Annotated in this window: 112 protein-coding genes, 1 other RNA gene and 1 pseudogene (2 of these 114 cut by a window edge); 64 read left to right on the forward strand and 50 right to left on the reverse strand. The window is 63.7% G+C overall.

All coding sequences use genetic code 11. The annotated features are described in order from the left end of the window. Positions 1–136, reverse strand: partial view of a hypothetical protein gene (locus MRUB_RS11255; RefSeq protein WP_013014482.1) — the 5' portion only. The gene continues 47 nt to the left of window position 1, outside the view; 136 of the gene's 183 nt are visible here — the first part of the coding sequence; the start codon lies at positions 134–136; the stop codon falls past the left edge of the window. A 215-nt stretch (positions 137–351) separates the two neighbouring features. Between MRUB_RS11255 and deoC the strand changes: the two genes are divergently transcribed. Next, positions 352–1,335, forward strand: a complete 984-nt coding sequence (deoC, locus tag MRUB_RS11260; RefSeq protein WP_013014483.1) for a deoxyribose-phosphate aldolase — start codon at positions 352–354, stop codon at positions 1,333–1,335. Positions 1,336–1,381: 46 nt separating this feature from the next. Next, positions 1,382–3,748 (forward strand): aldehyde dehydrogenase family protein, encoded by a 2,367-nt coding sequence (locus MRUB_RS11265; protein ID WP_013014484.1) that lies wholly within the window; start codon positions 1,382–1,384, stop codon positions 3,746–3,748. Here MRUB_RS11265 and MRUB_RS11270 read toward each other — a convergent pair. The 3 genes from MRUB_RS11270 to MRUB_RS11280 are packed head-to-tail and all read right to left on the reverse strand — an operon-like array spanning position 3,745 to position 5,973. Next, complete coding sequence (locus tag MRUB_RS11270; protein ID WP_013014485.1) at positions 3,745–4,845, reverse strand: BMP family lipoprotein; 1,101 nt, start codon at positions 4,843–4,845, stop codon at positions 3,745–3,747. The two genes, MRUB_RS11265 and MRUB_RS11270, sit on opposite strands and share 4 nt — an antisense overlap. A gap of 24 nt (positions 4,846–4,869) precedes the next feature. Then, positions 4,870–5,334, reverse strand: a complete 465-nt coding sequence (locus MRUB_RS11275; RefSeq protein ID WP_013014486.1) for a methylated-DNA--[protein]-cysteine S-methyltransferase — start codon at positions 5,332–5,334, stop codon at positions 4,870–4,872. A 3-nt stretch (positions 5,335–5,337) separates the two neighbouring features. Continuing rightward, the gene (locus tag MRUB_RS11280; protein WP_013014487.1) at positions 5,338–5,973 is read right to left on the reverse strand and encodes a TetR/AcrR family transcriptional regulator; all 636 of its coding nucleotides are present in this window, start codon (positions 5,971–5,973) and stop codon (positions 5,338–5,340) included. Between the two features lie 166 nt (positions 5,974–6,139). Between MRUB_RS11280 and MRUB_RS11285 the strand changes: the two genes are divergently transcribed. Next, positions 6,140–7,231: a phospholipase D-like domain-containing protein gene (locus MRUB_RS11285; RefSeq protein ID WP_013014488.1), complete on the forward strand. Its 1,092-nt coding sequence runs from the start codon at positions 6,140–6,142 to the stop codon at positions 7,229–7,231. Further along, positions 7,228–7,833, forward strand: a complete 606-nt coding sequence (locus MRUB_RS11290; protein WP_013014489.1) for a Maf family protein — start codon at positions 7,228–7,230, stop codon at positions 7,831–7,833. Before MRUB_RS11285 ends, MRUB_RS11290 begins: the two co-directional genes overlap by 4 nt. Before the next feature lie 6 nt (positions 7,834–7,839). On the opposite strand, the gene MRUB_RS11295 is transcribed toward MRUB_RS11290, so the two are convergent. The 5 genes from MRUB_RS11295 to MRUB_RS11310 all read right to left on the reverse strand — a co-directional run bounded on the left by MRUB_RS11295 (position 7,840) and on the right by MRUB_RS11310 (position 14,145). Next, positions 7,840–10,446, reverse strand: coding sequence for a valine--tRNA ligase (locus MRUB_RS11295; protein WP_013014490.1), 2,607 nt, complete (start codon positions 10,444–10,446; stop codon positions 7,840–7,842). After that, positions 10,433–11,245, reverse strand: coding sequence for a hypothetical protein (locus MRUB_RS11300; protein WP_013014491.1), 813 nt, complete (start codon positions 11,243–11,245; stop codon positions 10,433–10,435). The genes MRUB_RS11295 and MRUB_RS11300 overlap by 14 nt, the downstream gene beginning before the upstream one ends. A gap of 563 nt (positions 11,246–11,808) precedes the next feature. Continuing rightward, positions 11,809–12,486, reverse strand: a complete 678-nt coding sequence (locus tag MRUB_RS11305) for a GGDEF domain-containing protein (RefSeq protein ID WP_013014493.1) — start codon at positions 12,484–12,486, stop codon at positions 11,809–11,811. An 11-nt stretch (positions 12,487–12,497) separates the two neighbouring features. Then, entirely contained in the window at positions 12,498–12,644 is a 147-nt protein-coding gene (locus tag MRUB_RS15945) for a hypothetical protein (protein ID WP_013014494.1), read from the reverse strand. A gap of 199 nt (positions 12,645–12,843) precedes the next feature. After that, complete coding sequence (locus MRUB_RS11310) at positions 12,844–14,145, reverse strand: cryptochrome/photolyase family protein (RefSeq protein WP_013014495.1); 1,302 nt, start codon at positions 14,143–14,145, stop codon at positions 12,844–12,846. 156 nt (positions 14,146–14,301) lie between these two features. Between MRUB_RS11310 and MRUB_RS11315 the strand changes: the two genes are divergently transcribed. The 4 genes from MRUB_RS11315 to MRUB_RS11330 all read left to right on the forward strand — a co-directional run bounded on the left by MRUB_RS11315 (position 14,302) and on the right by MRUB_RS11330 (position 18,231). Further along, positions 14,302–15,210, forward strand: a complete 909-nt coding sequence (locus MRUB_RS11315; protein WP_015586777.1) for an alpha/beta hydrolase family protein — start codon at positions 14,302–14,304, stop codon at positions 15,208–15,210. A gap of 149 nt (positions 15,211–15,359) precedes the next feature. After that, complete coding sequence (locus tag MRUB_RS11320) at positions 15,360–16,412, forward strand: acyltransferase (protein ID WP_013014497.1); 1,053 nt, start codon at positions 15,360–15,362, stop codon at positions 16,410–16,412. 24 nt (positions 16,413–16,436) lie between these two features. Further along, positions 16,437–17,429: a dipeptidase gene (locus MRUB_RS11325; protein WP_013014498.1), complete on the forward strand. Its 993-nt coding sequence runs from the start codon at positions 16,437–16,439 to the stop codon at positions 17,427–17,429. Positions 17,430–17,463: 34 nt separating this feature from the next. Beyond that, positions 17,464–18,231 carry a sulfite exporter TauE/SafE family protein gene (locus MRUB_RS11330; protein WP_013014499.1) on the forward strand — a complete coding sequence of 256 codons (768 nt, stop codon included), beginning with the start codon at positions 17,464–17,466 and terminating at the stop codon, positions 18,229–18,231. A gap of 104 nt (positions 18,232–18,335) precedes the next feature. Here MRUB_RS11330 and lon read toward each other — a convergent pair whose 3' ends face one another. Further along, on the reverse strand, positions 18,336–20,783 hold the full coding sequence (gene lon / locus MRUB_RS11335; protein WP_013014500.1) for an endopeptidase La: 2,448 nt from the start codon (positions 20,781–20,783) through the stop codon (positions 18,336–18,338). Between the two features lie 151 nt (positions 20,784–20,934). Between lon and MRUB_RS11340 the strand changes: the two genes are divergently transcribed. Further along, the gene (locus tag MRUB_RS11340; RefSeq protein ID WP_241476960.1) at positions 20,935–21,921 is read left to right on the forward strand and encodes a DUF1517 domain-containing protein; all 987 of its coding nucleotides are present in this window, start codon (positions 20,935–20,937) and stop codon (positions 21,919–21,921) included. A 7-nt stretch (positions 21,922–21,928) separates the two neighbouring features. Here the strand turns inward: MRUB_RS11340 and ispG are convergent, their stop codons facing one another. Next, positions 21,929–23,152 carry a flavodoxin-dependent (E)-4-hydroxy-3-methylbut-2-enyl-diphosphate synthase gene (gene ispG / locus MRUB_RS11345; RefSeq protein WP_013014502.1) on the reverse strand — a complete coding sequence of 408 codons (1,224 nt, stop codon included), beginning with the start codon at positions 23,150–23,152 and terminating at the stop codon, positions 21,929–21,931. Between the two features lie 134 nt (positions 23,153–23,286). On the opposite strand from ispG, the gene MRUB_RS11350 reads away from it, so the two are divergent. Continuing rightward, on the forward strand, positions 23,287–23,784 hold the full coding sequence (locus MRUB_RS11350; RefSeq protein WP_013014503.1) for a redoxin domain-containing protein: 498 nt from the start codon (positions 23,287–23,289) through the stop codon (positions 23,782–23,784). 255 nt (positions 23,785–24,039) lie between these two features. After that, entirely contained in the window at positions 24,040–24,234 is a 195-nt protein-coding gene (locus tag MRUB_RS11355) for a hypothetical protein (RefSeq protein WP_013014504.1), read from the forward strand. 24 nt (positions 24,235–24,258) lie between these two features. Here the strand turns inward: MRUB_RS11355 and MRUB_RS11360 are convergent, their stop codons facing one another. Then, positions 24,259–24,825, reverse strand: coding sequence for a thioredoxin family protein (locus MRUB_RS11360; protein ID WP_013014505.1), 567 nt, complete (start codon positions 24,823–24,825; stop codon positions 24,259–24,261). A 43-nt stretch (positions 24,826–24,868) separates the two neighbouring features. Then, on the reverse strand, positions 24,869–25,840 hold the full coding sequence (locus MRUB_RS11365; RefSeq protein WP_013014506.1) for a type I phosphomannose isomerase catalytic subunit: 972 nt from the start codon (positions 25,838–25,840) through the stop codon (positions 24,869–24,871). A gap of 246 nt (positions 25,841–26,086) precedes the next feature. Here MRUB_RS11365 and MRUB_RS11370 point away from each other — a divergent pair, with 246 nt between their 5' ends. The 8 genes from MRUB_RS11370 (at position 26,087) to MRUB_RS11405 (ending at position 32,147) form a co-directional block, all read left to right on the forward strand. Then, positions 26,087–26,713 carry a metallophosphoesterase gene (locus tag MRUB_RS11370; protein ID WP_013014507.1) on the forward strand — a complete coding sequence of 209 codons (627 nt, stop codon included), beginning with the start codon at positions 26,087–26,089 and terminating at the stop codon, positions 26,711–26,713. After that, entirely contained in the window at positions 26,710–27,513 is an 804-nt protein-coding gene (locus tag MRUB_RS11375) for an SDR family NAD(P)-dependent oxidoreductase (protein WP_013014508.1), read from the forward strand. The genes MRUB_RS11370 and MRUB_RS11375 overlap by 4 nt, the downstream gene beginning before the upstream one ends. 33 nt (positions 27,514–27,546) lie before the next feature. Further along, complete coding sequence (locus tag MRUB_RS11380) at positions 27,547–28,107, forward strand: HD domain-containing protein (protein WP_013014509.1); 561 nt, start codon at positions 27,547–27,549, stop codon at positions 28,105–28,107. A 40-nt stretch (positions 28,108–28,147) separates the two neighbouring features. Next, positions 28,148–30,046, forward strand: coding sequence for a DUF2207 domain-containing protein (locus MRUB_RS11385; protein WP_013014510.1), 1,899 nt, complete (start codon positions 28,148–28,150; stop codon positions 30,044–30,046). 23 nt (positions 30,047–30,069) lie between these two features. Further along, entirely contained in the window at positions 30,070–30,612 is a 543-nt protein-coding gene (locus MRUB_RS11390; RefSeq protein WP_013014511.1) for a LemA family protein, read from the forward strand. 82 nt (positions 30,613–30,694) lie between these two features. Beyond that, positions 30,695–30,949 (forward strand): DUF433 domain-containing protein, encoded by a 255-nt coding sequence (locus tag MRUB_RS11395; RefSeq protein WP_013014512.1) that lies wholly within the window; start codon positions 30,695–30,697, stop codon positions 30,947–30,949. After that, complete coding sequence (locus MRUB_RS11400; RefSeq protein WP_013014513.1) at positions 30,949–31,299, forward strand: DUF5615 family PIN-like protein; 351 nt, start codon at positions 30,949–30,951, stop codon at positions 31,297–31,299. Before MRUB_RS11395 ends, MRUB_RS11400 begins: the two co-directional genes overlap by 1 nt. Next, a complete protein-coding gene (locus MRUB_RS11405; protein ID WP_013014514.1) occupies positions 31,296–32,147 on the forward strand; it encodes a hydroxymethylglutaryl-CoA lyase in 852 nt (283 codons plus the stop codon). The genes MRUB_RS11400 and MRUB_RS11405 overlap by 4 nt, the downstream gene beginning before the upstream one ends. On the opposite strand, the gene MRUB_RS11410 is transcribed toward MRUB_RS11405, so the two are convergent. From MRUB_RS11410 to MRUB_RS11420, 3 genes are all read right to left on the reverse strand, one after another. Continuing rightward, positions 32,144–32,458 (reverse strand): FUN14 domain-containing protein, encoded by a 315-nt coding sequence (locus tag MRUB_RS11410; protein ID WP_013014515.1) that lies wholly within the window; start codon positions 32,456–32,458, stop codon positions 32,144–32,146. The two genes, MRUB_RS11405 and MRUB_RS11410, sit on opposite strands and share 4 nt — an antisense overlap. A gap of 36 nt (positions 32,459–32,494) precedes the next feature. Continuing rightward, entirely contained in the window at positions 32,495–33,343 is an 849-nt protein-coding gene (locus tag MRUB_RS11415) for an SDR family oxidoreductase (protein ID WP_013014516.1), read from the reverse strand. Between the two features lie 97 nt (positions 33,344–33,440). After that, entirely contained in the window at positions 33,441–34,613 is a 1,173-nt protein-coding gene (locus tag MRUB_RS11420; RefSeq protein WP_013014517.1) for a thiolase family protein, read from the reverse strand. Between the two features lie 158 nt (positions 34,614–34,771). Here MRUB_RS11420 and ispF point away from each other — a divergent pair, with 158 nt between their 5' ends. From ispF to mgtE, 3 genes are all read left to right on the forward strand, one after another. After that, positions 34,772–35,257, forward strand: coding sequence for a 2-C-methyl-D-erythritol 2,4-cyclodiphosphate synthase (ispF, locus tag MRUB_RS11425; RefSeq protein WP_036198666.1), 486 nt, complete (start codon positions 34,772–34,774; stop codon positions 35,255–35,257). Positions 35,258–35,269: 12 nt separating this feature from the next. Beyond that, positions 35,270–35,887 carry a trimeric intracellular cation channel family protein gene (locus MRUB_RS11430; RefSeq protein ID WP_013014519.1) on the forward strand — a complete coding sequence of 206 codons (618 nt, stop codon included), beginning with the start codon at positions 35,270–35,272 and terminating at the stop codon, positions 35,885–35,887. Between the two features lie 244 nt (positions 35,888–36,131). Next, complete coding sequence (gene mgtE, locus MRUB_RS11435) at positions 36,132–37,496, forward strand: magnesium transporter (RefSeq protein WP_013014520.1); 1,365 nt, start codon at positions 36,132–36,134, stop codon at positions 37,494–37,496. Here mgtE and MRUB_RS11440 read toward each other — a convergent pair. Beyond that, positions 37,491–38,291: a YwiC-like family protein gene (locus MRUB_RS11440; RefSeq protein ID WP_013014521.1), complete on the reverse strand. Its 801-nt coding sequence runs from the start codon at positions 38,289–38,291 to the stop codon at positions 37,491–37,493. The genes mgtE and MRUB_RS11440 overlap by 6 nt on opposite strands. 242 nt (positions 38,292–38,533) lie before the next feature. On the opposite strand from MRUB_RS11440, the gene MRUB_RS11445 reads away from it, so the two are divergent. From MRUB_RS11445 to truA, 3 genes are all read left to right on the forward strand, one after another. Then, positions 38,534–40,105: an ABC transporter permease gene (locus MRUB_RS11445; RefSeq protein WP_013014522.1), complete on the forward strand. Its 1,572-nt coding sequence runs from the start codon at positions 38,534–38,536 to the stop codon at positions 40,103–40,105. Next, on the forward strand, positions 40,102–41,193 hold the full coding sequence (locus tag MRUB_RS11450; protein WP_013014523.1) for an ABC transporter ATP-binding protein: 1,092 nt from the start codon (positions 40,102–40,104) through the stop codon (positions 41,191–41,193). Before MRUB_RS11445 ends, MRUB_RS11450 begins: the two co-directional genes overlap by 4 nt. A gap of 72 nt (positions 41,194–41,265) precedes the next feature. Next, a complete protein-coding gene (gene truA, locus MRUB_RS11455; RefSeq protein WP_013014524.1) occupies positions 41,266–42,057 on the forward strand; it encodes a tRNA pseudouridine(38-40) synthase TruA in 792 nt (263 codons plus the stop codon). Here the strand turns inward: truA and MRUB_RS11460 are convergent. The 6 genes and pseudogenes from MRUB_RS11460 to erpA form a co-directional block, all read right to left on the reverse strand. Then, positions 42,045–42,989 (reverse strand): hypothetical protein, encoded by a 945-nt coding sequence (locus MRUB_RS11460; RefSeq protein WP_235438219.1) that lies wholly within the window; start codon positions 42,987–42,989, stop codon positions 42,045–42,047. The two genes, truA and MRUB_RS11460, sit on opposite strands and share 13 nt — an antisense overlap. 131 nt (positions 42,990–43,120) lie before the next feature. Continuing rightward, on the reverse strand, positions 43,121–44,338 hold the full coding sequence (locus MRUB_RS11465; protein WP_013014526.1) for an ABC transporter permease: 1,218 nt from the start codon (positions 44,336–44,338) through the stop codon (positions 43,121–43,123). 8 nt (positions 44,339–44,346) lie between these two features. Further along, on the reverse strand, positions 44,347–45,357 hold the full coding sequence (locus MRUB_RS11470; protein WP_013014527.1) for an ABC transporter permease: 1,011 nt from the start codon (positions 45,355–45,357) through the stop codon (positions 44,347–44,349). Between the two features lie 290 nt (positions 45,358–45,647). Beyond that, positions 45,648–47,495 carry a peptide ABC transporter substrate-binding protein gene (locus MRUB_RS11475; RefSeq protein ID WP_013014528.1) on the reverse strand — a complete coding sequence of 616 codons (1,848 nt, stop codon included), beginning with the start codon at positions 47,493–47,495 and terminating at the stop codon, positions 45,648–45,650. A gap of 294 nt (positions 47,496–47,789) precedes the next feature. Next, positions 47,790–49,664: pseudogene (locus tag MRUB_RS11480) on the reverse strand (peptide ABC transporter substrate-binding protein). A 328-nt stretch (positions 49,665–49,992) separates the two neighbouring features. After that, complete coding sequence (erpA, locus tag MRUB_RS11485) at positions 49,993–50,385, reverse strand: iron-sulfur cluster insertion protein ErpA (protein ID WP_013014529.1); 393 nt, start codon at positions 50,383–50,385, stop codon at positions 49,993–49,995. A gap of 96 nt (positions 50,386–50,481) precedes the next feature. Here erpA and MRUB_RS11490 point away from each other — a divergent pair, with 96 nt between their 5' ends. Together MRUB_RS11490 and MRUB_RS11495 are read left to right on the forward strand one after the other, a co-directional pair. Then, on the forward strand, positions 50,482–51,621 hold the full coding sequence (locus tag MRUB_RS11490; protein ID WP_013014530.1) for a M24 family metallopeptidase: 1,140 nt from the start codon (positions 50,482–50,484) through the stop codon (positions 51,619–51,621). A 104-nt stretch (positions 51,622–51,725) separates the two neighbouring features. Beyond that, the gene (locus tag MRUB_RS11495) at positions 51,726–52,667 is read left to right on the forward strand and encodes a ribose-phosphate diphosphokinase (RefSeq protein ID WP_013014531.1); all 942 of its coding nucleotides are present in this window, start codon (positions 51,726–51,728) and stop codon (positions 52,665–52,667) included. 233 nt (positions 52,668–52,900) lie between these two features. Here MRUB_RS11495 and MRUB_RS11500 read toward each other — a convergent pair whose 3' ends face one another. The 4 genes from MRUB_RS11500 to MRUB_RS11515 all read right to left on the reverse strand — a co-directional run bounded on the left by MRUB_RS11500 (position 52,901) and on the right by MRUB_RS11515 (position 59,822). Further along, complete coding sequence (locus MRUB_RS11500) at positions 52,901–54,070, reverse strand: LCP family protein (RefSeq protein ID WP_013014532.1); 1,170 nt, start codon at positions 54,068–54,070, stop codon at positions 52,901–52,903. 61 nt (positions 54,071–54,131) lie between these two features. Next, complete coding sequence (locus tag MRUB_RS11505) at positions 54,132–55,022, reverse strand: phosphohydrolase (RefSeq protein ID WP_013014533.1); 891 nt, start codon at positions 55,020–55,022, stop codon at positions 54,132–54,134. Positions 55,023–55,097: 75 nt separating this feature from the next. After that, complete coding sequence (locus MRUB_RS11510; protein ID WP_013014534.1) at positions 55,098–55,901, reverse strand: enoyl-CoA hydratase/isomerase family protein; 804 nt, start codon at positions 55,899–55,901, stop codon at positions 55,098–55,100. 99 nt (positions 55,902–56,000) lie between these two features. Beyond that, positions 56,001–59,822 carry a DNA polymerase gene (locus MRUB_RS11515; protein ID WP_013014535.1) on the reverse strand — a complete coding sequence of 1,274 codons (3,822 nt, stop codon included), beginning with the start codon at positions 59,820–59,822 and terminating at the stop codon, positions 56,001–56,003. Between the two features lie 120 nt (positions 59,823–59,942). Between MRUB_RS11515 and MRUB_RS11520 the strand changes: the two genes are divergently transcribed. After that, positions 59,943–60,200 (forward strand): hypothetical protein, encoded by a 258-nt coding sequence (locus tag MRUB_RS11520; protein ID WP_015586770.1) that lies wholly within the window; start codon positions 59,943–59,945, stop codon positions 60,198–60,200. 2 nt (positions 60,201–60,202) lie between these two features. Here MRUB_RS11520 and aspS read toward each other — a convergent pair whose 3' ends face one another. The 6 genes from aspS to MRUB_RS11550 all read right to left on the reverse strand — a co-directional run bounded on the left by aspS (position 60,203) and on the right by MRUB_RS11550 (position 64,718). Continuing rightward, positions 60,203–61,474 carry an aspartate--tRNA(Asn) ligase gene (gene aspS, locus MRUB_RS11525; protein ID WP_013014537.1) on the reverse strand — a complete coding sequence of 424 codons (1,272 nt, stop codon included), beginning with the start codon at positions 61,472–61,474 and terminating at the stop codon, positions 60,203–60,205. 179 nt (positions 61,475–61,653) lie between these two features. Beyond that, complete coding sequence (locus MRUB_RS11530) at positions 61,654–62,064, reverse strand: HRDC domain-containing protein (protein WP_015586769.1); 411 nt, start codon at positions 62,062–62,064, stop codon at positions 61,654–61,656. A gap of 24 nt (positions 62,065–62,088) precedes the next feature. Next, entirely contained in the window at positions 62,089–63,168 is a 1,080-nt protein-coding gene (locus MRUB_RS11535; RefSeq protein ID WP_013014538.1) for a fatty acid desaturase family protein, read from the reverse strand. Positions 63,169–63,299: 131 nt separating this feature from the next. Then, complete coding sequence (locus MRUB_RS11540) at positions 63,300–63,506, reverse strand: cold-shock protein (RefSeq protein ID WP_013014539.1); 207 nt, start codon at positions 63,504–63,506, stop codon at positions 63,300–63,302. 110 nt (positions 63,507–63,616) lie between these two features. Continuing rightward, positions 63,617–63,985: a carboxymuconolactone decarboxylase family protein gene (locus MRUB_RS11545; protein WP_013014540.1), complete on the reverse strand. Its 369-nt coding sequence runs from the start codon at positions 63,983–63,985 to the stop codon at positions 63,617–63,619. Between the two features lie 46 nt (positions 63,986–64,031). Continuing rightward, complete coding sequence (locus MRUB_RS11550; RefSeq protein WP_013014541.1) at positions 64,032–64,718, reverse strand: HAD family hydrolase; 687 nt, start codon at positions 64,716–64,718, stop codon at positions 64,032–64,034. A gap of 191 nt (positions 64,719–64,909) precedes the next feature. Here MRUB_RS11550 and purB point away from each other — a divergent pair, with 191 nt between their 5' ends. Genes purB through MRUB_RS11590 form a run of 8 tightly spaced genes read left to right on the forward strand, consistent with a single transcriptional unit; the run spans position 64,910 to position 73,325 of the window. Next, positions 64,910–66,235 carry an adenylosuccinate lyase gene (gene purB, locus MRUB_RS11555; protein WP_013014542.1) on the forward strand — a complete coding sequence of 442 codons (1,326 nt, stop codon included), beginning with the start codon at positions 64,910–64,912 and terminating at the stop codon, positions 66,233–66,235. A 24-nt stretch (positions 66,236–66,259) separates the two neighbouring features. Next, positions 66,260–66,961: a phosphoribosylaminoimidazolesuccinocarboxamide synthase gene (purC, locus tag MRUB_RS11560; protein WP_015586768.1), complete on the forward strand. Its 702-nt coding sequence runs from the start codon at positions 66,260–66,262 to the stop codon at positions 66,959–66,961. Next, positions 66,958–67,209: a phosphoribosylformylglycinamidine synthase subunit PurS gene (gene purS / locus MRUB_RS11565; RefSeq protein WP_013014544.1), complete on the forward strand. Its 252-nt coding sequence runs from the start codon at positions 66,958–66,960 to the stop codon at positions 67,207–67,209. The genes purC and purS overlap by 4 nt, the downstream gene beginning before the upstream one ends. Further along, a complete protein-coding gene (gene purQ / locus MRUB_RS11570) occupies positions 67,206–67,898 on the forward strand; it encodes a phosphoribosylformylglycinamidine synthase subunit PurQ (protein WP_013014545.1) in 693 nt (230 codons plus the stop codon). Before purS ends, purQ begins: the two co-directional genes overlap by 4 nt. 40 nt (positions 67,899–67,938) lie before the next feature. Then, positions 67,939–68,685 (forward strand): HAD family hydrolase, encoded by a 747-nt coding sequence (locus MRUB_RS11575; protein ID WP_013014546.1) that lies wholly within the window; start codon positions 67,939–67,941, stop codon positions 68,683–68,685. A gap of 42 nt (positions 68,686–68,727) precedes the next feature. After that, positions 68,728–70,932 (forward strand): phosphoribosylformylglycinamidine synthase subunit PurL, encoded by a 2,205-nt coding sequence (gene purL / locus MRUB_RS11580; protein ID WP_013014547.1) that lies wholly within the window; start codon positions 68,728–68,730, stop codon positions 70,930–70,932. After that, positions 70,932–72,329: an amidophosphoribosyltransferase gene (purF, locus tag MRUB_RS11585; RefSeq protein ID WP_013014548.1), complete on the forward strand. Its 1,398-nt coding sequence runs from the start codon at positions 70,932–70,934 to the stop codon at positions 72,327–72,329. The genes purL and purF overlap by 1 nt, the downstream gene beginning before the upstream one ends. A gap of 42 nt (positions 72,330–72,371) precedes the next feature. Further along, positions 72,372–73,325, forward strand: a complete 954-nt coding sequence (locus MRUB_RS11590) for a nitroreductase family protein (protein WP_013014549.1) — start codon at positions 72,372–72,374, stop codon at positions 73,323–73,325. On the opposite strand, the gene MRUB_RS11595 is transcribed toward MRUB_RS11590, so the two are convergent. Genes MRUB_RS11595 through MRUB_RS11610 form a run of 4 tightly spaced genes read right to left on the reverse strand, consistent with a single transcriptional unit; the run spans position 73,315 to position 75,345 of the window. Further along, entirely contained in the window at positions 73,315–73,686 is a 372-nt protein-coding gene (locus tag MRUB_RS11595) for a VOC family protein (RefSeq protein WP_013014550.1), read from the reverse strand. The genes MRUB_RS11590 and MRUB_RS11595 overlap by 11 nt on opposite strands. Positions 73,687–73,716: 30 nt before the next feature. After that, complete coding sequence (locus tag MRUB_RS11600; protein WP_013014551.1) at positions 73,717–74,613, reverse strand: VOC family protein; 897 nt, start codon at positions 74,611–74,613, stop codon at positions 73,717–73,719. A gap of 39 nt (positions 74,614–74,652) precedes the next feature. Beyond that, on the reverse strand, positions 74,653–75,033 hold the full coding sequence (locus tag MRUB_RS11605) for an Lrp/AsnC ligand binding domain-containing protein (protein WP_013014552.1): 381 nt from the start codon (positions 75,031–75,033) through the stop codon (positions 74,653–74,655). Between the two features lie 15 nt (positions 75,034–75,048). Then, a complete protein-coding gene (locus MRUB_RS11610; RefSeq protein ID WP_013014553.1) occupies positions 75,049–75,345 on the reverse strand; it encodes a hypothetical protein in 297 nt (98 codons plus the stop codon). Positions 75,346–75,452: 107 nt separating this feature from the next. On the opposite strand from MRUB_RS11610, the gene MRUB_RS11615 reads away from it, so the two are divergent. From MRUB_RS11615 to folE2, 8 genes are all read left to right on the forward strand, one after another. Continuing rightward, positions 75,453–75,845: a helix-turn-helix domain-containing protein gene (locus tag MRUB_RS11615; RefSeq protein ID WP_013014554.1), complete on the forward strand. Its 393-nt coding sequence runs from the start codon at positions 75,453–75,455 to the stop codon at positions 75,843–75,845. 42 nt (positions 75,846–75,887) lie between these two features. Beyond that, on the forward strand, positions 75,888–76,478 hold the full coding sequence (locus MRUB_RS11620; RefSeq protein WP_013014555.1) for a dihydrofolate reductase family protein: 591 nt from the start codon (positions 75,888–75,890) through the stop codon (positions 76,476–76,478). Between the two features lie 56 nt (positions 76,479–76,534). Further along, complete coding sequence (locus tag MRUB_RS11625) at positions 76,535–77,173, forward strand: dihydrofolate reductase family protein (RefSeq protein ID WP_013014556.1); 639 nt, start codon at positions 76,535–76,537, stop codon at positions 77,171–77,173. 105 nt (positions 77,174–77,278) lie between these two features. After that, entirely contained in the window at positions 77,279–77,746 is a 468-nt protein-coding gene (locus MRUB_RS11630; RefSeq protein ID WP_013014557.1) for a GyrI-like domain-containing protein, read from the forward strand. 12 nt (positions 77,747–77,758) lie between these two features. Then, positions 77,759–78,484 (forward strand): ImmA/IrrE family metallo-endopeptidase, encoded by a 726-nt coding sequence (locus MRUB_RS11635; protein WP_013014558.1) that lies wholly within the window; start codon positions 77,759–77,761, stop codon positions 78,482–78,484. A gap of 73 nt (positions 78,485–78,557) precedes the next feature. Further along, on the forward strand, positions 78,558–78,974 hold the full coding sequence (locus MRUB_RS11640) for an NUDIX domain-containing protein (protein ID WP_013014559.1): 417 nt from the start codon (positions 78,558–78,560) through the stop codon (positions 78,972–78,974). After that, positions 78,971–79,684 (forward strand): bifunctional dihydropteridine reductase/dihydrofolate reductase TmpR, encoded by a 714-nt coding sequence (tmpR, locus tag MRUB_RS11645; RefSeq protein WP_013014560.1) that lies wholly within the window; start codon positions 78,971–78,973, stop codon positions 79,682–79,684. The genes MRUB_RS11640 and tmpR overlap by 4 nt, the downstream gene beginning before the upstream one ends. A 263-nt stretch (positions 79,685–79,947) precedes the next feature. Beyond that, on the forward strand, positions 79,948–80,979 hold the full coding sequence (folE2, locus tag MRUB_RS11650) for a GTP cyclohydrolase FolE2 (RefSeq protein WP_015586764.1): 1,032 nt from the start codon (positions 79,948–79,950) through the stop codon (positions 80,977–80,979). Here the strand turns inward: folE2 and sufU are convergent. After that, complete coding sequence (sufU, locus tag MRUB_RS11655) at positions 80,976–81,419, reverse strand: Fe-S cluster assembly sulfur transfer protein SufU (protein WP_013014562.1); 444 nt, start codon at positions 81,417–81,419, stop codon at positions 80,976–80,978. The genes folE2 and sufU overlap by 4 nt on opposite strands. Positions 81,420–81,443: 24 nt before the next feature. Next, positions 81,444–82,688, reverse strand: coding sequence for a cysteine desulfurase (locus tag MRUB_RS11660; protein ID WP_013014563.1), 1,245 nt, complete (start codon positions 82,686–82,688; stop codon positions 81,444–81,446). A 134-nt stretch (positions 82,689–82,822) separates the two neighbouring features. Between MRUB_RS11660 and MRUB_RS11665 the strand changes: the two genes are divergently transcribed. Continuing rightward, complete coding sequence (locus MRUB_RS11665) at positions 82,823–83,470, forward strand: TapB family protein (protein WP_013014564.1); 648 nt, start codon at positions 82,823–82,825, stop codon at positions 83,468–83,470. Here MRUB_RS11665 and MRUB_RS11670 read toward each other — a convergent pair. Continuing rightward, a complete protein-coding gene (locus MRUB_RS11670) occupies positions 83,453–83,785 on the reverse strand; it encodes a hypothetical protein (protein WP_013014565.1) in 333 nt (110 codons plus the stop codon). The genes MRUB_RS11665 and MRUB_RS11670 overlap by 18 nt on opposite strands. A gap of 18 nt (positions 83,786–83,803) precedes the next feature. Between MRUB_RS11670 and MRUB_RS11675 the strand changes: the two genes are divergently transcribed. Both MRUB_RS11675 and MRUB_RS11680 read left to right on the forward strand, forming a co-directional pair. After that, entirely contained in the window at positions 83,804–84,982 is a 1,179-nt protein-coding gene (locus MRUB_RS11675) for an MFS transporter (protein WP_013014566.1), read from the forward strand. Between the two features lie 44 nt (positions 84,983–85,026). Continuing rightward, a complete protein-coding gene (locus MRUB_RS11680) occupies positions 85,027–87,342 on the forward strand; it encodes a S8 family serine peptidase (protein ID WP_013014567.1) in 2,316 nt (771 codons plus the stop codon). Here MRUB_RS11680 and MRUB_RS11685 read toward each other — a convergent pair. Further along, positions 87,339–87,776 carry a 23S rRNA (pseudouridine(1915)-N(3))-methyltransferase RlmH gene (locus tag MRUB_RS11685; protein WP_013014568.1) on the reverse strand — a complete coding sequence of 146 codons (438 nt, stop codon included), beginning with the start codon at positions 87,774–87,776 and terminating at the stop codon, positions 87,339–87,341. The genes MRUB_RS11680 and MRUB_RS11685 overlap by 4 nt on opposite strands. Positions 87,777–88,136: 360 nt before the next feature. Between MRUB_RS11685 and MRUB_RS11690 the strand changes: the two genes are divergently transcribed. From MRUB_RS11690 to minC, 5 genes are read left to right on the forward strand one after another with little or no spacing between them, the layout of a single operon-like run. After that, entirely contained in the window at positions 88,137–89,246 is a 1,110-nt protein-coding gene (locus tag MRUB_RS11690; protein WP_013014569.1) for a thiamine pyrophosphate-dependent dehydrogenase E1 component subunit alpha, read from the forward strand. A gap of 13 nt (positions 89,247–89,259) precedes the next feature. Further along, positions 89,260–90,234 (forward strand): alpha-ketoacid dehydrogenase subunit beta, encoded by a 975-nt coding sequence (locus MRUB_RS11695; RefSeq protein ID WP_013014570.1) that lies wholly within the window; start codon positions 89,260–89,262, stop codon positions 90,232–90,234. Positions 90,235–90,243: 9 nt separating this feature from the next. Next, complete coding sequence (locus tag MRUB_RS11700; RefSeq protein WP_013014571.1) at positions 90,244–91,644, forward strand: dihydrolipoamide acetyltransferase family protein; 1,401 nt, start codon at positions 90,244–90,246, stop codon at positions 91,642–91,644. Positions 91,645–91,700: 56 nt separating this feature from the next. After that, on the forward strand, positions 91,701–93,095 hold the full coding sequence (gene lpdA / locus MRUB_RS11705; RefSeq protein WP_013014572.1) for a dihydrolipoyl dehydrogenase: 1,395 nt from the start codon (positions 91,701–91,703) through the stop codon (positions 93,093–93,095). Positions 93,096–93,118: 23 nt separating this feature from the next. Next, complete coding sequence (gene minC / locus MRUB_RS11710; RefSeq protein WP_013014573.1) at positions 93,119–93,661, forward strand: septum site-determining protein MinC; 543 nt, start codon at positions 93,119–93,121, stop codon at positions 93,659–93,661. Positions 93,662–93,714: 53 nt separating this feature from the next. Here minC and MRUB_RS11715 read toward each other — a convergent pair whose 3' ends face one another. Both MRUB_RS11715 and MRUB_RS11720 read right to left on the reverse strand, forming a co-directional pair. Beyond that, positions 93,715–94,152, reverse strand: coding sequence for a DUF420 domain-containing protein (locus tag MRUB_RS11715; protein ID WP_013014574.1), 438 nt, complete (start codon positions 94,150–94,152; stop codon positions 93,715–93,717). Between the two features lie 213 nt (positions 94,153–94,365). Continuing rightward, entirely contained in the window at positions 94,366–94,677 is a 312-nt protein-coding gene (locus MRUB_RS11720; protein ID WP_235438220.1) for a hypothetical protein, read from the reverse strand. A gap of 98 nt (positions 94,678–94,775) precedes the next feature. Here MRUB_RS11720 and MRUB_RS11725 point away from each other — a divergent pair, with 98 nt between their 5' ends. The 4 genes from MRUB_RS11725 to MRUB_RS11740 all read left to right on the forward strand — a co-directional run bounded on the left by MRUB_RS11725 (position 94,776) and on the right by MRUB_RS11740 (position 98,291). Beyond that, complete coding sequence (locus MRUB_RS11725) at positions 94,776–95,636, forward strand: dihydrodipicolinate synthase family protein (RefSeq protein ID WP_013014576.1); 861 nt, start codon at positions 94,776–94,778, stop codon at positions 95,634–95,636. A 66-nt stretch (positions 95,637–95,702) separates the two neighbouring features. Continuing rightward, a complete protein-coding gene (locus MRUB_RS11730; protein ID WP_013014577.1) occupies positions 95,703–96,488 on the forward strand; it encodes a hypothetical protein in 786 nt (261 codons plus the stop codon). 134 nt (positions 96,489–96,622) lie between these two features. After that, positions 96,623–97,528: an ABC transporter ATP-binding protein gene (locus MRUB_RS11735; protein WP_013014578.1), complete on the forward strand. Its 906-nt coding sequence runs from the start codon at positions 96,623–96,625 to the stop codon at positions 97,526–97,528. Continuing rightward, entirely contained in the window at positions 97,521–98,291 is a 771-nt protein-coding gene (locus tag MRUB_RS11740) for an ABC transporter permease (protein WP_013014579.1), read from the forward strand. The genes MRUB_RS11735 and MRUB_RS11740 overlap by 8 nt, the downstream gene beginning before the upstream one ends. A 45-nt stretch (positions 98,292–98,336) precedes the next feature. On the opposite strand, the gene hutH is transcribed toward MRUB_RS11740, so the two are convergent. Continuing rightward, a complete protein-coding gene (gene hutH / locus MRUB_RS11745) occupies positions 98,337–99,857 on the reverse strand; it encodes a histidine ammonia-lyase (protein ID WP_013014580.1) in 1,521 nt (506 codons plus the stop codon). A 59-nt stretch (positions 99,858–99,916) separates the two neighbouring features. Here hutH and MRUB_RS11750 point away from each other — a divergent pair, with 59 nt between their 5' ends. From MRUB_RS11750 to hutI, 3 genes are read left to right on the forward strand one after another with little or no spacing between them, the layout of a single operon-like run. Next, positions 99,917–100,612: a GntR family transcriptional regulator gene (locus MRUB_RS11750; protein ID WP_013014581.1), complete on the forward strand. Its 696-nt coding sequence runs from the start codon at positions 99,917–99,919 to the stop codon at positions 100,610–100,612. Next, entirely contained in the window at positions 100,609–102,261 is a 1,653-nt protein-coding gene (hutU, locus tag MRUB_RS11755; protein ID WP_013014582.1) for a urocanate hydratase, read from the forward strand. Before MRUB_RS11750 ends, hutU begins: the two co-directional genes overlap by 4 nt. Next, complete coding sequence (gene hutI / locus MRUB_RS11760; protein WP_013014583.1) at positions 102,258–103,445, forward strand: imidazolonepropionase; 1,188 nt, start codon at positions 102,258–102,260, stop codon at positions 103,443–103,445. Before hutU ends, hutI begins: the two co-directional genes overlap by 4 nt. 6 nt (positions 103,446–103,451) lie before the next feature. Here hutI and MRUB_RS11765 read toward each other — a convergent pair whose 3' ends face one another. The 4 genes from MRUB_RS11765 to MRUB_RS11780 are packed head-to-tail and all read right to left on the reverse strand — an operon-like array spanning position 103,452 to position 106,282. After that, entirely contained in the window at positions 103,452–103,988 is a 537-nt protein-coding gene (locus tag MRUB_RS11765) for a DNA-3-methyladenine glycosylase family protein (protein ID WP_015586762.1), read from the reverse strand. Between the two features lie 59 nt (positions 103,989–104,047). Continuing rightward, a complete protein-coding gene (moaC, locus tag MRUB_RS11770; RefSeq protein WP_013014585.1) occupies positions 104,048–104,524 on the reverse strand; it encodes a cyclic pyranopterin monophosphate synthase MoaC in 477 nt (158 codons plus the stop codon). Positions 104,525–104,539: 15 nt separating this feature from the next. Beyond that, entirely contained in the window at positions 104,540–105,310 is a 771-nt protein-coding gene (locus MRUB_RS11775; RefSeq protein WP_013014586.1) for an ABC transporter permease, read from the reverse strand. Between the two features lie 54 nt (positions 105,311–105,364). After that, on the reverse strand, positions 105,365–106,282 hold the full coding sequence (locus tag MRUB_RS11780; protein ID WP_013014587.1) for an ABC transporter ATP-binding protein: 918 nt from the start codon (positions 106,280–106,282) through the stop codon (positions 105,365–105,367). A gap of 93 nt (positions 106,283–106,375) precedes the next feature. On the opposite strand from MRUB_RS11780, the gene MRUB_RS11785 reads away from it, so the two are divergent. Genes MRUB_RS11785 through MRUB_RS11795 form a run of 3 tightly spaced genes read left to right on the forward strand, consistent with a single transcriptional unit; the run spans position 106,376 to position 109,366 of the window. After that, the gene (locus MRUB_RS11785) at positions 106,376–106,951 is read left to right on the forward strand and encodes a hypothetical protein (RefSeq protein ID WP_013014588.1); all 576 of its coding nucleotides are present in this window, start codon (positions 106,376–106,378) and stop codon (positions 106,949–106,951) included. Between the two features lie 8 nt (positions 106,952–106,959). Continuing rightward, positions 106,960–107,751, forward strand: a complete 792-nt coding sequence (locus tag MRUB_RS11790) for a histidinol-phosphatase (protein ID WP_013014589.1) — start codon at positions 106,960–106,962, stop codon at positions 107,749–107,751. A gap of 4 nt (positions 107,752–107,755) precedes the next feature. Next, the gene (locus tag MRUB_RS11795) at positions 107,756–109,366 is read left to right on the forward strand and encodes a helix-hairpin-helix domain-containing protein (RefSeq protein ID WP_013014590.1); all 1,611 of its coding nucleotides are present in this window, start codon (positions 107,756–107,758) and stop codon (positions 109,364–109,366) included. Here the strand turns inward: MRUB_RS11795 and MRUB_RS11800 are convergent. Together MRUB_RS11800 and MRUB_RS11805 are read right to left on the reverse strand one after the other, a co-directional pair. After that, the gene (locus MRUB_RS11800) at positions 109,363–109,800 is read right to left on the reverse strand and encodes a CBS domain-containing protein (RefSeq protein WP_013014591.1); all 438 of its coding nucleotides are present in this window, start codon (positions 109,798–109,800) and stop codon (positions 109,363–109,365) included. The genes MRUB_RS11795 and MRUB_RS11800 overlap by 4 nt on opposite strands. Positions 109,801–110,000: 200 nt before the next feature. Then, positions 110,001–110,330, reverse strand: coding sequence for a tRNA-binding protein (locus MRUB_RS11805; RefSeq protein WP_013014592.1), 330 nt, complete (start codon positions 110,328–110,330; stop codon positions 110,001–110,003). An 80-nt stretch (positions 110,331–110,410) separates the two neighbouring features. On the opposite strand from MRUB_RS11805, the gene ffs reads away from it, so the two are divergent. Together ffs and MRUB_RS11810 are read left to right on the forward strand one after the other, a co-directional pair. Further along, positions 110,411–110,510: signal recognition particle sRNA small type (gene ffs / locus MRUB_RS15630), an RNA gene on the forward strand. Positions 110,511–110,625: 115 nt separating this feature from the next. Beyond that, positions 110,626–111,153 carry the 5' portion of an LptF/LptG family permease gene (locus tag MRUB_RS11810; protein WP_013014593.1) on the forward strand. 489 nt of this gene lie beyond the right edge of the window, so only the first 528 of its 1,017 coding nucleotides appear in the window; the start codon lies at positions 110,626–110,628; its stop codon lies off the right edge, out of view.

The following is a 111,153-nucleotide window of genomic DNA, read 5'->3' on the forward strand; positions in this document are numbered from 1 at the left end:
GCCTGAGCGGTTGCACCTCCACCACCCGCAGCACCTCCTGGCACTCCGGGCACTCGACCTCGAGGCCCACCCAGGGGCCCGGCACCTCCAGCAACGCTCCACAAACCAGGCATTTAGCGGCTTCCAGGGTTTCCATGCTTCACCTACCGCGGTTTTGGGAGCAGCATGGCCGGCTGAAACGAATCCCAATCGAGCAGACTCCCTATGAGCGGTATTCAAAGCTTAGCAAAAGTCCGCCCCGCCCGTAAAACCCATCCGGCAAAATTAGGCGCTCCACCCGCTTTTTTAGAGCGGCTGGGTTCTTCCGGAAAACCGCTCTAGGCTATAATCGGCTGTACTCGAGGCCATCCTATGGCAACCGCAACCCTACCCCACACCCACCCGCTGCCGGAGCGCAACCCCGGCACCCCCTTCGACCCTGGTGCCCTCGAGGGGGCCCTGGTCAACAAAAGCGCGGTCGAACGTCGCGCCGCCACCTTACCCACCCGCCGCACGGTCAAAAAAGCCTGGCAGGCCGCCTGGCTGCTGCACGCCATCCGAACCATTGACCTCACCACCCTCTCGGGCGACGACACCCCCGGCACGGTGCGGCGGCTGTGCGCCAAGGCCCGTCAGCCGGTGCGCCCGGAGCTGCTGCGCGACCTGGGGGTGCCCCACCTACCGCTCACCACCGGCGCGGTCTGCGTCTACCACGAGATGGTGCCCGTCGCAGTCGAGGCCCTGGAGGGTTCCGGCATCCCGGTGGCCGCGGTCTCGACCGGGTTCCCGGCAGGCCTCACCCCACACCGCCTCAAGCTACAGGAGATCGAGGCCTCGGTGGCCGCCGGGGCCCGCGAGATTGATATCGTGATCTCGCGCCGCCACGTCCTAACCGGTAACTGGAAAGCCCTCTACCAGGAGGTGCGCGACTTCCGCGAGGCCTGCGGCCCGGCCCATATGAAAAGCATCCTGGCCGTGGGCGAGCTGGGCACCCTCAAAAACGTCTACAAGGCCAGTATGGTGTGCATGCAGGCCGGTTCGGATTTCATCAAAACCTCTACCGGCAAAGAGGCCGTCAACGCCACCCTGCAAAACAGCCTGGTGATGGTGCGGGCCATCCGGGCTTTTTACGAGCAGACCGGTTACAAGGTGGGCTTCAAACCCGCCGGGGGCATCCGCACCGCCAAGCAGGCCCTGGACTGGCTGATTCTGATGAAAGAAGAACTCGGCCACGAATGGATGCAGCCCCACCTCTTCCGGATTGGGGCCAGCGCCCTGTTGAACGACATCGAACGGCAGCTCGAGCACTTCGCCTACGGGCGCTACGCCTCCATGCAGTACCAGCCGCTGGGCTAGCCCGTTCGTAAAAAGCCAACACCGCCCTCGAGCCCAGGAGTCCCCCATGACCCTTACCGAACTTATGGAAACCCTCCCCTACGGCCCCGCCCCCGAGGCGGCCCAACCCGCCCTGGACTGGATCAAAGCCCACAAGGGCCGTTTTCAGCTCTTTATTGGAGGCCGCTGGCGCAGCCCGGCCAGCCAGGAATGGTTCACCACCATTAACCCAGCCAACAACCAACCCCTGGCCGAGGTGGCCCAGGCCAGCGCCGCCGACGTGGACGAGGCGGTCAAGGCCGCCCGCAAGGCCTTTGCAAGCTGGCGCCAGACCAAGGGCCATGTGCGGGCCCGCTACCTGTACGCCCTGGCCCGCCAGATTCAAAAGCACGCCCGCCTGTTCGCTGTGCTGGAAACCCTGGACAACGGCAAACCCATCCGCGAGACCCGTGATATTGATATCCCCCTGGTGGCCCGCCACTTCTACTACCACGCCGGCTGGGCGCAGCTCATGGAAAGCGAGCTGGCGGGCTATGGGCCGCTGGGGGTGGTGGGGCAGATCATCCCCTGGAACTTTCCCCTGCTGATGCTGGCCTGGAAGATTGCCCCCGCGCTGGCTATGGGCAATACGGTGGTGCTCAAGCCCGCCGAGTTTACCCCCCTGACCGCGCTTCTGTTCGCTGAAATTTGCCAGCAGATCAGCCTGCCGCCGGGGGTGGTGAACATTATCACCGGCGATGGGAAGACCGGTGCAGCCCTGGTGGAGCACCCTGGGGTGGACAAAATCGCCTTCACCGGCTCAACCGAGGTGGGCCGCCTGATCCGAAAGGCCACCGCCGGCAGCGGCAAAAAGCTCTCCCTCGAGCTCGGGGGCAAGTCGCCTTTTGTGGTCTTCGAGGATGCCGATCTGGATAGCGCGGTGGAGGGCGTGGTGGACGCCATCTGGTTCAACCAGGGCCAGGTCTGCTGCGCGGGCTCGAGGCTCCTGGTACAGGAGGGCATCGCCGAAAAGATGTACGCCAAGCTCCGCGCCCGCATGGAAAAACTGCGGGTGGGTGACCCGCTGGACAAGGCGGTGGACATCGGGGCCATCATCGCACCGGTGCAGTTACAAAAAATCCAGCGACTGGTGCAAAAAGGCGTGGAGGAAGGGGCCAAACTCTGGCAGCCAAGCTGGGCTGTTCCTGCCGAAGGCTGCTTCTACCCTCCTACCCTCTTCACGGAGGTGGCCCCTTCTTCCACCATCGCCCAGGAGGAGATTTTCGGGCCCGTGCTGGCCGCCCTCACCTTCCGCACCCCCGAGGAGGCTGTCCGGCTGGCCAACAACACCCGCTACGGCCTGGCCGCCTCCATCTGGAGCGAGGACATCAACCTGGCCCTGGATGTGGCCACCCAGATCAAGGCCGGCACCATCTGGATCAACAGCACCAACCTCTTCGACGCCGCCAGCGGCTTCGGCGGCTACCGCGAGAGCGGCTTTGGGCGCGAGGGGGGCAAGGAAGGGCTGTGGGAGTACGTCAAAAAAACCGCGGAGAGTAAGGCCGCCAAAAGCCAGAAAGCCAGCCCCCCATCCAGGAAAACCGAGGCCGCGCGGACGGCGCCCGCCGTGCCCCCCATTGACCGCACCGCCAAACTCTTTATCGGCGGTAAGCAAGTGCGCCCCGACAGCGGCTATAGCAAGCCGGTGTACGACCCCGATGGGCACCTTATTGGTGAGGTGGGGCTGGGCAACCGCAAGGATATCCGCAACGCGGTGGAGGCCGCTCGAGGAGCCTTGGAGGGCTGGCGCAAAACCAGCGGCCACAACAAGGCCCAGATCCTGTACTTCCTGGCCGAGAACCTCTCCGAGCGGGCCGAGGAGTTCGCCCGTCGCATCGCACAGCAGACCGGGCAGGATGGCACCGCCGAGGTCGAGGCGGCCCTCGAGGCCCTCTTCACCGCCGCGGCCTGGGCCGATAAGTACGAGGGCGTGGTGCACAACACCCCCATCCGCAACGTAACCCTGGCCGTCCCGGAGCCCATCGGCGTGATGGGCATCCTCTGCCCCGACGACCGGCCCCTCCTGGCCCTGGCCCGGCTGGCCGCAACCGCCCTGGCCATGGGCAACACCCTGGTGGTGGTGCCCTCCCCCCTGGCCCCCCTCACGGCCACCGACTTCTACCAGGTGCTGGAGACCTCCGACATCCCGGCTGGAACCTTCAATATAGTCACCGGCGAGCGCGACGAACTGGCCCAGACCCTAGCCGAGCACGATGACGTGGACGCCCTCTGGTATGCCGGCCCCCAGGCCGGCTGGGCCCTGGTGGAAAAGGCCAGCGCCGGCAACATGAAGCGCACCTGGACGCTGCCCGCCAGCGGCCCCCTGCCCGACTTAGACGAAACACTCAGGCAGGCCACCCAGGTCAAGAACATCTGGGTGCCCTACGGGGCCTAGCGTCTGTCCGGCACTACAATCCGCCCGGCCACAATGGCCTGGCGGGTGGCGTTCACTTCCCGGCGCAGGCTTTCGGGCAAGAGCGCCTGGTTGTAGGCATCCAGCGCGTAGCCCAGGCCGTTTTCCCTGAGCCCCAGGCTGACCAGGCCACCCTGGAAGGCGTTGCGGGCCACCGACTCCACCGCGCGCTGGGCCGCCACATCCACCCGTTTGAGCATGCAGGTGAGGGCGTGGTTGAGGGTGGCGGGGTTGTTGTCGGTGTCGCCCAAAAAGTTCAGGTTGCCGTCGCCCCCGATGAAGAACATCGGTCGGGTATCCCCGGCGCACTCCCGGGTGTAGGCCTCGTATTTGGGCACGCTGGCAAAGGGGTTGCTGCGGAAGCGCAGGCCCCTGGGCAGCTCGCTGGCCTTGAGGCAGCGGGTCTGTTTGACGTAGTCGAACACCCCCAGCCCCGAGGCCCCAGCGGCGGCGTAGATGATGTCGGCCCCCTGGGACTTCTGTGCGGCGGCAATCTCTTTGGCCCTGGCCGGATCTGAGAAGGCCGCCGGGGTGTTGCCCACGTAGTTCACCAGCACCCGGCAGGTCGGGCAGGCCCGCCGAACCCCCTCGCGGTAGCCCACCTCGAACTTGTGAATCAGGGGGATGTCCATCCCCCCCACAAAACCCACCACCCCGGTCTGGCTAAGGCGGCCGGCAATATAGCCCACCAGGTAGGTGCCCTCGTTCTCGCGGAAAACGTAGGAGGCCACGTTGGGCGCTTCGGTCGCGGTGTCAATCAGGGCGAAGCGCTGTTCGCGAAACTCCCGGGCCGCCGCTGCAACCCCCGGTTCGGTGGCAAAACCCAGGCCGATGATCAGACTGAAGCCCTCGCTGGCAAAGCGCCGTATGGCCGAGGGAATCTGGGAGGGGTCGGCGGGCTCAAAGTCGAACATGCGTCCACCGAACTGCTGCACCGTGCGCAGGGCCGCGCCGTAGGCCACCCCGTTGAAGGTAGGATCGGTTTTGGCCCCTTCACTGAAGACCATCGCCACATTGCCCAGCGGCTGGGCCAGGGCCAGCCCCAGTGTCGCCAGCAAAAGGATGAGCAACTTTTTCATGGGGGGACAATAGCACAAAGCCCCTCAGGGCGACAACTGAGCCCCCTCCCATCGCAAAAGCCACTCCTTCACGCCCTCCCGCCCGGCAAAACCCCCCAGCCGCCCATCGGCATGAATCACGCGCTGGGCCGGAACCACCAGGAAGAACGGACAGGCCCGCATGGCGGCCCCCACCGCCCGGGGCGTGAGGCCGCACAGGCGCCCCATCTGGGCGTAGCTGCGGGTCTGGCCGGGGGGAATGCGCCGCACCTCCTCGTAAAGGGCTATTCGCCGGGCCTCGAGGCCGCTGTAGTCGAGGGGCACCTGCAAAAAGGTTTCACCCTTACCGGCAAAGTAGGCCTCCACCCGCCGGGCCAGGTCGTTGAGCAGGGCGTTGGGACGTTCGGGAAAGCCCTCCCCCAAGACCAGCAGCTCCACCGATAGCAACCCCTGGGGGCTGGCTTTGGCGTAGAGTGGACCCACCGGGGTGGGTATGAGCAGGCTGTGCATGGCCTAGCTCGAGGTGCGTGCAGCCTTGGCTGGCTTGGCGGCCTCCCTGGCCAGGGCGCCTTCCAGCATCAGGTCGAGGAACTTGTTCATCTCATCCTTAAGCTGCCGCCCCGGGGTATAAGCCGCCCAGCGCAACGCCGAGAGCAGGTACACATCGGCAATGGAGCGGGAGATGCGCTCGAGCGACATATCCTGCCGCAACCGACCCTGGGTTCTTAGCGGGTGCAGAATTTCGGCAATCAGGTCGCCCAGGGGCAGAGCTTCAAAAGCAGCCTTGGCACGCTGGGGATCGGGGTTCAGCAGCTCGTAAGCTAGAGGGGAGAGTAGCACGCGTTCACGCTCACTAACCTCGGCCAGGCGGTTCCATAAGCGGCGCAGCACCTCGAGGGGAGGCTCACCTTGAGCCAGCTCGGACAGGGCTTGTTCCCGTAGTTCGTTCAGTAGCTGGGCACCGAAGTCGAGTAGAACCGCCTCCTTATAGGAATAATAGTTGAAAAAAGTGCCCCTTGAAACGTGCGAAGCTTTAGCAATGTCGGTGGCTGTGGTCTGATGAAAGCCTTTCTCACGGAATAGGTTGATGGCAGTGCGGAAAATGCGGTCTCGGCGACGCTGTTTTTGCCTTTCCCGAAGGGTAAGCATGAAGAGATTGTACCCGAGTCCAATAAATTGCGCTAGTCGGCCTGGGCTGGGAATATCTCTTGTCAAGGCATATGGTCAAGTTTGGTGGATTGGTTACAAACAACCTTCCGTTGTACAGTAGACATCTGCTATGCGTCGTGGTTCCAGGTTCAATTCGCTTTGGGCTATGTGGGGCTTATTTCGTCCCAGAGGCCGCTACCGAGGCCGGCGCGGCGGCGATCGGCCGTGGCTCTTTCTGCTGCTCCTGGCCGTGGTGGGTTATCTGGTTTGGGAGGCCTACCTTCGCCCGATTCCATCGGTGTACAGATCGGCCGGTGGCCTCGAGCTGTATTTTGCCCCCGAGCAGGGCCCTACCGCCAAGAATCGCCTGGTGGGCCTGATCAACGCAGCCCAGAACCAGGTTGAGGTGGCCGCCCTCGAGCTCGAAGACCGCGAGATAGGGCAGGCCCTCATACGTGCAGCCGCCCGCGGGGTGCGGGTGCGAATGCTCAACGACTCCGACTACCGCCGCGAGACCCGCGAGAGCCTGGGCGTGCGCAGCAACAACCAGGCCCGCTGCGAAACCTTACAGCGCGTGCAGGTTTGCTACGACAGCCGCACCAGCGCCCTCATGCACCACAAGTTCGTGCTCATCGATAACCTGGGGGTCTGGACGGGTAGCACCAACCTGACCTGGAATGCCTTTGAGCGCAATAACGAAAACAGCCTGTGGCTACCGGTGCCGGGCCTGGTACAGACCTACCGGGCCGAGTTCGAAGCGCTGTTCGCTGGTCAGGAAAACGGCCTGGGCCGCTCCGAGCGCTTCCAGATTGGCAGTACCGAGGGTGTGGTCTACTTTAGCCCGGCCGGTGGACGCCGGGCTCGAGGCGCGATCCTCGAAGTGCTGGGGCGTGCCCGTCAGGAAATCTGGGTGGCTGCGTATGTGCTGACCGATACCCGCATCATCGAGGCGCTGGTGCAGGCCCATCGGCGTGGGGTGCGGGTTCGGGTGGTAATCGATACGCGCAACCTGGAGAACTCGCGGGACGAAACCCTGAAGCAGGCCGGGGTGGATGTGCGCAAAGACGGCAACCCCTACACCATGCACCACAAGGTGATGGTGGTGGACGGTGAGTGGGTGATTACGGGCAGCTACAATTTCACCAATTCCGGGTTCGGCCGCAACAACGAAAACCTGCTGATCCTGCGGGACAGCGCACTGGCCCAGCGCTACCAGCGCGAGGTGGAGAGCATCTGGCGTGCAGGTACCCGCCTATGAAGAACCTTCCTACCCTGATCCTGGCCTCACAAAGCCCGCGCAGGGCCGAGCTATTGCAGCGGCTGAACCTGCCTTTTGAGGCGCGTCCGGCTAACATAAACGAAGAAAGCCTCCGGCACCTCGAGCCCGCCCGCATGGCCCTGGAGCTGGCTACCCAGAAAGCCCAGGCCATCTGGCAGCCAGGGCAGTGGGTGCTGGCGGCCGATACCGTGGTCGCCCTGGGGGATGAAACCCTGGGCAAGCCCCGCGACCCCCAGGAGAACAGGCGATTCTTGCAGCGGCTCTCGGGGCGGCAGCACACGGTGTACACCGGCTTTGCCATTCTCAAACCGGACGGAGGCCTGCACCGTGAGGTGGCCCTGACACAGGTCGCCTTCCGCCCGCTACAGGCCTGGGAGATCGAGTGGTATATCCAAAGCGGCGAGGGGCTGGACAAAGCCGGGGGCTACGGCGCACAGGGGCTGGGCATGGTGCTGCTGGAGCGCATTGAGGGCGACTTCTACACCGTGATGGGCCTGCCCGTGAGCCGGGTCTGGCAGCGGTTATACGAGCTGGGCTACTTTGGCCTCGAGCCCCACCGGCCAGACCCCAAGGAGCTGTAAGCCCCCCTACCCCAGCCGGGCCAGGTTTTGTCGGATGCGCTCGAGCTGGGCCTGGTTCTCGGCTAGCCGCTCCCGCTCGGCCTGCACGATGGCCGGGTCGGCCCGCTCCACAAAACCCGGGTTGGCGAGTTTTTTCTGTCCCTGCTCAACCTGCTTCTCCAGCTCGAGCAGCCGCTTGCGCTGGCGCTCCAGGAAGCTCGATAGGTCACCTTCGGGCTTGAGGTAGACGGTGGTGCTGGGGGTCACCTGGGCAATGGCTTTTTCGGGGCTACCTATAGAGGCTTGGGCTTTGCTGAGGAAGCGGAACAGCGCCAGGTTCTCCATCACCAGCGCCGCCCCCGGCCCCTCCAGATGCACCGCGACTTCCTGCTGGGGCGGGATGCCCAGCTCGGCCCGCAGGTTGCGGGTGGCGGTGATGGCGGCCTGCAGGGTTTCGAAGGCTTTTTCCGCCTCGAGGTCGCGCGCACCAACCTGGGGCCAGTCCTGCAAGGCCAGCTGGGTGGTATCGCCGGTGAGGGCCTCGTACAGCTCCGAGGTGATGAAGGGCATGATGGGGTGCAGCAGCTTGAGCAGGGTCGCCAGGGTGGACTCCAGGGTGTGCAGGGTGGCCTGGTTGCCCTCGCGCAGTGCGGGCTTGGCGGCCTCCAAGTACCAGTCGCAAAACTCGCTCCAGACCAGCTCGTAGACCAGCCGGGCGGCCCGGCCCAGGTCGAAGGCCTCGTAGGCCTCGGTAATCTCGGCGATGCCCCGGTTCAGGCGCGAAACCATCCAGCGGTCGGCCAGGGTGGGGGTGGCCGGGGCGCTGGAGCGGCCCGCCTGCTTGTTCATCAGCACGAAGCGCGTGGCGTTGTAGAGCTTGTTGGCAAAGTTGCGCCCCTGCTCGTAGCGCCGCTCGTCGTGGCGGATGTCCTGCCCACCGGTAGCCAGGTAGTCCCAGGCGAAGCGGCAGGCGTCGGCCCCGTATTTGTCGATGAGCTCGAGGGGGTCAATGCCGTTGCCCTTGCTTTTGGACATCTTCTGTCCCTTGGCGTCCAGGTACAGCCCGTGCAGCACGATGGTGTGGAAAGGGGCCCGACCGGTGAACTGGTAGCCCGACATCTGCATACGGGCCACCCAGAAGAAGATGATGTCGTAGCCCGTCACCAGCACGTCGGTGGGGTAGTACTTCTTCAGGTCGGGGGTGGCATCGGGCCAGCCCAGGGTGGAAAAAGGCCACAGCGCCGAAGAGAACCAGGTGTCGAAAACGTCCTCGTCGCGCCGCAGCTTGAGGTGGGCGTAGCGGGGATCCTGGTCGCAGTCGAGGTCGGGGTTGTCCGGGTCGGGCACGTAGATGTTGCCCTCCTCGTCGTACCAGGCCGGTATCTGGTGGCCCCACCAGAGCTGCCGGGCGATGGCCCAGTCCTTGATGTTTTCCAGCCAGTCGCGGTTGACCTTCTCCCAGCGCTCGGGCACGAAGCGCATCTCGCCCTTATCCAGGCCTTCCAGCACCTTCTCGGCCACCGGCTTCATCCGCACGAACCACTGCTCGAGCAGGAGGGGCTCCACCGGGGCCTTGGTGCGGTCGGAGTAGCCCAGGGCGATGGTGTAGTCGCGGACTTCCCGCAGGTGCCCGGCTTCCTCCAGCGCCTGCACCACCCGCCGGCGGGCCTCGAAGCGCTCCAAACCCCGGAACGGCTCGGGCACCAGCTCGCCCGCAAGGCAGCCCTTCAGGTCAATCACGCTGGGCATCTCCAGGTGGTGCCGGCTGCCGATCTCGAAGTCGGTGGGGTCGTGGGCCGGGGTAATCTTCAGGGCCCCGGTGCCGAAGTCCATCAGCACCGCTTCATCGGCAATGATGGGAATGTACCGCTCGGTGAGGGGGATGCGGGCCTTCTGCCCAATTAAGTGCCGGTAGCGCTCGTCGGCGGGGTTTACCGCAACGGCCACATCGGCAAAGATGGTCTCCGGGCGCACGGTGGCAATCTGAATCTCACCGCCCCCTGCCAGGGGGTAGGCCAGGGTGTAGAGCTGGCCGGGGGTGGGCTCGACGTTGACCTCGAGGTCGCTCACCACCGTCTGGGCCACCGGATCCCAGTTCACGATGCGCTTGCCCCGGTAGGCCAGCCCCTGGTGGTAATACTCGATGAAGGCCCGCCGCACCGCGCGGGAGAGCCCTTCGTCCATGGTGAAGCGCTCGCGGCTCCAGTCACAAGAAGCCCCAATGCGCCGGAGCTGGTGCAAAATAGCCCCGCCGTTTTTCTCCTTGAAGGCCCAGACCCGTTCCAAAAACTTCTCCCGGCCCAGGTCGTGGCGGGATAGCCCCTCCTGGGCCAGCTCGCGCTCGACCAGCACCTGGGTGGTGATGCCGGCATGATCGGTGCCGGGTAGGTACAGGGCCTCGTAGCCCTGCATGCGCTTGAAGCGGATGATGGTATCGATGATGGTGTTGTCCAGCGCATGGCCCAGGTGCAGGTTGCCGGTCACGTTGGGCGGTGGGATCACGATGGTGAAAGGCCCCTTGCCCTTGTGGGCGTTGAGTTCGGGCTTGAGGGGGTTCTGGGCCCATTCCAGGGCCCAGCGGGGCTCCACTGCCTGGGGGTCGTAGGCTTTGGGTAGTTCCTTAGGTTCGGTCATGGTTGCTCCTTAGCGACAGGTAGTATTGTTTTTGCTCATCCTGGAAGCTGGCTTCCTCGTAGGCCACCCCAATCACTTGGGTGTTTTCATCGAAGGTGTGGCTCCAGAAACCCACGGTCAGGCGGTTGCCCTCGAGGCTTACCGGGCCCACCGCAATTTCCTCCCAATCCTGCTCTTCCTCCTCTTCTTCAAAGCTTTCATCGTCCTCCAGAAGGTCGAGGGGCTCGAGGTTGTCTTCGTCCAGGTCATCCGGGTCGTCCTCATCGAGCAGCTCGAGGTCTATTGCGCTAAGAGTGCAGACCTGGCCCACCAGGCTGCGGATGGGGTTGTTGGGCTGGCCGAAGCGGGTGCTGAACTCCGGGCGGAAAGGGGTGTAATCAATGCTGGCGACCAGCAGGTAGTCGCCCAGCTCCCATTTGCACGAAAGCAAGGGGGGTAGCGGCGCGTCCCGGTCGGGGTCGTAGTCGGGCGGGGGGGTGGCGATGGGGGTATTGAGCAACTCGATGATCATCTGCTTGCGGACTTTACCGCTGACCTCAATGGGCGCACGTCGGCCCAGCAAGTCTTTCATGTTCCAGTGCTTGAGGCGGGACTTCAGGGCGGCCAGGGCCTCCTCGAGGCTATCCACAATTCGCATGGGGTCGCCGCGCTGAAGAAAGTACCAGCCGGGGTACTCCTCCGACTCTGTGGCCGGTATTTCCTCCCCTAGCAGCTTGAGGGGCTGCGGCTCCCGGCTGAACCAGTAGAGACCGGGTTCATAATGGGGCTCGAGCTGCCATTCCCTGGGAATATCGTTCATAGCACCTCCCTAACGTCAATGGAAAAGAAGCGCGTGCGATCGGTTCGTCATGCACACCGCCCACCTTGATGCTGGCCTACAGCCTGTCCACTGCTCCCTCATGCTCTCGCCCTATAAACAAAAGCGCCCCTGCAGGCTTTGCTGCACGGACGAGGAAAACCCCGCGGTACCACCGCGCTTCCTGAAGCGCCAGCAGGGCCTCAGGCGCTCAAAATGTGCTGTAACGGGCACCCCCGGCAGGCTCTACTGGGCCAGTTGGCTGTTCTTCCTGCAGGCTCGCGGGCGACGTTCGGCTGGTGCGTTTCCAGGTGCCCTCTCAGCCGGTGGGGCACCCTTGCTGTGGGCGCGGCCAGCCTACTCTTCCCGGTCTACGCCACAACCCAGTATACATCAGCCACGCCCACAGGCTTTCTCAAAAGGCCTGGGCCAGCTCGAAAATCAGCCAGCCTAAAAAGAACAAGGCTGCAAGAACCGCTATAGCGTAGCGCAGCGTCGGTTCGGAGCGGCCAAGAAGGCTTCTGAAAAGCTCCGGGGCACGGCCGAACATGAGCATTCACCCCACTTCAGTAGTACATTCCGGGAAAGGTCTGGTTGCGGCCCGAGTTTTTAGCCTCGGCCTGGAAGTGTTTGGCTCGAGCCAGCACGGCCTGGGCGGTTGGCTCGCCATCGCGGCCCGCAAAGCCCAAACTGATGGTGACTTTAAGTTCAGGGTGAAGCTGGCTCCAGGGGTACTTGAACACCGCAACCCGCAGCCGCTCACAGACCCCCAGGGCCCGATCCCCGGTGATGCCACGCAGAATCAGGGCGAACGAATCGCCCCCGGTTCGTCCAGCAACATCCGAGGCCCGCAGGGTCTTCTGCACCAACTGCCCCACACGGCGCAAAACCTCATCGGCCAGGGCCTGGCCGAAGCGCTGCACAATGGTTTGGAATTCGTCCAGGTCGAAGGCGACCACGCTAAACGCTTCGCCGCTGGCGAAAGCGCGCTCGAGGGCCTGTTCAAAAGCCGCCTGGCCCGGCAGACCGGTCAGCGGGTCATCGGCTTCGCGACCATAGCCTTCCAGCCAGGGGCTGCGAATGTTCAGCAAGTTTCGGTTCCGCTCCTCGACCAGGCGCTGCGCCGACTCCAGGGCCTGTTTGAGCGAGTCGAGGTTACTGCTGGCCTGGGCTATCTGGCTGCGCATCTGCTCGAGCAGGTGCAGCAGTTTGAGGTCTTCTTCGCGCAGCTTTTCAGCGCTCATCTTGTTGCGGATTATATGCAGGCCAGGGCCCGAACCCTGCGTAATTTGACCATCAGAGGGCGCCGCACAGTCCACCGTTGGATGGATTGACTGCCCTTGAACTCCTTCAACACCTCCACCAGCTCGATCCCAAAGGTCTCGAGCTGGGCATCGCGCATAGCTTCAAATTAGCGACCATGCTTTGCCCTCAGAAACCGTAATACCCGCCAATACCTCGTAGGGAGCCTCCTTATGGTCGGTTCCGCTCTGGTCTAAAAATAGTAGCACGCTTCAGATTTTATCGAGTCTCAGCGCTCACACTATGCCCTGGAGCCCAACAAACCAGTCGGTGTTATATGCCGACCCTACCCCCACCGCCTAGCCCCTGGCGATCCCCTCCGCAGCCGCCAGGTACCGCCTGCGGGCCGCGTCCAGGTCAATGACCGGGGTTTTGTAGGGCTGGGCCCGGCCCCCCGACTCGGGCACCCAGCGCTTTAGCCACAATCCCTGGGGGTCGTGGGTCTCGGCCTGGGTGATCAGGTTGAAGACCCGGAAGTAGGGGGCGGCGTCCACCCCCAGCCCCCCCGCCCAGTGCCAGCCCTGCAGGTTGGAGGCGTTGTCGCCATCTAAGAGCAGGTTGCGGAAGGCCCGCTCGCATTTCTGCCAGGGCAGCAAGGCCAGCTTGACCGCAAACTGCGCCACCACCATCCGCCCCCGGTTAGACAGAAAGCCGGTGGCCTGTAGCTCACGCATGCAGGCATCCACCACCGGGATGCCGGTCTGGCCGTGCAGCCAGGCCTCAAACACTTCGCTATCGTGGTTCCAGGGCAGGCCTTCCCAGCGCGGGTCGAAGGCCTGGGTCATCATCTGCGGGCGGTGGTAGAGCAGGTCGCCGCTAAAGTCACGCCAGCACAGCTCGTTGACCCACTTGCGGGCCCCCTCACCCCCCACCTGCAGGGCTTTACGGGCGGCCAGCCGGGGCGAGAGAACCCCCAGGGTGAAGTAGTAGGAGAGCCTCGAGACCCCCTCCCCGGCCAGCCCGTCGCGGGTCTGGTGGTAGTGGGGCAGTTTGTCGCGTAAGAAGACCTCGAGCGCCTTCAGGGCCGCCGCCTCGCCCGCCGGTGGCAGGGGCACGTCCGAGGCTTCCTGGGGAATAGCGCCCGGGTCGTAATCGGGTGGCAGGCTAAAGGGCGGAAAGTGAGCGGGGGCCTCGAGCAGAACCGGCTCAGGGGCCGCCCACCAGCGCTTGGAATAGGGCGTAAAAACCGTGTAGCCCCCCCCGTCCGGCTTGACGATGGTTCCCGGCTCGTGGATGTACTGACCCGGCAGCCAGCGGAGGCGCCCCGGCAGGGCCTCGCCCACCTTCTGGTCACGAAACCGGGCATAGGGGGTCGAGTTCCGCACGGCAAACACCCGCTGGACGCCCAGCTCGGCTGCCACTCGGGGCAGAACCTCCCAGGGCAGGCCGCTGCGCACCAGCAGGAGGCCCCCCCGCGCCGCATAAGCCTCGCGCAGGGCCTGGGTGTTCTGATAGAACCAGGCCCGCCGCCGGGGCGTGGTGTTTTGCAGAATGTTGGGATCCAAAACCACCAACCCCACAGCCGGGCCGGTTCGCAGGGCCTCGGCCAGGGCGGGGTTGTCGTGCAAGCGAAGATCGGCGCGGTGCCAGACCAGGTTCACAGGCGCTATGATGCCGCGAAGCCGTGCCCGAAAGTATGCGTTGGCTCCAAATTTCACGGCCGGCCTCGCTTGCTTCTCAGCAAGCCTTGGCATACTGAAGAGATGCGCAATGGGGTACAAGCGTTATTTTTTGCTCTGGTGTCCCTTAATCTAGTTATGGGCAGCTTGGTATTGCTGCAAACGCGCTCCAGCAACAACTGGAAAATCCAGCAGCTTCCCGATAGAAGCATTGTGCGGCTGGCCGTGCAATTCAAAAGCGACGTGCCGTTGTTTGCCGAAATCTGCAAACCAAAGGGCCGGGGCCCTTTCCCCAGCCTCGTGCTGGTACACGGGGGTTTTGTCGGCCCCAACGAGAGCACCCAGGCGCTTTGCCGAACCTGGGCTCAGGCGGGCTACCTGGTGGCCCTGCCCCATCTACGCGGCCAGGGCCGGAGCCAGGGTCAAATTGAAGTCTGCGGAAAAGAAGGAAGCGATGTGCGGCAACTGGCCGATGGGCTGCCGCAGGTAGGGGGCACCGCTCAGCGGGCGTATGTGGGAATTTCCTTGGGGGCCTGCGTGGCCCTAAGCGCCGCCCGCAACGACCCACAGGCCAAGGGGGTGGCGTTCTTACTGGGTGCTACCGACTTTGCGGCCATGATGGAGCGCCTCGAGCGCTACGGTCGCACCGAGGCCTACAACCGCTGGCAGGAACTGATCGGCGCCTCGCCCCAAGCCTGCCCTGCATGCTACCGCCAGCGCAGCCCGCTCACCTGGGCCCACGAGGTCACCGCCCCGCTTTTGCTAATTGCTGCGGGAAACGACCCCATCGTCTCGCCGCTGCAATACTGCGCCCTGGCTAAGGCGCGCGAAACCAGCGGGCGAAGCGTGCGCCGGGTGGCGCTGACCAGGGAAGGCCAGTTGTGGACGGCCCCCCTCATCAAAGAACGTGCCTGCCTGGGCAGGTTTGCTGGCCTGGGTCAGCTCACCCAGGATCACCTGGTGCTCTACCCCGACCTGGAGCACACCACCACCCCAGCCATCTGGCAACTGGTCAACCAGGCCCTTGCGCACTGGTTAAAACCCTGAAGATTAAGATAATAATCATTCTATATGAGCAGTAGCGTTGCACTATATTCAGAACAAATAAACAAATCTCATCTTCGCTGAGGCCATCAAGCCAAATTTCATACTCAAATCGTGGGGTTCTTCTAATAGAGGCCCTCTATTTATAAAGCATGGGCTCGAGTCCCCCTGCTACCACTACCAACAACCCCCTACCCTGGGTGGACGTGTACCGGGGCATCGCCATTCTGGGCGTCCTGGTAGCCCACGTTGGTGGGCGATTTTTGCGCGAAGTACCCCCAGACTCTGAGCACTGGTGGCTCATCGCCACCACCAACCGGCTCCTGGCCTGGGTGGTTCCGGCTTTCCTGTTTCTTTCGACCATCCTGATCGGCAACAGCCTGCTACGCAACAACCAGCCGTATTCTTGGGCCCGGTTGCGGCCCGTGGTGGTTCCCTACCTGGTCTGGACGGGAATTTACCTTCTTTTCCGTTACTTCGAAGGCAATTTACCCCCACTCACGCTAGAGCGCATCGGCCTTTACCTGCTATGGGGCAAGAGCTATTTTCACCTCTACTACATGGTACTGGCCATTCAACTGGTGCTGCTGATGCCGCTGCTGCTTCCGGTGCTCCGTCGCAGGGTGCCAGCCTGGCTCGTTTTGCTTGTCAGTATCGGCCTAACCTTAGCTTTTTACTGGGCCAACCGCCTGTACTGGCAAGTGCCATTCCCTGGCAGCACCCTTATCTGGTACCTGCCCACCCTGGCGGTGGGGCTCACCCTGGTGAAGCAGATGCACGGGCTCGAGCAGATCGTGCGGCGTTATCGCGCCTGGGGGCTGGTGGTGCTGGGCCTTGGGATGAGCCTCTACCTGCCTCTGGCGTACGATGCCATACGCAACATCCCGGTCAACACCTTTCAATATCAAACTGGTTATTGGATCTACAGCAGCGCGGTATCCTTCGTGCTAATCTCGGTTGCCATCTGGCTTTCGCGCACCCCGCTCAGCGCAGCATTGCAGTTTCTGGGCCGCTATTCGTTGCACATCTACCTCCTCCATCCGCTGGTAATTCGGGTGCTCGAGCGCACCCCTCATTTCCCCGAAGCCTTGGGGGTTTCCCCGGCCTTCACCATCTATGTGGCACTCTCGCTGCTGATTCCCCTAGCGGTGGGAATCCTGGCCCGCTGGCTGCGGGCCTCCAGGTTTCTGTTTGGCCGGGCCTAGGGTTTTTGGCGTTAGTATGGTGGCGTGATCGTGGACGCCCACCTCGACCTCGCCCACAACGCAGTGGACCTGGGGCGCGACCTGACCCTGCCGCTTTCCACCCTGCGCCAGCGCGATACCCACAGCGACATCCCCGTCGTAACCCTACCGGCCCTGCGTGAAGGGAAGGTTGGGGTCTGCTTTGCCACCCTCTGGGTAGACCCCCGCCGCTACCTCGAGCCCCAAAGCGCCCATGCCCAGGCCCTCCGGCAGCTAGAGGTATACCTGCGCTGGGAAGAACAGGGTTGGGTGCGCATCCTGCGGAACCAGGCCGATTTAACCCGGCATCTGGCCTTGTGGCCCGAGGACGGAATCACAGCCCTGGTCATCCTGATTGAAGGCGCCGAGTGCATCCGCGAGCCCGGCGAGGTGGCTTTCTGGAAGGCCCAGGGGGTGCGGCTGATTGGCCCCGCCTGGAACCGCACCCGCTACTGCGGCGGCACCCGCGAACCCGGCGGTCTGAGCGCGCTGGGGGTGGAGCTGCTACAAGCCATGGACGAGCAGGGGCTGGCCCTGGACTTTTCCCATATGGACGAGCAGGCCTTCTGGCAGGCTGTGGAGGTCTTCCAGGGCCCGGTCTGCGCCACCCACAGCAACCCCCGGGCCTTGCTGGGGGGGGAGGGGCTCGAGTTCTCCAATCGCCACCTGAGCGATGCCATGATCCAGGCCATCGGCGCGCGCAACGGGGTTATCGGCACGGTGTTGTATAGCTTTTTCCTCGAGCACACCTGGAAGCGGGGCATGGAACGGGTGGAACTGGGTGTGGTAGGCAAGCATATGGCCCACACCGCCAGCCTGATCGGCTGGGACAAGGTGGGCCTCGGCTCCGACTTCGACGGCGGCTTCGGAATGAACGAAAACCCCCAGGGCCTCGACGCACCCGCCGACCTACAGAAAATTGCCCTGTGCGTTCCCGAATCCTTCCAGGCTGGGGTGCTTGGGGAAAACTGGCTGCGCTGGCTGCAAACGATATTTTGAATCTAAAATCTCATAGGCCGTGGTATAACAAGGCGTGAATCTTTCGAGTTTGTGGATCGGCTTGCTGGCAGGGGTGTTCGGGGGTCTGGTGGGGCTTGGGGGCGGCATTGTAGCGGTTCCGCTGATGTCGGCCTTTCTCAAGTTATCTCAACACAAAGCGGTCGCAACCAGCCTGGTGATGGTGGTCTTTACTGGCCTGGTGGGGGCCCTGACCTACGCCACCCACGGTACCGTGGACTGGTTGGCGGCCCTCCTGATCTTTCCCAGCGCTATGCTCACGGCCAACTGGGGGGCCCGCTTTGCCAATCGCTTGCCGGAGTGGAAGCTCAAGCGGGTTTTTGGCTGGTACCTGGTGGTGGTAGCCCTGAGCCTGATCCTCAAGCCCTATATTCCGCATGTGGAAGAGCCCCTGCAGGGCTGGCTGCGCATCATCCCGCTCATCTTTACCGGTGCTGTCGCTGGCTTTGCCTCGGGCTTGTTGGGGGTGGGCGGCGGTACCATTACGGTGCCGATCATGGTGCTGCTGGTGGGCCTCGAGCAGCACACCGCCCAGGGCACCTCGCTGCTGGCCATGATTCCATCAGCCCTGGTGGGGTCGTACACCCACTACCGCCACGGAAACCTGGCCCAGGAGTATGTGCCGGGGCTGGTGGTGGGCATTCTGGCAGGGGCCTCTGCTGGGGGTCTGATCGCCAATCAGCTCCCTGAGTTCTGGCTTAGGCTGACTTTCTCGGTGGTGCTCATCTGGACAGCCCTGCGCTACGTGGGGGCTAGGTCCAAAACCACCCCTGAGGCCGTCTAGCCCAGTTTGCTAGCGAGCCCCAAAGACCCACGCCCAGGGCTGGGTGGGCAGTCCCCCTTCAGGCAACGACCCACCCAGCCTGCAAGATGCAGCGGCTCTTTCGGCTAGGCCCGGGCCACGGGCTGTTCCTTGCTCCGCCGGCTTTTCTTCGCTGGTAGTGTGGCTTTTTGCTCGAGGGCCCCCAATCCTCCTACCAGCGCCCAGTTCAGCGCTTCGTCCAGCGACTCGGCAAAGTGAAAGCGCAGGTTTTGCCGCAGGTAGACAGGGATATCGGACAGGTCGGGCTGGTTTTGCTTGGGCAGAATTACCTCGCGGATTCCCGCCCGTCGGGCACCCAGAATTTTTTCCTTGACCCCCCCGATGGGCAGCACCCGTCCGGTGAGGGTAATCTCGCCGGTCATGGCTACATCGTTGCGGACAGGCACTTCAGCCAGGGCCGAGACCAAAGCCGCGGTAATGGCGATGCCCGCTGAGGGGCCTTCTTTGGGCACCGCCCCTGCCGGAACGTGAATGTGTACGTCCGAGTTGTCGAAACGCTCGAGGGGTATGCCAAAGCGGGCCGCATTCTTCTTGGCGTACGAAAGCGCCGCCCGGGCTGACTCCTTCATCACATCGCCGAGTTGGCCGGTCAGGATCAGGTTGCCCTTGCCCGGCATCACCGAGACCTCTATGAACATGATGTCACCCCCCACCGGGGTGTAGAACATCCCCGTAGCCACCCCAATCTGGGGCGTCCGGGCCTCGGATTCAGGCTGGAAGCGGGCCGGGCCCAGGTATTTTTCCAGATCGCCCTCGCCGATGCGCACCCGCTTCTTTCCACCTTCCAAAATGGCGCGGGCCGATTTGCGCAGCAAGGTGCCAATCTCGCGCTCGAGGTTGCGCACCCCGGCCTCCCGGGTGTAGTGGGTAATCAGGCGCATCAGGGCCGCCTCGGTGATGTGCACCTGGTTCTCCTTGAGCCCGTTCTCCACCATCTGCCGGGGCAGCAGGTACCGCTTGGCGATCTCGAGCTTCTCCTGCTCGATGTAGCTGGTAAACTCGATCAGCTCCATGCGGTCGAACAGGGGGCCTGGGATGTTCTCCGGGAAGTTGGCGGTGCAGATGAACAGCACCTCGCTCATGTCGAACGGAACCCCCAGGTAGTGGTCGGTGAACTCTTTGTTCTGCGCCGGGTCGAGCAGCTCGAGCAAGGCCGCCGCAGGGTCGCCCTGGTAGGAAACCCCCAGCTTGTCCACCTCGTCCAGCAGAATAACGGGGTTCTTGCTACCGGCCTGGCGCATGCCCTGGATAATGCGGCCCGGCATGGCCCCAATGTAGGTGCGGCGGTGGCCGCGAATGTCGGACTCGTCGCGGGCGCCCCCCAGCGAGATGCGGTGGTATTTACGGCCCAGGCTCTTGGCGATGGACTTGGCGATGGAGGTCTTGCCCACCCCCGGCGGCCCCACAAACAGCAGGATGGGGCCTTTGGAGACCTCTTCAGGGGGAATCTCACCTTTTTTCTGGCGCTCGAGCTTCAGCTTACGCACCGCCAGATACTCCAGCACCCGATCCTTGACCTTCTCCAGGCCGTAGTGATCTTCATCCAGGATCTTCTTGGCTTCCTGAAGGTCAATCTGGTCTTCCGTACGGGTATTCCAGGGCAGGTTGATAATCCAGTCCAGGTAGGTGCGCACCACGCTGGCTTCGGCGGAATCGGGGTGCATGCGAGCAAAGCGCGAAAGCTCCCGCTCCACCTCGGGCAAAACGCTTGGAGGCAGGTTCAGCGCAGCAATTTTCTGGCGAAACTCCTCTACCTCCATCTCGCCCTCTTCCCCGTGCAGCTCACGCTGGATGGCCTTCATCTGCTCGCGCAGGAAGAACTCCCGCTGATTCTTGTCAATTTCCTCTTTAACCTGCTGCTGAATACGCCGCTGGGTCTCCACTAGATCGAGCTCGGCATCCAGCAAAACAGCGATGCGCTTGAGGCGATCCACCACCGAAGGGGTCGCCAGAATCTGCTGCTTAACCTCCAGCTTGAAATCCAGGTGGAAGGCGATGTAGTCAGCCAGTTGTGAGGGGTCTTCCAGATTGAGCACAAACTGGGCCACCTCGGGCGATACATACTTGCCTTCCCGTAGCAGGGTCTCGAAGCGCTCCTTGACCTCGCGGAAAAGCGCAGTCACCTCAGTGGCCTTGTCTTCAACCTCTGGCAGCCGGGCCACACTGGCTTCCAGATACCCGCTGGCCGCGTGGTATTGCTGCACCTGCACTCGAGCAAAGGCCTGCACCAGCATCTGCACCGAACCATCGGCGTTTTTTCGCATTCTCAGGATGTTGCACGCCGTGCCCACATCGTAGAGGTCTGCGGGCCCTGGTTCCTCAATCTCCTTGTCCCGCTGGCTGACGATCAGGATAACCCGCTCCTGGGACAAGGCCGCTTCGATGGCCCGTATGGAGATGGGACGCCCCGCGTCGATGGGCATCACCATGCTGGGATAAATCACCGAGCCACGTACCGGACAGACCGGGAGCCTCTCGGGAAGATGCGTGTTGTTTTTTTCAGTTTTGTCCATAAGTAACTCCCTATCTATCGCAAGTGTACAGGCAGCGCAGGCTTTGCGTTGACGGGTGTATGAATTCGCACCCTGAGTCTATTATTATCAACTTTAATGATTATATCAATAGCAATAAGCGCCCGCGCCGCGATACCGTATGCTGAAACAGATGAGACTCACCCGGGTTCGGGTTCTATTGTTGCTCTGGGCTGTGGTCGCCTGGCCCAGCATCTCAGTCGAGGCCGATCTGGTCTGGCCTAGCTGGGGTTCAGCCCTAGCACAGCGCAGCGGCGGCGGCGTGGGAGGCCGGGGAGGTTTTTCCACACCGCGCCCCGGCCCCTCCATTCCCCGGGTCAACCCCGCACCATCCCCATCGCTGCCCTTGCCCACCCCCGGCCGCTACCCCAGTTACCCCACCTACCCCCGCGACTACTACCCTCCGGGAACCCCAGGTTACCCCAGCGCCCGCCCACCCATTTATGTGACCCCAGGCGTCGGCTATGGCATTGACCTTATCGCACTGCTGTTTATTGGCGGCATCGTGCTGGTTAGCATCTCGATGCTGCGCGGCCTTCAACAGGCAGGCCGCAACAACGGAGGTGAAGTCGAAAGCAGCGTGGCCCGGCTGCGGCTGGCGGTTCTGTATACCCCCAAGCTACAGGCCAGCCTGCGCCAGACCGCCCAGGCAGCCGAGACGGAAAGCCCTCGAGGGCTGGCCGATCTGATAGACAACACCGCGGTACTTCTACTGCGTGCACAGGACGGCTGGCGCTTTGGCATGTATGAAGTCTGGACAGGCAGCCTGGAAAAAGCCGAAGGACAGTTTGACGCCTGGATGACCGAGACCCGCTCTGAGTTCACCGAGACCTACCGGCACTTTGAAGGCCGGGAAGTGGCGCAGGCAGGGTATCGCGCGAAAGTTGAACCTGATGGCCGCTACATCCTGGTAACCCTATTGCTGGCCGTAAGCGGCAGCCTGCCCCCCATACCAAGCCCTTTGCGCCGCGAGGGAGCACGACAGGCCCTGATGGCCCTGGCGACCTCGAGCCCCACCAACACCCTGGCCGCTTATGTGGCCTGGACGCCCGAGGCCGAGGGTGAAGCCCTCACCGAGCAGGATCTGCTCCTGGGTTGGCCCAGGCTCGAGCTGCTCTAAATCAGCGCTAGGCCGGCTGCTTGCCAAAGCGCTTTTGGATGTACTCTTCCACCATTCCCATAAACTCTTCGGCAATACGATCGCCTTTGAGGGTGGCGGCGAGCTGACCATCGATATAGACCGGGGCGCGCGGCGCCTCGCCCGTGCCGGGCAGCGAAATACCAATATCGGCATGCTTGGACTCGCCAGGGCCGTTGACCACACACCCCATGACCGCAACCTTCAGGTTTTCCACGCCGGGGTACTGGGTGCGCCAGACCGGCATCTGGGCATTGAGGCGGGTCGAGACCTGCAGGGCCAGCTCCTGGAAAAACGTACTGGTGGTACGGCCGCAACCAGGGCAACTGGCCACGCTGGGGGTAAACTGCCGCAGCCCAATGGACTGCAAAATCTCCAAGGCCACCTCCACCTCCTTGGTGCGGGGCTCCCCCGGGGCTGGGGTGATGGAAACCCGTATGGTATCGCCAATGCCCTCGATCAGCAGGGGCACCAGGCCGGCGGTGCTGCTGACGATACCGCTCACCCCCATGCCGGCCTCGGTGAGGCCTAAATGCAACGGGGCATTGGTGCGCTTGGCCAGCTCGCGGTAGACCCACCACAGGTCGGGGGCGTTGGAGACCTTGGCCGAGAGGATGATTTTGTCCTCACCAAGACCGTATTTGAGGGCCCATTCGTAGCTGCGCACCGCCGACTCCACAATGGTCTCGAGCGTAACCTGGTGGGCATCCTTGGGCTCAGGGCGGGCCGCATTGGCCTCCATCATCTCGTCGAGCAACCCCGCATCCAGCGAACCCCAGTTCACACCAATCCGCACCGGCTTACCAAACTCCACGGCCACCTCGCACATGGTTCGGAAGTTGGGGTCTTGCTGTTTACCCTTCCCTACCGTGCCGGGGTTGATGCGGTATTTGTCCAGGGCTAGGGCCATCTCGGGGTATTTGCGCAGCAAGATATGGCCGTTGAAGTGAAAATCCCCTACCAGGGGCACATCCACCCCCAGGTCGGCTAAGCGGCGCTTGATCTCCGGCACGGCCTTGGCGGCTTCATCGTTGTTGACGGTCATGCGTACAACCTCGGAGCCGGCGCGGGCCAGGGCCCAGACCTGCCCCACTGTGGCCTCGATATCGGCGGTGTCGGTGTTGGTCATCGACTGTACCACCACCGGATGGTCGCCTCCTTTGGGGACTTTGCCAACCCAGACCGTTGGCGTTTTGCGACGTCGCACTGTCATACCCATGAGTCTAATATCCTTTGGTCAGGTAAATAGTGGATGGGGTAGGGGTTCCGCCCTGGTTCGGGCGCGCTATCTACCCGGCCAGGGCAGGAGGCGCGCGAAGGCAATTTTTGGGTTAACCTGGGTGTGCTATGGCTATACAGGTTGGCGACCGTCTGCCCGATGTGACCGTGTTCAATACCGCTGCCGAGCCCATTTCGCTAACAACCCTTGCTACGGGAAGGCCCTTGGTGCTGCTCTTCTTTCCTGCTGCCCACACCCGCGTGTGCGAAAAGGAGCTTTGCACCGTGCGCGATGGCCTGGCAGAGTACAACCAGCTCGGGGCTGAGGTCTACGGCCTGAGCGTGGATACCCCCTGGACCCTGGCCGCTTACGCCCGGTCGCTGGGGCTGGCCTTTCCCTTGCTCTCCGATTACAACCGGGAGGCCACCCGGGCCTTTGGCCTCGAGATCAGCCTGCGGGGCCTGCCCGGCTTCGCCCAGCGGGCCGCCTATGTGGTGGATGCATCCGGCCAGATCGCCTGGGCCTGGGTGGCCGAGGTGCCAGCCCAGGAACCCCCTTACCCAGAGGTTGCAGCGGCCGTCAAAGCCCTGGTTGAGGCCAGGGCATCCAGCAGAACCGGTTCCTAGCCAGCGGCGGCCCCTTCAGCCCAGCTAAGAAACCCCTCGAGGCACCTACCCTCAAGTGCATACAGCCAGGTTCCGAGTAGCTATATATCGAATTACACCAATTAAGGATGGTTTTTGTGTAAGCAGTCCGCAAGTACATTAGGTATGGTGTGACATTTTGTGTGTATATTCAACATTGTGTGTATAAATTGCCGGATTCGGATTCACAAAAACAACACCGTTTACCCTATCCTGCTCTCCTAAGGAGGGAACCTTATGGAGACCACCCTGATGCCAAGCCACAACAACCCGCTGGGGCAGTACCCGAGCTCGAGCCGCCTGATCCGCCCCGCTTCCCTGATTCTCCGCCGCCCACCAGCCAAAGGCTCGGTTAAAGCCATCTGGGATGGCTTCTGCCTGAGCAAGGCCTGGGGTGAGGTGCTGGAAACCTACGACCTGACCCACGAGTAGGCCTAGGTTGTTCAAAGCCCGGTGTTATCCGATACGCACCGTGGGCTCGTAGCCAGGCTTCCACTTGATGGTGCAGCCGATCGCGTCGGCCTCGGTAATCGGGGGCTCCTGCCCCTGCGTCAAGGCTGCCAACACCATGTCCAGGGTATGCTCCTGCACCCCGGAGGGATCCTTGGGCGCATCGTTGACCCGGCCGTGGTAGCGCAGCTTACGGCCCTGATCGAAGACAAACACCTCGGGGGTGCGCAGGGCTTTGTAGGCTTTTGCGGTGGCCTGGGTCTCGTCGAGCAGGTAGGGGAAGTTGAGGTTGTGGGCTGCAGCAAAGGCCCGCATCCCCTCGGGGGAATCCTCTGGATAGCGCTCGTAGTCGTTGGCGTTGATACCCACAAAAGCCACCTTACCCCGATACTTATCGGCCAGGGCCACGATTTCCCGGATGGAGCCCTTGACGTAAGGGCAGTGGTTGCAGATAAAGATGACCGCCAGAAACGGCTCGCTGAAGGCTGAAAGCCGCACGGTCTGTCCCGAAAGATCGGGCAGCTCTGCATCGATAAGATCGGCGCCTAGGGGTAGTTGATCGTACTGCAGCATGGTTTAATGCTAGCAGACTTCCCGGTCAGGAAACAAAGCGCGCCTACCAAGGCATCCGAACCGCCTGGGGATACCACTGTAGTGAGTCGGGGGAGGGCACAAACGCCCCCAACAGTTGCGCCTGTCCGGTGAGTTCAAGCCCCTCCCCCGCCCCAATCAGTAAGGTATCACCCCACCAGAGTGGGCCTTCCAGCCACTCGCCCCCCCCGGCCACCAGGGTCAGGAGCAAGAAGCTATCCGCAGGGGCCTGTAGGGTCAGTCGGCCACAGAGCTGGTAGCGCTCGAGCACAAAGGCCTCACCCGCCAGCAGGATTTCCTTGTGGTGAGCTGGCAGCGGGGTGGGGCGTGGAAGCGGGGTGGGCTCGAGCCGGGCCACATCCAGCCCTTTCTGCAAATGCAGTTCGCGGGGGCGCCCGTAGTCGTAGAGGCGGTAGGTCAGATCGGAGCGCTGCTGCACCTCGTAGAGCAGCAAGCCCGGCCCCAGGGCATGAATGGTTCCCGCGGGCACCGGGATCACCTGCCCCGGTACCACCCACTCGCGCTGCAACCAGCCCCAAAGGGCGCCACCCTGGGCTGCCTGGGCCAGGCTTTCGCGCTCCATCGGGGCGCGCAACCCGTAGACGATCTCACCCTCGCCCTCGAGGATGTACCAGGCCTCGGTTTTGCCGTGAAAACCGGTGGCGGCTTCTACCGTGTGAGCATAGGCATCGTCGGGGTGCACCTGTACCGAGAGCCACTCGGCGGTGTCGAGCAGCTTGACCAGCAAGGGCAGCTCGAGGCCGTAGCGGCTATAGGCCGCCCGGCCAATAAAGCCCGGCCCAAGTTCGGGCAGCGCTTCCGCCAGCGTCCGGCCGGCCAGCAGCCCCGAGCGAATCCGGTTCTGGTCGTAAGCAAGCCAGAGTTCACCGATGGGCTCCTGGGCCTCCAAACCCAGGTGCTTGGCAAGGCGCGTACCACCCCAGACCCGCTGCACCGGGCGGGCCTCGAGGTTCACCACCGAGAGGGTCGGTCTCATGGGCTCGATATTAACCCACAACCCAAGCCGTGCAACCGGCCCGCCCGATTTGACAAACTCGAGCCAGCGCCGCTTAGACTATACCCAGTTGGGGTGTTGGCTTTAGTCTAGGACTGCTCGTGGAACTGTTCGAGGCCCAGCCACCGGGTTGCAAAGCAACCTTCATAAACACCGTAAGGCCCCGGTGGAGGGCAGCAACAGCCACATACAGCCGATATCGGCCCGAGCAGCCATAGGGTTCTCACCATGCGTATATTGGCGCTCTCCGACCAAATTCACCCGTTTATCCATCAGGAGCGCTTTCCGCACAACCTGCCACCTTTCGATCTGGTGTTGCTGGCCGGGGACTTACCCGGCAGCTATATCGAGTTTGTGGCAACCAAGGTGCGGGTGCCGGTGGTGTACGTGCACGGCAATCACAAAGAGGAGTACGTCCAGGATTACCTCGGCAACCTCACCCCCCCTGGCGGGGCCATCAAGGCCCACGGGCGCATTGTGGATGTGGCCGGGGTGCGGATTGCGGGCTGGGGGGGGTGTCCCCGCTACAACGACCGCGATATAGGGCAGTACAACGAAATAGACGCGCAGGCCCGGTTCCTGGCCTGGTACCCGCGGCTCATACACCGCCGCTGGCGCACGGGCCACGGCGTCGATATCCTGCTCAGCCATGCCCCCCCACCTGGGGCCCACGCCGGTTCCGACTTTGCCCACCGCGGCAGCACGGCGCTGGGCCTGTTCCACCGCCTGTACCGCCCAAAGATTCACGTTCACGGCCACATCCACCTCTACGAGGCCCAGCCCCGGCGCGAGTACACCAGCCCGGAAGGGGTACGGGTGATCAACGCCTTTGAGTACACTCTTATCGAGCTATGAAGATCGCCGGGAGCCTGTGTGTAATCAGCGGGGCCAGCAGCGGGATAGGTAAAGCCACGGCCCTCGAGCTGGCCGCGCGGGGAGCCCGGGTGGTGCTGGTGGCCCGCCGAGCACAGCTTCTAGCGGAGGTTGCCGCGCAAATCCAGGCCCAGGGTGGGCAGGCCTGGGCCTTTGCCGCCGATCTGAGCCGGCCACAGGAAGCCGCCCGCCTGGGGGAGTGGGTGCTGGGTCAGGTGGGCCCTCCGGATGTGCTGGTGCACAGCGCCGGGGCCGGGGAGTGGCGCTTTTTAGATGAGACCCCCCTGGAAGACCTTCAACGCTTGATGGACACCCCCTACTTCAGCGCCGCCTACCTCACCCGGGTTTTTCTACCCGCCATGCTGGAGCGCAACCGGGGCTTTATTCTTGCGGTGTGTTCGCCTGCCAGCCGCCTGGTCTGGCCCGGGGCAACCGGCTATGTGGCGGCCCGCTGGGCCCTGAACGGCCTGACCGAGGCTCTACGGGCCGACCTGTACCACAGCAAGCTTCGGGTATGCGCCTTTTTCCCCGGTAAAATCAGCGATAGCGAGTATTTTCTTCGCCACAGCGACACCGAGGGGCGCATTCCCAGGATAGGACGGCTGATCCCCCCCATCACCGCCCGGCAAGCGGCCCTGGGCATTGTGCGGGCCATCGAGCTCGAGGCCCGGACGATGTTTGTTCCCTGGCAGCTATACGCCTTTGACCGGCTGGCGCGCTGGTTCCCGCGCATCGCCGAGCACCTGGCCTGGAGCAGCGGCGCCCGCCGAGCAGGCCCTTGACCCCGGCAGCGGAGCTCCCGAGAATGGGCGCATATGGCTATCTACATGGTGTATGAAGATGCCCTGGCCCTCATGAAGCGGTTCACCCCCTCGGAGAGCCTGCAAAAGCACATGATGGCCGTCGAAACCGCCATGCGGGCCTATGCCAGAAAATATGGGCAGCCCGAAGAAAAGTGGGCCATTGCCGGCATTCTCCACGACTTTGACTACGAGCAATTCCCCCAAGAACACCCCTACAAAGGGGTCGCCATGCTGCGCGAAATGGGCTACCCCGAGGACGTGCTCGAGGCCATTTTGGGCCACGTGGACAGCCCCCAGCACCCCCGCACCTCCCTGATGTCCAAGGCGCTGTTTGCCGTGGATGAGCTGGTAGGCCTGATTACGGCGGCGGTGTATGTGCGCCCCGACAAGCGCATCCAGAGCCTCGAGCTGCCCAGCCTCAAAAAGAAATTCAAGGACAGAGCCTTTGCCGCTAAGGTGGATCGGGAGAGCATCGTGCGCGGGGCACAGGAGCTGGGGGTCGAGCTTGACGAGCATATGGCCTTTGTGCTCGAGGCCATGAAAGCCGATGCCGCGCGGCTGGGATTGGGCTGACCCCGCCTACAACCAACCCGGCTCGAGGTAGGCTGAAGGGGTGAGCCCCCTGCGCCCTATCCTGGCCGCCCTGGTTTTCCTGGCGCTGGCCTGGGGAAAAAGCTACAGCCTCGAGCGGGTCGAGCAGGATGTGTATCTCCTGCCCAATGGGCTGGTGCGGGTGGTGGATGTGCGCACCTGGCGCTTCGACGGCGTTTTCCGGGAGGTCTTCCTGGAGATCGACCCCCGCCGAGGCGGGCAGGTGCGCTTCGAGGAGGCCCGCGCGTTGGACGGAGGCCCGCCCATCCGGTACGAGGTGGAAGGCAACCGCATCAGCCTGACCGCAGGCCCCCCCGACCGTTCGGGCAACCTGCCGGTGCTGGCCGAGAACCAGCGCCGCACCTTCCGCATCAGCTATACCCTGAGCAACGAGGTCGCCGTGGCCCAGGATGCAGCCCTCTTCGACCGGCAGGTGCTGGAGCCCGAACACGCCGCTGTGGGCGCTTATCTGCTGCGGCTGCATGCCCCCAGGCCCGTGCCGGGGTTGTTCCGGGTGTTTATCTTTACCGGAAGGGGGCGCATCGGAACGCTCGAGTTCGACCCAGCCCAGCAGGTTGCCACCGTGCGGCTGGCCCCGGTCAGCCAGAACGAGTTTGTGCGGGCCCGGGTCATCCTCGAGGCCGGGGCCTTTAGCGTTCGCACCCTGAACGCGCCCCGGCTCGAGCAATGGCTGCAAGAAACCGAGGAGGAGACCCGGGGCTTTCGTGAGCGCTCCCGACAGCTAATCGACGGCCCGTCGGCGCCCGCCTGGGCCTGGGCGCTGGCCGTCGGGCCGCTGGTGCTGCCGGTCGTACTCTTTGGTCTGTTCCTGCGCGCTTACGCGCGCTTTGGCCGTGAACCCCAGACCGAAGAGGTGGGCCGCTACTACCGGGAACCCCCCGAAGAAATACCGCCCGGCCTGGTGCCCTACGTGTTAACCCAAACCGACCCCGGCCAGAGCATGCTGGGCCGGATGATTGCCGCCACCCTGCTGGACTGGGCCCGGCGGGGCTCGGTCGAGCTCATCCAGCGCGAGAATCCGGGCTTGTTCGGCTGGCTTGGGGGCAGCGAGACCCACTTCCGGCTGGTCTCCCCACCTGAGCACGCCACCCCCCTGGAAAGCGAGGTCTGGCGCCTGCTCAGAAGCGCCGCCGGCCCGGACGGCGTGCTTAAGCCCAGCGAGCTCAAGCAATTTTTCCGGCAGCACCCCAGCCTCCTGACCAGCCTGGGCCGCCGCCCCAGGGCCATCTACGAGGCCACCTACGGCCCACTGCTCGATGCCAGGAGCAGCAGGGTCGCGGCTCGATGGGGGGGGTGGTTGGTGGGGCTGGGCTTTGTATTCTTCTTCCTCGCCCTTACCGCCGGGCCCCGCCTGCTGGAGGCCTGGAACGGGGCCTTGTGGGTCGGGGTGCTGATGCTGAGCGGCGTGCTGGGGGGGCTGGGCCTTTTGGCGCTGGGCTTTCTGGCCTTTGGGTCTCTGAGCCGCTGGATGCCAGATAAGCTGCTAAAGGCCAAACGCTGGCAAGCCTACCGCAATTTCCTGGCCGACTTCTCCCAGATGGAACGGGCCCCAGCCGAGCACTTCAAAATGTGGGATTATCACTTTGTGTACGCCGCGGCCCTGGGCGTGGCCGAGCGCTACTTGCGCAACCTGCGTCAGGTAGCCCAGCAGCGACCCGAGATGGTGGCCCTGCCGCGCTGGATTCCAGGGTCGAGCCTGGGCCAGGCAAGCACCGCGCTGGCCTCGAGCGAGATGCTGCAACAGATCAGCCGGATGACCGGGGGCCTCGAGCAGATCGCCCGCAACCTGGAGAGCCTCGAGCGGGCCCTCAGGCCCTCCTCGAGCGGCTCCAGTGGAGGCTTTGGGGGTAGCTCGAGGGGAGGTTCTTCTGGTGGTGGCGGCTCGAGTGGGGCTCGATAATGGAGCCCAGGGAGGAATAAGGTATGGAAATCCTGTTGATCCTGGTTCTGCTGGTGGTGGCTTTATTCGTTCTGTACTACAACCGCATCATCACCCTGGAAAATCGGGTGAACAACGCACTCTCGCAGGTAGATGTGCAGCTCAAGCGGCGCAACGACCTGATTCCCAACCTGGTCAACACCGTCAAGGGCTATGCCGCCCACGAGACCGGGGTCTTCGACCGGGTCACCCAGGCCCGCGAGCGGATGCTATCGGCTGGCAGCATCGAGGAAAAATCGGCGGCCTCCAACCAGCTCACCCAGGCCCTGCGCAGCGTTTTTGCCATTGCCGAAGCCTACCCCGCGCTCAAGGCTGATGCCAATTTCCGGGAGTTACAAGGGCAGCTCGAGGAGACCGAAAACAAGATCGCCTACTCCCGCCAGTTCTTCAACGACACCGTGCTGGACTTCAACAACACCGTAACCACCATTCCCGGCGTATTCGTCGCCCAGCTCATGGGCAAGAAACCCAAACCCTTCTTCGAAGTCGACGAGGCTACCCGGCAGGTGCCCGGTGTGAATTTCTGAGGGCTGTTGCTGTTAAATCACTCTCCGCCGGAATAAAACCCGCTATGATGAGTCGGTAACCCCGCCTCGAGGGAGGTACTTTATGAAGCTCGGCGCACAGGCTCGAAGCGAACTCCTCTCCCGCATAAGCGCCAACCCCGACGTTCTGCGCGGCAGGCCCCGCCTCAAGGGAACCCGCATCGCGGTGCACATGGTGCTGGAAGCCCTGGCCTCGCAGATGTCCATCGAAGAGGTGTTGTTGCAATGGCCGGAACTCACCCGCCAGGATATCCAGGCAGCCTTGCTGTACGGGGCCCGCTCGACTAACTACGAGTGGATCGCCCTGCACGAAGAGTAATGCGAATTCTGCTCGACGAAAACATCCCCCAGCGGGTCTTGTGGTGGCTGATTGGCGAGGGCCACGAGGTGGTCACAGCCCGGGAGGTGGGCCTTACAGGGCGCTCCGATCAGGTGTTGTACGCCTACGCCGAGCGCCACAACTACGTGCTGGTCACGCTCGACCTGGACTTTTCCGACCCCGTGCGCTTTCCCCTGAGTTTTCCGCGCATCGTGTTGCGCCCCGGCGTGATTGACCCCGAACTGATGCGCGAAATCCTGCGCGATGTGTTTCGCCTGGGCTTTCCGCTCTGGGGCGAACTCTACGTGGTGCAGCCGGAGGGCATCGCCCGGTATAGTGAGGAACTGTGAGGTGGGTGGAGTGTCCACGGGACTCCTGGCAGGGTTTTGCCCGGTTTATCCCGACCGAAGAAAAGGTGGGCTATCTGCTGGAGCTGCTCGAGGCCGGTTTTACAAACCTCGACCTCACCAGCTTTGTCTCGCCCAAATGGGTGCCCCAGCACGCCGATGCCGAGGCGGTGCTGGCCGCCCTGCCCGCGCCGCAAGGGCGGGAGTACCTGGCTATCATCGGCAACCTGAAGGGCCTCGAGCGGGCCCGACAGGCCGCCCACCTGACCGCGGTGGGCTACCCCTTTTCCATCTCCGAGACCTTTCAGCGCAAAAACCTCAACCTGGGGATTGAGGAGTCCTGGCCGGTGTTGCAACAGCTCCTGGCCGAGGCCCAGGGGCTCAGGTTTGTGGTCTACCTCTCGATGGCCTTTGGCAACCCCTACGGCGATACCTGGACACCGGGCCTGACGGCACAGTTTGTGCAGCGCATGCGAGCGCTACCTGGGCTGAGTGGCATCGTGCTGGCTGACACCTACGGGGTGGCCTCGGCCCAGACCATCGCCCAGACTCTGGAAGCCGTGGCCCAGGCCGGCGGGCTGGATGAGCACCTGGGGCTGCACCTGCACAGCCGCCCGGAACACACCCTGGACAAGGTGCGGGTGGCCCTGGCGTCTGGGGTGGGCTGGCTCGAGGGGGCCCTGGGCGGAATCGGCGGCTGTCCGTTTGCGGGCGACGACCTGGTAGGCAACCTGGCCACCGAGCAGGTCTTGCCTTACCTAGCCCAGCAAGGCCGGGTCACCGGGGTTGACCTGGATCGATTAGGGGAACTCTCCAGCCGGGCCCAGTTGCTCCGCGCCCAGTATGCCTAGCCCCGCCGCAGGCCCAGCAGCAAACCCGCCACAAAAGCCCCGCCGAAGGGCAGGTTGGTGGTGAGCACCCGAACCAAAGCATCCCAGGCGCCTTTGATCTGATCCTGTTGCAATAAAGGTTCTACGTCGCGCTGGATGCGCGTCCAGTCTACGGCGATGTAACCCATCGAGGCCAGCACCTGCACCACCACAAAGATCAGACCTAGAATGATGGCCACCCAGCGGCCCACGGTCTTGATGGCAAAGCCTACGGCGAAACCTGCCAGCCCTCCAAAGGTGAGCTGGCCGATGTACGGTTGAATCAGTTCCACGCTTCTATTGTGCCATGCCAAGACTGGCTGGAAGGATCAGCTTTTTTTACGCATGGCCTCGAGCATGTCCCACTGCTCTTTGGTCACCGCGTCCAGCACATTGAACTCCCCAGCATTCCAGACCGTCTCGCCCCCGTCAATGGTGATAACGTCGCCGGTGATAAAACCGGCATAATCCGAGATCAGGTATGCAGCCAGGTTGGCCAGTTCGATGTGCTGGCCCACCCGCCCCAGGGGAATCTTCTTCTCGAACATCTGGGCGATCTCCGGGGTGGGCATCAGGCGCGTCCAGGCTCCCTCGGTGGGGAAAGGCCCCGGTGCGATGGCGTTGAGGCGGATGCCGTACTTGCCCCACTCCGCCGCCAGCGACTTGGTTAAGGCCACCACCCCGGCCTTGGCCGTGGCCGAGGGCACCACATACCCCGAACCGGTCTGGGCGTAGGTGGTGGCGATGTTGAGCATGGTGCCCTTCTGCCCTTTGGCAATCCAGCGCTTGCCCACCTCCAGGGTGCAGTACACCGTGCCGTGCAGCACGATATTCAGAACCGAATCAAAAGCCCGGTAAGACAGCCGCTCGGTGGGCGAAATAAAGTTGCCTGCGGCGTTGTTGATTAGCACGTCAATTCGGCCAAAATGAGCCTCCACCGCATCTATCATGGCCCGCACCGCCTCGGGGTCGCGCACATCCACCGGTGTGGCGAAAACCTCCCCGCCGGTTTGCTGCATCATCTCCTGGGCGGCCTGGGCGATGGTCTCGGCCCGGCGGCTGGTGATGGCCACCTTGGCCCCCAGCTCTAGAAAACGCGTGCTCATTGAGCGGCCAAGGCCTGTACCGCCCCCTGTAACCAGCACCACCTTATCCTTTAGAAGCCCAGGTTCAAACATACACACCCCATCGATTCACGAAAAGAATCCGCTCTAGCGGCCCAATTTTCGCCACCCTGCCACAGCCCGATTTTCATAGGACTCGCACAGGCCCCTCTCAGGCCTGCGGGTACACCTCAAACACCCCAGCAGCCCCCATCCCACCACCAATGCACATGGTCACCATACCCAGCCCGCCCCCGCGCTTGCCAAGTTCGTGGATAAGCTGGGTGGTGAGCTTGGCTCCGGTCGCACCCAGGGGGTGGCCCAGCGCAATGGCCCCACCGTTGACGTTGACTTTTTCGGGGTTCATTTGCAGCTCCCGCATCACCGCCAGCACCTGGGCTGCAAAAGCTTCGTTGAACTCGATGAGCTTGAGGTCGTCCAGGGTAACACCGGCTTTGGCCAGGGCCTTGGGCACGGCCTTGATGGGGCCCACACCCATAATGTCCGGGTCTACCCCACCCGTAGCAAAGGAGATAAACCGGGCCAGCGGTTTTAGGCCCAGCTCTTTGGCTTTGTCCGCGCTCATCAACAGCACAGCCGCGGCCCCATCGGAGTAGGGGGAGGCGTTACCGGCGGTCACAGTGCCCCCTTCCTTGAAGGCGGGCTTGAGTTTGGCGAGGCGCTCGAGGCTGGTATCGGCACGGGGAAGCTCATCTTTGGCAAACAACACTTCCTCCACTTGCTTTTTGCTTCCTTTCCAGTGCACCTTTTTGACCGGGATGGGCACAATTTGCTCGTCGAAAGCGCCCCGGGCCTGGGCCTCCAAGGCTTTCTGGTGGCTCCGCAGGGCCCAGGCGTCCTGGTCGGCACGGCTAATACCCCAGCGCTCGGCCACCCGCTCGGCGGTGAAGCCCATGCCGATATAGGCCTCGGTCAGCTCGGGGTGGAGCTGGGTGTGGTAACCCGACATCGGCACCTGGCTCATCATCTCCACACCCCCGGCCAGCACCACCTCGTTCATGCCCGACATGATGGCCTGGGCTGCATAGGCCACGCTTTGCAGGCCCGAGGAGCAGAACCGGTTAATGGTCGCCGCCGAGACCTCTACGGGGAAGCCAGCCCGCAGCATGGAGAGCCGGGCTACGTTCAGGCCCTGGCTGGCCTCGGGCATCGCACACCCCCACTGAATGTCTTCGATGAGGGCGGGGTCTACACCGGCCCTGGTCACGGCTGCTTTCATCACCTCGGCCGAGAGGTCGATGGGGTGTACGCTGGCTAAAGAACCATCGCTTTTGCCGCGTGCAACGGCGCTGCGAACCGCACTGACGATAACCGCTTCCTTCATGGCTGCTCCTTAAAAGTTATACTGAGTCAAAGTTTATGGCAAAGCGCTTCTGGCTTCAAGTCTTGCCCAGCCCTCTGGTGGGTTCCGCGCGAATGGCTCCGTGCAGCCAAAGGCGTTAGGATATCTGCGTGGCAGAGAAGCCTTCTACTTGGTCACAACTGCTCGTGGGTTACGGCGAAGACGCGCACCGCCTGGGCGAGGGGCGCGAGCTCTGGCTGGGGGGTGTGCGCATCGAGAGCGACCGGGGTGCTATAGCGCATTCCGACGGCGATGTCCTTCTACATGCCCTTTCCGATGCCCTGCTCTCGGCTTTTGCGCTGGGCGACATCGGCAGCTACTTCCCCGACCACGACCCCAAGTGGAAGGGCCTGGAAAGCCGGGTGATCCTCGAGGTGGTCTTGCAAAAGGTACGCGAGAGCGGCTATCGGCTCAGCCAGCTTTCAGCGGTGGTGACGCTCGACCGGCCCAAGCTGGGGCCGCACCGCACGAGCATCCAGCAACACCTGGCCCTGCTGACCGGCCTGCCCGAAAAGCGGGTGGGCCTCACCTTCAAAACCTCCGAGGGTCTGGCCCCCGACCACGCCCAGTGCCGGGTGGTGGTCTACCTCGAGCCCCTCCCGGAAAAACAGGGTGAAAAAAGCTAGCCTTCTTTCTTTATGCAGCACTGGCAGTTGCTTGATGTTCTGTCCTGGGCCGGTCTCCTGGCTTTTGGGGTCTCGGGTGCACTGGTGGCGGTGCAAAAACGCTTCGACCTGGTGGGCATTATCGTGCTGACCGGGGTTACCGCCATTGGCGGGGGCGCCATCCGGGATGTGCTGGTGGGCTCGCTGCCCGCTGGCTCGCTGCGCAATGAGGCAGTGCTGTGGCTGGTGTTTCTGGTGGCCCTGGTGGTGTGGCGGTTCAATCAGCGGCTGGGCCGGCTCGAGCGCCCCATCTACTACCTCGATACCGTTGGCCTGGGGCTGTTTGCGGCACTGGGGGCCGAGCGGGCTCTGGCATTTGGGCTGGGGTTTTGGGGCTGTGTGTTTGTGGGTACGGTCTCGGGGGTGGGGGGTGGGGTTCTGCGCGACGTGCTGGCCGGAGAGATTCCCGGCATCTTCTACCGCAACCGCGACCTCTACGCCTCGGCGGCCAGCGGGGGGGCCGCGGTGGTGTTTTTGATTTACACGTTTTTGCCCACCTACGCGGCCCTGGCGGTGGTCTCGGGGGCCCTGGTCACCATTGGGCTGCGGCTCTCGAGCCGCTGGCTCGGTTTAGGCCTTCCCGCCCCGTGAGCAAGGTCATATTTGCTTGCTTTAGCTGGCTTGGGGTGCTAGGCTACTTTAGGCTTTGCCCGGCAGGGAACGCTCGGGTTCACCTGCGGGCTGTAGGCATATAGGAGGCACCGTGGAAGATCACAGTTCTAGTCGAAGATTTTACCCGGTGTGCTCCCACACCGAGTAATCCTCGACAAACCGTGTACCCTGCGGAGCTTCCTTCCAAGATTCGGCTTAGGCCGAAAACCGAAGGAGGCCGCATATGTACGATGCTGAAACCCTGGTTGGGCTGGAAGCCCTCAAAAATGCCCTGCGAGAGAGCGATGCTTTCAAGGTCAAAGCGGCGCTGGAGGAGCTGTACCCGGCGCAAATTTTGGAGCACTGGTCGGAGTTCGCGCCGGAGCATCGCCTGCCCATCCTGACCCTGCTCTCCCCGGCCGAGGCAGCGGAGGTCTTCAGTCACCTCGAGGAGGCCGAGCAGGCCGAGCTTCTGGAAGCCCTGCCCCCCTGGCGGGTCAAGGAGCTGCTGGAGGAGCTGTCGCTGGACGACCTGGCCGACGCCATCAACGCGGTTGAGGAGGAAAACAGCCGGGAGGCCGCCGAAGCCCTTTTGCGCCAGCTCGACCCCGAGACCCGGGCCGAAGTAGAAGAGCTTGTCGAGTACGACGAGGATGAGGCCGGGGGCATTATGACCTCGGAGTACATCGCGGTGCGGGACTCCATGCGGGTGGAGGAGGTGTTCCGCTTCTTACGGCGCGAGGCCCCTGACGCGGAGCAAATTTACGTGATTTACGTGGTGGACGCCGAGGAGCACCTGCAAGGGGTGCTCACCCTGCGCGACCTGATTGTGGCCGATCCCAAGACCCGCGTCGCGGAGATCATGAACCCCGATGTGATCTATGTGCGCGACGATACCGACCAGGAGGAAGTGGCCCGGCTGATGGCCGACTACAACTTCACCGTGCTGCCGGTGGTGGACGAAGATAAAAAACTGGTGGGGATTGTAACCATCGACGACGTGGTGGACGTCATCGAGGAGGAGGCCACCGAGGACATCTACCGCCTGGGTGCGGTGGAGTCGCCCGAGCTGGTGTACAGCAAGTCGAGCGTCTTCAAGCTGTGGAGCGCCCGGGTGCGCTGGCTGATTATTTTGATTATTACCGGCAGCATTACCAGCACCATTTTGCAGGGCTTTGAGTCGGTGCTCGAGGCCGTCACGGCTCTGGCTTTTTACGTACCGGTGCTGGTGGGTACCGGGGGCAACACCGGCAACCAGTCCAGCACCCTGATCGTGCGGGCGCTGGCCACCCGCGATGTGGCTCTGGGCGACTGGCTTCGCATCATGCGCAAAGAACTGGGGGTGGGTATACTCCTGGGCCTGACCCTGGCCTGCCTGCTCACCATCAAGGTTCTAATCGATGGGCAGGTGCAGTTGCTATGGGTGGTGGGCATCTCGCTGGGCCTGGTGGTGCTGCTGGCCAACGTGGTGGGGGCTATGCTGCCCCTGCTGCTGCGCCGGCTGAAGCTCGACCCGGCCCTGATTTCCAACCCCCTGATCGCTACCGTCACCGACGTTACCGGCCTGGTGGTGTACCTGACCGTGGCCCGCTGGCTATTGAACCTATAAGCCCCCTCGAGCCCCCAGCGCTGTGCTCAGTACTACCAACAGCCCCAGGGCCATCTGGCTCCAGCCCACCGCCCGGGCCGGCATGGGGGGCCTATGAAGGGTGTACAGCGTCCATGGCAGCAGCAAGGCCAGGGCCAGGACGCTCGTCCAGGGAAGCCATCCCAGCCAGGCCCCCAGCACCAGCCCAGCAATCGCCAAACCCTCCGCCAGGTAGACCGGCACCACCTCCACCCGTTCACCCCGGGCCCGGCGCACCTGGGCTCGAGCGTAGAAAATGGAAGCCAGAGAGCGGGCCGCCAGCACCTGCCAAAGCCCATAGGCCAGCAGCGGATTCTGGCCGGCTGCCAGGGCAATACCGGTGGCTATAGCCCCCATAGCCACCGCCCCGCAGAGCTCGGGCAGCAGGTTTCGTCCCTGGTTGCGCGCATCAAACCAGAGCTGCACCCCCACCAGCGGCAGGGCCAGCAGCAGCGGTATCCAGAAAGGCCCGGCTGCCCACCTGGCTGTCCACAGCAGTCCAGCAACGGCCAGAAAACCGTACAGCAGAGCGAAGTTTCGGGCCAGGGCGGTACGGGGAAAGGTTTTGCCCCGGCGCAGATCGGTAAGCCAAAGCTTAAGGGGGTGACGGGTGAAGAAAGCCGCCAGGGCAAAAAGCCCCAGGCCCAGGCCGGCCCCGCTTGGGGCTACCAGCAAGCCCAGCAGAACGGGCTCGAGGGTAAACCCCCAGCCACCGTGTTCGTTGGGAAGGGCCACGGCCTTGAGGGAAACTCTGGATCTTGGGGCTGGGGTCGCCATGTTTCGCCTAACAAGGTTAGCAGCCTAGCCAGGGGACTTTCGCCCCTCGCATATCCCGCGGGCTGGTTCAAACAGGCGCAGGGCCTGTGGCCGGGCCTGCACCTATCCGACCCGCTTCTCGGCCCGCCCAGCTCGCTCGAGGTTCAAAATACCAAAAACCGACAAAAATACTTGATTTATATTCTATAGCTTGTTAGCTTTGGGGATGCGCGGCCCCGTGGCGGCCTGCTTGTGCTAGGCACATGGTCTACGGTCTGTCCAAACCCATCCCCAGGCCCCTGCTGGCGGTAGCTGTGCTGGTGGGCGCGGCAGTGGTGTTGCCGCTGTTGTACCTGGTGCTGCGGGCAGCCCAGGCCGAACCCCAACAGCTCATCGAGATTGTGCTGCGGGAGCGCAACCTGCAACTGCTGGGCAACACCCTGGCGCTACTGGTGGGGGTGATCGCCCTTACCACCGCGCTGGCCCTGCCGCTGGCCTGGATTACCAGCCGCACCGACCTATGGGGCAAGCGCTTCTGGACGGTCTTGCTGGTCTTGCCCCTGGCGGTGCCGGGGTATGTGGGGGTGTTCGGTTTCTTTGGGGCTACCGGGGCCAGCGGCTGGCTCGAGCACCTCCTGGGCTTCCCCTGGCCCCGGCCCACCGGCTACCTGGGGGCCCTGGGGGTGCTGACCCTTTTTACCTACCCCTACCTGTTTTTGAACCTGCGGGCGGCCCTGCTGGGGCTGGACGCGGGCCTCGAGGAGTCGGCCCGCAGCCTGGGCTACAGGGGCCTCGAGGTCTTCTGGCGGGTGGTGCTACCCCAGCTCAGGCCGGCCTTGTTTGCCGGCTGGCTCCTGATTGGCCTGCACGTGCTGGGCGACTTTGGGGTGGTCAGCCTGGTGCGCTTTGAGACCTTCAGTTACGCCATCTACTTGCAGTACTCGGCCTCCTTCGACCGGGTCTACGCGGCCTGGCTCTCGCTGATGCTAATCCTGCTCACCGGGAGCCTGCTCTGGCTCGAGGCGCGGTTGCTCAAAAACCTCTCCCTGAGCCGGGTGGGGCTGGGCAGCGCACGCAAACCCCAGCCGGTGCGCCTGGGGGTCTGGTGGCTCCCTTCGCTGGGCCTGATGGCGGTGCCCATCGTAGGGGCCCTGGGGGTGCCACTCACCTCCATCGTGTACTGGCTGGCCCAGTACCCCAGCAGTCCCCACACCCGCAGTTTTGAGGCCGTTCTGGAAGCCCTGCGCAACTCGGTGCAGGCTGCCGCCCCAGCCGCCTTTTTGGCAGCCTGTCTGGCGCTGCCGCTGGCCTACCTGGGGGTGCGCTACCCCAGCCGGCTCTCGCGGCTCCTGGAGCGCGCCGCCTACATTGGCTACGCCACCCCCCCGCTGGCCTTTGCCCTGGCCCTGATCTTCTTCAGTCTGCGCGGGGTGCCCTTTCTCTATCAGACCCTGGCCTTGCTGATTCTAGCCTATGCGCTGCACTTCCTGGCCGAGGCCATTGGCCCCATCCGCAGCGCGCTCTACCAGGCCCCGCCCCGGCTCGAGGAGGCCGCCCGCAGCCTGGGTTACAACCCTTTGCAGGCTTTTTTGCGGGCCACCTTTCCCCTGCTGCGGCGGGGCCTGCTAGCCAGCATGGCCCTGGTCTTTTTGTCGGCGGTCAAGGAACTGCCCCTCACCTTCTTACTGGCCCCGGTGGGCTACTCTACGCTCTCGACCCGCATCTGGGGCTACACTTCAGAAGCGATGTTTGCAGAGGCCGCCCCCTATGCCCTGCTGATCGTGCTATTCTCGGCTGGACTGGTGGGCCTACTGCTCTCTCAGGAACGACGATGAACACCCAACACGCCGAACGCCCCACCTCCCCTACCCAGGCCCACGCCCCCATCCTGCGCGTGCAGGGCCTGACCAAGCGCTTCCACCCGGACTTTCCTCCCGTAGTAGAGAACGTGGGTTTTACAGTGGAGCAGGGCGAGGTGTTTGCCCTGCTAGGCCCCTCGGGTTGTGGCAAGACTACCACCCTGCGGCTCATCGCCGGTTTCGAGCAGCCGGAAAGCGGCCAGGTCTGGCTGGAGGGGCGGGAAATTACCCGGCTACCCGCAGAGGAACGGGGCATCGGCTTTGTATTTCAGGACTACGCCCTGTTTCCGCACCTGAGCGTGTTTGAGAATGTGGCCTTCGGTCTGCGCCGCCTGCGGGGTAAAGTGCGGCAAGCCCGCGTCCTGGAGGTGCTGGGCCTGGTGGGCCTGACCGTCTTCAAGGATCGCAAGCCCGGTGAGCTCTCCGGGGGTCAGCAGCAGCGCGTGGCCCTGGCCCGGGCCATCGCCCCCGGCCCCAAGCTGGTGCTGCTCGACGAACCCTTCAGCAGCCTGGACGCCGCCCTGCGCCAGGCCACCCGCGACGAGGTGCGCGCCCTCCTGAAGCAGGCCGGCATCGGGGCCATCCTGGTCACCCACGACCAGGAGGAGGCCCTTTCCTTCGCCGACCGGCTGGCGGTCATGCGCAGCGGGCAGCTCGAGCAGGTCGGCACCCCCGAGGAGGTCTACCACCGCCCCCGCACCCCCTTTGTGGCCCAGTTTCTAGGCCGCACCAACCTGATCCCGGGCGAAGCCCGGGGCCTCGAGGCCGAGACCCCGCTGGGGCGTATCCTGCTCTCGGAGGAGGCTCACGGTGCGGTGCTGCTCTCGTTGCGGCCCGAGGGGCTGGGCCTGGCCATGCCCCTGGGCCATCTGGGCATCAGCGGCAAGCAGCTCGAGGGCACCGTGCTGGCTCGAGAGTTCAAGGGCCACGACATGACCTACCGCGTCCAGCTCGGCAACCGCGAGCTGATCGTGCAGGAAAGCCCCGAAAGCCCCTTCCGTCCCGGCGATAAGGTGCGGGTGCTGGTACGGGCCAAGGCCGTGGTGGTGGGGCGGGGCCAGTAACAAGGTCGTCCAGCCAGCCCGTCTGGGGTCTGTACGCATCCATGAGGCCTTGCCGATACAATATCAATCGCCTTGGAAGACCTCGAGCTATCCACACCAACCAACCTGAGGCGCATCCTGCTCACCCTCGAGTACGACGGCAGCGGCTTCGCTGGCCTGCAAACCCAGGCCCAGGGCGAACGCACGGTGCAGCAGGAACTCGAGGCCGCCCTTAGCCAAATTCCTGGTGCGAGGCCCAAAATCTGGCCCTGTGGCCGCACCGATGCCGGGGTGCACGCCCTGGCCATGCCGGTGCATTACGACACCCTGGACAACATCCCCACCGAAAAAATCCCCCACGCCCTCAACACCCTCCTGCCCCCCGATATCCGGGCCCTGGCCGCGCAGGAAGTCCCGGCGGACTTTCACGCCCGCAAAAGCTGCCACTGGCGCGAGTACCGCTACCGCATCCTGCAGCGCCGCATGCCCCCGGCCTTGGATCGTCACCGGGTCTGGTGGATTCCCCACTCGCTCAACCTGATCCCCATGCGGCATGCGCTGGAATGCCTGGTGGGCACCCACGACTTCAAAGCTTTCGCCGTCAAGGAGGAGCGGGCTACGGTGCGTGAAATCTACCGCGCCCACCTCGAGGTCTGGCCCACCGAGGGGGGGCGGGAGATTTGGATCGAGTTTGTGGGTTCAGGCTTTTTGCGCGGCCAGGTGCGCAGCATGGTGGGCACCCTGGTAGAGATTGGACTGGGCAAGCGGGACTCGAGCAGCATCCAGAGCCTGCTGGCCAGCGGCAGCCGCAAAGACGCCGGCCCCACCGCCCCCGCCCAGGGCCTGTACTTCGTACGGGCCGGCTACCAGCCCTACCGCCAGTAGAACTGCCCATAGACCCGTACCGCCTCCACCGGGGCCCTGGATAGATCTACCGCCAGCCGAAGCTGGTTGTTCCAGCTATAGGCCAGGCCAAGCAGCAGCTTGCGGGGCGCGCTTAACCAGGCCTGAAAGCGCTCCTCGGGCAAGAAAGGGCTGTTCTCGCCCAGGTAGTCCCACACCGGGTTCCACCACAAAAGCCCTTCCAACCGGCTTTGATCCAGGGCCTCCACCCAGGCCTGGGCCTCGGCTTCGCAGGGGCACTGCAACACCAGGGCCAGCGCCTGGCCCAAGGGGAGCGGCAGGGAAAACGTACCCCAAAAACCCCGATCCCACTGCCAGAAGAGCCCCATCTGAGCGCCCTGCAGCCCCAGCCGGGGGACAAGTCGGATGGAGGGCTCGAGGTCGCCCAGGTCGTTGGGTGCCTGTACCATTTCAAGCAAAGCACCCACCTGGAGAATATCCACCCTGCCCCCCACAAAACCCTGTCCTCCCGCCAGCCCCGCATGGGGCAGGTAGGCCAGCTCGAGGCCCAGCCAGGGCAGCTCGCTGGGGCTGTAGCGGGTAAACACCCCCCAGCGTCCGTCCCGCCCCATCAGGGTATCGTCCCAGGGGCCGCTGTAGTCGCGGCGCTTGCCCAGGCTCAACCACAAGGCACCCAAATCCTGCTCAACAAAAGCCTCGAGGAGGCCCCACTGCAGCATCGCCTGGTACCACAGGCCAAAGTCGGCCTGGTAGCGCACACCCGCCTGCTGGGTCTGGACTTGCAGACGCGCCCCCAGCGCCCAGCCTATTTCGCTGGATCCCGGGGGGCTCGAGTAGCCCAGCCCCCCCTGCACCAGCCCAGAAGGCCGGAGGCAAATCACCTTCTCTTCTGGCATCAAGCAGTCCCAGGAAACCCGGAACGCGCCGTTCTCCTGGGCAAAAACCAATTGCAAAAAAAAGCATAAACCGATGGCCAGAGCGCGCATTCCCCTACAATACCCCTCTTCCAGTCAAAATCCAGGCCAAACATCCGGTACACAAAAATCGGTAGGGCGGTCTACCCTACCGATTCCACACCCCCAGCCTAGAGGCGGCTGCGCGGGTCGAGGGCATCCCGCAACCCGTCGCCCAGGTAGTTGAAGGCCAGCACCGTCAGGAAGATCATGAAGCCCGGCGCCAGGGCCAGCCAGGGCGCAGTGAAGATGTACTCCTGGGCCTTGGTAAGCATGTTGCCCCAGGTTGCCACCGGCGGTTGAATACCGAATCCCAGGAACGAAAGGGCCGCCTCGGTCAGGATAGCCCCGCCGATCGCCAGGGTGGCGTTCACGATGAGGGGGGCCAGGGTGTTGGGTACCAGGTGCCGGAACATGATGCGGGCCTCCCCTGCCCCCAGGGCCTGGGCCGCGGTGGTGAAATCTTGCTCACGCAGGCTCAACACCGCTCCCCGGATCAAGCGGCCCGTTCCGATCCAGCCAAACAGCACGATGATGGTAATGATGATGAACACCGAGGCCGACTCGCCAAACACGGCCTGGGCCCACTGCCCCACCACCCCCTGGTTATCGCGCAGCAAAGCCGATAGCACCAGCAGCAGGGGCAGCTCAGGGATGGTCAGCATGAAGTCCATAAAGCGCGAAATGACCACATCCAGATCCAGCTTACCCTGACCAAACAGCCCCCAGACGCCAACGAACAAAATCGCGCCCCAGATCAGGGCCAGCCCCAGCAGCGAGAGGAGGTTGTTGAGGGTAACGGTTCCCGAAAACAGGGCCTGCACATTGGCACCCGACAGCGTCCAGGCCAGATCGGCAGCCAGGAAGAGCAGCGTGTACAACAGCAGCCACGAGGCCACCCGCCACAGCGCGAAAGGCCACGGCTTCCAGCCACCTGCCACCTTGGCCAAGGGGCCTATATAAAAGCGCAGGGGTCGGCCCGAGAAGTAACCTGCGATAACCCCCAGGGTGGTGCCCAGCAAGGCCGCAGCAATGGCCGCCACAAAGCCCACCAAAAGCGAGATACGGGCTCCGTAAATAATGCGCGAAAGGACATCCCGGCCCAGCTCATCGGTACCCAACCAGTGCTCCCAGGAAGGGCCCTGGAAGTAGTAGTCGGCCAGGTTATCGCCCGTTGGCTGGGCAGTGGGGCTGTAAGGTGCAATCCAGGGAGCAAAAATGGCCATCAAAACCAGGGCGATTACCACCCCCAGCGAAAACATTGCCGCCTTGTGCTTACGGAAACGGCGCCAGGCCAGCGCCCAGGTCGATTGGGATTTGGACTTAGAAGTAGTTGCAACCGCAGCCATAAAGCCCCCTAACTATAGCGGATGCGGGGGTCTACCACCGCATACATCAGGTCGGCCAGCAGGTTGAAGACAGCCGTTAGCAAAGCCAGAAATGCCAGCGCCGCCATGGCGACGTTGTAGTCTTTGTCGGTAAGCGAGTCCAGGATAGCCCGGCCCATGCCAGGGTAGGAGAAGATCGTCTCGGTGATAACCGCGCCCCCAAAAACCCCGGGGATCGCCAGACCCACCAGCGTCACGATGGGGATGAGTGCGTTGCGCAAGGCGTGCTTGTACAGCACAACGCGTTCGCTCAGGCCCTTGGCTCGAGCCGTGCGCACATAGTCCTGGTTCAGAACCTCGAGCAAACTCGCCCGCATATAGCGCGTCCAGGAGGCCATCTGGATGGTGGAGAGGGCCAGCACCGGCAGCACCAGCTTGAAAGCCCAGTCGCCGATGAACTGGAAGAAGGTAATCTCGCCATTCAACACCTGCGACCACTGGAAGTCGGAGATGCTCTGCACGGGGAACTTGGGGAACCAGGACACCCGCTCCGGTATCCACACCGCAAACAGGAACAAGAGCAGGATGCCCAGGAAGAAAATTGGCATCGAAAAGCCTACGAAGGAAAAGAAGGTGATGATGTAGTCGGCCCGGCTGTACTGCCGCACCGCCGAGAAGATGCCCACCGGAATAGCCACCAGCAAGGCCAGGGTGAGGGCCGCCCCCGAAAGGATGAGCGTACGGGGCAAGCGCTCAGCAAAGATAATCTGCCCGGCCGGCGTGGCGTATGTGCGGGACTGGCCAAAGTCGCCCTGGATGGCCCGGCCCAGCCACTTGAAGTAGCGCACGTAGATGGGCTGATCGAGACCATAGGCGCGGCGCAATTGCTCTAGCTGCTCAGCGGTGATCCGTGGGTTCTGCTGGCGCAGCTCGTCCAGCGGGTCTCCAGGTTGTAGGGCCAACAGGGTGAAAATCACTACAGAGGCTGCAAACAACAGTGGGATCATTTGCAGCAGTCGGCGAACCGTGTAAGCAAACACGCCCTACATAATACTGTTTCGAGATGCCTTGTGAATGCGTGTTCCAAGTCTTCAAAACCCACTACAAACCGTTATCAATCGGGCAAAATAGACGTTTTTCTCGTCCAGGACGAATATATTGTGTATTGAGCCAGCTTATCCACCGATCGATGGATACGGTGCGCCAGTGCGGTTTCCCAGAAGTTGTTGGAAGCCACAAGCGGGTATATCGCTCATGGGCGGGGCCTGGCCGCACACCCAGTAAAAAGATGCCCCCGCTCGAGGGGCATCTTGGCGGCTAAAACCAGCGTTTACTTGATGGGCTGGCCGTACTTGGCCTGGTCGTAGACCTTCTGGGCTCCACGCGACTGCCAGCCGATGAGCCAGGGCTCGATGGTCGGGTAGGCCGAGCTGGCAAAGGTTGAGGAGACGTAGTTGAGCAGGCCCACCTTGTACACGCGGGCATCGGACTGGAAGTACAGCGGGATCATCGCCACTTCGTTGGCCCAGATCTCCTGCATACGAGCAAACAACTGCTTGCGCCGGTTTACATCGAACTCGGTAACCGCCTGGTTGCGCAAACGGTCGTACTCCTCGTTGCACCAGCCGCCAAAGTTGAGGCCGCGGAATCCGTTTTCACGGGTGGGTATATAGACCACCTTACCCTCCTCGTCCCGGCAGGCCGAACGCACCCCGTCGTCGGCCAGGCCCAGGCTAAAGGCGTACTGCAGGAAACCCGTCCAGCTCCCTTCCTGGGCCCTCGAGCGGTACTGCGCCCCTAACACCACGGCGCTGGGCGCGTTGTTAATGCGCACCGCGATCCCCACCTGTCGGTAGTTCTCCGCTACAAACTGCTGGATGCGCTCGCGCACCTGGTTGCCGGCGGTGGTGGCCCACTCGATCTCAAAGCGCACGGTACGGCCATCCACGGTGCGCTGCAAAATGCCGTCGGGCCCCGGCCGCCAGCCCAGCTCGGCCAGGAGCTGGCGGGCCCGTTCCGGGTTGTAAGGGTATCTCGCCACGTTGGGGTTAAACATGGGGTTCTTGGGAGAAACCCAGGTGGGGGCCACCGTGTACAGCCCGCCAAAGAAGGCTTTGGTAATGCCTTCACGGTTCATGGCGTAGATCAGGGCCTGGCGGGTCTTGACGTTATCCAGCATCAGGTCGCGCACCCGCTGCACGTTGGTGAACTGGTTGATCTCCAGGTGCTCGAAAAATGGAGTTTCTATCGCCCATATCTCAAAACGGCCCGGTGCGCGGCTGGTGAGCTGCTTGCTGCGGCCCTGATCGAAGGAGATCGCGACGCTCGAGGTTGCATCTATCCCACCGCCCAGGATGGCCACCAGGAGCGAGTTGGTGTTCTGGATAATGCGGTAGATTACGCGCTGCACGTATTTGTCCTCGCCACCAGGCGGCTTGATCCAGAAGCGCGGGTTGCGCCGCATCTCAATGCTGCTACCGGGCACCCAGCGGGTCAGGGTAAAAGGGCCCGAGTAGACCATCTTCCCGCTGTTCAGATACTGAGGGGAGGAAAACTGGGTAAAGAAGTTACGGAAAATCTCGGCCTGCCGTGCTGTATCACTAACCTGGGCCGCCGCCGCTTTGGCCTTATCCCACTCCGCGCGCATGATGTGGTTGGGAGCGTAGTAGATTTGGTTGATGTCCAGGTCGTAGAAGTAGGCCGGCTCGAGGATCACTGTAAAGTTGCGGGCATCCCGTACCCGCAGGGTGGCCCGGTCAAAAAAGTCAACGTTGGTGGAGGGCACCCCCTTGGTCTTACCCATTTCAAAGTACAGGGCCACATCGTCGGTGGTGATGGGCCGCCCATCCGACCAGACCGCATCGGGCCGGATGGTGTAGTCGAGCTCGAGGCGCCGCACCCCCGGCCTGATGTTGGCAAAACGCAGGCGCCCGTTCTGCTGGGTCGGCACCTCGGTTACTACCACGGGGATTTGCTCCAAGTCGCGATTGGTCTGGATAATTGGAGCAAACAAGAAGTTTTCAATCTCAAACTTGATGGCCTGGTTGGAGATAACATTGACCACATCCCCTGCCAGCACCCGGGGCTCCTGAGCTGCGCCGATAATCAGGCTGTTGTCCTGAGGCCCGGCGAGGGCCAACCCACCCATTAGCATCAGGATCGCAAACGCTCGTTTCATAAGGCCTCCTCGTGTAGCCAAAAGATTGGCTGGGCTAGATTTTATTGTGTGGAATGTGTTTTGTGTACCCTCCCAAAGCGGTAGCAAAACCACGCCCAATTGGCTTGATACGCATTTCGGCAATATCGTTCACTTTTGAGAGCCTAAACGATACTGCCGAAATGCTTTTTTACTCCCTTCGGTCGGCTTGAATCCTTCACCTCTGACTGCGTCCAACGGTATAAGGATTCAAGCGGAAACGGTATGAAAAAGAAAAAAGCCAGGGTTTCCCCTGGCTTTCATAAAGCAGTTGCCTTACTTGATGGCGATACCGCCAGCCTGGGCCTGGTCGTGGCGCTTGACGGCCCCACGGCTGGCCCAACCGATTTCCCAGGCGTTCCAGCCAGGGTAACCGTTGCCGCCAGAGTAGGTCGAGGCCACGTAGTTCACCAGACCGTTGCGCACCACCAGGAAGTTGGAGCGGAAGCGCAAGGGCAGGGCGGGCAGTTCCTCGGCCCAGATCTCCTGGGCACGGGCAAAGAGCTGCTTACGGCGGGCTTCATCGAACTCGAGCACGCCCTGGCTGGTCAGGCGGTCGAACTCGTCGTTGCGCTAGTTACCGATGTTCTGGCCGGCATAGTTGTTGTCCTTGGTGGGAATCTGCACCGCGCCGGTGTTGAGGTTCTTGTTCTGGAAGAGGCTGCCATCCTCGGCCAGGCTGCTTACCCAGGCGAACATGAACATCAACCACTTGCCTTCCTCACCCCGCTGGATGAAGTCGTCGGCGAAGACCACCGAGCTGGGGGCGTTGGCAGTCCTGACCGCAATGCCAACCTGCCGCCACTGCTCGATGAAGAGCTGCTGGGTACGCTCGCGAATGGCGTTGCCCGAGGTGGTCACCCAGTCCAGCTCAAAGCGCACCGTACGACCATCCACGGTACGTTGCAGGATACCGTCGGGACCGGGACGCCAGCCCACCTGGGCCAGTAGTTCGCGGGCGCGGGCCGGGTTGTACTCGTACTTCTTCACGTTGGGGTTAAAGAGCGGGTTGGAAGGCGCCACCCAGGTGTGCGAAACCGGCTCCGCCCCGTTGAAGAAGGCCTGCACCCAGGCGTCGCGGTTGATAGCGTAGAGCAAGGCCTGGCGGGTGCGCTTGTCATCCAGGGTCAGGTCGCGCACGCGCTGCACGTTGGTGAACTTGTTGATATCAATGTGTTCCCAGATGGCGCCCGGAATGGCCCAGATATCGAAGCGGCCGGGAGCGCGGGTGGTGAGCTGCTTGCTGCTGGCCTGGTCAGCCGAGATACCCACGGTGGAGGTGGCGTCAATCCCACCGCCCAGGATGGCCACCAAGAGCGAGTTGGTGTTCTGGATGATGCGGTAGGTCACACGCTGCACGTACTTATCAGCCCCGCCCTGGGGCACGATGGCGGTGAAGTTGGGGTTGCGCACCAGCTCGATGGAGCTGTTGGCGTTCCAGCGCTGCACCCGGAAGGGGCCGCTGTAGACCATACGCCCAGAGTTGATGGCCTGCACAGAGCCAAACTGCTGGAAGAAGTTACGGTACAGCTCGTTCAGGCGCTGGGCATCGCGGTCGGGGTTGAGGGGAGCCGCCGCCGCCTTGACCTTCTCCCACTCGGGACCCATCTTGTGCACAGGGGCATACCCGATGGGCGAGCCGTAGGTGTCATAGTAGTAGGCCGGCTCAAAGATGACGGTCATGTTCTGCTTGTCGCGCACCCGCAGGCTGACCCGCTCCCAGTAGTCCGGGTTGATCACGGCCATACCCTTGGCCTTGCCCACTTCGTAGTAGAAGGCGAAGTCGTCGGTGTCCAGGGGATCGCCGTCCGACCAGCGCAGGTTGGGCTTGAGGGTGATGTCGATCTCCAGGCGGCGCTTGCCCCCGCCGATATCGGTCACCCGCAGGCGACGGTTGGCCAGGGTGGGCACCTCGGTAGCCAGCACCGCCTCGTTCTCAGCCCGCAGGTTCTGCACGATCAGGGGCGCGAAGAGGTAGTTTTCGATCTCGGTCTTGATGGACTGGTTGGAGATCACGTTGAGGAAGTCGCCCCCCAGCACCCGCGGTTCTTGGGAAGCCCCAATCACCAGGCTGTTGTCGGCTGGGCCTGCCAGCGCTGCACCGGCCACCAAAGTTAGACCAAGTGCAACAATCTTGCTATAACGGTTCATCTAGCCTCCTTTGGGATTCTGCGCTTACACAGAATCGTTTAACTATGGCATTTTGCCGTCCCTATTATAGCCATCCTGTTCAACCCGTCAAATATCGCCTGAGTGAGCCATAAGCGTTCAGCCATTGAGCTTCTGTTTAGACAGACACGCCATTCTAGCCACTTGTCTCAGACTCATCCACCGGTTGGTGGATACCTACCCCCCCATCACGCCGCCGACAAAGCTTGGGATACCCCGCATCCGGGGGCTGTCTGGCCCTCTCTCTCACACTCAACACGCTACCCGCCGCAAGCGGCGGGTAGCGGTGTGGTGTAGGGGTGGTTAGGGGTCAGCCGCCGCAGCAGCCGCTGCTGCCCTCGCCCACGGGCGCTTTGGCTCCGTCGGTGCGGAACGAATGGCCGCAGCCGCACGAGGAGGTGGCGTTGGGGTTATTGACGCTAAAGCCTCCCCCCATCAGATTTTCAACCCAGTCCACTTCGGAGCCTACCAGCAGGGGCAAAGACATACGATCCACCACCAGGCGCACCCCGTGCATCTCCACTACGGTGTCGCCCTCGAGCTCCCGTTCGTCTACCGCCATGCCGTACTGATAGCCACTACAGCCCCCCGACTTGATAAACACCCGAATGGCCGCATCGGGTTTGTTGTAGCGGTGGAGAATCTCCTTGGCGCGCTCAGCCGCCAGGGGCGTAATGGAAAGCACCGTCTGCTCCTGAACCACAAACAACCTCCTTATTCAAGAGTAACACTTCAGCAAAGCCGAAACGTAAGCAAGTGCACCCCAGCCAGCCGCCAGGCCACCCAGTAGTATGGGCTCATGGAGATCGCCAAGGCCCAACAAGCCCTGCAAGAAGCCCGCATCCCCGGTTGGTTGCTCTACAGTTTCCAGGGTAGCAACGCGCTGGCGCTGGAAGCCCTGGGGCTACAGGGGCGGATGCTCAGCCGCCGCTTTGCCTATCTGATCCCGGCCCAGGGGGAACCCGTCTTAATCGTACACGCCATCGAGAAAACCAGCTTCCCCGACCTGCCCGGCCAGTGGGTGGTCTTCTCGAGCTGGGAACAATTCGTCCGGGCCCTGCAAACCCATGTGGCGCCGCTGGGGCGCATTGCCATGGAGTACCACCCCGGTGGGGGGATCCCTTACCTCTCACGCATAGACGCCGGAACCCTGGAGCTGCTGCGGGGCATGGGGCTCGAGGTGGTCTCGTCAGCAGAAATCCTGCTGCAGTTCCAGACCTGGACACCCAGCGAGCTGGCCGCTCACAAGCGCGCAGCCGCCGGCATCGAGGCGGCCCTGGCGCATGCCCTGGGTTATGTGCGAAGCCGGCTCGACCAACCCCCCAGCGAGCTCGAGGTACAGGCGGAAATCTGCAAGGTCTTTGCGGCCAGGGGCCTGGTTTTCGATCATCCGGCTATGGTGGCCTACGGCCCCAACGCCGCCAACCCCCATCACAGCGTGGGGGAAAGCCGGCTCGAGCGGGGCCAGGTGATGCTGATTGATCTATGGTGCAAGGAGCCCGGCGGCCCCTACGCCGACGTAACCTGGATGGCCGGTTGGGATGTATCCGATGAAATTCAGCGCGCCTGGGCGGTGGTGCGGAAGGCCCGGGACACCGCGCTCGAGCACTGCCGACAGGCCTATGCCGCTGGGCGGCAGCCCAGGGGGTTCGAACTCGACCGGGCAGCCCGGGAGGTAATCGAGCAGGCCGGTATGGGGGCCTATGTGCTGCACCGCACCGGCCACCATCTGGGTTTTAGCGCCACTCACGGCAACGGCACCCACCTCGACGACCTCGAGACCCACGACACCCGCCCGCTGATCCCCGGCCTGGCCTTCACCATCGAGCCTGGGGTTTATCCGGGGCCTTTCGGCATCCGCAGTGAAATTAATGTCTATCTGCACCCAAGCGGCCCCGAGGTGACCACCGGCCTGCAACAGGAGATGGAGCGGCTTTGAGCACACACATCGTCCATAGAGCCGCACAATAGGTGTGCAACAGGGTTCCGCTCTGGCCGAACCTACAGTCTATACCCTGGGTCGTTGTATGCTTTCAGGCGGTTATGGAACGACCCCTGATGGTATTTAGCGGACAGTCCAACCTACCCCTGGCCCAAGAAATAGCCGATAACCTGGGGGTTCCTCTTGGCAAAAGCATCACCGAGCGCTTTGCCAACGACTGTCTCTTCGTCCGATACGAACAAAGCCTCCGCGAGGGCGATATTTTTATCATCCAATCGCTCACCCCCCCGGTGCAGGATCACCTGGTAGAACTCCTGATGATGATCGACGCGGCTAAAAGCAGCAGCGCGGCCCGGGTCACGGCGGTCATTCCTTATTACTCCTATGCCCGCAGCGACAAAAAAGACGCCCCCCGCATCTCGATTGCGGCAAGGCTGGTCGCCGACCTGATCCAGGCCGCCGGAGCCGACCGGGTGCTGACCATGACGCTTCACTCGGCCCAGGTGCACGGGTTTTTCAAGGTTCCTGTAGACCACCTTTCCGCCGAGCCGGTCATCGCCAACTACTTTGCCACCCGTGTAGAAAAGCTGGAAAATGCCGTGGTAGTAGCGCCCGACGCTGGCGATCTCAAGCGGGCCAGTTCGCTGGCCCGCCGCCTGGCCCTGCCCATTGCCTTCATCGATAAGCAGCGACTGTCCGATACCGAGGTGACCTCGAGGGGGCTGGTCGGCGACGTGCGGGGTAAAACCGCCCTGGTCATAGACGACGAGGTCTCGACGGCCGGAACCCTGGTTCAGGCCGCCGAATCCCTGGTACAAAACGGAGCCCAGGCGGTTTATGCCGCTTTTACCCACGGCGTGTACGTGGGCCCCGCCATCGACCGGATCGACAAAGCCCCCATTGTAGAGGTGGCGGCCACCAACACCTGCACCTACAAAGCCCGGCCCAGCAGCAAAATCAAGCAGCTCAGCGTAGGGCCCCTCTTCGCCGAGGCCATCTGGCGCATACACCGGGGGGAGTCGGTCTCGAGCCTCTTCACATAACCACCTTCTTGAACAGATCAAAACACCGGGGCCAAGAAAGCCGCCGCTGGGGTTGCCTCTTCGGGGTGCGCTCCTACGCCTTTCGGTCGGCCTGAAGCCCTCACTGTTGATTACACCCAAAGGCGAAGGGTTCAAGCGGAACCGGTATCAACCCCCTGGCCGGCGGCTGGGGGCGTATAAAACTCAGCAGATACCCGCTCATAGCGCGTCCAATCGAGCGGGTCGGAACCCTTCTACTGGCTCGGCCCATTGGGGTTGACCAGATCGGCCCCAATGCGCACCGTCAGATCGGCGTACAGAGCCGCTTCGCCCGAGACCCGCGCAGGCAGCCCGATGGCCCCGCCCAGCACCTCGGCCAGCTCGGCCTCACCGTTGGTCAACACCTCGCTGTGCGGGGGGGTGGTCTCGATTTCCCGCAGCAGCACCCGGAGCCCCAGCCCCCGCAGTTTGCCCCGCATCTCTATGGCTGCGGACTCCTGCGGTGCGGCATAAAGCACCACGGCTTCGCGGCCCCGTAAATCCTCCAGGCTGGCTTTGGTCGCTTCCGGCGCATCGGCGAAGTAGCGCTGAACCAGTTTTTGCAGCTCGGCCCGATCCACCTCCCAGCCCTGGCCGAAGCGGCCGGGGGTCAGAAAGGAGACCAACTGGGGTTGCTGTATGGCAAAACCCATCAGGCTGGCAATCTGTGTGCGGGTCAGATCGGTGCGGATGTTCTGCTCCACGCTGGCGATGGCCTGTGGCAGGCGTAACAGGCCGCTGGGCGTGAGAACTTGCTGCTTTAGAGCATGAAAGAAGTTCTGCTGACGCTGAATGCGGCCAATATCGCCCAAAGCGTCATGGCGAAAGCGCAAGTAGCCCTCGGCCTGCACCCCATTGAGTTGTTGGCAGCCGGGCTCGAGGTTGATGTCCAGTTTTGCGGCCTCATCCCTGTACTGCATGGCTTTCTCCACGCAAACGGTGATGCCCCCCAAGGCGTCCACCCCGTTGCGGATGGCCTCTACGCTGACCGCCAGATAGGCGTCGATCTCTACCCCTGTCAGGCTGCTTACCACCTGCTTGGCCAGGTCGGGGCCGCCAAACTTGTTGGCGTGGTTGATGATGTACCAACCATAGCCGGGAATCCGCACGTACACATCCCTGGGAATCGAGAGCACCACAATGCGCTTGGCCGTTGGGTCGAAGCGCACCAGCAGGTTCACATCCGACAGGCCACGAAAGTTCTCGGGTGCGCGCTGATGGTAATACCTGTACTCGGGCGCCACCCCCAGCACCAGGAGGTTGAGGGGGCGATCCAGGTTACGCGGCAAAGTGCCGTAGCGCAGCAAGGGTTGAAGCAAGGGATAGGCCCACCAGGCCGCCGCTGCCAGAAGAAGCAGAACCAGAAAGAGGACGACACGCCGCATATCCTTGCTAGTTTAGCCCAACAAGGGTGAGAAAAACCGATCCGCCAGAGTTAAGGGGTGACTAGTCCAGGGTAAAGCGGGGTTCCGTCTCGTGCAGGCGCACCCGGCGGATGATGCGCTGGTCGTGTTCGGTATCGTGGGTGCTAGCGATGACCGTGACGTAGTCGCGGATGGGGCTGCGCAATACCTTTTTGGTTAGCACCTCCTCTACCTGGAAGATGCCCGCGGAGTTGTTCATGATCACCCGTATCTCCACCGGCACCTGCTCCCCTTTTAGAATCTGCACCTCGTCAACGGCCAGGGCGCTGATCGAATGAATGTCTACCGAACCCAGGGCAAAAGCCTTGCGCCCCCGGCCCTTGGAGATATCGGTTCCATCGGCCACGGCGGTGATACCCGCCTCGATGGTCAGAGGCTCAGGCTCGAGGTCGTGGCTGTTGATCGAGTGCAGCATAAAAGCCCGCAGCTCGATGCGCTGCTCGGGGTCGCGGTAGAGTTTTTCTAATATCCTGTCCAGGATGGGAATGGCCAGCATCACGCTGAAGGACTCGTGGCGCACCCGGTGCACCTGGTTTCCGATGTCATGCAGCATGGTGGAGAGCAGCACGGTGAGAAAAGCGTCGTCCAGATCACCCACACCACTCTCCATCACGTCGGGCTTGACCCCGTGGTCGACCAGTAGCTGCAGAATGGTCACGCTGGCTGCACCGGTCAGCAGGGCGTGCACCCTTCCGTGGTCGTTGTAGCCCAGCTTGCGCACGGTAATGTAGTTGGCCATATCCCAGTGGCCCCGGGCCTCGGAGTCGGCGGTGAGCATCTCGTAGGCAGCCAGCGCCTTGGGGTAGCGTTGCAAGCCCTCGCGGATGGCCAGATCGGCCTCGACGTAGAGCTTGGCCTTGGGCTGGGTAACCTGAACCGTGCGTTCGTTCATAACCGTGCCGCCATCGCTCATACCCTGATGGTAGGGCCTAAAGGTTTAATGTGCCGTGATAAAAGCCACAGGCGCCGCATCCAGCTCGAGACCCTTTCACTCCCCTTTAAACTGCGCCGGGCGCTTTTCCAGGAAGGCCCTGGTGCCCTCGCGCATATCCTGGGTCGCACAGGCCAGGCCAAACAGATCGGCCTCGACCTCGAGGGCCTCCTGCAAATCCAGGTTCTCACCCCGCCCCACCGCCTCCTTAGCCAAGGCCAGGGCCACCGGGCCGTTTTTCAAGATGGCCGCAGCCAGCTCCTTGGCGGTCTGCAGGGCATCCTCGCCCACCCGGTTGACCAGGCCCAGGCCCAGGGCTTCCTCGGCAGGTACGTGCCGCCCGGTAAAAATGAGATCCAGGGCGCGGCCCCGGCCTACCAGGCGCGGCAGGCGCTGGGTTCCTCCAAAGCCAGGGATGATGCCCAGCCCCACCTCAGGAAGGCCCAGCTTGGCGTTGCGGCTGGCGACCCGCAGGTCACAGGCCAGGGCCAGCTCGAGCCCACCCCCCAGGGCATAGCCGTTGATGGCCGCGATGCTGGGCACCGGCAGGGCTGCAATCTCGTTGAAAACCGACTGGCCCATAATGGCAAACTCCCGCGCAGCAAACACATCCTGCAGGCTGGCAATCTGGGCGATATCGGCTCCCGCCACAAAAGCCTTACCTTCTCCGGTAAAGATGGCTACTTTTACCTCGGGATCCTGGGTGATGACCTCGGTCACGCTAGCCAGTTCGATAAGCAGATCCTGGTTGAGGGCGTTGAGGGCCTGGGGGCGGCTGATGGTGACAATACCCATCCCGTCCTCGACCCGGTAGGTCAGGTACTCGAATTCGGGCAGCTCGAGTTCAAAGGTCTGTGCCATTGCATACCTCCATGGGGCTCCCAGGCGCAACAGTTGACGCCGTATGCAGGGGCCGTGCCTGCCCAGCATAGCAGAGCCTGATTGCAGCCGCACGCCGCCCTACTTGGCCTCGAGCCAGTTCTCCCCGATGCCGGTGCCGACCTCGAGGGGCACCGCCAAAGCCCAGGCCTGCTGCATCACCTCGCGCACCACCCCGGCCACCGCCTCCGCCTTATCGGCCGGGGCCTCAACCAGAAGCTCGTCGTGCACCTGCAGCACCAGATGGGCTTCCAGCGGCTCGAGCTCCGGCTGGAGCTTGACCATAGCCAGTTTCATCAAATCGGCGGCGGTGCCCTGCACCGGCATATTGAAGGCCATGCGCTCGGCGGCCTCCCGCACGCTGCGCACGCGTGAGCCCAGGTCGGCCACAAAGCGGCGGCGGCCAAACATGGTTTCTACGTAGCCGGTCTGCCGGGCATCGGCCAACACCCGTTCAATCCATTCCCGCACCTTGGGGTAGGAGGCGAAGTAGCGCTCGATAAAGCCTTCGGCCTCGGCATAGGAAATGGAAAGCTCGTTGGATAGGCGGTGGGCCGACATGCCGTAGAGCACACCAAAGTTAATTGTATTGTGACTTACAAAGCCTTCTGCAAGGTATGCGGGCTTTCCTTCTACGCTCAGGTCGTATACGCGAGCTGGTTTGGCAACTTCTACCAAGCTAATAGCGTCGGCAAACAGATCATTCTCATGCCACCAACGCCAAACACGAGTGTACCGGTGGCCGCTGATTGCGGGGTCACTAAGCAGTAATTGGATACGGGTGGCGTTTAACCCAACAGGCTGGGCATGGGTGCGAATGCATTCATAAATTTTCTCCTTATCACGACCCTTAAGACTCAGCGCGGCGTAGATACGGCGTAGTCTTTGTTCTTGATGGGGCATGATGTAAGTACTACGGCGAGTAGTGTGCTGCCTGAGAAGGGCTGATTTTCGCTGAGAGCGAAAGCCAATGTGCTTGGCGAAGCGCTCTACGTCAGAGGGCTCTCCAATCAGAAGGATGTGACTGGTTTTATGCTGGCCTCTAGGCTCAGCAGAGCGTGTGGAGGCAATTCCAAAGTTAAGCAGCATACGCTGTACATCCTTCGCAAGTTGCAGGCTGGCAGTGGCAAAGCGAATGTAGGTTGTCCCTCTACGCCGACTAATACTGCCATCCCCTTCAAACAACGCCTGAAGGAAGCTAGCCTGAATGGATGCGGGCGCTTGCCACAGGAAGTTGGGGATGCGCTTTTGGTCAGATTTAGCGCCACACCACTTGGCAATCCACTCGGCTAGATCAGTGCTTGCAACAGCCCAATGAACACTTCGCTGCTTTTCATACCGCTTCAGGCGGCTCCCCGCCAGCCATTCCCACAGTGCACCCACTTCATCCAGCACGTCCAAATCCCGGCGGCCCAACCCCATAAGCACCACGCCATAGCGCTCCCGGTGCTGTTTGGCTCGGATGGCTGTTCCTTCTGCCACCATATAACCAAGCCAGAGCGCCATTTTTTGGTCTAGATGTTGAGGCCAGGGTAATGGCTTGTGGCGGGTGATGGCAACCGGTTCAAGTGGGGGTAGATCATTGCAGTATCCAAACGCACCATGCCTTCTTAAGACCACTTGATCGCCTGCCTGTAGGTGCTGAAGTTGTCGCCAGACAACTGCACCGTCTTTAGCAACAACGCGAATTCGATGATGGGGCGTGCCACGTAACTCAAATCCCCGTTGGGTACTGATCCGTATGGTTGGCTGAATACCGTTATCCAGCAGCCCGACTACCCTTCGCATCTTGCCGTCGGTTTGCACACAGTCACCAACACGCACCTGCTCGATGGGAAGCCACCCTCGTCCGGTGGCGACTTTGGTTCCCTCGACAAGGCATTTCGCAGCCCGGCGCTGTTCGGCCCCCACTTTGTCCGGCTCCAACCCGAACATCCAGGCCGCGGTCTGGGTGTGGATGTCCCGGCCTTCGCGGAAGACATTAATCAGGTTCTCGTCACCCGAGAGGTGGGCCAGCACCCGCAGCTCGATCTGGGAGTAGTCGGCCACCACCAGCCTCATCCCCGGTGCCGCCCGGAAGGCCTTGCGGATGCGGCGGCCAATCTCGGTGCGCACGGGGATGTTTTGCAGGTTGGGATCCACCGAGGAAAGCCGCCCGGTGGCGGTGCCGGTCTGGTTGAAGCGGGTGTGCAGGCGGCCGGTTTTGGGGTGAATTAGCTTGGGGAGCGGGTCGAGGTAGGTGCTTTTGAGCTTGGTCAGCTCGCGGTAGGTCAGGATGCGTTCGATGATGGGGTGCTGGCCTAACAGCTCCTCGAGCGCGCTGGCAGCGGTGGAGCGTTTGCCGGTCTGGGTCTTGCGGCCCGGGGCGCTCAGTTTGAGTTCGTCGTAGAGCACCACCTCGAGCTGATCGCGTGAGTTCACGTTAAAAGAACGCCCGGCCAGCCGGTGAATCTCGGCCTCGAGGTAGGAAATTTCCTTGGCAAGTTCTTCCGAAAGTTGCAACAGGTATTCGGCATTGAGGGAGATGCCCCGGGCCTCGATTCGGGCCAAAACCGCCGAGAGCGGTTTTTCGATCTGCTGATACAGCCACTCGATTTTGGGGTTCTCACCGATGCGGCTTTGCAGGGTCTCCCATAGGGTATGGGCGGCCTGGGCCCGCTCGCCAGGGTCGGAACCCCAGTCCCCGGCCCCGTAGCGCCGCACGGTGCTGGCGGGGTCGGAGTTGGAGGGGTCGTAGAGGTAGGCCAGCAGCATGGGGTCGTCGCCGGGGGGCACCCAGACCCCTTCCTTGAGGGCCAGCACCGAGAGGTCTTTGGCCACCATGCTGCGAATCTCGGGGAACTTTTTGAGCTCCTGCAGGCTGGGCTGGCCCCGGTACACCTTGCCCCCGGCATAGGCGGCCAGACCCAGCCAGTTGGCCCACATGGGCTGGGCGCGGTCGAGGGTGTAGCCCAGAAAGGCCTCGGGCGGGGGGGGCCAGGGAGCTTCCTCGGCGGCGGGAGGGGCGGCCAGCAGGTTTAGCTCGCGTAGAATGGAGCCGAACTCGAGTTTTTCCAGGGCTTCGCGCAGGGCCCCGCGGTCGGGTTCACGCCGGTGGCAGTCGCGGAAGTCGAGCTCGAGGGGAAGGTCGGTGTGGATTAGCGAAAGCGTCCGGGAGAGCTGAACGTTGTCCCGGCTCTCCTCGAGGCTGGCGCGAATTTTGGGGGACAGGGCTTCTAAGTTTGCGTACAGACCTTCCAGCGATCCCCACTCCTGCAAGAGCTTGGCCGCGGTCTTTTCTCCGATGCCCTTGGCTCCCGGCAGGTTATCGGAAGAATCGCCCACCAGCGAGCGGTAATCCACCCACTGCGCCACCGATACACCGTACTTCTCCTGCACGGCCTGGGGGTGCATTAGCCGTCCGTCGGGCAGCATCACCTGCACGGCCTCGGAGAGCAGCTGAAAGCTGTCGCGATCGCCGGTCAGGATGCGCACTGGATAGCCCTCCTGTTCTGCTTTTTTGGCCAGGGTTCCAATCACGTCGTCGGCCTCGTAGCCCGGCACTTCCAGCCGTTGGAGGCCCATCAGATCCACCAGTTCTTTGATTTTCTCTAGCTGCGGGTGAAAGTCGTCGGGGGTGGCCGCCCGTCCGGCCTTGTACTCCTCAAAAGCGTCGTGCCGGAAGGTTCTGGTGGGCGGGTCGAAGACCACGATCACGCAGTCGCCGTCTTCCTTGAGGAGTTTGAGTAAGGTGCGCAGAAAGCCAAAAATGGCCTGGGTGGGTTCGCCCCTCGAGGTCGCCAGCTTTTCGAAGGCAAAGTAGCTGCGGTAAGCCAGGTGATGCCCATCCACCAGCCAGATGCGATCGGGCCTGGGCAGCTCGACGGACGGGCTTTCGCTGCTGAATAGACTGGGTTGCTCCACCCGAACATTCTACCCTCATTCGGTTACTAACAGAAAGCGCGCCGAGCGCACCGGGGCCAGGAGGCTGGTAGGATGATGGGGCTCGTTCTGGCCTCCGGGTCAGCAGAAGAAAGGAAAGCTATGCAGAACGAAGTTGAGAAGCTCGAGTGGTTCGAAATTCAGCTCCGCATCAAGACCATCGAGGTGATGCTGGGGCCCAAGTACCGCGAGGCCATGGCCGTTACGCTCAGCACCCTGTACAACGAACAAAAAATCGTGGCGATGGCCAAGCGCCTGGGGGTTTCCCCGGAGGGCCTTTTGGAACGCCTGGAGAAGATGCGCCTCGAGCTCGGCATCGAGCAGGAGATCACCAAAGGCGTGCTCAAGCTGAAAAAGTAAAGCTAGGGCGTCAGGCGGTGGCGGTCGCGCGGGAAGGCCCGGGCATAGCGCACGTTGGGCAGACCCACCAGTTTCTGGGTGAGGCGCTCGGCCCCGATGGCAAAGCCGCCGTGGGGGGGCATCCCGTACTTGAAGACCTCGAGGTAGCCCGCAAAGTGGGCGGGGTCGTTGCCCTTCTTTTTAAGCTGCTCCACCAACACCTCATACTGGTGGATGCGCTGGCCGCCCGAGGTAATCTCGAGGCCCCTGAACAGTAGGTCGAAGCCCCGGGTGGAGCCATCGCCCTCGGGGTAGGCATAGAAGGGCCGGGCGGACTCTGGGTATTTACTGATGAACAGGAAGTCCACGCCCCACTTCTCCTTGGCCCAGGCCCCCAGGGCCCGCTCGGCTTCCTCGTTAAAGTCGGCCCCTACCGGCATCCCCAGCTCCTCGCGCAGGATGCGGCGGGCCTCGGGGTGCTCGAGGCGGGGCATCTCGGCCAGGTTGGGCCACTCCACCCCCAGCAGCTCGCACTCGGGTGCGGCGGTGTGGCGGGCCTCGTCCAGCATAGCCCGGATAAGTTCCTCCTCGAGGTCCATCACGTCCTGCTCCGACTCGATGAACCCCATCTCCACATCCAGCGATAGGTACTCGTTGAGGTGGCGGCTGGTGGCGTGCTGCTCGGCCCGAAACACCGGTGCAACCTCGTAAACCCGCTCGAAAACCCCCACCATAATCTGCTTGTAAAGCTGGGGCGACTGGGCCAGGTAAGCCCGGTGCTCAAAGTAGTCAATGCCAAACAGGTTGCTGCCCCCCTCAGCCCCCGCCGAGACGATCTTGGGGGTAAAAATCTCGGTAAAGCCCTGGCTATCCAGGTAGCTGCGAAACCCCCTTACCAAGGCCGCTTGAATTTTCAAGGGTGCGCGGGCCTTCTCTCCGCGCAGGCTCACATAGCGGTACTCCAGCAAGGTCTCGGGGTTCACCCGCCACTCTTCCTTGGGAATCTCGATGGGGCTGGGCTCGCTGGCCTTGGCATAGAACTCGATCTCCTGGGCCACCACCTCGTAGCCACCGGGTGCTTTGGCATTGGCTACCACCTCACCCACCACCCGCATCGAGGACTCGGCCAGCGGGAGCTCAAACCGCTTGTCCACCACCACCTGTACAATGCCGCTGCGGTCGCGCAAAAGGGCAAACTGAATCCCGCCCAGGTCGCGCTTCCAGTGCAGGAAGCCCTGCAGGGTAACGGTCTGGCCTACGTGCGCTGCAATCTGACTGGCAAGGGTTCTCGACATGCGTTCTCCTATAGGACAGGCGGGCTTGGGTTCAACGAAAAACCCCCGATACAACGAGGTATCGGGGGTTGGAATCGCACCCCCAGCTATAAATTGTCGTCCGCCCGTAGCATCCTGACCCGCATCTTACGTGCCAAACCTCACTTGGTCAAGGCAAGGATGCCAGAACCCATCCAAAGCTATTCCCTACCCAGCAGTCGCAAAATTTCTCGGCCATATTTGGCTGCTTTGCTTTTACCAAAGCCCTTTATCTGGGCAAGCTGTTCGAGGGTTCTGGGCTGCTCCTCGAGAATCGCCTTTAGCTCGGCATTGGTCGCAATCACATACGGAGGAACGCCCTCTTCTTTGGCTTTGTGGCTACGCCAGGCGCGCAGGGCCTCGAACCTCGGGTCGCTGGGGATGCGCACGGCTTCTGTGGGTTTGGGCTGCAGGGCCACCCCTTCGTAGAACACCAGCACACTCCAGAAAGGTCTATCACCCGGAATCAGGCTGCTGGACACCTGGATGGGCATCACCTGGGCTAAAAAGCGGTTGAGGCGCTCGAGGTCTTTGGCATTATCAAGCCGTAGGATAAAAGTCTGGCACTGCATGGCTGTTACCCACCGCCCATGACCTTATTCACGGAGCCCCTTTTTACCCAGCTTGCGCTGGGTGGATTGAAACCGTCGAAACTTACCGTCGTCAAGGCCAAAGCCCAGCGTGCCAAACACCTGCCCGGTGGTGGGCTCTACCAGGTTCCGGTGGTCGCGGTAGAGGCGGGGGGTCTTCCAGAGATAGAACAGGGCTTTCCAGTGGGGCAGTTCGTTGTAGCGCTCGGGCCAGAGTTCCTTGAGTTTCTGGGCTACCACATGGGCGTACTTGGGCGAAAGCGCCGGGAACACATGGTGCTCGATGTGGTAGCCAAAGCCCAGGGTGAGCCACTCGAGCCACCTGGGGTTCCGCACCGTGAGGCTGTTGAGCAGGGGGTCGTTGGTCTCGGTGATGGGGTTGAGCAGGTGGTTGGTGGCGATAAAGCTCATGGCGATGAAGTTAGCCATCAACCAGGGAAGGAGATATATAAACAGGAAGTTGAGCGGCCCCGCCCAGAAGAGCACCAAGAGCCAGACCAGCACCGGCAAAACCGCCTGGAAAACTACAACAGGCCGCTCATGGGGCTTGAACTCGGGCAGGAAGCGCCGGAGCATCATGTGGGCGTGCAGACTAAACCAGAAGGTGAAGGAGAAAAACAGGAAAAAACTCCGCAGCGCCGGCACCTGGCGGAACAGCCATTTCACAAAAGGTTTCTGAATGGCCGATTCCAGAGCCCCCATGGCATCGGGGTCGTCGTGTGGGTGCTGGGTATGGCCGTGGTGCTCGACGTTGTGCCATTTGCGCCAGAGCCGGGCCCCTACCAGCAGCGGCATAAAAGCGATGGTTCCCGCCACCGAGCGCACCATGGGGTGTTTGGTGACCGCGCCGTGCAGAATCTCGTGGGCCAGAAACCCCAGCCCAACAAACGCATACCCAATCCCAAACGAGAGCAATAGCTTGAGCCAGACATGGGGCGTCGCCACAATACCCCAGGCGCATAGGCCAAACAAGGCCAGAAATACCGGCAAATAGACCAGGCGGGCCGGAACTGGCTCAAAAAAGTGGCGCGGCAGCCGGGCTTTAAGGGCTTTGGTGTACTCACGCAGATGCTGTTCTTCAGTCATAAAGAGACTCCTCGAGGGCTTAGGGTTTGCGGCAGTATACGGGAAGCCCTCTTACGGTCGCCAGTACTCCGAAAACTTTACGCTATGCAAAAAAGCTCCCCTGGCTTGGGGAGCTTTGAAGGGTGAAACGTTTAGGCCAGCTTCACATTCTTGGCCTGGGGGCCCTTGCCGTTCTTGCCGGGCTCGATCTCGAACTCAACGCGATCGCCCTCATTGAGGCTCTTGAAGCCCTGGCCCTGGATGGCGGTGAAGTGCACAAACACATCGGGGCCGCTTTCCTGGGCGATAAAACCATAACCTTTTTCCGCGTTGAACCACTTAACAGTACCTTTGTTCATCTACTACTCCTGATGTCCTACTGAAACCGGCTGGTTTTAGGGGACACCGAATGTTAGCACGGGTGGCCGGCAAAAGTCAAATCGCGCGGCCCGGCGGATGCCACGGGCCATCACCCCCGCTCCCGGCTCGAGGCCCGCCCCTCCTTGCGCAGCAAGGCCCGAAAGGTTTTCATAGCCGCCAGCGCGTTGGGAAAGCCCACAAACAGCGCCGACTGGATGATGGTCTCGCGCACTTCCTGCTCGGTCGCGCCGTTGCGCAGGGCCCCCTCCAGGTGGGTGGCAATCTCCTTGGGCGCGCCCAGGGCAATCAGGCTGGTGATGGCCAGCAGCTCGCGGGTTTTCAAGTCCAGGCCGGGGCGGGCCAGCACCTCTTCGTAGGCGAAATCGCGGATGTAGGCATAGAGGTCGGGGTCTACCTCGCCCAGGTTTTGCTCGATAGCTTCAAAGTTATCGCCCCAGATGGCCTTGCGAATGCTCATGAGGGCCAGTTTCTAAGGTTCAGGGGCCCTGCGTCAAGGGCCCGCGCTACCCCCCGTTCACCCGGCCCGTAGCGTACTCAATCACCCTAGCCAGATCGCCCACGGCATTGGGGTTCTGCCGGTACGGGTCGAACAGGATGGGCCGAACCCCGGCGGCTTTGGCCCCGGCGATATCGTCCTCCGAGTCGCCCACGTGAATCGCTTGCTGCGGCTCCACGCCCAGATGGCCCAGCACGATCTGGAAAAACCGTGGGTCGGGCTTGGCCACCCCCTCCAGCGCCGAGACCCCCACGTAGTCGAAGAAGTCGGCCAGGCCCGTGGCCTGCAAAACCCCCGGCAGCGTCCAGTCCCAGTTGGAAACCACCCCCAGCTTGAAGCCCAGGCTTTTCAGCTCGCCCAGCACCTCTTTGGCCCCCGGCGTGAGCGGCCAGATGTGGGGGCTCTGCCAGTGTTCTTTCAGGTAGTCGGCCACCTCGTCGGCGTAGGCCCCCAGCCCGATACCGTTCATCACCTCCCAGTGAAAAGCCCGCCAAAACGAGAGGGCGGTGGCCTCGTCGGTGGCGTCCATGTGGTGGTCGGAGTAGTGCTTGTAGGCGTCCTGAATGGCCTGGGGCAGGCGCTTTAGGTCGGCCTGGTGAGCGATGCCCTTGGCCTGCAGGATGGGCCATAGCCAGTATTTGGGGTGTCCTAGAATAAGCGTATCGCCCACGTCGAACAGCACCGCGCGAATCATGGCCCCAATACTAACCCGGCTTGATGAAAACATTCGGTAAGGGTGTGGTTGCCCCCACCCCCGGGGCGTGATAGGCTCATAACGTTGTTCACCAGATTGTCCGGCGAGGCAATGAAGAACAACAAGTGATCCCGCGTGGAAAAAACCAATCCTACGTTCTTTGATCGGGCGGCGAAGGGGGTAATGGGGCCATGATTGAGCGTTATCAGACCCCCGAGATGCGGGCGCTGTGGAGCGAGGCCCGCAAGTACCAGGCCTGGGCTGAGGTGGAAATTCTGGTAATGGAAGCCTGGGAAAGCCTGGGGCAGGTTCCCATCGGCACAGCCAAACAGCTGCGCGAAGCCCTGCAAAAAAAGCCGCTGGATGTGAGCTTTGCCCGACGCGTCGAGGAAATCGAGGCCGAGACCCGGCACGACATCGTGGCCTTTACCCGAGCGCTCACCGAGTGGGTGGAAGATGCGCAAGGCTCGAGCCCCGAGGTAGCCCGCTGGCTGCACCTGGGCCTGACCAGCACCGATGTGGTGGACACCGCCCAGAACGTGCTGCTGGACGAAGCCCTGGGCCTGATTGAACAGGAGCTGGATAAGGTTCTGACCGCCCTGAAGCACCTGGCGGTGCGGTACAAGCACCTGCCGGCGGTGGGGCGCACCCACGGGGTACACGCCGAGCCCACCAGCTTTGGCCTGCGTTTTCTGGCCTTCTATGCGGCTTTGCTGCGCGACAGGGAACGCCTGGGCAGAGCCCGCGAGGGCATTCGGGTGGCGATGATCTCGGGCTCGGTGGGGAATTATGCCCACGTGGAGCCCGCCGTTGAAGCCTGGGTGGCCCGGAAGCTGGGCTTCCAGATTGAGCCGGCCTCGAGCCAGGTAGTACCGCGCGACCGCCACGCCGAGCTGATGGGCGCGCTGGCCATCCTGGGGGCCAACCTCGAGCGCGTCGCGGTGGAGCTGCGCCACCTGCAGCGCACCGAGGTGCTGGAAACCCAGGAGCCCTTTAGCTACAAGCAGACCGGCTCCTCCTCCATGCCGCACAAGAAAAACCCGGTGGCCCTGGAGAACATCTCGGGGCTGGCCCGGCTGTTGCGCAGCAACCTGCAGGCCGAGCTGGAAAACGTGGCCCTCTGGCACGAGCGCGACATCTCGCACAGCTCGGTGGAGCGGGTGATCCTGCCCGACACCACCACCCTGGCCCACTACATGCTGCGCCGATTGGGGCGGGTGCTGGAGGGGCTGGTGGTGTTTGAGGAAAACATCCAGCGCAACCTCGAGCGCACCCGCGGCCTGGTCTACTCCCAGCGGGTGCTGGGCCTGCTGATTGAGGCAGGCCTGGATCGCACTGCGGCCTACGAAATCGTCCAGCGCAACGCCCTCAGGAGCTGGGCCGCGGGGCAGGACTTCCGGGCGCTGCTCGAGGCCGACCCGGCCTGTCCCCTCAAGGGCGGGGCGCTGGCCCAGGCCTTCGACCCCGGCTACTTTTTGCGCTATGTGGATACCATCTATGCCCGCTTTGGGCTATAGAGGGGTAGTATGGAAGAGGTTCGGATGGAAAAACTCTACGAGGGTAAAGCCAAAATTATCTATCCCAGTTCCGAGGCGGGGATGGTGCGGGTTTACTTCAAGGACGATGCCACCGCCTTCAACGGGCAGAAGCGGGCCCAGATTGCCGGTAAAGGGGCGGTGAACAACCAGATTGCTTCGGCCCTGTTTGGCTATCTGGAAGAGCACGGCATCCCCACGCACTTTGTGCGGCAGCTATCCGAACGGGAGATGCTGGTGCGGCAGGTGCAGATTGTGCCGCTCGAGGTGATCGTGCGCAACCGCACCGCCGGTACCTTTGCCCGGCGCTATGGGGTGGAGGAAGGCCGGGTGCTCCCCAAGCCCCTGCTGGAGTTCTCCTACAAAAACGATGCCCTGGGCGACCCCCTCATCTACCCAGAAGCGGCCCTGGCCCTGGGGCTTTTGAGCGAGGCCGAGCTGGAGCGTATCCGTGCGCTGGCCCTGCAGATCAACACCCTGCTAAAAGACTATTTTGCCCAGCGCAACCTCGAGCTCGTAGACTTCAAGCTGGAGTTTGGCCGCCTGGCGGATGGCCGGCTGGTGCTGGCCGACGAAATTTCGCCCGACACCATGCGCCTGTGGGAGATGGGAAGCGGCGAAAAAATGGACAAAGACCGCTTCCGCCGCGACCTGGGCGGGGTGGAGGAAGCCTATCAGGAAGTGCTGCGACGGGTGCAAGGGCTATGAAATACCACATTACCCTCCTAATCGAGCTTAAAGACGGCATCCTCGACCCCCAGGGGCGCGCGGTGGAAGGGGTTTTGCAGGGCTTGCAGTACCCGGTTGAGAACGTGCGGGTGGGGCGGGTGCTGGAGATGGAACTCGAGGCCCCCAGCGAGGCGGAGGCCAGGGCTGCCGCCCATAACATCGGCCGGGCGCTATCCAACCCGGTGATGGAAGTGTTTGTGGTGGAGGCGGTGAAGGAGCTGGCATGAGGGTGGCGGTGATTCAGTTTCCCGGCTCCAACTGCGACCAGGACGCCCTTTGGGCCCTGCGGCTGGTGGGGCTCGAGGCTGAGCTGGTCTGGCACACCGAGCGGAACCTCGAGGGCTTCCAGGCCGCCCTCCTGCCGGGGGGGTTCTCCTACGGCGACTACCTGCGGGCGGGGGCGCTGGCCAAGTTCTCGCCGGTGATGCAGGAGGTGCGGCGGCTAGCCCAGCGCGGCTACCCGGTGGTGGGCATCTGCAACGGCTTTCAGGTGCTCACCGAGGCCGGGCTGCTGCCCGGTGCGCTGCTGGCCAACACCAACCTGCACTTCACCTGCAAGGAGGTGTTTTTGCGGGTCGAGCGCACCGACCTGCCCTTCACCCGCGCGTATACCCCAGGGCAGGTGCTGCGGATTCCCATCGCCCACGGCGAGGGCCGCTACTACACCGACGCAGAAACCTTAGAACAGCTCGAGCAGAACCACCAGGTGGTCTTCCGCTACGCGCCCAACCCCCAGGGCACCCAGCCCTACAACCCCAACGGCTCCCTGAACGACATTGCCGGCATCGTGAACCGGCAGGGCAATGTGCTGGGCCTGATGCCCCACCCCGAGCGGGCGGTGGAAAGTGTGCTGGGTTCCGCCGACGGGTTGCCGTTCTTCCAGGGCCTCAAGCAGGCCCTCGAGGTAGTGGCCTAAACCGGGCAACAATTAATACCTAATACCAGGAGGTATGGGCATGATCAAGGCAATCACCTTCGATTTCTGGGGCACCCTCTTCATCGAAGGCCCGGAGTATGCCGGGCAGGTCAAGAACCTGCGCAACGAGATCCTGCTGGATGCCGCCTCCGAGGCCGGCGTGCCGGCCGAGCCCGCCGCGGTGATGGAGGCCTGGCGGCAGGCCGCCCTCGATTTCGACGCGGCCTGGAACGCCGGTCAGGCCATGACCCCCTTCGAGCGGGTCACGCGCATCTTCGCCTACCTGGGCCTGCCCTACGACGAAGGCCTGGTGGCCCTCACCACCCAGCGCATCGTGGACGCAGCCCTGCAGGGCAGTCTGGTGCCCCTGCCGGGGGTGCTCGAGGCCCTGCCCAAACTGGCCCAGCGCTACACCCTGGGCATCGTTTCCGATACCGGCGTCTCCACCGGGCGCATCCTGCGCGAGCAGCTCATGCGCCACAAGCTGCACGACCTCTTTAGCGGCTTCTCCTTCTCCGACGAAACCGGGGTGGTCAAGCCGCACGCCGAAGCGTTCTTGACAGCCCTGGACGAGATGGGAGCCAAACCCCAGGAGGCCCTGCACATCGGGGATATCCCCCGCACCGACATCGCCGGGGCCTTCCAGACCGGCTACCCCTACGCGGTGCTCTTCACCGGCCACACCCACCGCAACGGGCAGCCCGAGCCCAGCGCCCGCATCGGCAACCACCTCGAGCTTTTCCCGCTGCTCGAGAACGTCTTTGGGCATCCGCCAAGGGCCCTATAACCCCTCCCCCACCGCGGGGGCCAGCAGACTGTGCTTTAGTTTATGACCCGAGAAACCCACCCCCCTCTCCTTCAGGAAACCGGCATTCCGCTGGGTGAGTACCAGACCATTGTGCGCTTGCTGGGGCGCGAGCCCAACCGGCTCGAGCTCTACTTGTTCAAGGTGATGTGGAGCGAGCACTGCTCCTACAAAAACTCCCGCCCGCTGCTGCGCCTGCTGCCCAAAGAGGGCCCCGCCGTGCTACAGGGCCCCGGCGAGAACGCCGGGGTGGTGGAGATTGGGGAGGGCTGGGCGGTGGCCTTCAAAATCGAGAGCCACAACCACCCTTCGGCGGTGGAGCCGGTGCAGGGCGCGGCCACCGGGGTGGGAGGCATCATCCGCGACATTGTGGCCATGGGGGCCCGGCCCATCGCCCTGCTGAACTCGCTGCGCTTTGGCCGGCCCGACCATCCCCGCACGCGCTACCTGGTGCGGGGGGTGGTGGAGGGCATCGCCCACTACGGCAACGCCATCGGCGTGCCCACGGTGGGGGGCGAGGTCTACTTCCACTCGGACTATCAGGAGAACCCCCTGGTGAACGCCATGTGCGTGGGGCTGCTGCGGGTGGAGGAGCTTAAGAAGAGCCGGGCCTCCCTGGGGCGCCCGGTCTATTACGTGGGCTCCAAGACCGGCCGCGATGGCATTGGCGGGGCGGCTTTTGCCTCGGAGGAGCTATCGGAAGAGAACGAGTCCAAACGGCCCAGCGTGCAGGTGGGCGACCCCTTTATGGGCAAGCTGACCATGGAGCTGACCCTCGAGGCCATCCGGCAAGACCTGGTCGAAGGGGTGCAGGACATGGGGGCCGCGGGGCTCACCTCCTCGCTCTCCGAGCTGGCCCACAAGTCGGGGCTGGGCCTCGAGCTCAACCTCGACCGGGTACCCCAGCGCGAGGCGGGCATGAACCCCATCGAGCTGATGCTCTCGGAGTCGCAGGAGCGCATGGTGCTGGTGCCCCGGCCGGGCCAGGAGCAGGCCCTGGAGGCCCTGGCGGCGCGCTACGGCCTGGACGCTGTCCCGGTGGCCCACACCATCGCGGAACCGGTCTTCCGGGTGATGCACGCGGGCCAGGTGGTGGCCGAGGTGCCCACCGCGGCCCTGGCCGACTGCCCCACCTACACCCGCGAAGGACAGGAAGACCCGGCCATCGCCCGGCTGAGGGCGGTGGATTGGAGCGCCATACCGGTTCCTTCCAACCTGCAAGAAATCCTGCCCCGGCTGCTGGCCTCGCCCAACCTGTGCAGCCGGGCCCCCATCTACGAGCGCTACGACCACCAGGTGGGCACCAACACCGTGCTGGTGCCGGGCTCAGGCGATGCGGCCATCCTGCGCATCAAAGGCACCCAGCGGGGCCTGGCCGTCAAGGTGGATGCCAACCCCCGCTACAGCAAGCTCGCGCCCCGCTTGGGGGCCATGCACGCCCTGGCCGAGGCCGCCCGCAACGTGAGCGTGGTGGGGGCGCGGCCCCTGGCCTACACCGACGGCCTCAACTGCGGCAACCCCGAGACCCTCGAGGGCTACTTCGAGCTGTCCGAGACCATCCAGGGCCTGGCGGAGGCCTCGAGGGCCCTGGGGCTGCCGGTGGTCTCGGGCAACGTCTCGCTCTACAACGAAGGGCCCAACTACCGCATCCCGCCCACGCCCATGGTGGGGGTGGTGGGGCTTCTGGAGAACCTCGAGCACCGCGCCCAGCAGGGCTTCCAGCAGGTGGGCGATTTTATCGTGCTCATCGGCGCGCTGGAGGGTCAGTTGGGGGCCTCGGAGTACCTTTGGGTGGTGCACGGCCAGGAGGCTGGGAGCCCGCCGCCCCTGGATCTGGCCCAGGAAGCCAGGGCCCAGGCTGCCATCCGCGAGCTGATCGGGCGGGGCTGGGTCAAGACCGCGCACGACGTGGCCGAGGGGGGCCTGGCGGTGGCCCTGGCCGAGATGTGCCTGCCCCTGGGCCTGGGGGCCACCCTCGAGGTGCGCAGCCAGGCCCGGCCCGATGCCCTGCTGTTCGGGGAAGCCCCCAGCCGCATCCTGTTCAGCGTGAACCAGGCCCACTTGCAGGCTGCGGTCAAACTGCTGGAGAACCACGGCCTGCCCTACCACATCCTGGGGCAGGTGGGGGGCCCAACCCTCACCATCCTGACCCCCAAAGCGCGCCTGGAGTGGCCTGTGGCGGCTTTGCAGCGGGCCTGGGAAGCGCCCTTGCGGGAGGTGTTGCCGTGATGGACAAACCCCACGAAGAGTGCGGCGTTCTGGGGCTGTGGTCGCCGGAGCCCCTGCCGGTGGCCGACCTATTGCAATTAGGACTCTTCGCCCTGCAGCACCGGGGGCAGGAAGCCGCGGGGATCTGCGTCTCAAACGGAAAAGACCTGGTCATCGAGAAAGACCTGGGCCTGGTTACCCAGGTCTTCGACGAGGCCCGGATGCAGCGCCTGCGCATCCAGGGGGCCAACCTGGGCATCGGGCACACCCGCTACTCCACCACCGGTTCCAACCTGCGCTTCAACGCCCAGCCCCTCAACGTGCGCAGTTCTAAGGGGATTCTGGCCATCGCCCACAACGGCAACTTTGTGAACGCCCTGCAGATCCGCCAGCAGCTCCTCGAGCACGGGGCGGTCTTCCAGACCACCAACGACACCGAGGTGATGATCAACCTGATCGCCCGCTACGCCAGGCTCAACCTGGTGGAGGCCACCGCCCGGGCCATGCGGGAGCTTACGGGGGGCTTTAGCGTGGTGCTAATGGATCGGCAGACGGTGCTGGCGCTGCGGGACGGCAACGGGGTGCGGCCCCTGGTGATCGGGCGGCTGTCCAACGGCGGCTGGGTGTTTGCCTCGGAGCCCCCGGCCCTGGCCCTGATGGGGGCCAGCTTCGTGCGCGACGTGCAGCCCGGCGAGCTGGTCTGGGTGGAGTCGGGGGAGCTTCGCTCTATGCAGGTGCTCGAGCCCCACCCCACCCCCTGCGCCTTCGAGTGGATCTACTTTGCCCGGGCCGACGCAACCCTGGACGGCATCCCCACCCACCCCGCGCGCATCCGCATGGGCGAGGTGCTGGCCCAGGAAGCCCCTGCCGTGGCCGACCTGGTGGTGCCGGTGCCCGACTCCGGGATTGGGGCGGCCATCGGCTACAGCCGGGCCTCGGGGATTCCCTTTGACTACGGCCTGCACAAAAATCCCTACGCCGGCCGCACCTTTATTCAGCCCACCCAGGAGATGCGCGACCTGAAGGTGCGGCTCAAGCTGGCCGCCACCCCGGTGGTCGCGGGCCGGCGGGTGGTGCTGGTGGACGACTCCATCGTGCGGGGCACCACCTCCGGGCGCATCGTGCAACTGCTGCGCGAGGCTGGGGCTGCCGAGGTGCACGTGCGCATCTCCTCCCCACCCATCAAGTTCCCCTGCTACTACGGCATCGACACCGCGGCCCGCAAGGAGCTGGTGGCCTCGACGCACTCTGTGGAGCAGATCCGCCAGCTCATCGGGGCCGACTCGCTGGCTTTTTTGAGCGAGTCCGGGGTGCGGCAGGCCATTGGGGGGCCGGTCTGCCTGGCCTGCTTCAACGGGCAGTACCCGGCCGGCCAGCCTGAGGAAGAGGTGCGCAAGGAGGCGCTCGAGCAGGCCTGATCTCTCATATGGCTTGCCAAAACGCGGTAGGCTACTACTGGTATGAGCGACCTGTATACGCTGTATCAGCGCCGCGCCAGCGTGCGCAAGTTCAAGTCCGAACCCCTGCGCGAAGGCGACCTGGAAAAGATTCTCTTTGCGGCCCAGCGGGCCCCCACCGACGCCACCGCGCAGATGTACAGCCTGCTGCGCATCAGCGACCCGGAGCTACGCCGCAAGGTTTCAAGCCACTCCGGCCACAACCCCCACATCGAGACCTGCGCCGAGTTTTTTCTGATTCTGGCCGACGTGTACCGGCTGCGAAGGCTGGTGGAGCACCGGGGCGGGGTGTTCGGGCACTGGCCCCGCACCGCCTTGCATTTTGCCATCACCGATGCAGTCCTGGCCGGGAGCGCCCTGGCTACCATGGCCGAGAGCCTGGGCTATGGCATCGTGTGGATTGGCGGGGTGCTGAACGGCATAAAAGAAATTAAGGCGTTGTGTGGACTGCCGCAGGGGGTGGTTCCGGTGGCCGGTCTGTGCGTGGGGGTACCGGAGGAAAGCCCAGCCCCCCGCCCCCGCCTGCCGCGGGAGCTGGTGGTGCACGAAAACCAGTACCACGACTACAGCCCGGAGGCCCTCGAGCAGGCCTACGCCGCCATGGCCCCCATCACCAAAAGCGGCGATTGGTACAGGGTGCTGGAGCGCTATTTCGCCCAGGGCGGCACCATGGAAGCGCGCGAGCCCGCCTACCAGCAGCTTTCCGCCCAGCAGGGCTTTGAGCCCGATCTGCCAGCTGAACTGCTCGAGGCACTAAAAGAAAAGGGCCTCGAGGCCGGCTCGCTGGGCCAGCTCATCGAGGCGGCCTTTGCCCAGGGCTTCCGCAGCCTGCAGTTCCACCACCAGGGCTACGCCTGGATCGAGAAAGAACCCGAGGCCTACCGGGGCGACGGCAAGCCCGGCGAGGCTTTGGGCAAGGCCTTGCTACAGGCACCCCGGGAGCGGGTTATACCCTAAGCTCCTGGTAAACCCGTATAGCCACCCCAGAGGGGTCGAGGAGGGTGAACTCGCGGGTGGCCCAGGGCTTGTTTTCCAGCCTGCCATTGGGGTGCACGATGCCGGCGGCCTCGCAGGCCACATACAGCAGGTCTACCTCGTCTACCTCGAGCCTAAAAACATAGCTACGGCAGATCTGGGGGTTGGGCTCGAGGTAGAAGTGCAGCCGCAGCCCATCCCAGCTCACCCCGCCGTACTCCACCGGGTTCTCGCCCCAGGTAAAAGGGTCCTGGAAACCCAGGTGGGTCTGATAAAACAGGAGCGAGGCCTGCACATCGCGGCTGGGTATCACCGGTATACACGCCGATACTTTTATCGTCATAATCTACCTCGAAGTTGCTTCCACAACCGTTCAGGCATAGGCCTTTTGCAACTCGGCCAGGTCAAGCTTTTTCATCTGAAGCACCGCCTGGTTAATCCGGTTGACCCGTTCTGGGTCGGGGTCTTGCAGCATCTGCTCCAACGCCCGGGGCACTACCTGCCAGCTCAGACCATACCTGTCTTTGAGCCAGCCACACTGCTCGGCCTCCGGTACCGCTGAGAGCTTCGTCCAGTAATGGTCAATTTCGGCCTGGGTGTCGCAGTAAATCATGAACGAGATGGCCTCGTTGAAAGCGAAGTTGTGCGGGTAGGCGCTGTCCATGGCGGCAAACCACTGGCCCGCCAGCATGAACTCGCTGTACATCAAGGTACCTTCGCGCTCGGGCGCCATGCCCGCCGGATAGCGCATCGTCGCTCCCCGTCGAGCGTTGGGGAACACCGAGGTATAGAAGTCCTGGGCCTCCTCGGCCTTGCCGCATACCTCGCCCACAAACAATAGCGCGGGCGTTATAAAAGGACGCGCCTCGCCACCGGGGTCGGAGAGGATAAGCTGCCAGGAAAGGCCGTAGCGGTCTTGAATCCAGCCGTAGAGGGGCGCAAAGGGATAGGCCTGTAATGGCATCAGCACGCTACCCCCTGGCAGCAACTTGTTCCAGAGGGCCTCGAGGTCGGCCTGGGTACGCCCCTGGGAAGGGTTGAAGCTGAGAATAAACGAGGTGGAGGGATTGAGCTTGAAAAACGGCCCCGCGCTGATGGCCATGAAGGGCTGGCCGGCCAGCTCAAACGAGACCAGGTCGCAGTCACCCGAAGGCGTATCGCGCAAAACAACCAAACTATTTATCCTGGAACCCGGAATTGCATCGCAATAAAACCGAGCGGCCTCCTCGGCCTCTTTGTCGAACCAGAGATTGGGCACGATCTTGAACATTCAGCACCTCCTGGTGCGCCCACAGGACGCAATTACCCTTCAGGCCGCGAGTTTGACCGAAATCTTACGAACACCTGGGGTGGATTGTACTTCTGTCAGAAGCGACTGCAAGGCCTCAAAATTGTGCCGCTCCACCACCAGCACGGCCTCGGAGGCCCCCAGCAAGGCATCGGCCTTGATCACCCCTGGCAGGCGGCCCAGGGCCTGCACGATACGCTTGGGTTGGGCACAGGAAACAAACACATACGCGGACACACGACGGATATCCTCCACAACCGAAGCCTGGGTCTGCTGGGCGAGTTGCATCATGCGGGCCTCCTGTACTGCTTTGTGAACGCTGGGGCCAACCCCCAAGGTTTCCTCGAGCAGACGCTCGTGCCGGTAGCGGGCTTCTATTTCTGCAAAAAAAGTAGAAAACATGGTCACCCCGCGGGGCTAGCTAGCGAAGGGAAGGGGCCGTTGTTCGGGCTGAACGAAACGGTGAAACAGCCTGGATAGGCGGCCCTCGGAGTAGAAGGTGGTGCGGTAGAGGACGGTGGCCTCGAGCCAGGCCTGGGCCAGAGGCCGGGCCGCCGGGCGAAGCAGGGGCATTTTGGCGCGCAGTTCGTTCTCCAGAGCCCACAGCCCAATCTGGCCTTTGCGGTTATCCAGCTCGATAAGGGCATTGAGCACCTCGCTGGGGTGTGCTGCACCACGCCCTACGGACTTCCAGATGATTTCGCTAACGTTCATATGTCCGCCTCCTGTTATGATATTAGCATAATCTATCTGCATAACGCAATATCCAAGCAGAACATTACGTCTTGACCGTAGAAAATTTTTATGCTACCGTCAGAACCATGACACTAGCCGAACGCCTTCGTGAGCTGCGCACCCAGCAGGGCTGGCGCCTCAAAGACCTCTCCGAGAAAAGCGGGCTCTCGGTGCCCTACCTGTCTGACCTCGAGCGGGGCCGCACCAACCCCTCGCTCGACACCCTGCAAACCCTGGCAACCTCCTACAACCTATCGGTCAACGACCTGCTGGCCCCAGTAGACTTCTACGGCGAGCGCACCGAAGCCTCGCTGCCCAAGGGCCTGGCCGAACTCATCGCCGACCCCCAACTCGGGGCCGAGATCACCCCCGAGTGGCAGCGCACCCTGGCCCGCATCGAGCTGCGGGGCAAGCGCCCGGAGTCCAAACGCGACTGGTACGAGATCTTCCTGCACCTCAAGCGGGTGCTGGAAGGCTAGAACAGCCTCTAAGTTAAGGTTGGGGCGGCACCAGGTGAATTAATGAAGACGCTCATTACAGAATTCATTAGCCTTGACGGAATCGTCCAGGCGCCTGGTGCCCCAAGCGAAGACACCGACGGCGGCTTTGCCCATGGTGGGTGGATGGCAAAGTACTTTGACCCGGAGGTGATGGGAGGTACGTTTGACGAGCTTGCTAGGCAAAGCGACGCGCTCTTACAAGGACGCCGCACCTATCAGAACTCGGCCGTCGCTTGGCCTACTCGGTCGGGGGATTCCTTCTCGGACTGGATCAACCAGGTGCAGAAGTACGTCGTGTCCAATACGCTCACCGAGAAGGACATTACTTGGAAGCCCACCTCTATCATCCGCGGCGACGACCTCCTCGAGGCCGTGTCCGAGCTCCGTGCGCAGCCGGGTGGCTACATCTACGTGTACGGCAGCGCAACATTGGTGCGGTCGCTGCTTGCTGCTGACCTTGTCGACGAGTTGCTGCTAACGGTTGCGCCGATTCTCCTTGGCAGGGGCAAGACCATCTTCCCCACAACCGAGAAGATGGCCTCGTTCGAGCTGGTGTCTTCAGTCAAAGCAAAAACCGGTGCGCTGGTGTGCCGATATGTGCGCGCCCGGTAAGCCCTTGTCTTAGCAAAGGTCATTAGGCCGCCCATCAAACCCAGGAGTGCAGAATCGTGAGCAAAGTTTTCGTCAACATCTCCCTTAGCCTGGATGGTTATATGGCGCCAGAAGGCATGGACTTGGCCCATTTCAGCGATCCAGGGTACAAGAACTGGGGTGCAAAATGGGGTGCACTCATGGCCTGGGCGCTTAAGCAGCAGTATTTGCGCGATAAACTCAAGTTGGGGCCTGGAGGAGAGACCGGCCCTGTGAATGAGATGGTTCGCCACATCTTTGAGCGCACCGGTGCTCACATCATGGGCAAGCGGATGTTCGATGGGGGCGAGCGCGGTTGGCCCGAAGAGGCCCCGTTTTACACACCGGTTTACGTTCTTACCCATGAGAAGCGCGAGCCCTGGGTGCGCCCCGGCGGGACGACCTTTTACTTCATCAACGACGGGCCGGAGCGTGCTCTAGAACTGGCCCGGGCGTCCGCAGGCAGTCGTGATATTCGCATCTCGGGTGGAGCAGATGTAATCCAGCAGTACCTGAACCTGGGTGTTGTGGATGAGCTGGAAATCGCCCTGGTTCCGGTCTTGTTCGGTGGCGGACGGCGTCTCTTCGAGAACCTACGTGAGCCTGTACCAAAATTTCGCATTGACAAGATCCTCGATACTCCGGATGCCACACACTTGCACTATGTGCGTCAGTGAGGATGGCCTCTGACACGGAGATTCGCCGCTTAGTCGGCCAAAGAAGCGGAGCGTTAGAAGCAGGCAGCCACCAATGGCCGTCCTCTCATAGGTCATAATAAGCCTATGGAACGCCCCGTTCGCACCCTCGAGTCCGGCTTTTTTGTGGCGGGGTACGAGGTACGCACCAGCCTGGCCCTGGAGCAAGACCCCCAGACCGCCCGGATTCCCCCGCTGTGGCAGAAGATTGAAAGCGGGGCGCTCGAGCTGCTCATCCCCAAGCGCCGGGCCAAGGGCAAGCCTTTTGTAGTCTATTACCACTACGACGGCGAGCAGGGGCCTTTCTCGGTGCTGCTGGGCTACCAGGTGATGGGGCAGGACGACGTGCCACCTGGCCTGAGCGGCCTGAACGTCCCTGGGGGCCAGTACCTGATGTTCAGCGTGCCCAGCGCCAGACCGGGGTCGGTAAAAGAGGCCTGGCAGCAAATCCGGGCCTATTTCCAGCAACCCGGCGCACCCCAAAGGGCCTACACCTTCGACTACGAGGTCTACGAAAACACCCAGCGGGTTTCGCTTTTTGTATCCATCCGGTAATCTGGCAAGAAGATGTCCAGCGATCTCAGGTCGAGGGTCACCGCACTGGCCGAGCAGTATCGCAAAGCCCACGCCCCCCTAACCCCTGAGCGTTTGGCTGCGGGCATCGGCGCAAGCCTCTCTTACGGCCGGCTGCCAGAGGGCCGGTTTGGGGCCTGGATGCCCGGGCAGAATCACATCCTGATTGACCAGGACTCCCCGCCCAAGCGCCAGCGCTTTACCCTGGCCCACGAGGTGATGCACATACTGATCCAGCAGGACGACGACCTGCTCTCCGAGCTGCACGAAGCGTATGCGGGTCAGGAGCTGGAAAAGGAGCTCGAGGCCCTCTGCAACCTGGGGGCCGCCGAGATGCTGCTGCCCGGCCAGGCGGTGGAGGCGGCCATCGCCCAAAAAGGCCAGACCCCCCGGCTGATACCCGAGCTGGCCGAGCTGCACCAGGTTTCGGAGGAGGTGGTGATCATCGCTCTGGCCGAGCGGGGCCCGGTTCCTTCCGTCGTGCTGATGGCCGGCAGCAAGCCCCTGCGGGTTTACTTCAGCGCCAAGCACCCCCGCCTTACGGGCTGGGTGAGCCGCGGCACGGGCTTTCGCCGCGACGACCCTTTGGTGGTGACCTTTGAAACCGGCCTGCCGCAAAAGACCACCGCGCGCTTACCCAATCACGAGGTGCTGTACGGCCTCGAGGCCTATCCCAGAAATGGGCGGGTCTATGCGGTGTACAAAGTATTGCAGAATTAGCCCCAACTGGAGCCAGTCATGTTAACCTCCAGCACCTTCAGCAGGGGCCTGGCGGCGTAGCCTAAAGCCCGGTATGGAGCCAAAATATCCGATTCCCACCGTGGGCGCTTTGGTGAAAGGGCCTTCGGGCCGGGTGCTGATCGTCAAGACCAGCAAGTGGCAGGGCTGGTGGGGGGTGCCGGGGGGCAAGGTTGAGTGGGGCGAACCCCTCGAGGCCGCTTTGCAGAGGGAGTTTCGCGAAGAGGTGGGCCTCGAGCTCGCCAACATCCGCTTTGCTCTGCTGCTGGAGGGGGTGTTCGACCCCCAGTTTTACAAACCCATGCACTTTCTGTTCGTCAACTACTTTGCCGAAAGCCCGGATGAGACCGTCTGTCCCAACCAGGAAATCCTCGAGTGGGCCTGGGTCACCCCAGAGGAGGCGCTCCGGTATCCCCTGAACAATATCACCCGTGCTCTGCTGGGGGCCTATACGGGAAGGGGGGCCATATGAGCCGGGTGGCCCTGGTGACCGGCTCGGCCAGGGGCATCGGGCGGGCCATTGTGCTGGCACTGGCGCGGCAGGGGTTCGATGTGGCGGTACATTATCACACCAGCGCCCTCGAGGCCGAGCAAACCCGCCAGGAGGCCCTTCGGCACGGGGTGCGGGCCATCCGGGTGCAGGCCGATGTCACACGGGTCAAGGAAGCCCAGGGGCTCATCGAGGAGGTGGCCGGGCAGCTCGGGGGCTTGCAGGTACTGGTCAACAACGTGGGCAACTACCTCAAGAAGCCCATCGAAGCAACCACCCCCGAGGAATGGCACGCCATGCTGGACTCCAACCTGAATGCGCCTTTTTACCTGACCCAGGCCGCCCTCCCCTACCTGGGCCAGACCGGCTATGGGCGGGTGGTGAACATCGGCTTCGCCGGCGCACAGAACCTGCTGGCCCGCCCGGAGATTACCCCCTACGTCATCGCCAAAACCGGCCTGATTCTGTACAGCAAGGCCCTGGCCCAGCGCCTGGCCCCCAGGGGCATCACGGTGAATGTGGTCGCGCCGGGGGTGGCCGAGAACTCCGTCTCCAAGCCTCTGAAAGAAATTCCCATGGGCCGGCTGGCACATCTGGAAGAGCTGGCTCGAGCGGTGCTGTTCTTTGTGGATGAGCAAAACGGCTACATTACCGGACAGGTCATGGAGGTTTCGGGGGGATGGAATCTTTGACACTCCCACGGATAAGCACTCTTACATGCAGCACAGGTTTTTATAGCTCTTCTGTTATCGGAGAACGATCTTGCCGAAACTAGCGTCCAGGTTACGTTCAGTTTGTGTATAAGGTGGCATGCTGTGTAGGTGCAGTTGGACTAGACTGCAATTGGTGCTTGGGCTCGTGTGAAGGGAAGCAGCCCAGGACACCACGCAATAGATTCCCTTCTCATATGCACTCGTCAGACTGCTCGAGGTTGCTGACGAAGAAGGAGACGCCCTTGCTTAGCTTCGACAATAAGCAAATCCTCGATACACCCCCCCTCAAAATCGAAAAAAACGGTGGCAAAAAAGCCTACCTGTTCCGCAACACCGACGGCGCGGAACCCGTCATCGCCCGCCACTACGACCACCAGTTCCGGCCCGACGCGGCCTACAAAGCCAGCCTCCCCGACATGACCGAGACCGTGGACTCGGTGGAGGGGGCCAACGTCGCCATCCAGCAGGTGGGCATCTCGGGCTTCCGGCTCCCGCTCAAGTTCGCCACCCCAGCCGGCGAGGCCCTGACCCTCGAGGCCCGCGTCACCGGGACGGTCTCGCTCCAGGCCAACCTCAAGGGCATCAACATGAGCCGCATCATCCGCACCTTTTATGCCCACAAAGACGAGGTTTTTAGCCTGGACACCCTGGCCCAGGTGGTGCACGACTACCGCCGCGACCTCGAGAGCATGAGCGCCCGGGTCAAGGTGGCCTTCAACTACCCCCTGCTGGTCTCAGCCCTGCGCTCCGGCCTCGAGGGCTACCAGTACTACAGCGGCAGCTACGAGGCGGTACTGGAAGAAAACGGCACCCTGCGGCGCTTTGTCGAGCTCGACTTCGTCTACTCCTCGGCCTGCCCCTGCTCCGCCGAGCTGGCCGAGCACGCCCGCGATGTCCGGGGGGTGTACGCCATCCCCCACAGCCAGCGCTCCAAGGCCCGCATCAAGGTGGAGGTCGCTCCGGACACCTCGCTGCACCTGGAAGACCTGATCCATCACGCCCGCGCGGCCCTCAAAACCGAGACCCAGGTGATGGTCAAGCGCGAGGACGAACAGGCCTTTGCCGAGCTGAACGGGGCCTACGTGAAGTTTGTGGAGGACGCCGCCCGGCTGCTCTACGAGCAGCTCATCGCCGACCGGCGCATCCACGACTTCCAGGTGGCCTGCTCGCACCTCGAGAGCCTGCACTCCCACGACGCGGTCTCGGTCATCGCCAAGGGCGTACCCGGCGGCTTCCGCGCCGATTTCAACGACTTCAGCACCCTCCTGTGCTAGGCCCCCTGAGCCTTGGTTCTGGCCTCCTGGGCCGCCTGCTCGAGGGCGTTCCAGGCCAGGGTGGCGCACTTGACCCGGGCCGCCAGCTTGTGCACCCCCGACAAAGCCGCCAGATCGCCCAGCTCCGGTGAGGGCGGCGTACCGTCCAGAATCATGGACTTGAACTTGCGCTCGAGCTCGAGGGCCTCGGCCCAGGTCTTGCCCTTGACCAGGTCGGTCATCAAGGAAGCCGAGGCCTGCGAGATGGCGCAGCCCTGCCCGCGAAAGCGCACATCGGCGATCTGCTCGCCATCGGTCTCGACCAATAGCTCGATCTGATCGCCACAGGAAGGGTTATCCCCCACGACCCGCACGTTGGCTGATTCCAGCGAGCCATAGTTGTGCGGCGACTTGTAGTGGCGCAGGATGATCTCTTTGTACAGCTCCTCCAGGAGGCTCATACGGTCTATTGTAAGTCCCCCGTGCTATAGCCAGTCTTTGAAAAAGTCGCGCACCCTCTTCAGGGCCTCGATGAAGCGATCCACGTCTTCTTTAGTGGTGTAGACGTAAAAGCTGGCCCGCACCGTGGCCGCCACCCCCAGCTTGCGGTGCAGGGGCTGGGCGCAGTGGTGCCCGGCCCGCACCGCGATACCGTACTGGTCGAGGGCGGTGGCCACGTCGTGGGCGTGGATACCGCCCAGTACAAAGGGAATCACCCCGCTCCGGTCGGGGCCGCGGGGGCCAAAGGTGCGCACTTCGGGGAGTTCTTCGTCGAGCCGCTTCAGGGCATAGGCGGCGAGCTCGAGCTCGTGCTGCCACACGTTCGCCATACCCAGGCGCTCGAGGTATTCCACCGCCGCCGCCAGCCCAATGGCCTCGGCCACCGCCGGGGTTCCGGCCTCGAAGCGCTGAGGGGGCTGGGCATAGGTGGAGCGATCTAGGTAAACTTCGCGGATCATGCTGCCGCCCCCCAGAAAAGGGGCCAGGGTTTCCAGCACCTCGTAGCGCCCCCAGAGCACCCCGATGCCGGTAGGCCCCAGCATCTTATGCCCGGAAAACGCATAGAAATCGGCTCCCAGAGCCCGGACATCCACGGGCATGTGGGGGGCCGACTGGGCCCCATCCACCACCACCAAAGCCCCCACAGCCCTGGCCGCCTGGGCGATCTGGGCCACAGGGTTAACGGTGCCCAGCACATTGGAGACGTGCATCACGCTCACCAGCCTGACCCGCTCGGTGAGGAGGGTGCCGAGGTGCTCCAGCTGCAAGCGCCCATCATCCCCAAGGGGTATGGCTTTGATCTTGGCCCCCGTGCGCTCGCAGACCAGGTGCCAGGGCACCAGGTTGGCGTGGTGCTCCATCTCCGTGAGGAGAATTTCGTCGCCGGGCCGCAGGTTGCGCAGCCCCCAGGCATAGGCCACTAGGTTGAGGGCCTCGGTGGTGTTGCGCACAAAGATGATCTCGCGCTCCTCGGCCCCAATAAAGCGGGCCAGGGTGCGGCGGGCCTGCTCGTAGGCCTCGCTGGCCTGCGCCGAGAGGGTGTAGGCCCCCCGGTGCACGCTGGCGTTAAGTTCCCGGTAGTAGCGGGATACCGCCTCGATGACCGCTTCGGGCTTCTGGCTGGTGGCCGCCGAGTTGAGGTAGACCAGCTCGGGATGGCGCACGAGCAGTGGAAAGTCCTGGCGAAGGGTTTGCGGCGTAACGATAGCCATGTGATCAGGGTAGCCCATCGGCGTCCGAATGTTTAGGACAGAGGGTTCATTTCAAGCCCGCGGTCGGGGATGTGTTGAGGGTATAAGCGAAGCGTCGCAAAATAACGCTGATATAACACCCGGCAGAATATCCTCCTGAAAAGGAGCTGCGTATGCGCCAATTGCTTGGGGCCTCGATACTGGTACTGGCCTCTTCAGCTTGGGCCCAGTGCAACCATCCCTTTTTCCCGGTGCGCGAGGGCTGGGTCTGGAGCTACCGCTCGAGCCCGGATAACTCGACCCACACGGCCCGTATCATCAAGGTGAGCGACAAAGGTTTTGTCCAGCGTATAGCCTTCAAAGACTTTAGTTTCGATATCCGCTGGGCCTGCGATGCCAAAGGCCTCACCCAGCTCGAGTACCTCCAGCCGCCGGGCAACCAAGGGATACAGATGAACCTCAAAACCCGCAAAGTGAGCGGGGTGGTAATTCCCCAGGGAATGCGGGTTGGAACCGCCTGGAGCTACGGCTACGAGGTGGCGGGCGAGGCCAAACAACCGAACATGACCCTGCAGGTCGAACAAACCATGAGCGTGGTTAGCAAGGTGGTGGGCCAGGAGAGCCTTGGCGTGCCGGCAGGGCGTTTCAGTGCCTACAAAGTCGAAAGCACCTTGACCATCCGTGGAAGCATGAAGTCGGCGGGGCAGAGCATGCCGATGAACTTCGAGGTGAAAACCACCTCGTGGTATGCCCAGGGGGTGGGGTTGGTCAAAACGCAGTCCGAAGGGGTAACGGTCGAGCTCCTAAGCCTTAAGCGCTAGCCAGACCCACACCCCCACCGCAAACAAGGCCGCCAGGCCCAGCGCCAGCCGGAAGAGCCGCACCAGGTGGGTGGCCCCAAAAAAAAGCAGCGCGCCCACCCCGGCCATCCAGGCCCCGGCGGTGGCGAGGTGGCGGGCCATCCCATCCAGAAAACCCGGCAGGTCGAGCCGGATGCGCAGCAGGTTCTTCTCGAGGTCGGGGTCAATGGGCTGGCCGGCCAGGGTGAAGGCCAGCCAGGCGAGCAGCGCTCCCAGCACCACCAGCAGCCCGCCCAGAAGCTCGAGCCACAACACAGACGCCGCACTGGTGTTCATGGGGGTAGGATACAGAACATGCCGGCGGCTTTTCGGATTTTTGCCATCCTGTTGTTGGCCTACTTTCTCTCCTACTTTTTCCGTGCGACCAACGCGGTCATCTCGCCCGATTTACGGCGCGACCTGGGCCTCACCCCAGCCGAGCTGGGCCTGATGACCAGTTTGTTTTACCTGACCTTTGCCATCGCGCAACTGCCCTTAGGCGCGCTCCTGGATCGCTTTGGCCCGCGCTTTGTGCACCCGGCCCTGATGCTGTTGGGGGCCATGGGGGCCCTGATTTTTGCCTCGGCCCAGGACTTTTTGACCCTTTCGGTGGGGCGGGCGCTACTGGGGATTGGCTTTGCAGCCGCCCTGATGGGCGCATTGAAGGCGTTTTCGCTGTGGTTTCCTGCCCACCGCTACGCCAGCATCAGCAGCCTGTATGTGGCCCTGGGGGCCTCGGGGGCCATTGCGGCCTCCTCGCCTTTGGCCTGGCTCAAGGAGCAGATCGGCTGGCGCGGGGTGTTCGAGTGGGGGGCCCTGGTGATTGTGCTGGTGGCGCTGGTGGTGGCCCTAGGGGTACGCAACGCCCCCAAGGGCATGGCGCTGCCCCAGAGCACCCAGGCCGGCAACGCCAGCCTGATTTGGCGAAGCAGCCAGTTCTGGCGCATGGGCTGGCTCAACTTTATGGTGGGGGGCGGGTTTCTGGCCTGGCAGACCCTGTGGGGCGGCGACTTTTTGTTCAAGGTGCGGGGGCTGGGGAGCCTCGAGGTCGGCAGCGTGCTCTTCACCTTCTCACTGGCCGCGCTGCTGGGCTTTTTGCTGTGCGGCCCCCTGGCCGACCGCTGGGGTCTGCCGCGGGTGTTGCTCTCGGCCAGCCTTGGGTTTACCCTGGGGCCCCTCCTGCTGGCCCTGTGGCCCCAGATGCCTGCTTTGGGCCTTTACCTGACCTACGGGCTGATGGGCTTTACCGGCGCCTTTAACATCCTGAGCCTGGCCCAGGCCCGCCTGGTCTTCCCCACCGAACTCACCGGGCGGGCCGTTACGGCCATCAACTTCATGGGGTTCATGGGGGTGTTTCTGCTTCAGTGGGGCATGGGGGTGGTGCTGGGGTTGAGCGAGTACAGCACCGCTTTGCTCGTATGGGCGACCCTCATCGCCCTGGCAATTATTGGGTACTTGCCCTTGGCTCTGGGGCAAAGGAAAAGCGCCCTTTAATCTGTTTTCATAGCCTGTGCCAGCCCAACCGATATGCTAAGCCTATGCCGCGCATTCTCTGGCTTGGCCTGCTCGTGCTGGTACTCACCGCCTGTCCGAACCAACCCCCCGCACCCCCGCCGTCCAACATCTCGATAAGCCTTAATCCCAGCGGGAATTTCTCGTTGGACATTGGTCAGCAACGACAGGTTGTGGCTACCGTAACCAACACCACCAACACCGCCGTCACCTGGTCTAGTAGCAATCCGGCTGTAGCCAGCGTGAACAACGGACTGGTGGAAGGGCAATCCGCCGGTACCGCCACCATTACGGCCCGTAGCGTGGCCGACTCCAGCAAATCGGCCTCGGTTAGCGTGACGGTGCTCGAGCCCCCCGCACCCCCGCCACCCGGCAACGGCACCATCAGCGGAACGGTTCGCATTTCCCTGCAAACCGCGCTGCCATCCGCCGACCCGTCGGCGCCTTTCGTGGAAGGGGAGCTGATCGTGCAGTTCAAGCCGCAGGTGAGCCTGCAATCGCTAAGCAAGCTCTCGGCAGCAGGGGTGGAGCTTCAGCAGGTCAGGCCGCTGGGCCTCGAGCGCACCTTCCTGTACCGGGCCGGCCTGAGCCGGGCCGAGACCCTGGCCGTGCTGGCCGAGCTGCAACGCCGCAGCGATGTGGCCTTTGCCCACCCCAACTACCTGCTTTTTGCCCAGGCCACGCCCAACGACCCCTTGTACGCCGATCAGCGCTGGCACTACGAGGCCATCGGGCTGCCCCAGGCCTGGAACCTCGAGACCGGCAGCTCCAACCCGGTCACAGTGGCGGTGATTGACGGGGGGGTGGTGGCCGGCCATCCCGACCTGGCCGGAAAACTGCTGCCCGGCTACGATTTTTACTCCGATGCTACCAACTCGGGCGACGGCGATGGGCGGGATGGCAACCCTGAAGACACCGCGCCCGGCAGCGACTACCACGGCAACCACGTCACCGGCACGGTCGCCGCGGCGACCAACAACGGCCTGGGGGTGGCGGGGGTGGCCTGGGGGGCCCGGCTGCTTCCGGTGCGCGCCCTGAGCGGGGGCAGCGGCACCCTGGCCGACGTGGCCGACGCCCTGCGCTGGGCCGCCGGTCTGAGCGTGGCCGGGGTTCCTGCCAACCCCAACCCGGCCAAGGTCATCAATATGTCGCTGGGGGGGCCCGTGGCCTGCACCAACGCCCCGGCCCTCCAGCAGGCCATCAACGAGGCCAGCAACGCCGGGGCCCTGATCGTGGTGGCGGCGGGCAACTCCAATGCGGATGCCAGCACCTTCAGCCCCGCGGGGTGCAGCGGGGTGATCACGGTGGGGGCGACCAATGCTGCCGGCAACCGCGCCTCGTACTCCAACTACGGCAGCCGCATTGACCTGATGGCGCCAGGGGGTGAACCGGACGGGCTGCAGGTGGTGAGCACCCTGGCGAGCGGCCAGTACGGCGGCAAAGCCGGCACTTCTATGGCCGCCCCCCACGTGGCGGGTGTGCTGGCCCTTATGAAAAGCAAGAAACCCACCCTCACCGCCGCCGAGGCCATCAGCCTGCTGAAGGAGACCGTCAAGCCCTTGACTGCGACCCAGTGCAACCGGCCCAGCGGGAGCGAGTGCGGCGCCGGCCTGCTGGATGCCAGGGCGGCCCTGGAGCGACTCAACACCCCACCCCCACGTTCTCTGGTGCTCTCGGCCAGCCCCAACGCCCTGAGCCTGAACACCGACCAGAGCGCCCAGGTCACCCTGCGCATTGCCCGCACCAACTTTACAGAGGCGGTTGCCCTCAGCGTAACCGGGCAGCCAGCCGGCACCACCCCGAGCTTTAATCCGCCCAGCCCGGTTGCAGGCAACAGCACCACCCTGAACATCCCGGCTGGCAGCACCCCCGGCACCTACACCCTGGTGGTGCGGGGCAGCGCCAGCGTGGGCGGGCAGACCGTGGAGGCCGAGACCCGCATCACCCTCAGCGTGCAGCAGCCCCCGACCACCCCTCCACCCGCCCAGAGTATCCAGGGCACCCGCATCTACTTTGACGCGGTGCTGCGCGAGACCCCCACGCTCAGCCTGCTGCTCGATTTCAACCCCACCCCCATCAACCAGAGCGGCACCCAGGCCCCCTACACCCGCACCGGCCTTTCTACCAGCGGGCTGGTGGGCTACCGCATCTCGGCCTGGAAGGATGTCAACAACAACGGCACCCAGGACGAGGGCGACCTGTTCGGGTGGTACCGGGCGAACGGCAATATCGCCTATGTGATGCCCGATGCCAGCAGTATTGACATCGTCCTCGAGCCCGTTCTTTCCACCACCTTCACCCGCGAGAAGTGGCTGCGGCAGATGGGCTACCCCACCCGCTAGCGGTGGTAAGGCTCGCCGCGCTTGAGCGTCTCGATGCGGTAAAGCTGCTCGAGCAAAACCACCAGGGCCAGCTCGTGCTGCAAGGTAAGCCTGGATAGGGCCAGAACCCAGTCGGCCCGGTCGCGCACAGCCTGGGCGTGGCCCTCGGCGCCCCCAATCAGGAAGGCCACCCCTTTCTCGGCCTGCATCTCCCAGCTTTCCAGGCGGGCTCTGAGGGCCTGTGTGTCCACCATCTGCCCCCGCTCATCCAGCACCACCCGACGGTAGCCCTCGGAGGCCTCCAGCAGGCGCTGCCCCTCCTGGGCCTGGGGGCCTTCCTTGAGGTAGAGGAGCTCGAGCCGCGTGTAGCGCTCCAGGCGTTTCTCATACTCTGCCAGACCCGCCCTGGCGTATGGCAGTCTGGGTTTGCCGATTACACAGATCCTCAGCTTCATACCCGCCCCAGGGGTCAGTCTATGGCATCCCAGGCTCCATCAGCCGCATGGCCTGCAGAAGGCGTGCTACCGGCCACATCCTGACCCCACCCAAATTGAGCTGGCCCGAAACCGGCTATAATCTTGGGTACCAAGAGGTTCCTATGGAGACGCGCCTAGAACCGGTGGCAGGATTGGGCGCACCCAAAACCTTTGGCCCGGTATACCAAAGCCTTAGCGACCTCCCATCCAGGGGGTCTTTTGCTTGGGCCGGGTGGTTCCCCGCGGAAGCCCTTACCCAGGGCGACCCGCGCTCGAGGGCCTTTACCCAAGGCCCCGCAGAAGAGGCAAGCCGGCCACCCCGGTAAGCCAGGAGGCAGCATGATTCAGGAAAAAGTACGCTTCCAACCCTTCAGCAGCGAGCCCATCCGGCTGATAGACCAGCAGGGCCGCTGGATCGCCCCGTTTGAGCACGGGCTGCCGCCCGATCGGCTGCAACGCTTCTACCGCGATATGCTGGCCGCCCGGCTGCTGGATGAAAAACTGGTCATTCTGATTCGCACCGGCAAGACCAGCTTTATCGCCCCCCACGCCGGCCACGAGGCCGCCCAGGTGGGCATTGCCCATGCCCTGCGCAAAGGCCACGACTGGCTCTTTCCCTACTACCGCGACATGGGGCTGGTGCTGGCGCTGGGGGTGCCACTGGTGGAAATTTTCGGCCAGACCCTAGGCAACGCCGCCGACCCGGCCAAGGGCCGCCAGATGCCCTCGCACCCTGGCAGCAAGGCCCTCAATGTGTTCACGGTCTGTTCGGCCATCGCTTCGCACATCCCGCCTGCGACCGGGGCGGCCCTGAGCATGAAGCTGCGCCGCACCGGCCAGGTGGCGGTCTGCACCTTCGGCGACGGGGCCACCAGCGAGGGGGACTGGCACGCCGGCATCAACTTTGCCGCTGTGCAGCAGGCCCCGGCGGTGTTCGTCTGTGAAAACAACCGCTACGCCATCAGCGTGAACATCTCCAAGCAGACCGCCTCAGAAAACATCGCCATCAAGGCCCAGGCCTATGGCATGCCCGGCTACTACGTGGACGGTCTGGACGTGCTGGCCAGCTACTTTGTGATGCAGGAAGCCATCGAGCGGGCTCGAGCCGGCCAGGGGCCCAGCCTGGTGGAGCTGGTGGTGCACCGCTTTGGGGCCCACTCCTCCGCCGACGACGACAGCCGCTACCGTTCGCGCGAGGAACTGGCCGCCGAGCGCCAGCAAGACCCCTTGCAACGCTACCAGCGGTTCCTGGAGCAACAGGGCCTGTGGGATGCCCAGTGGGCCAACGAGCTGCGGCTGGAAATCTCCAAGGCCCTCGAGGCCGCCCTGCAAGAAGCCCTGCAGGCCGGTGAACCCGACCCGCTCGAGATGTTCGACGACGTGTTCGCCGCCCGCCCCTGGCACCTGGAGGAACAGCGGCGCCTGGTAGCAGAGGAACTGCAGTCCTGAAAGCGGAGGATATATGCCAACCATGACCCTGATCCAGGCCATAAATGCGGCCCTGGACGAAGAGATGAACCGCGACGAACGCGTGATGTTGCTAGGCGAAGACGTGGGCAAACGGGGCGGGGTGTTCCTGGCTACCGAGGGCCTCCAGCAAAAATACGGCCCCGACCGGGTGATGGACACCCCCCTCTCGGAGGCCGCCATTATCGGGGCGGCGGTGGGGCTGGCCGCGCACGGGATGCGCCCGGTGGCCGAAATTCAGTTTGCTGACTACGTGTTCCCCGGCATCGACCAGCTTTTTTCTCAGGCCGCCAAACTGCGTTACCGTTCGGGCGGCCAGTTCAGCGCGCCCATGGTGGTGCGCATGCCCACCGGCGGCGGCGTGAAGGGCGGGCACCACCACTCGCAAAGCCCGGAAGCCCACTTTGCCCATACCGCCGGCCTGAAGGTCATTGTGGTCTCGACCCCTTACGACGCCAAAGGGCTCCTGAAGGCGGCCATTCGCAACGACGACCCGGTGGTCTTCATGGAGCCTAAGCGCCTGTACCGGGCGGTAAAAGAAGAGGTACCCGCCGACGACTTTCTGCTGCCCATCGGCAAGGCGGCGGTTCGCCGGGAGGGCCGGGACATCACTCTGGTTTCCTACGGGGGGCCGATGGTCGAGACCCTCAAAGCCGCCGAGGAGATGGCGGCCGCGGGCCTTGACCCCGAGGTGATCGACCTGCGCACGGTGATGCCCTGGGACAAAGAAACGGTACTAGCCTCGGTGGCCAAAACCGGCCGCCTGCTGATGATCTCCGAAGCGCCGCGCACGGCCAGCATCGCCTCGGAGGTTACCGCTACCGTTTCGGAAGAACTCTTCGACCAACTGCTGGCCCCGCCCCTGCGGGTCACCGGGTTCGACACCCCTTACCCGCTGGCGCAGGATAAGCTCTACATGCCAACCGTTACCCGTATCCTGGCTGCAGCCAAACGTCTACTGGACTATTAGGGAGGAAGCATGCCTAAAGAAGTGGTGCTGCCCGAGCTGGCAGAGTCGGTGGTGGAAGGTGAAATTCTGCGGTGGCTGGTGAATGAAGGCGATGCCTTGAAAAAAGACCAGCCTTTTGTGGAGGTCATGACCGACAAGGTCACGGTGGAGCTACCGAGTCCCTACGAAGGGGTGCTGCTGCAAAAGCTGGTCAAGGAGGGGCAGGTGGTGCCGGTGCACGCCCCCATCGCCCTGATTGCCGAGCCTGGGGAGGTAAGCGCGGTGGTTAGCGATAAAAAGCCCGCCCCGGCGCCCAGCCTGCAAGCCCAGGAAGAGCGCTCCATTGTGGAGCCGGGCCAGGTGGCAGAAGACGACGGGGCCAGCCTCTCGTTGTTCAAACCGGATAACAAGCCAGAGCAGGTCAAAAACCCCTTCACCAAAGCCGCGCCGCTGGCATCGGGGCCAAGCGCTGCCACGGTTCAGGCCCACGGACGGGTGATCGCGGTGCCGGCGGCCCGCAAGCTGGCCCGCGAGCTGGGGCTGGACATCGCCCAGATACCGGGTTCGGGGCCCAACGGGCGGGTGCGGGTGGAGGACGTGAAGGCCTACGCCGAGCAAAAAAGCCGTGCCACACCGCCCGTTGCCGCACCTTCGGCATCCGAGCGCGGTGCGCCCCTGCTGGGCCTGGCGCCGGTGCAGTACAAGACCCCCAAGGGCTACGAGGAGCTCGAGACCCGCGTACCCCTGCGCGGCCTGCGCCGGGCCATCGCCCAGCAGATGATGGCCTCGCACCTTTACACGGTGCGCACCCTCTCGGTGGACGAGGTGGACATGACCGAGCTGGTGGCCCTGCGCAACCGGCTCAAGCTCGAGGCCGAAGCCCAGGGGGTCAGGCTCAGCTACCTGCCCTTCATTTTCAAGGCGGTGGCGGTGGCGCTCAAAAAATTCCCGGCCCTCAACAGCTCGCTGGACGAGGCAAGGCAGGAGGTGGTGCTCAAGCACTACGTTAATATCGGCATGGCCGTGGCCGCCGAAAATGGCCTGATTGTGCCGGTGGTGCGGGACGTGGAGCGCAAAAGCCTGCTGCAGATTGCCCGCGAGATTAACGAGCTGGCCGAGAAAGCCCGCAGCGGCAAGCTGACCCCGGAGGAGGTAAGCGGCTCCACCTTCAGCATCACCAACATCGGCTCGATTGGGGCGCTGTTCAGTTTCCCCATCATCAACGTGCCGGACGCTGCCATCCTGGGTGTGCACTCCATCCAGAAGCGCCCGGTGGTTGGCGAGCGCGACGAAATTGTGGTGCGGCAGATGATGTACCTCTCGCTCTCCTTCGACCATCGGCTGGTAGACGGGGCCGAGGCGGCCCGCTTCACCAAAGAGGTCATCCGGCTCCTGGAGAAACCCGAACGGCTCTTCCTGGAAGCCCTGTAGTTTTTCGCTCTGCGGATTTTGTTTTTCACACCTAGCCTGACTAGAATGGGGTATCTATGTCCACCATCTACGACGTTATCGTGATTGGAACCGGCCCTGGCGGCTACCACGCGGCCATCCGGGCCGCCCAGCTCGGCAAGAAGGTGCTGGCCGTGGAGGCCGAGCACGTGGGGGGGGTCTGCCTGAACGTGGGCTGCATCCCCACCAAGGCGCTCCTGCATGCTGCCGAAGAGCTGGAAGGCACCAAGCATGCCAGCGCCTTCGGTCTGGAAGTTAAGGAGGCCAGGCTCGACCTGAAAAAGCTGGGTGGCTGGCGCGACGGCATCGTCAAGAAGCTGACCGGCGGGGTTTCACAGCTTTTGAAGGGCAACAAGGTCGACCTGAAAACCGGCTTTGCCAGGTTTGTTGATAAAAACACCATCGAGGTAGGCGGCGAGCGTATCCAGGGCAAGACCTTCATCGTGGCTACCGGCTCGGAGCCCAACACCCTGCCGGGCTTCGAGGTGGATCAGAAAGACATCGTGGACTCCACCGGGGCCCTGCGCGTCGAGGATAAGTTCCCCAAGCGGATGCTCTGCATCGGGGGGGGTGCGATTGGGCTCGAGTTCGCCCAGGTCTACAAGCGCATGGGGGCCGAGGTCACGGTGATCGAGTTCATGGGCCAGATTCTGCCCGCCGCCGACCCCGAGACTGCGGGCCTCTTGGCTAAAATCCTGGGCAAGCAGGGCATCCATATCAAAACCCACACCAAAGGCGTAAAGGTCGAGCGCAAGAAAGATGGCCTGCACGTCACCCTCGAGCACACCCAGACCGGCCAGCAGGAAACGCTGGTGGTGGACAAGATTCTGGTGGCCACCGGGCGCCGGCCGCGGGGCAAGGGGCTGGGCCTCGAGGCCATCGGGGTGGTGGTAGACGAGCGCGGTTACATCCCCACCAACGAAAAAATGGAGACCAACGTACCTGGCATCTACGCCATCGGCGACGTCACCCGCCCGCCCCTGCTGGCCCACAAAGCCATGAAGGAGGGCCTGATTGCCGCTGAGAACGCCGCCGGGGGCAACGCGGTGATGGACTACCAGATTCCCAACGTGGTCTACACCAGCCCCGAGTGGGCCGCAGTGGGCCTGACCGAGGAAGAGGCCACCAAGGCCGGCTACAAGGTCAAGGTGGGCAAGTTTCCGCTCTCGGCCTCGGGCCGGGCCATGACCCTGGAAGCCACCGACGGCCTGATCAAGCTCATCGGCGACGCCGAGACCGACCTGTTGCTGGGGGGACATATCGTGGGCCCCAACGCTTCCGACATGATCGCCGAGATCGCCCTGGCCCTGGAGATGGGCGCCACCGTGACCGACGTGGGCCTCACCGTGCACGCCCACCCCACGCTCTCCGAGGGCATCATGGAGGCCGCCGAGCACCTGCACCGCCAGGCCATCCACATCGCCAACCGCTAGGCTTTCTGGTATAACTGCCTTGCATGCGGATTCGTGCGACCCTAAACGCCCTGGCCCTCCGGCTCGACGGCAACGAAACCCCGGAACTGCTGCACAAAGCCCTGGCCGACCTGCCCCCGCTGCCCCTCGAGGTCGAGGTGGCCGGGGTGGTGGGCCAGGGGGTGCTGGAGGCCCTGCTCGAGCTCGGACGCGAGCGGGGCTTGCAGCTCAGGCCGCCGCGGGGCGAGAAGTACATCCCCTACACCGAGGTGATTGACCAGACCGTTCGCTCGGGCGTGCGCATCGAGTCGCCGGGTACGCTGGTCATCCTGGGCGACGTCAACGCCGGGGCCGAAGTGGTGGCCGCTGGCGACATCATCGTGGTGGGCAAGCTGCGCGGCCTGGCCCACGCCGGGGCCACCGGCCAGGAAGAGGCCGCCATCTGGGCCATGAGCCTGGAGGCCAAGCAGATCCGTATCGCCCACCATGTGGCCCAGGCCCCTGCCGGCGAGGCCGGCGCGCGCAACCCCGAGCGGGCCAGGGTTGTGAATGGTCAGATTGTGCTCGAGGCCTGGGGCAGGCGCTAGACAGCCCAGGTCAATTTCAGTACAGAGGCGCGGTCAGCCGCAACAGGCCGGGGCTAAAAACCAATCCCCCCCGCCGACTCCCCGTAGCGCTTGAGCACCAGGTCAATCACCCAGCCCGTCACCGCCACATACAACCAGACCGGCACCGTCCAGCGGGCCCAGGCCTTATGGATAGCAAAACGCTGCTTGAAGGCGTTGTAGAGCAACCACAAGACCAGTGGGCCGTTCAGGGCGGCCAGGATGGTGTGGCTGATTAGCAAGGCATAGTAGGCACCGCGCCACTCCTCGGGCCCGACGTAGCGGGTGGTGCCGTACAACCCCCACTTAAGCAGGTAAAACACCAAAAACAGGGCCGCCAGCACGGTAGCCAGCAGCATCACCCGGGGATGCCAGACCCGATCCCCACGCTTGATGAAGATAACCCCCACCACCACCGCCAGCCCCGAAAGCGCAATGAGCGCAGCGGCGATGTCTCCTAGCAACTCTCCCATCTAAAAACCCTCCTTTATCGTTTTGGCCTGCATCCCTCAAAAACCCACAGCCCCCGCATGCGCACAGCAAACTCCAAAAGGGATCGCATCGCAGGTGAACAGCGTACCTGACCGTCTGTCTCTGTGGGGATCACCCCACCATGCACAAGCGCGTTTGGCATCTTTGGTCGGGGCTTTGGCAGCCCTCGAGCAGTGTATCGACTTGCCGGCTTCTTATCCCTGGCGCTGGCTCACAAATTCGCGATTGAGCTTCTCTGCCAACCGGCGTACCCGCTCCTGCCTCGAGCTGCGGGCATAGCTATAACCCAGCATGAAAAAACGCTCAGCTTCATTGCGCTTGTCCAGTTGACGCTGTAGTTGCGCCAACCGCAGGTAGGCCAGGGCCATCATGCCATCGCGCTCCCTGGAAGGGCGGGCCACTTCCAGCAAAGCCACCGCTTCTTTTAGCACGTCCACCGCCTGTTCGGGCGAAGCCTCCCGGGCATCGCGTATCAATCCTGCGGCCTGGTCAAGCAAGCGCTGCACAAAGCTCAGTATATCGGGCCAGAAACCCTGAAGGTAGACCGGCTTTTTCCAGTTAAGCCATTTCTTGCGATACAATCGCCTGGCAATAAAAGGTCGTTATGATAATTCCTCCCCTACCCACCCCCTTCGATGTAAACGGCCACCTCGACACCGCAGCCTTTCGCGAACTGGCCCAGGCCATCGAACCCCATGTGGACGGGCTGCTGTTCTACGGCTCCAACGGCGAGGGCGTCCACCTGACCCGCGAGGAGCGGGCGGCGGGCCTGGCCGTCCAGACCCCCCAGAAGCCCGCCATGGTGGGCCTGATGGAAGAGACCCTGGCCCAGGCCGCCATCGCCCTCGAGGAGGCCGCCCGCCTTGGGGCCAAAGTGCTGGTCACACCCCCCCGCTACTACGAGGCCAACCTGGGCCCCGACGGCCTGCTGCGCTACTTCGGCGGGATTGCCGATATGGGCCGGGCCGAGGTCTGGCTGTACCATGTGCCGGCCAATACCAAAGCCCCGCTACCCTTGCCGGTGGTGGCCGAGCTGGCCCGGCACCCCAGGATTGGAGGACTGAAAGACTCCAGCGGAGAGCTGGCCCGCATGGCCTTCTACGCTTCGCAAAACCTGGGCATCCAGCTTTACACCGGCCACGCCCCCACCTTTTTGGGGGCTTTAGCACACGGGGCCCACGGGGGTATTCTGGCGGTCTCGAACCTGGCCCCCAAACCCTATAAAAAGCTGCTCGAGCTCTGGCGGGCCGGCCAGGTGGCCGAGGCCCAGGCCCTGCAAGCCGAACTCGAGCCCTTTGGCCGGATGCTGGCCCAGGGGGGCTTTGTGCTCCTGAAGCAGGCCCTGCGCCACCTGGGCCTGCCCGGAGGCTACCCCCGCCCCCCCTACCCCGCCGAAAGCCCGGTCTGGCCCAGCTTCAAGCCCCTTCTGGAAGCCTTCAAAGAACGGGGCTGGACGGTGGGTTAAGGCCCGTTTAGTGAAAAATCTGCGCTGTGCGGCCCCGGATTGGGTAAGCTCAACTGGGAGGCAACCATGAAGCGATACGCACGGTGGCTCTTGTTGGGACTGGCTTTGCTGCTAAGCGCTTGCGTACCCCAGGCGGTGCGGCCCCAGGCCCCCCAGGTCGAGCTGTTGCAGTTTAGCCTGGTTTCCATAGACCCCTTCAGCGGGCGGGGCGAGTTTGACGTGCGCCTGCGCCTGACCAACACCAACTCCTTTACCCTGCCCTTGCTGGACAGCACCCTCACCGCCGAGCTGGGGGGCTCGCAATTCCGCCTGACCCTGCCCGCTCTGGAAATCCCCGCCGGGGCCAGCCGCGAAGCCCAGACCCGCCTGGTGGTGCCCCTGGTGGAGGGCACCCGCGCCCTGGCCAGCCTGGTGGGCGGCCAGAGCACCCGCTTCCGCCTCCTGGGTGAGCTGCGTGTGCAGCTCGGCCCGGCAGTGGTTCCGATTGGGCCGGTGACGCTCCTGGACCGCGAGGTGCGCATCCAGTTTACCTTCCGGCTCCCCACCATCCGCCTGGTCGAGATCCGGCTGGACGGGCTGGCCGTCCGGCTGGTGCTGGAGGTAGAGAACCCCAACCCCATCGGGTTTACCCTGGAAGGCCCGTTGCGCCTCCTGGTTGGGGGGCGGAGCGTGGCCGAGAGCGCGTTCAACCTGGGGCTCGGGCCCAATGGGCGCAACCGGGGCGAGCTGCGCCTGGGTTTGTCGGGGCTGCCGGGGCTGGGGGGTGTGAGCGTAGACCTGGGGCTTACGGCCCGCATTCCGGGCATCCTGGATCGGCCGGTAGTGCAGGTTTTGCAGGGGGTGTTGCGGTAGGCATCTGAATTTGCCAGACACCTGGGTTCGCGGACAAAAGTAGCCTGCGAGGGCACGTCTATGCCCCACCTGAACAGGGGCCGTGCAGGGTTCTGGTAGGCTTGAATAAGCGTCTGATGATAATCTAAAGCCTGATGAACGCTGTGCTCGAGGCCACCGGCCTGCGCAAACGGTTTGGCAGTCTGGTTGCGGTGGATGGGGTGAGCCTGCATCTGGCGGCGGGGGAGGTGCTGGCCTTCCTGGGCCCCAACGGGGCGGGCAAGACCACCACCATCAAGATGCTGGCCGGGCTGCTCTGGCCCGATGGGGGCCAGGTACAACTGCTGGGCCAGAGCCCTCACCAAAACCCCTGGGCCTTGCGCCACCTGGGGGCGGTGCTGGAAGGCAACCGCAACGTCTACTGGCGCATGACCGCACTGGAGAACCTGGTCTATTTTGGGGTGGCCCGTGGGCTGCGCTACCAGGCGGCCCAGCGCCGGGCGCGGGCTTTGCTCGAGCAGCTCGAGCTTGGCGCCAAAAGCCACACCGAGGTGCGCCACCTTTCACGCGGGATGCAACAAAAGCTCTCGCTGGCGGTGGCCCTGATGCACGACCCCGAGCTTTTGCTCCTGGACGAGCCCACCCTGGGGCTGGACGTGGAGAGCGCCCTGCGGGTCGAAGGCATGGTGCGGGAGCTGGCCCAGACCGGCAAGGCCATCCTCCTGACCACCCACCAGCTCGAGGTGGCCCAGCGCCTGGCCAGCCGCATCGCCATCATCCAGCAAGGGCGCATCGTGCTGGAGGGCCGCACGCCCGAGCTGCTGGGTCGCTTTGCCGGGGAGCACTACCTGATCGAAACGGAAACCCCGCTCTCACCCGCGCAGCTCGGCCACCTGCGCTCGCTGGGCCTCGAGGGCGAGGGGCCACCGTATGTGTACCAGGGCGATAGCGACGGGCTGTGGCGGCTGCTCGAGGCCCTCAAGCCCACACCCCTCAAGAAGGTGGCGCGGGCCGAGGCCGATCTGCTCGAGGTTTTCCTGAAGGTGGTGGGCCGTGCTTGACCTGTTCTGGGTGGAGTTCAAACGCAGTTGGCTGTATCTGCGCCGTTACCCCAGCGAGTTTGTGGGGGCTGTGGTAAGCCTCAGCATCCTTTTCTTGCTGCTGTTCTTGGGGGCCCGGTTCCTGGCCGGGCCCGGGGCCGACTTTGGCGAGCGAACCGAGGCCCTCCTGGTGGGGTTTTTGCTCTGGACGCTCACCATCTTCGCCTACAACTCGCTTTCCTTTGGTCTCTCGGAGGAGGCCCAGACCGGAACCCTCGAGCAGCTCTTCCTCACCCCCTACGGCCCCATTCCCCTGTTTTTGCTACGCAACCTGGCCGGCCTGGGAACCCATCTCCTGATGCTGGGCAGCATTGCCCTGGTGCTAATGCTCCTGACCGGGGCCCGCCTGAGCTTCCCTCCCTTGGTGGTGCTGCCTATTCTTACAGTACTGATTGGCAGCTACGGCCTGGGCTTTGCCATGGCCAGCCTGGCCCTGCTTTTCAAGCGGGTGCAGCAGATCCTGGGGATCAGTCAGTTTCTGCTGATTTTCTTGTTGCAGGTGCCGCTCGAGGGCAGCGGTTGGCTGGCTCAACTGGGCTACTTCCTACCCCTGGCCCCTGGCGCCCACCTGGCCCGACAGATGATGAGCGCCGGCGCCGGCCTAGACTGGGGCCTGCTGGGCCTGGCCTTTTTGAACGGGCTCTGCTACCTGGGGCTGGGCCTCTTGATCTTTAGCCGGGCGGTGCGCACGGCCAAGCGGCGCGGGCTTTTGTTTGGGTATTAGTGCGCTGCTAATAAGAGCCGAGCACACAGCACCACAAAACAAAGCTTATTCCAGCCCCCCCACCGCCTGCTCAGCCACCCGCACCAGCTCGCCGGAACGAATCAGTTCGCACAGGCGGCCCAGCTCGGGTTTCAGGTAGCGATCACGGTCGAGGTGGGGAATCTCCTGCCGGATGCGACGGTAGACCACCTCCACCCCCCGGCCCGGGCGCAGGGGGGCGTGGAAGTCGAGGGCCTGGGCCGCCGAGGCCAGTTCGATGGCCAGCACCCAGAGGGTGTTCTCGAAGATGCTGCGGGCCTTGCGGCAGGCGATGGTGCCCATCGAGACGTGGTCTTCCTGGTTGGCGCTGGTAGGAATCGAGTCCACCGAGGCCGGGTGGGCCAGCACCTTGTTCTCGCTCACCAGGGCCGCCGCGGTGTACTGGCTGATCATCAGGCCGGAGTTGAGGCCGCTGCCCTCGGCCAGGAAGGCCGGCAGGCCCGAGAGGGAGGGGTTCAGCATCTGCTCGATGCGGCGCTCGGAGATGCTGGCGAGTTCGGCCAGGGCCATGCCGGCGTAGTCGGCGGCCAGGGCCAGGGGCTGACCGTGAAAGTTGCCCGCCGAGAGGGTGCGGCCCTCCTCGGGCAGGATCAGGGGGTTGTCGGTGACGCTTTGGAGTTCCCGCAGCAGCACCGCCCGCACGTGCTCGAGCGCATCGCGGCTGGCCCCGTGCACCTGGGGGGCGGCCCGCAGGCTGTAGGCATCCTGCACCTTGTCGCAGTCCTGGTGCGAGCGCATGATCTCGGAGTCCTGCAACAGCCGCCGCACGTTGGCGCAGGTCACCCGCATACCGGGGTGGGGGCGCAGGCGGGCCACCGCCTCATCAAAGGGCCGGTGGCTGGCCTTCAGGGCCTCCACGCTCATGGCCACCGCGATATCGGCGGTTTTGAGCAGCACCTCGCTATCCAGCAGCAGCAGCGCCAGCAGCGAGGCCATGGCCTGGGTGCCGTTGATCAGGGCCAGTCCTTCTTTAGCCTGCAACTCCAGCGGCGCCAGGCCCACCGCCCGCAGCACCTCCGCCGCGGGCCGCACCTGGCCCTGGTAGGTCAGTTCGCCCTCGCCAATCAGCGGCAGGCACATATGGGCCAGGGGGGCCAGGTCGCCCGAGGCCCCCACCGAGCCCTGCGAGGGCACCACTGGAATCAGGTCGTGGTTCAGAAAGTCCAAAAGCCGCTCCACCACCTCCACCCGCACCCCGGAGTAGCCCAGGGCCAGGCTCTGGGCCCGCAGCAAAAGCATCCCCCGCACCACCTCGGGGGGGAACACCTCCCCCACCCCAATGGCGTGCGAGAGCAGCAGGTTGCGCTGCAGCAGCCGGAGGTCTTTGGCCTCGATGCGCACCGTAGCCAGCTTGCCAAAGCCGGTATTGAGGCCATAGACCGGCTGGTTTTGCTCGACGAGCTGCTCCACAAAGGCCCGGCAGCGCAGCAGGCGCCCCCGTGCGGCCTCGCTCAGGCGCACCGGCGCTTTTTCCCGCACCACCCGGCGAAAATCGGCCAGGCTCAGTTCTGTATCCAGTTCTAGCATCGCTTCCTCGCTTGACCCATTGCCGGGCAAGGTTGTATATACAAGCGAGAGGATAAACGGTGAAATACCTGCGCGTCAAGGAAGCCGTGTTGCAGGAGCTGCGCAAGCCCAGCCCCGGCTTTCCCCTATCGGAGAACAGCCTGGCCCGCCGTTTCGGAGTGAGCCGCATGACCGCCCGCCGGGCCTTGCAGGAGCTCGAGCAAGAGGGGTGGCTCCGGCGCACCCAGGGGCGCAGCAGCACCCCCGCCCCCCGGCGCTTCAGCCAGGGCTTCCTGCGGGTGCGCCCCTTCTACGAGTTCGCCCAGGCCCAGGGGGCCAGGCCCAAAACCCAGGTGATGGCCGCCGAGCTGCGCCCCACGCCCCCAGAGGTACAGACCCGGCTGGGGGTAAAGCAGGCAGTTTATGTGGAACGGCTGCGCTTTCTGGATGAGGAGCCGGTGCAGCGCGAAGCACGGTATCTGAACGCCGAGCTGTGTGGGGACATCCTCGAGCACGACCTCACCAGCGAGTCCATCCACGACCTGCTCGTCCACACCCTGGGTCTGCCCCTGACCAAAGTCTGGCAGCGGCTGGAGGCGGTGGCTTTGGAGCAGGAAGTCGCCCGCCTGCTCCAGCAGCCCGAGGGCGCACCGGCCCTGCGCCTCGAGCGCGTCACCTACACCCTCCTTCAGCCCGTCACCTGGGTGGAGTATCTGATGCGGGCCGACCGCTACTACCTGGAAGACACCTTTATCCCCCAAGGAGAACGCCCATGAGCTACAAAGCCCCCCGCGGAAACCAACGCACGGCCCCAGGCTGGATTCAGGAGGCCGCCAAACGGATGCTCCTCAACAACCTCGACCCCGAGGTGGCCGAGAAGCCCGAGGAGCTGATCGTCTACGGCGGGCGCGGCAAGGCAGCCCGCAGCCACGCGGACTTGCAGCGCATCTTGGCGGTGCTCGAGCGCCTGCAAAACGACGAAACCCTGCTGGTGCAGTCGGGGCGGGCGGTGGGGGTCTTCAAGACGCAACCCCTGGCCCCCCGGGTCATCCTCGCCAACTCCAACCTGGTGCCTAACTGGGCCACCTGGGAGGAGTTCGACCGGCTCGACCGGCTGGGCCTGATGATGTACGGCCAGATGACCGCCGGGAGCTGGATCTACATCGGCACCCAGGGCATCCTGCAGGGCACCTACGAGACCTTCGCCGCGGCGGCCCGCAAGCACTTTGGTGGCTCGCTGAAGGGCACCATCACCGTGACGGGCGGGCTGGGCGGCATGGGCGGGGCCCAGCCCCTGGCCGTGACCCTCAACGGCGGGGTGGCTATTTGCGTGGAGATAGACCCCGAGCGCATCCAGCGCCGCCTGGACACCGCCTACCTGGACGTGCGGGCCGACTCGCTGGACGAGGCCCTGCGGCTGGCCGAGGAGGCCAAACGCAAAGGCCAGCCCCTCTCCATCGGCCTGCTGGGCAACGCCGCCGAGGTGCTGCCCGAGATGGTGCGGCGGGGCTTCACCCCCGAGCTGGTCACCGACCAGACCAGCGCCCACGACCCCCTGTACGGCTACATTCCCGTGTTGAAGGCCGACGAAGACCCGGCCCTGCTGCGCCAGCGCGACCCCGAGGGCTACAAAAAGCGCGTGCTATCGGATATGGCCGCCCACTGCCGGGCCATGGTGGAGATGCAAAAAAACGGCGCGGTGGCCTTCGACTACGGCAACAACCTGCGGGCCTTCGCCAAGCTGGGGGGCTTCGAGGAGGCCTTCAGCTATCCCGGCTTTGTACCGGCCTTCATCCGCGACCAGTTCTGCGAGGGGCGGGGGCCTTTTCGCTGGGTGGCGCTCTCGGGCAAACCCGAGGACATCTACAAAACCGACCAGGCCATTCTGAAGCTCTTCCCCGAGGACGCGGGTCTCTCCCGCTGGCTCACCGAAGGGGTCAAGAAGTTCAAGTTCCAGGGCCTCCCGGCCCGCATCTGCTGGCTGGGTTACAAGGAGCGCGATAAGGCCGGGCTTTTGTTCAACGAGATGGTACGCAAGGGTGAGCTCGAGGCCCCCATCGTAATTGGGCGCGACCACCTGGACGCAGGCAGCGTGGCCTCCCCCTACCGCGAGACCGAGGCCATGCTGGACACCTCCGACGCAGTGGCCGACTGGCCCATCCTGAACTTCGCCCTGAACGCGGTCTCGGGCGCGGCCTGGGTCAGCTTCCACCACGGCGGCGGGGTGGGGATGGGCTACAGCCTGCACGCCGGGCAGGTCACGGTGGCCGACGGCTCGGAGGAGGCGGCTTTTAGGCTCGAGCGCGTCCTGACCAACGACCCCGGCACCGGCGTAATGCGCCACGCCCACGCCGGTTACGAGCAGGCCAAACAAGTCGCGCGGGAGCGCGGGCTCGACCTGGCCGGGTGGGAACAGACAGGATGAAACGGGTATTTACCGGCATCGCTGAGCTATACACGCCCTACGAAAGACTCGAGCAGGCCGCTTTGGCCGTGCAGGACAGGCGGTTTGTCTGGGTGGGGGCTGAGTCCAGTCTACCCCGCGAATATCGAAGCTGGCCCCGTACCGACCTGGGCGGGCGCGGGGTGGTGCCCGGCATCGTGGATGCCCACACCCACCTGGTGTACGGCGGCGACCGGCTGGGCGAGTACCTGCAGCGCGCACGGGGCGACAGCTACGAGGCCATCCTGGCCGCGGGCGGTGGGATTTACGCCACGGTGCGGGCCACCCACGCGGCCTCCGAAGAGGAGCTATACGAGCTGACGCGGGCTCGAGCCCACCTCTTCCTGGCCCAGGGGGTCACCGCCCTGGAAATCAAGAGCGGCTACGGCCTGCTGCCCGAGGCCGAGCTCAAGATGCTGCGGGTAATCAAAAAGCTCAAAGAAACCCTGCCCCAGCGGGTCTTCCCCACCCTGCTGGCCCACGTGGTTCCCCAGGGCTGGGCGCGCGGGGAGTACGTGGCGATGTTCTGCCAGGAACTCATCCCCGAGGTGGCCCGCAGCGGCCTGGCCGGGGCGGTGGACGTCTTCTGCGATCAGGGGGCCTTTACGCTCGAGGAAACCCGGAAAATCCTCGAGGCCGCCCTGTCCCACGGCCTAAAGATTAAGCTCCACGCCGAGCAGATCGCCCACACCGGGGCCACCCGGCTGGCAGCGGAACTGGGGGCTTTGTCGGCGGACCACCTCGAGCAGTCCACCCCCGCCGACTGGCAGGCCCTGGCCCGCGTCGGCACCGTGGGCACCGTCCTGCCGGGTGCGGCGGTGATCCTGCGCAAACCCTTCCCCAAGGCCAGGGCCATGTGGGATGCAGGCGTGAAGGTTGCCATTGCCACCGACCACAACCCCGGCAGCAGCCCGCTTTATAGCCCCTGGCTGGGGATGCAGCTTACTATCAGCCTGGGCGGTCTGAGCGCCGAGGAAGCCCTGGCGGCCCATACCGCGCACGCCGCGCTCGCCCTGGGGCGGACAGACCTGGGCCGGATTGCGGTGGGGGCACAGGCCGATTTTGCGGTGCTCGACTCGAGAAAGGCGCTCGAGGGCCTCTACCGCTGGGGGCATCTGCCCTTATGGAAAGTGTTCGTGGGTGGGACGGATTGTGTTGCCACCTAGCCGCTTTCACTCCAGCGCCCGCCACAGATACCAGGCTGCGTGGGAGCGGTAGGGCCTAAAGCGCTCGCCCAGCGCCTCTAGCTCGTCCCGCTCGATCACCCCATACAGCTTCTGGGCCCCTTTGCGAATACCCAGATCCAGCACCGGCCAGACATCGGGGCGGCCCAGGCCAAACATCAAAAACATCTGCACCGTCCAGACCCCAATGCCCTTTACCTGGGTCAGGTGGGCAATAAGCGCCTCGTCGGAGTGGTGCTCGAGGCCCTGCAAGCCACCCTCCAGCGCAAAGCGCGACAGATCCTGCACATAGCGGGCTTTGGCGCTGGATAGCCCCACCGCCCGTAAGTCCTCGAGAGCAGCCCGGTACAGCACCTCGGGCTCGAGGGCAAAGCGGCTGGATAAGCGCCGCCAGATAGTATCGGCGGCCTTGCCCGAAAGCTGTTGGCCAACAATGGAGCTGAGTAGCACCTCGTAGGGTGCGCGCCGCGGAAATGGGTGGGGTGCAAAGGGAGCCGGGCCGTGTTGGTGGGCCAGCTTTCGCATAACTGCATCGGCAAAGTCAACCTGGAGTCTGGGGAGCCTCGAGCGAGCCATGGCCGATTCTACCCCTCCCGCCGCCACTCTCCCGACTTACCCCCCGACTTGTGTAGCAAGCGCAGGCTGGCAATTTCAAGGCCCTTGCTGGCCGCCTTGAGCATGTCGTAGACAGTGAGGGCAGCCACCGCGCAGGCCGTCAAAGCCTCCATCTCCACCCCGGTCTCGGCCTTGGTCTTGACAGTGGCGGTAATGTGAACGCGGGCTTCCTCTGGCCGGAACTGCAGTCGCACGTCGGCGCTGGTGATGGGCAATGGATGGCACAGGGGAATCAGCTCTCCAGTTTTTTTGGCTGCCATTATCCCGGCCAGCTGGGCTACGCTCAGGGGATCGCCTTTGCCCACCCCACCTTCCTGGAGGGCTTCCACTGCCTCCGGGGTAAGCAACACGGTCGCCTCAGCAGTCGCCGAGCGCAGGGTGGCAACCTTTTCGCTCACGTCCACCATGCGGGGCTTGCCGTCTTCAAAGTGCGTCAGTTTACCCATGTCCAAAAGCCTACTTCAGATGTCTTTCCGTTCAAAAATCAGCAGGGCCAATACAGCAAAACCCACCGTATAGATGATGAGCAGGGGCAGGCCCAGCCCCACCGCTGCTGGACGAATGTAGAGGTCGAGGTAGCTGGTCAGCAAAAACGGCTGCAAGGCCGGAAAAGCGATGAGAAGCCGCATCAGTAAAAGGGTCGAGACCGCCGCCAGGGCCGCCGAGGTGGTGCTCAGAAAGATTACCGCATAGAGCATCGCCAGTGCCGAAAGCGGCCAGAGCACCACCCCAGCCAGCGCATGAGCCCGCAGCAGCTCCAGCAGCGCCTCCGCAGGGCTGAGCTGCCCCACACCGGCAAAGCTGCCCGCCCCCAGGCCGGTGCCACCGAAAAAGCTCCCCAGGCCAAAGGGCAGGCCCGCCACTAACGAACCCGCCAAGCTGACCGCCAACAAAATGAAGGGATAGGCCAGTACCACGATGATCTTAGCCAGCAACAGGCGGCTGCGCGGACTGGGCCGCAACAGCACCGACTTGAGGGTGCCCATCGAGACCTCCGAACCCAGCACCTCCGCCGCAGCCATGGCGGTCAGGAATGGAAACAAGAAGTCCATTCCGGTCAGCAGGGATAAGGCCGGCACCTGCCAGCCTGAGACCAGCTCGAGGCCGTACTGGGCCCGCAGGCCTGGGGCAAACGCCCATAGAACCGGCAGCACCAGGGCCGCCAGCAGGCCAATCTGCACCGAGCGCAGTCGCACCAGCTTGCCAAACTCCCAGATCAATACCCGTAGCATCTTCTACTCCCAACGGAAAGCGCGTTGTTCTCAAGCCGCAGCCTGGCCTTGCTTCTACACATTTTTTACCCTTTCCCGGTAATAGTCGTACAGATCGAAGTAGTCGGGTTCCAGAAACTGCACCTGGTAGTGCTCGCGCACCAAGGCGGCCAGGGCCACGTTGGGCGAGCCTTCAAAGATCACGTTCACACCGCGCAGGCTCACGTTTTGCACACCCGGCACCGTCTTCAGGAAGGCCGCCGCCCTGGCCGGATCGTCCACCCGCAGGCGGTAGGTCTCGCCTTTGGTAGCGAGCTTAACCTCCTCCAGCAGCCTTCCCCCGCCCAGGATGCCCACTTTATCGACGTACGCCGAAACCTCGCGCAGGTGGTGGGTGGAGAGCAGCACCGCCACCCCCTTCCAGGCCAGCTCTGCAAGAATTTCGTGCACTTTGTTGATGCCCTGCGGATCCAGGCCGCTGGTTGGCTCGTCCAAAATCAGAATCTGTGGCTCGTGCAGAATGGCCGAGGCCAGCCCCAGGCGCTGACGCTGGCCCAGCGAGTAGGTGCGCACCGGCTGGTCGGCCACCGATAGCAGCTCGAGCCGGGCCAGCACCTCCCGTATGCGGGTTTCCATGTTGGTCAGACCGGTCAGGAAGGCGATCATCTCGAGGTTCTGACGCCCGGTCAAATGGGGGTAAAAAGCTGCTGGGGCCTCCACCACCGCCCCCAGGGCCCGCCTCGCCACATAGCCGCCGTTGTAAACATCCTGGCCCAGCATCCGCACCACCCCGGAGGTGGGGAAGGCCAGGCCCGTGAGCAGGCGAATTAGGGTGGTTTTACCCGAACCGTTGGGCCCGGCCAGCGCATACACTTCCCCCGGCTGCACGGCAAAGGTGATGTTTTCCAGGACAGGTCTGCGCCCGTACTTTTTCCCTAACCGCTCCGCCTCGAGGGCGGCCCCTGGGGTACCGGCTGCCACTGCTTCGCTCATGGCTGAGATTATACGTATGTAACGCGCCGCGACATGTTTAGGTTTGGCAGGTGGTAGCGGTGGCGCGATCAACTTCGGAGTAGACTGTTAGGCGTGATTTTTTCGCTCGAGCAAGCCCCGGCGCAACCCCTGGGCGAAGTAACCGATTTACAGCGGCTCCTCAAAGCGGGCCTGGCCGTGACACCCACGCTGGTGTTGCTGGGCGTAGAAACCGAGTTCTACCAACTGGGCAACCTGGCCGAGCAGATCCGGCGGGCCTTTGATGGGGTCTTTGGCGCGCGTCTGGACGAAGAGAAGCTAGAAAAAGCCTGTGCTTTCGCAGAAAAACTGCTGCGCGAATCGTACCTGCTGCCCGAACGCGCCGACGAGGTGCGCGCGGCCCTGCCGGAAGGCCCGGTGCTGGTGCGCTACGCAGGCGAGGCTCCTTTTGGCCTCGAGACCGGTAAACAAGAAACCCTGTGGGCGCTCAAGCGGCTGTGGGCTAGCCGCTGGCAGGTGGATGCGGTGTTGCAGCGGGGGCCCGGGCTGGCCCCTCCCGAGGTAGCCAGCCTGGTACAGGTAGCCGATGAGCTGGTTCTGGACGAGGCGCTTTCAGCGCAGGCCGGCCAGGTTTTGGGGCGTTCAGTCAGGGTCTGGGCCAGCCAGGGGCGGGTGGTGCGGGTGGCATAGGAGGGAAAATGTACGACAGCCACATGCACACCCCGCTCTGCAAGCACGCCGTGGGCACGCCTACACAGTACGTACAGGCCGCCAAGGACGCCGGGCTCGAGGGTATCATCATAACCGACCACAGCCCCATGCCGGCCTGGTTCGACCCCGAGGTGCGCATGGAGCTGGAGGAGCTGCCCTTCTACCATGCCCTGCTCGAGCGGGTACGGGCCGAGGCCGGCGATTTTTATGTGGGGATTGGCCTCGAGGCCGACTACCACCCCGGCACCGAGTACTTCGTGAAAAGGCTGCTGTCCCGCTACCCCTACGACTACATCATCGGCTCGGTGCACTACCTGGGGGCCTGGCCCCTCGACAACCCGCGCTATGCGAGCGAGTTCGAGGAGCGTGACCTGCGCGAGGTCTACCGGGCCTACTTCAAGCTGGTGGCCGAGGCCGCCCGCACGGGCCTTTTCCACGCGATTGGGCACCTGGATCTGCCCAAGGTGATGGGCTACCGGCCCCCCGAGGGCTACGCCGACCTGGCCGAGGAGGCCCTGGAGGTGATAGCGGGCGAAGGGCTGGCCCTGGACGTCAATACTGCCGGATGGCGCAAAAAAGCCGGCGAAATTTACCCCAGCCCCGCGTTGCTGGAGCGGGCCCGCGCCCTGGGGATTCCCGTGGTGCTGGGCTCCGACGCCCACCGCCCGGAGGACGTGGCCCACCGCTTTTCCGACGCCATCGGGATTCTGCGCAGCGTGGGGTACACCGAGGCGGTGGTGTTTCAAGCAGGCCAGCCCCGGCCCTATGCTTTAGGCTAAGGCTATGAACCGTAAAGACCTGGCGGGGATGCTCGAGTACGCCGCCGACTTGATGGAGGTGCTGGGCGAGGGGGAGTTCAGGGCCAAAGCCTACCGCCACGCCGCCCGCAACCTGGAGCAGCAAGAGGCCGACCTGGCCGAGCTGGCCGCACGGGGCTTCAAGGGGGTGCCGGGGGTGGGGCCGGCATTGGCCCCCCTGCTCACCGAGATTGTGCAGACCCAGGAGTTCCCCTACCTGGCCGAGCTCGAGGGCCGCGTACCGCCGGGGGTGCTCGAGCTCTTCCGGGTGCAGGGCCTGGGCCCCAAGCGCATCCGGGCGCTGTGGGAGAATGGGGTCAATAGCCTGGAAGAACTGGTGCGCTGGGCCGAACAGGGCAAAATCCGCACCCTGCCGGGGTTTGGGGCCAAGAGCGAGGCCAGCCTGCTCGAGGCGGCCCGCTACGCCCTGAGCAGTATGCGCCGGGTGCTGCTGCCGGTGGGGCTGGAGGCAGCCCGGCTGCTGCTGGCCGACCTGGAAAACGCCGGACTCAAGGCCGAACTGGCCGGCAGCGTGCGGCGTGGGCTGGAAACCGTGGGCAATCTGGATCTGGTGGTGGTGGGCACCCCCCAGCAGGTGCGCTCGGCGCTGGGCCGCTTCGTGGAGGAGGTGCAGGGAGACGTACTGTTGGGGCGGCTCGAAGGCCTGCCCTTGCGGGTGTTCTGCACCGATGCGGCCTCGTTTGGCAGCGTGCTGGTGCAGGCCACGGGTTCGCGGGAGTGGCTGGAAGCCCTGGGCGCCATTCCCCCTGCGCTTGCAACCGAAGCGGCGGTGTTCGAGGCCCTGAACCAGCCCTTTGTGCCGGCCTACTGGCGAGAAAAGGAGCACCTGGGGCTGCCAGCACCCCAGGCCATGCTGCAACCCCCGCAGCTCCGGGGCCTGATTCACGTGCACTCCACCTACTCCGACGGCAGCGCCACCCTGCGCCAGATGGCCGAGGCCGCCCTGGCGCAGGGCCTCGAGTACATGGTGATCTGCGACCACTCCCAGAGCGCGGCCTACGCCGGGGGCCTGCGCCCGCCGGACGTGCTGCGCCAATGGGCCGAGATCGAAGCCCTCAACGCCGAGCTGGCCCCCTTCCGCATCCTGCGCGGCATCGAGTCCGACATCCTGCCCGACGGCTCGCTGGACTACCCCGACGAACTGCTGGCCCGCTTCGAGGTGGTGGTGGGCAGCCTGCACACCAGCCTGGGCCTGGGCAGGGCCGAGCAGACCCAGCGCCTCTTGCGGGCCCTGGACAACCCCTACCTGAGCATCCTGGGCCACCCCAGCGGACGGCTGCTGCTACGGCGCAAAGGGGCCGAGGCCGACTGGGAGGCGGTGCTGGAGCGCGCCCAGCAAAACCAGAAGGTGGTGGAGTTCAACTGCAACCCCTACCGCCTCGACCTCGACTGGCGGCTCATGCTGGCCTGGCGTGACCGCCTCAACTTCTCGCTGGGCCCCGATGCCCACAGCCTCGAGGGCCTTTCCGATATCCAGTACGGCCTGCTCTACGCCCACAAAGCGGGCCTGCACCCCGACCAGGTGGTGAACACCTGGCCCGCCGAGCGGGTGGTGGCGCTAAAGAAGATGGGCTAAGGGTTGGCCTCGGCGCCCACCAAAAGCTCGGCCTCGCGCTGCAAGAAGGCCCGTAGCACATCGGTGACGGTCACAATGCCCACCAGCTTGCCCTCGTGCACCACCGGCAGGCCCCCCACCTTGTACTCGAGCATCAGCTTGGCGGCGGCCTGCAGGGGCAGGGTATCGGCCACGCTGATGGGGTCGCGGGTCATGATCTCGCCCACGCTGAGCCTGGAAATCAGATAATTGATCTCCCAGATGGAAAGCGAGGTGGCATCGGAGGGCATGGCTTCTTTAAGGTCGCGGTCGGTCACGATGCCCACCAGCCGGCCTTCTTCAACCACCGGTAGACGGCGGAAGCCTCCCTTTTTCATGATCTGCGCAGCCTCGGGCACGGCCACGTCCGGGGTAACAACCTGGGGATCTGGGGTCATGAAGTCTTTGACCAGCATAAGGATTACCTCGAGCCCAAGGTACTCCTGAGGGCGGGGGGCAGATGTCTCTACCCCAGCGATCGACCCTGCCGCCCGCCAGCCGCCGTGAGACAGCCCTGGTTGGAGCGCTGGCGCTGCGAGGCAGCCCCCACCGCCCATACCGCCCCAGTCCCGACGGGCAGCGGCTCGAGGCAGGTTCACCACCTTAAGGACTTGCCCTAGTAGACCCGCCCGCCCAGCGGCACCTCGCGCTCTGCCGAAAGCAGCACCACCCGCCCCTGTTCGTCGGGCAGGCCCAGCACCAGCACCTCAGACTTGAAACCGGCAATGTTGCGCTCGCCCAGGTTGGTCGCACAGATCACCAGCCGCCCCACCAGGGCCTCGGGGGTGTAGAGGTCGGTGAGCTGGGCACTGCTCTGCTTAATTCCCAGCGGGCCCAGGTCTATCCACAGTTGGTAGGAGGGTTTGCGGGCTTTGGGATGGGGTTCGGCTTTTTGAATGCGTCCGACGCGCAGCTCGAGGAGTTGAAAGGCTTCGTAGGGCGTCATGGGGCAAGTTTCCACACCCCAGAACCCGCCGTCAAGGGGGTTTTGCCTTTGGGCCTTCCTGTGCTATTCTCGAGGTCGCGTCCTCGGTCTGACGCGGCGCACCAGCGTGAACCGGGTCAGGGCCGGAAGGCAGCAGCCCTAAGCGCCACGGAGCGGGTGCCGTCAGGGAGCCGGGGACGCTTTTCGTTTTTCCCGTCCTGGGCGAGCATTAATTTGACCAAAGCACCTGGAGCCAACTACAAAACGGCAAACTTGACCGCTTCTCACCAAACGGCACCGTATACTTCGCTCTGGGATGTTGCCGCGGTATCTTTTGCGCGAGACGCTATCGCTGTATCTGCTGGGCGTCCTGCTATTCGTCGGGCTAATTACCTTCGATCTGCTCTCTTCACTCTCAGGGGCCTTCCTGCGGGCTAGGACACCCGTGGGTGAAATTGTCCAGATGGTGGCCTACCGGGTGCCCCACACCCTGGGCATCGCCCTGCCGCTGGGCCTGGTGTTCGCCTTGCTGGTGGCGCTGGCCCGCTGGATTCGTCAGTCCGAGCTCAAGGCCGCCTACGCCGCGGGCATTCCGCCACGCGTTTTCATCGGGCCGGTATTGCTGTTGGCGCTGGCGGTGGGGGCGGTTGTGCTGCTCAACGAGGGCTGGCTCAAGCCCATCGCCCAGGAGCGGTTTGAGGCTTTGCAGTACAAGATCTACTACGGTTCTGAGCCCTCCGGCGTGCTCACCGAGCGCACCTACACGCCCCAGGGTTTGGGCATTTACTACGCCCAGCGCATCTACCCGCCCCCCGAGGGCCAGACGGGCTCGCGGCTCGAGGGC

Source organism: Meiothermus ruber DSM 1279 (genome assembly GCF_000024425.1).
In the GTDB taxonomy this organism is placed as follows: domain Bacteria; phylum Deinococcota; class Deinococci; order Deinococcales; family Thermaceae; genus Meiothermus; species Meiothermus ruber.

Bases quoted from the DNA above. Each gene is read 5' to 3' on its own strand.
- MRUB_RS11780 (WP_013014587.1), bottom strand. From the start codon at position 106,282: ATGAGCGAAGCAGTGGCAGCCGGTACCCCAGGGGCCGCCCTCGAGGCG.
- MRUB_RS11355 (WP_013014504.1), top strand. From the start codon at position 24,040: ATGGAGACCACCCTGATGCCAAGCCACAACAACCCGCTGGGGCAGTAC.
- MRUB_RS11445 (WP_013014522.1), top strand. From the start codon at position 38,534: ATGGTCTACGGTCTGTCCAAACCCATCCCCAGGCCCCTGCTGGCGGTA.
- MRUB_RS11540 (WP_013014539.1), bottom strand. From the start codon at position 63,506: ATGAACAAAGGTACTGTTAAGTGGTTCAACGCGGAAAAAGGTTATGGT.
- minC (WP_013014573.1), top strand. From the start codon at position 93,119: ATGCGGATTCGTGCGACCCTAAACGCCCTGGCCCTCCGGCTCGACGGC.
- MRUB_RS11495 (WP_013014531.1), top strand. From the start codon at position 51,726: ATGGAACGACCCCTGATGGTATTTAGCGGACAGTCCAACCTACCCCTG.
- MRUB_RS11805 (WP_013014592.1), bottom strand. From the start codon at position 110,330: ATGACGCCCTACGAAGCCTTTCAACTCCTCGAGCTGCGCGTCGGACGC.
- MRUB_RS11275 (WP_013014486.1), bottom strand. From the start codon at position 5,334: ATGCACAGCCTGCTCATACCCACCCCGGTGGGTCCACTCTACGCCAAA.
- MRUB_RS11775 (WP_013014586.1), bottom strand. From the start codon at position 105,310: ATGCTACGGGTATTGATCTGGGAGTTTGGCAAGCTGGTGCGACTGCGC.
- MRUB_RS11605 (WP_013014552.1), bottom strand. From the start codon at position 75,033: ATGTTTTCTACTTTTTTTGCAGAAATAGAAGCCCGCTACCGGCACGAG.
- tmpR (WP_013014560.1), top strand. From the start codon at position 78,971: ATGAGCCGGGTGGCCCTGGTGACCGGCTCGGCCAGGGGCATCGGGCGG.
- MRUB_RS11675 (WP_013014566.1), top strand. From the start codon at position 83,804: ATGCCGGCGGCTTTTCGGATTTTTGCCATCCTGTTGTTGGCCTACTTT.
- MRUB_RS11320 (WP_013014497.1), top strand. From the start codon at position 15,360: ATGGGCTCGAGTCCCCCTGCTACCACTACCAACAACCCCCTACCCTGG.
- MRUB_RS11270 (WP_013014485.1), bottom strand. From the start codon at position 4,845: ATGAAAAAGTTGCTCATCCTTTTGCTGGCGACACTGGGGCTGGCCCTG.
- MRUB_RS11670 (WP_013014565.1), bottom strand. From the start codon at position 83,785: ATGAACACCAGTGCGGCGTCTGTGTTGTGGCTCGAGCTTCTGGGCGGG.
- MRUB_RS11295 (WP_013014490.1), bottom strand. From the start codon at position 10,446: ATGACCGAACCTAAGGAACTACCCAAAGCCTACGACCCCCAGGCAGTG.
- MRUB_RS11400 (WP_013014513.1), top strand. From the start codon at position 30,949: ATGCGAATTCTGCTCGACGAAAACATCCCCCAGCGGGTCTTGTGGTGG.
- MRUB_RS11545 (WP_013014540.1), bottom strand. From the start codon at position 63,985: ATGAGCATTCGCAAGGCCATCTGGGGCGATAACTTTGAAGCTATCGAG.
- MRUB_RS11685 (WP_013014568.1), bottom strand. From the start codon at position 87,776: ATGAAGCTGAGGATCTGTGTAATCGGCAAACCCAGACTGCCATACGCC.
- MRUB_RS11600 (WP_013014551.1), bottom strand. From the start codon at position 74,613: ATGTTCAAGATCGTGCCCAATCTCTGGTTCGACAAAGAGGCCGAGGAG.
- purQ (WP_013014545.1), top strand. From the start codon at position 67,206: ATGAGGGTGGCGGTGATTCAGTTTCCCGGCTCCAACTGCGACCAGGAC.
- MRUB_RS11500 (WP_013014532.1), bottom strand. From the start codon at position 54,070: ATGCGGCGTGTCGTCCTCTTTCTGGTTCTGCTTCTTCTGGCAGCGGCG.
- mgtE (WP_013014520.1), top strand. From the start codon at position 36,132: ATGTACGATGCTGAAACCCTGGTTGGGCTGGAAGCCCTCAAAAATGCC.
- ispG (WP_013014502.1), bottom strand. From the start codon at position 23,152: ATGACAGTGCGACGTCGCAAAACGCCAACGGTCTGGGTTGGCAAAGTC.
- lpdA (WP_013014572.1), top strand. From the start codon at position 91,701: ATGTCCACCATCTACGACGTTATCGTGATTGGAACCGGCCCTGGCGGC.
- MRUB_RS11520 (WP_015586770.1), top strand. From the start codon at position 59,943: ATGCAGAACGAAGTTGAGAAGCTCGAGTGGTTCGAAATTCAGCTCCGC.
- MRUB_RS11590 (WP_013014549.1), top strand. From the start codon at position 72,372: ATGAGCGACCTGTATACGCTGTATCAGCGCCGCGCCAGCGTGCGCAAG.
- MRUB_RS11620 (WP_013014555.1), top strand. From the start codon at position 75,888: ATGAAGACGCTCATTACAGAATTCATTAGCCTTGACGGAATCGTCCAG.
- MRUB_RS11735 (WP_013014578.1), top strand. From the start codon at position 96,623: ATGAACGCTGTGCTCGAGGCCACCGGCCTGCGCAAACGGTTTGGCAGT.
- hutH (WP_013014580.1), bottom strand. From the start codon at position 99,857: ATGCTAGAACTGGATACAGAACTGAGCCTGGCCGATTTTCGCCGGGTG.
- MRUB_RS11765 (WP_015586762.1), bottom strand. From the start codon at position 103,988: ATGCGAAAGCTGGCCCACCAACACGGCCCGGCTCCCTTTGCACCCCAC.
- MRUB_RS11505 (WP_013014533.1), bottom strand. From the start codon at position 55,022: ATGAGCGATGGCGGCACGGTTATGAACGAACGCACGGTTCAGGTTACC.
- hutI (WP_013014583.1), top strand. From the start codon at position 102,258: ATGAAACGGGTATTTACCGGCATCGCTGAGCTATACACGCCCTACGAA.
- aspS (WP_013014537.1), bottom strand. From the start codon at position 61,474: ATGTCGAGAACCCTTGCCAGTCAGATTGCAGCGCACGTAGGCCAGACC.
- MRUB_RS11450 (WP_013014523.1), top strand. From the start codon at position 40,102: ATGAACACCCAACACGCCGAACGCCCCACCTCCCCTACCCAGGCCCAC.
- MRUB_RS11730 (WP_013014577.1), top strand. From the start codon at position 95,703: ATGAAGCGATACGCACGGTGGCTCTTGTTGGGACTGGCTTTGCTGCTA.
- deoC (WP_013014483.1), top strand. From the start codon at position 352: ATGGCAACCGCAACCCTACCCCACACCCACCCGCTGCCGGAGCGCAAC.
- hutU (WP_013014582.1), top strand. From the start codon at position 100,609: ATGAGCTACAAAGCCCCCCGCGGAAACCAACGCACGGCCCCAGGCTGG.
- MRUB_RS11305 (WP_013014493.1), bottom strand. From the start codon at position 12,486: ATGAGCGCTGAAAAGCTGCGCGAAGAAGACCTCAAACTGCTGCACCTG.
- MRUB_RS11440 (WP_013014521.1), bottom strand. From the start codon at position 38,291: ATGGCGACCCCAGCCCCAAGATCCAGAGTTTCCCTCAAGGCCGTGGCC.
- MRUB_RS11530 (WP_015586769.1), bottom strand. From the start codon at position 62,064: ATGCAGTGCCAGACTTTTATCCTACGGCTTGATAATGCCAAAGACCTC.
- MRUB_RS11380 (WP_013014509.1), top strand. From the start codon at position 27,547: ATGGCTATCTACATGGTGTATGAAGATGCCCTGGCCCTCATGAAGCGG.
- MRUB_RS11575 (WP_013014546.1), top strand. From the start codon at position 67,939: ATGATCAAGGCAATCACCTTCGATTTCTGGGGCACCCTCTTCATCGAA.
- MRUB_RS11390 (WP_013014511.1), top strand. From the start codon at position 30,070: ATGGAAATCCTGTTGATCCTGGTTCTGCTGGTGGTGGCTTTATTCGTT.
- MRUB_RS11365 (WP_013014506.1), bottom strand. From the start codon at position 25,840: ATGAGACCGACCCTCTCGGTGGTGAACCTCGAGGCCCGCCCGGTGCAG.
- lon (WP_013014500.1), bottom strand. From the start codon at position 20,783: ATGGACAAAACTGAAAAAAACAACACGCATCTTCCCGAGAGGCTCCCG.
- purS (WP_013014544.1), top strand. From the start codon at position 66,958: ATGAAATACCACATTACCCTCCTAATCGAGCTTAAAGACGGCATCCTC.
- MRUB_RS11465 (WP_013014526.1), bottom strand. From the start codon at position 44,338: ATGGCTGCGGTTGCAACTACTTCTAAGTCCAAATCCCAATCGACCTGG.
- MRUB_RS11395 (WP_013014512.1), top strand. From the start codon at position 30,695: ATGAAGCTCGGCGCACAGGCTCGAAGCGAACTCCTCTCCCGCATAAGC.
- MRUB_RS11725 (WP_013014576.1), top strand. From the start codon at position 94,776: ATGATAATTCCTCCCCTACCCACCCCCTTCGATGTAAACGGCCACCTC.
- MRUB_RS11610 (WP_013014553.1), bottom strand. From the start codon at position 75,345: ATGAACGTTAGCGAAATCATCTGGAAGTCCGTAGGGCGTGGTGCAGCA.
- purC (WP_015586768.1), top strand. From the start codon at position 66,260: ATGGAAAAACTCTACGAGGGTAAAGCCAAAATTATCTATCCCAGTTCC.
- MRUB_RS11595 (WP_013014550.1), bottom strand. From the start codon at position 73,686: ATGACGATAAAAGTATCGGCGTGTATACCGGTGATACCCAGCCGCGAT.
- MRUB_RS11280 (WP_013014487.1), bottom strand. From the start codon at position 5,973: ATGCTTACCCTTCGGGAAAGGCAAAAACAGCGTCGCCGAGACCGCATT.
- MRUB_RS11375 (WP_013014508.1), top strand. From the start codon at position 26,710: ATGAAGATCGCCGGGAGCCTGTGTGTAATCAGCGGGGCCAGCAGCGGG.
- MRUB_RS11265 (WP_013014484.1), top strand. From the start codon at position 1,382: ATGACCCTTACCGAACTTATGGAAACCCTCCCCTACGGCCCCGCCCCC.
- MRUB_RS11635 (WP_013014558.1), top strand. From the start codon at position 77,759: ATGTCCAGCGATCTCAGGTCGAGGGTCACCGCACTGGCCGAGCAGTAT.
- sufU (WP_013014562.1), bottom strand. From the start codon at position 81,419: ATGAGCCTCCTGGAGGAGCTGTACAAAGAGATCATCCTGCGCCACTAC.
- MRUB_RS11695 (WP_013014570.1), top strand. From the start codon at position 89,260: ATGCCAACCATGACCCTGATCCAGGCCATAAATGCGGCCCTGGACGAA.
- MRUB_RS11795 (WP_013014590.1), top strand. From the start codon at position 107,756: ATGAACCGTAAAGACCTGGCGGGGATGCTCGAGTACGCCGCCGACTTG.
- MRUB_RS11285 (WP_013014488.1), top strand. From the start codon at position 6,140: ATGTGGGGCTTATTTCGTCCCAGAGGCCGCTACCGAGGCCGGCGCGGC.
- MRUB_RS11715 (WP_013014574.1), bottom strand. From the start codon at position 94,152: ATGGGAGAGTTGCTAGGAGACATCGCCGCTGCGCTCATTGCGCTTTCG.
- MRUB_RS11660 (WP_013014563.1), bottom strand. From the start codon at position 82,688: ATGGGCTACCCTGATCACATGGCTATCGTTACGCCGCAAACCCTTCGC.
- MRUB_RS11550 (WP_013014541.1), bottom strand. From the start codon at position 64,718: ATGATTCGCGCGGTGCTGTTCGACGTGGGCGATACGCTTATTCTAGGA.
- MRUB_RS11350 (WP_013014503.1), top strand. From the start codon at position 23,287: ATGGCTATACAGGTTGGCGACCGTCTGCCCGATGTGACCGTGTTCAAT.
- moaC (WP_013014585.1), bottom strand. From the start codon at position 104,524: ATGGGTAAACTGACGCACTTTGAAGACGGCAAGCCCCGCATGGTGGAC.
- MRUB_RS11690 (WP_013014569.1), top strand. From the start codon at position 88,137: ATGATTCAGGAAAAAGTACGCTTCCAACCCTTCAGCAGCGAGCCCATC.
- MRUB_RS11370 (WP_013014507.1), top strand. From the start codon at position 26,087: ATGCGTATATTGGCGCTCTCCGACCAAATTCACCCGTTTATCCATCAG.
- MRUB_RS11535 (WP_013014538.1), bottom strand. From the start codon at position 63,168: ATGACTGAAGAACAGCATCTGCGTGAGTACACCAAAGCCCTTAAAGCC.
- MRUB_RS11700 (WP_013014571.1), top strand. From the start codon at position 90,244: ATGCCTAAAGAAGTGGTGCTGCCCGAGCTGGCAGAGTCGGTGGTGGAA.
- MRUB_RS11790 (WP_013014589.1), top strand. From the start codon at position 106,960: ATGTACGACAGCCACATGCACACCCCGCTCTGCAAGCACGCCGTGGGC.
- MRUB_RS11475 (WP_013014528.1), bottom strand. From the start codon at position 47,495: ATGAAACGAGCGTTTGCGATCCTGATGCTAATGGGTGGGTTGGCCCTC.
- MRUB_RS11800 (WP_013014591.1), bottom strand. From the start codon at position 109,800: ATGCTGGTCAAAGACTTCATGACCCCAGATCCCCAGGTTGTTACCCCG.
- purB (WP_013014542.1), top strand. From the start codon at position 64,910: ATGATTGAGCGTTATCAGACCCCCGAGATGCGGGCGCTGTGGAGCGAG.
- MRUB_RS11360 (WP_013014505.1), bottom strand. From the start codon at position 24,825: ATGCTGCAGTACGATCAACTACCCCTAGGCGCCGATCTTATCGATGCA.
- MRUB_RS11430 (WP_013014519.1), top strand. From the start codon at position 35,270: ATGCAGCACTGGCAGTTGCTTGATGTTCTGTCCTGGGCCGGTCTCCTG.
- MRUB_RS11290 (WP_013014489.1), top strand. From the start codon at position 7,228: ATGAAGAACCTTCCTACCCTGATCCTGGCCTCACAAAGCCCGCGCAGG.
- MRUB_RS15945 (WP_013014494.1), bottom strand. From the start codon at position 12,644: ATGCGCGATGCCCAGCTCGAGACCTTTGGGATCGAGCTGGTGGAGGTG.
- purF (WP_013014548.1), top strand. From the start codon at position 70,932: ATGGACAAACCCCACGAAGAGTGCGGCGTTCTGGGGCTGTGGTCGCCG.
- MRUB_RS11615 (WP_013014554.1), top strand. From the start codon at position 75,453: ATGACACTAGCCGAACGCCTTCGTGAGCTGCGCACCCAGCAGGGCTGG.
- MRUB_RS11680 (WP_013014567.1), top strand. From the start codon at position 85,027: ATGCCGCGCATTCTCTGGCTTGGCCTGCTCGTGCTGGTACTCACCGCC.
- MRUB_RS11510 (WP_013014534.1), bottom strand. From the start codon at position 55,901: ATGGCACAGACCTTTGAACTCGAGCTGCCCGAATTCGAGTACCTGACC.
- purL (WP_013014547.1), top strand. From the start codon at position 68,728: ATGACCCGAGAAACCCACCCCCCTCTCCTTCAGGAAACCGGCATTCCG.
- MRUB_RS11640 (WP_013014559.1), top strand. From the start codon at position 78,558: ATGGAGCCAAAATATCCGATTCCCACCGTGGGCGCTTTGGTGAAAGGG.
- MRUB_RS11340 (WP_241476960.1), top strand. From the start codon at position 20,935: ATGAGACTCACCCGGGTTCGGGTTCTATTGTTGCTCTGGGCTGTGGTC.
- MRUB_RS11420 (WP_013014517.1), bottom strand. From the start codon at position 34,613: ATGAAGGAAGCGGTTATCGTCAGTGCGGTTCGCAGCGCCGTTGCACGC.
- MRUB_RS11490 (WP_013014530.1), top strand. From the start codon at position 50,482: ATGGAGATCGCCAAGGCCCAACAAGCCCTGCAAGAAGCCCGCATCCCC.
- MRUB_RS11315 (WP_015586777.1), top strand. From the start codon at position 14,302: ATGGGCAGCTTGGTATTGCTGCAAACGCGCTCCAGCAACAACTGGAAA.
- MRUB_RS11665 (WP_013014564.1), top strand. From the start codon at position 82,823: ATGCGCCAATTGCTTGGGGCCTCGATACTGGTACTGGCCTCTTCAGCT.
- MRUB_RS11415 (WP_013014516.1), bottom strand. From the start codon at position 33,343: ATGTTTGAACCTGGGCTTCTAAAGGATAAGGTGGTGCTGGTTACAGGG.
- MRUB_RS11630 (WP_013014557.1), top strand. From the start codon at position 77,279: ATGGAACGCCCCGTTCGCACCCTCGAGTCCGGCTTTTTTGTGGCGGGG.
- MRUB_RS11300 (WP_013014491.1), bottom strand. From the start codon at position 11,245: ATGAACGATATTCCCAGGGAATGGCAGCTCGAGCCCCATTATGAACCC.